This window comes from Pseudomonas cerasi (assembly GCF_900074915.1).
Lineage (GTDB): Bacteria > Pseudomonadota > Gammaproteobacteria > Pseudomonadales > Pseudomonadaceae > Aquipseudomonas > Aquipseudomonas cerasi.
In genome coordinates, this window is the sequence record NZ_LT222319.1 from 1,721,141 (window position 1) to 1,833,178 (window position 112,038).

General features: G+C 60.0%; 108 protein-coding genes, 4 tRNA genes, 2 pseudogenes and 1 riboswitch (2 of these 115 only partly in view). Of the genes and pseudogenes, 72 read left to right on the top strand and 42 right to left on the bottom strand.

Translation table 11 applies throughout. The annotated features are described in order from the left end of the window. A protein-coding gene (locus PCPL58_RS10320; RefSeq protein WP_003363255.1) for a dicarboxylate/amino acid:cation symporter crosses the window boundary here: on the top strand, nt 1-3 show its final stretch. 1,350 nt of this gene lie to the left of the window's left edge; 3 of the gene's 1,353 nt are visible here — the last part of the coding sequence; its start codon lies off the left edge, out of view; it ends in the stop codon at nt 1-3. Between the two features lie 66 nt (nt 4-69). Here PCPL58_RS10320 and PCPL58_RS10325 read toward each other — a convergent pair whose 3' ends face one another. Continuing rightward, entirely contained in the window at nt 70-564 is a 495-nt protein-coding gene (locus PCPL58_RS10325; protein WP_003434357.1) for a SprT family zinc-dependent metalloprotease, read from the bottom strand. A gap of 193 nt (nt 565-757) precedes the next feature. On the opposite strand from PCPL58_RS10325, the gene ttcA reads away from it, so the two are divergent. Further along, complete coding sequence (gene ttcA, locus PCPL58_RS10330) at nt 758-1,582, top strand: tRNA 2-thiocytidine(32) synthetase TtcA (protein WP_058417405.1); 825 nt, start codon at nt 758-760, stop codon at nt 1,580-1,582. A gap of 6 nt (nt 1,583-1,588) precedes the next feature. On the opposite strand, the gene PCPL58_RS10335 is transcribed toward ttcA, so the two are convergent. From PCPL58_RS10335 to arsC, 3 genes are all read right to left on the bottom strand, one after another. Next, nucleotides 1,589-2,260: a DNA-3-methyladenine glycosylase I gene (locus tag PCPL58_RS10335; RefSeq protein ID WP_065349355.1), complete on the bottom strand. Its 672-nt coding sequence runs from the start codon at nt 2,258-2,260 to the stop codon at nt 1,589-1,591. A 99-nt stretch (nt 2,261-2,359) separates the two neighbouring features. Further along, nucleotides 2,360-2,965, bottom strand: a complete 606-nt coding sequence (gene wrbA / locus PCPL58_RS10340; protein WP_003363251.1) for an NAD(P)H:quinone oxidoreductase — start codon at nt 2,963-2,965, stop codon at nt 2,360-2,362. Continuing rightward, entirely contained in the window at nt 2,962-3,315 is a 354-nt protein-coding gene (arsC, locus tag PCPL58_RS10345) for an arsenate reductase (glutaredoxin) (RefSeq protein ID WP_003314592.1), read from the bottom strand. Before arsC ends, wrbA begins: the two co-directional genes overlap by 4 nt. A 129-nt stretch (nt 3,316-3,444) precedes the next feature. Here arsC and PCPL58_RS10350 point away from each other — a divergent pair, with 129 nt between their 5' ends. Further along, nucleotides 3,445-3,912, top strand: coding sequence for a TlpA disulfide reductase family protein (locus tag PCPL58_RS10350; protein WP_003363250.1), 468 nt, complete (start codon nt 3,445-3,447; stop codon nt 3,910-3,912). A 168-nt stretch (nt 3,913-4,080) separates the two neighbouring features. On the opposite strand, the gene PCPL58_RS10355 is transcribed toward PCPL58_RS10350, so the two are convergent. From PCPL58_RS10355 to PCPL58_RS10365, 3 genes are all read right to left on the bottom strand, one after another. Further along, nucleotides 4,081-4,488 (bottom strand): META domain-containing protein, encoded by a 408-nt coding sequence (locus tag PCPL58_RS10355; RefSeq protein ID WP_003363249.1) that lies wholly within the window; start codon nt 4,486-4,488, stop codon nt 4,081-4,083. Beyond that, complete coding sequence (locus PCPL58_RS10360; RefSeq protein ID WP_065349356.1) at nt 4,485-4,922, bottom strand: hypothetical protein; 438 nt, start codon at nt 4,920-4,922, stop codon at nt 4,485-4,487. The genes PCPL58_RS10355 and PCPL58_RS10360 overlap by 4 nt, the downstream gene beginning before the upstream one ends. An 80-nt stretch (nt 4,923-5,002) precedes the next feature. Then, complete coding sequence (locus PCPL58_RS10365) at nt 5,003-7,756, bottom strand: response regulator (protein ID WP_003363246.1); 2,754 nt, start codon at nt 7,754-7,756, stop codon at nt 5,003-5,005. Between the two features lie 250 nt (nt 7,757-8,006). On the opposite strand from PCPL58_RS10365, the gene cysM reads away from it, so the two are divergent. From cysM to PCPL58_RS10390, 5 genes are all read left to right on the top strand, one after another. Beyond that, nucleotides 8,007-8,909, top strand: coding sequence for a cysteine synthase CysM (gene cysM / locus PCPL58_RS10370; RefSeq protein WP_003434369.1), 903 nt, complete (start codon nt 8,007-8,009; stop codon nt 8,907-8,909). Next, nucleotides 8,909-10,264 (top strand): 23S rRNA (uracil(1939)-C(5))-methyltransferase RlmD, encoded by a 1,356-nt coding sequence (gene rlmD, locus PCPL58_RS10375; RefSeq protein ID WP_065349357.1) that lies wholly within the window; start codon nt 8,909-8,911, stop codon nt 10,262-10,264. Before cysM ends, rlmD begins: the two co-directional genes overlap by 1 nt. A 156-nt stretch (nt 10,265-10,420) precedes the next feature. Further along, complete coding sequence (gene relA, locus PCPL58_RS10380; RefSeq protein ID WP_003434372.1) at nt 10,421-12,664, top strand: GTP diphosphokinase; 2,244 nt, start codon at nt 10,421-10,423, stop codon at nt 12,662-12,664. Between the two features lie 27 nt (nt 12,665-12,691). Then, nucleotides 12,692-13,525 (top strand): nucleoside triphosphate pyrophosphohydrolase, encoded by an 834-nt coding sequence (mazG, locus tag PCPL58_RS10385; RefSeq protein WP_003349676.1) that lies wholly within the window; start codon nt 12,692-12,694, stop codon nt 13,523-13,525. Nucleotides 13,526-13,555: 30 nt separating this feature from the next. Next, complete coding sequence (locus tag PCPL58_RS10390; RefSeq protein ID WP_065349358.1) at nt 13,556-14,095, top strand: DUF2058 domain-containing protein; 540 nt, start codon at nt 13,556-13,558, stop codon at nt 14,093-14,095. Between the two features lie 78 nt (nt 14,096-14,173). Here the strand turns inward: PCPL58_RS10390 and PCPL58_RS10395 are convergent, their stop codons facing one another. From PCPL58_RS10395 to purM, 4 genes are all read right to left on the bottom strand, one after another. After that, on the bottom strand, nt 14,174-14,353 hold the full coding sequence (locus tag PCPL58_RS10395) for a hypothetical protein (RefSeq protein WP_002554613.1): 180 nt from the start codon (nt 14,351-14,353) through the stop codon (nt 14,174-14,176). Between the two features lie 662 nt (nt 14,354-15,015). Then, nucleotides 15,016-15,729: a DUF3108 domain-containing protein gene (locus PCPL58_RS10400; protein ID WP_003369623.1), complete on the bottom strand. Its 714-nt coding sequence runs from the start codon at nt 15,727-15,729 to the stop codon at nt 15,016-15,018. Nucleotides 15,730-15,737: 8 nt separating this feature from the next. Beyond that, on the bottom strand, nt 15,738-16,388 hold the full coding sequence (gene purN, locus PCPL58_RS10405) for a phosphoribosylglycinamide formyltransferase (protein ID WP_003344861.1): 651 nt from the start codon (nt 16,386-16,388) through the stop codon (nt 15,738-15,740). Continuing rightward, on the bottom strand, nt 16,388-17,446 hold the full coding sequence (gene purM, locus PCPL58_RS10410; protein ID WP_003344863.1) for a phosphoribosylformylglycinamidine cyclo-ligase: 1,059 nt from the start codon (nt 17,444-17,446) through the stop codon (nt 16,388-16,390). Before purM ends, purN begins: the two co-directional genes overlap by 1 nt. A gap of 341 nt (nt 17,447-17,787) precedes the next feature. On the opposite strand from purM, the gene PCPL58_RS10415 reads away from it, so the two are divergent. The 6 genes from PCPL58_RS10415 to PCPL58_RS10440 all read left to right on the top strand — a co-directional run bounded on the left by PCPL58_RS10415 (nt 17,788) and on the right by PCPL58_RS10440 (nt 23,291). Continuing rightward, nucleotides 17,788-18,888 (top strand): DUF2066 domain-containing protein, encoded by a 1,101-nt coding sequence (locus PCPL58_RS10415; RefSeq protein ID WP_065349359.1) that lies wholly within the window; start codon nt 17,788-17,790, stop codon nt 18,886-18,888. 39 nt (nt 18,889-18,927) lie between these two features. Further along, on the top strand, nt 18,928-20,001 hold the full coding sequence (locus PCPL58_RS10420; protein ID WP_003434374.1) for an AI-2E family transporter: 1,074 nt from the start codon (nt 18,928-18,930) through the stop codon (nt 19,999-20,001). Between the two features lie 388 nt (nt 20,002-20,389). After that, nucleotides 20,390-21,094, top strand: a complete 705-nt coding sequence (hda, locus tag PCPL58_RS10425; RefSeq protein ID WP_003369632.1) for a DnaA regulatory inactivator Hda — start codon at nt 20,390-20,392, stop codon at nt 21,092-21,094. Beyond that, nucleotides 21,088-21,852, top strand: a complete 765-nt coding sequence (locus PCPL58_RS10430) for an NAD-dependent deacylase (protein WP_003369633.1) — start codon at nt 21,088-21,090, stop codon at nt 21,850-21,852. The genes hda and PCPL58_RS10430 overlap by 7 nt, the downstream gene beginning before the upstream one ends. Nucleotides 21,853-21,927: 75 nt before the next feature. Beyond that, nucleotides 21,928-22,656, top strand: a complete 729-nt coding sequence (locus PCPL58_RS10435; protein ID WP_003369635.1) for a C40 family peptidase — start codon at nt 21,928-21,930, stop codon at nt 22,654-22,656. Nucleotides 22,657-22,745: 89 nt separating this feature from the next. Beyond that, entirely contained in the window at nt 22,746-23,291 is a 546-nt protein-coding gene (locus PCPL58_RS10440) for a C40 family peptidase (RefSeq protein ID WP_065349360.1), read from the top strand. 164 nt (nt 23,292-23,455) lie between these two features. Here PCPL58_RS10440 and PCPL58_RS10445 read toward each other — a convergent pair whose 3' ends face one another. Continuing rightward, complete coding sequence (locus tag PCPL58_RS10445) at nt 23,456-24,784, bottom strand: PQQ-dependent sugar dehydrogenase (RefSeq protein WP_044309726.1); 1,329 nt, start codon at nt 24,782-24,784, stop codon at nt 23,456-23,458. A 119-nt stretch (nt 24,785-24,903) separates the two neighbouring features. Further along, a riboswitch (cobalamin riboswitch) is annotated at nt 24,904-25,117 on the top strand. Between the two features lie 91 nt (nt 25,118-25,208). Here PCPL58_RS10445 and cobO point away from each other — a divergent pair. The 13 genes and pseudogenes from cobO to PCPL58_RS10510 all read left to right on the top strand — a co-directional run bounded on the left by cobO (nt 25,209) and on the right by PCPL58_RS10510 (nt 36,063). Further along, on the top strand, nt 25,209-25,820 hold the full coding sequence (gene cobO / locus PCPL58_RS10450; RefSeq protein ID WP_003369640.1) for a cob(I)yrinic acid a,c-diamide adenosyltransferase: 612 nt from the start codon (nt 25,209-25,211) through the stop codon (nt 25,818-25,820). 25 nt (nt 25,821-25,845) lie between these two features. Further along, nucleotides 25,846-27,141, top strand: coding sequence for a cobyrinate a,c-diamide synthase (locus PCPL58_RS10455; RefSeq protein ID WP_044309727.1), 1,296 nt, complete (start codon nt 25,846-25,848; stop codon nt 27,139-27,141). Continuing rightward, the gene (bluB, locus tag PCPL58_RS10460; RefSeq protein ID WP_065349361.1) at nt 27,138-27,788 is read left to right on the top strand and encodes a 5,6-dimethylbenzimidazole synthase; all 651 of its coding nucleotides are present in this window, start codon (nt 27,138-27,140) and stop codon (nt 27,786-27,788) included. Before PCPL58_RS10455 ends, bluB begins: the two co-directional genes overlap by 4 nt. Next, complete coding sequence (cbiB, locus tag PCPL58_RS10465) at nt 27,785-28,693, top strand: adenosylcobinamide-phosphate synthase CbiB (protein ID WP_065349362.1); 909 nt, start codon at nt 27,785-27,787, stop codon at nt 28,691-28,693. Before bluB ends, cbiB begins: the two co-directional genes overlap by 4 nt. Next, nucleotides 28,686-29,690 carry a threonine-phosphate decarboxylase CobD gene (cobD, locus tag PCPL58_RS10470; protein ID WP_065349363.1) on the top strand — a complete coding sequence of 335 codons (1,005 nt, stop codon included), beginning with the start codon at nt 28,686-28,688 and terminating at the stop codon, nt 29,688-29,690. The genes cbiB and cobD overlap by 8 nt, the downstream gene beginning before the upstream one ends. Then, nucleotides 29,687-31,147 (top strand): cobyric acid synthase, encoded by a 1,461-nt coding sequence (locus tag PCPL58_RS10475; RefSeq protein WP_065349364.1) that lies wholly within the window; start codon nt 29,687-29,689, stop codon nt 31,145-31,147. The genes cobD and PCPL58_RS10475 overlap by 4 nt, the downstream gene beginning before the upstream one ends. Further along, a complete protein-coding gene (gene cobU, locus PCPL58_RS10480) occupies nt 31,148-31,669 on the top strand; it encodes a bifunctional adenosylcobinamide kinase/adenosylcobinamide-phosphate guanylyltransferase (protein WP_065349365.1) in 522 nt (173 codons plus the stop codon). Then, entirely contained in the window at nt 31,666-32,718 is a 1,053-nt protein-coding gene (gene cobT, locus PCPL58_RS10485; RefSeq protein WP_044309730.1) for a nicotinate-nucleotide--dimethylbenzimidazole phosphoribosyltransferase, read from the top strand. The genes cobU and cobT overlap by 4 nt, the downstream gene beginning before the upstream one ends. Then, nucleotides 32,715-33,287: an alpha-ribazole phosphatase family protein gene (gene cobC, locus PCPL58_RS10490; protein ID WP_003434382.1), complete on the top strand. Its 573-nt coding sequence runs from the start codon at nt 32,715-32,717 to the stop codon at nt 33,285-33,287. Before cobT ends, cobC begins: the two co-directional genes overlap by 4 nt. Before the next feature lies 1 nt (nt 33,288). After that, nucleotides 33,289-34,020: an adenosylcobinamide-GDP ribazoletransferase gene (locus PCPL58_RS10495; RefSeq protein WP_065349366.1), complete on the top strand. Its 732-nt coding sequence runs from the start codon at nt 33,289-33,291 to the stop codon at nt 34,018-34,020. 98 nt (nt 34,021-34,118) lie between these two features. Further along, nucleotides 34,119-35,331, top strand: a pseudogene (locus PCPL58_RS10500) (MFS transporter). Continuing rightward, nucleotides 35,328-35,450, top strand: a complete 123-nt coding sequence (locus tag PCPL58_RS32320) for a hypothetical protein (protein ID WP_065349367.1) — start codon at nt 35,328-35,330, stop codon at nt 35,448-35,450. Before PCPL58_RS10500 ends, PCPL58_RS32320 begins: the two are co-directional and overlap by 4 nt. Before the next feature lie 61 nt (nt 35,451-35,511). Further along, nucleotides 35,512-36,063, top strand: a complete 552-nt coding sequence (locus PCPL58_RS10510) for a glutathione peroxidase (protein WP_065351036.1) — start codon at nt 35,512-35,514, stop codon at nt 36,061-36,063. 225 nt (nt 36,064-36,288) lie between these two features. On the opposite strand, the gene PCPL58_RS10515 is transcribed toward PCPL58_RS10510, so the two are convergent. The 3 genes from PCPL58_RS10515 to PCPL58_RS10525 all read right to left on the bottom strand — a co-directional run bounded on the left by PCPL58_RS10515 (nt 36,289) and on the right by PCPL58_RS10525 (nt 38,824). Beyond that, a complete protein-coding gene (locus tag PCPL58_RS10515) occupies nt 36,289-37,572 on the bottom strand; it encodes an OmpP1/FadL family transporter (RefSeq protein WP_080336618.1) in 1,284 nt (427 codons plus the stop codon). Nucleotides 37,573-37,818: 246 nt separating this feature from the next. Beyond that, nucleotides 37,819-38,037, bottom strand: coding sequence for a hypothetical protein (locus PCPL58_RS10520; RefSeq protein WP_002554588.1), 219 nt, complete (start codon nt 38,035-38,037; stop codon nt 37,819-37,821). Between the two features lie 481 nt (nt 38,038-38,518). Then, a complete protein-coding gene (locus tag PCPL58_RS10525) occupies nt 38,519-38,824 on the bottom strand; it encodes a hypothetical protein (protein ID WP_003369674.1) in 306 nt (101 codons plus the stop codon). 752 nt (nt 38,825-39,576) lie between these two features. Between PCPL58_RS10525 and PCPL58_RS10530 the strand changes: the two genes are divergently transcribed. Together PCPL58_RS10530 and PCPL58_RS32325 are read left to right on the top strand one after the other, a co-directional pair. Continuing rightward, nucleotides 39,577-40,941 (top strand): DNA recombination protein RmuC, encoded by a 1,365-nt coding sequence (locus PCPL58_RS10530; protein ID WP_161429162.1) that lies wholly within the window; start codon nt 39,577-39,579, stop codon nt 40,939-40,941. A 199-nt stretch (nt 40,942-41,140) separates the two neighbouring features. Continuing rightward, nucleotides 41,141-41,263 carry a PA1414 family protein gene (locus PCPL58_RS32325; protein ID WP_003418154.1) on the top strand — a complete coding sequence of 41 codons (123 nt, stop codon included), beginning with the start codon at nt 41,141-41,143 and terminating at the stop codon, nt 41,261-41,263. Between the two features lie 85 nt (nt 41,264-41,348). Here PCPL58_RS32325 and PCPL58_RS10535 read toward each other — a convergent pair whose 3' ends face one another. Then, nucleotides 41,349-41,648: a hypothetical protein gene (locus PCPL58_RS10535; protein WP_065349368.1), complete on the bottom strand. Its 300-nt coding sequence runs from the start codon at nt 41,646-41,648 to the stop codon at nt 41,349-41,351. Nucleotides 41,649-41,873: 225 nt separating this feature from the next. On the opposite strand from PCPL58_RS10535, the gene PCPL58_RS10540 reads away from it, so the two are divergent. Next, nucleotides 41,874-42,473 (top strand): tRNA-uridine aminocarboxypropyltransferase, encoded by a 600-nt coding sequence (locus tag PCPL58_RS10540; protein WP_065349369.1) that lies wholly within the window; start codon nt 41,874-41,876, stop codon nt 42,471-42,473. A 100-nt stretch (nt 42,474-42,573) separates the two neighbouring features. Further along, on the top strand, nt 42,574-43,533 hold the full coding sequence (locus tag PCPL58_RS10545) for a DMT family transporter (RefSeq protein ID WP_065349370.1): 960 nt from the start codon (nt 42,574-42,576) through the stop codon (nt 43,531-43,533). A 20-nt stretch (nt 43,534-43,553) separates the two neighbouring features. Here PCPL58_RS10545 and PCPL58_RS10550 read toward each other — a convergent pair whose 3' ends face one another. Both PCPL58_RS10550 and PCPL58_RS10555 read right to left on the bottom strand, forming a co-directional pair. After that, entirely contained in the window at nt 43,554-44,168 is a 615-nt protein-coding gene (locus tag PCPL58_RS10550; protein WP_065349371.1) for an NAD(P)H-dependent oxidoreductase, read from the bottom strand. Continuing rightward, nucleotides 44,161-45,555, bottom strand: coding sequence for a class II fumarate hydratase (locus PCPL58_RS10555; protein ID WP_065349372.1), 1,395 nt, complete (start codon nt 45,553-45,555; stop codon nt 44,161-44,163). The genes PCPL58_RS10550 and PCPL58_RS10555 overlap by 8 nt, the downstream gene beginning before the upstream one ends. 169 nt (nt 45,556-45,724) lie before the next feature. Between PCPL58_RS10555 and PCPL58_RS10560 the strand changes: the two genes are divergently transcribed. From PCPL58_RS10560 to PCPL58_RS10590, 7 genes are all read left to right on the top strand, one after another. After that, entirely contained in the window at nt 45,725-46,252 is a 528-nt protein-coding gene (locus PCPL58_RS10560; protein WP_003314637.1) for a DUF2059 domain-containing protein, read from the top strand. 15 nt (nt 46,253-46,267) lie between these two features. After that, nucleotides 46,268-46,561, top strand: coding sequence for a BolA family protein (locus PCPL58_RS10565; RefSeq protein ID WP_003369688.1), 294 nt, complete (start codon nt 46,268-46,270; stop codon nt 46,559-46,561). 188 nt (nt 46,562-46,749) lie between these two features. Beyond that, entirely contained in the window at nt 46,750-47,688 is a 939-nt protein-coding gene (trhO, locus tag PCPL58_RS10570) for an oxygen-dependent tRNA uridine(34) hydroxylase TrhO (RefSeq protein ID WP_042930799.1), read from the top strand. A gap of 3 nt (nt 47,689-47,691) precedes the next feature. After that, entirely contained in the window at nt 47,692-48,324 is a 633-nt protein-coding gene (locus tag PCPL58_RS10575; RefSeq protein ID WP_003434392.1) for a DsbA family protein, read from the top strand. After that, nucleotides 48,317-50,143 carry an ABC transporter ATP-binding protein gene (locus PCPL58_RS10580; RefSeq protein WP_065349373.1) on the top strand — a complete coding sequence of 609 codons (1,827 nt, stop codon included), beginning with the start codon at nt 48,317-48,319 and terminating at the stop codon, nt 50,141-50,143. The genes PCPL58_RS10575 and PCPL58_RS10580 overlap by 8 nt, the downstream gene beginning before the upstream one ends. Before the next feature lie 123 nt (nt 50,144-50,266). Beyond that, nucleotides 50,267-52,729 (top strand): EAL domain-containing protein, encoded by a 2,463-nt coding sequence (locus PCPL58_RS10585; protein WP_065349374.1) that lies wholly within the window; start codon nt 50,267-50,269, stop codon nt 52,727-52,729. Nucleotides 52,730-52,759: 30 nt separating this feature from the next. After that, nucleotides 52,760-53,542, top strand: coding sequence for a TenA family transcriptional regulator (locus PCPL58_RS10590; RefSeq protein ID WP_065349375.1), 783 nt, complete (start codon nt 52,760-52,762; stop codon nt 53,540-53,542). Between the two features lie 26 nt (nt 53,543-53,568). Here PCPL58_RS10590 and PCPL58_RS10595 read toward each other — a convergent pair whose 3' ends face one another. The 5 genes from PCPL58_RS10595 to PCPL58_RS10615 all read right to left on the bottom strand — a co-directional run bounded on the left by PCPL58_RS10595 (nt 53,569) and on the right by PCPL58_RS10615 (nt 58,246). Next, the gene (locus tag PCPL58_RS10595) at nt 53,569-54,495 is read right to left on the bottom strand and encodes a GGDEF domain-containing protein (RefSeq protein ID WP_003369702.1); all 927 of its coding nucleotides are present in this window, start codon (nt 54,493-54,495) and stop codon (nt 53,569-53,571) included. 207 nt (nt 54,496-54,702) lie between these two features. Continuing rightward, nucleotides 54,703-55,443, bottom strand: a complete 741-nt coding sequence (locus PCPL58_RS10600; protein WP_003434395.1) for a YciK family oxidoreductase — start codon at nt 55,441-55,443, stop codon at nt 54,703-54,705. A gap of 12 nt (nt 55,444-55,455) precedes the next feature. Beyond that, entirely contained in the window at nt 55,456-56,127 is a 672-nt protein-coding gene (gene mupP, locus PCPL58_RS10605) for an N-acetylmuramic acid 6-phosphate phosphatase MupP (RefSeq protein WP_011268565.1), read from the bottom strand. A gap of 3 nt (nt 56,128-56,130) precedes the next feature. Then, nucleotides 56,131-56,829 (bottom strand): bifunctional 2-polyprenyl-6-hydroxyphenol methylase/3-demethylubiquinol 3-O-methyltransferase UbiG, encoded by a 699-nt coding sequence (gene ubiG / locus PCPL58_RS10610; RefSeq protein WP_065349376.1) that lies wholly within the window; start codon nt 56,827-56,829, stop codon nt 56,131-56,133. A gap of 85 nt (nt 56,830-56,914) precedes the next feature. Further along, nucleotides 56,915-58,246, bottom strand: a complete 1,332-nt coding sequence (locus PCPL58_RS10615) for a TRZ/ATZ family hydrolase (protein ID WP_065349377.1) — start codon at nt 58,244-58,246, stop codon at nt 56,915-56,917. 120 nt (nt 58,247-58,366) lie between these two features. On the opposite strand from PCPL58_RS10615, the gene mtnA reads away from it, so the two are divergent. From mtnA to PCPL58_RS10685, 14 genes are all read left to right on the top strand, one after another. Then, the gene (gene mtnA / locus PCPL58_RS10620; RefSeq protein ID WP_003434400.1) at nt 58,367-59,443 is read left to right on the top strand and encodes an S-methyl-5-thioribose-1-phosphate isomerase; all 1,077 of its coding nucleotides are present in this window, start codon (nt 58,367-58,369) and stop codon (nt 59,441-59,443) included. Between the two features lie 304 nt (nt 59,444-59,747). Then, nucleotides 59,748-62,534, top strand: coding sequence for a DNA gyrase subunit A (gene gyrA, locus PCPL58_RS10625; RefSeq protein ID WP_065349378.1), 2,787 nt, complete (start codon nt 59,748-59,750; stop codon nt 62,532-62,534). Nucleotides 62,535-62,738: 204 nt separating this feature from the next. Next, the gene (serC, locus tag PCPL58_RS10630) at nt 62,739-63,824 is read left to right on the top strand and encodes a 3-phosphoserine/phosphohydroxythreonine transaminase (protein ID WP_003369720.1); all 1,086 of its coding nucleotides are present in this window, start codon (nt 62,739-62,741) and stop codon (nt 63,822-63,824) included. Then, nucleotides 63,824-64,918, top strand: coding sequence for a prephenate dehydratase (pheA, locus tag PCPL58_RS10635; protein WP_065349379.1), 1,095 nt, complete (start codon nt 63,824-63,826; stop codon nt 64,916-64,918). Before serC ends, pheA begins: the two co-directional genes overlap by 1 nt. 57 nt (nt 64,919-64,975) lie before the next feature. After that, a complete protein-coding gene (locus tag PCPL58_RS10640; RefSeq protein WP_044309742.1) occupies nt 64,976-66,580 on the top strand; it encodes a prephenate dehydrogenase/arogenate dehydrogenase family protein in 1,605 nt (534 codons plus the stop codon). Beyond that, a complete protein-coding gene (gene cmk, locus PCPL58_RS10645) occupies nt 66,577-67,266 on the top strand; it encodes a (d)CMP kinase (protein ID WP_002554563.1) in 690 nt (229 codons plus the stop codon). The genes PCPL58_RS10640 and cmk overlap by 4 nt, the downstream gene beginning before the upstream one ends. Nucleotides 67,267-67,387: 121 nt before the next feature. Next, on the top strand, nt 67,388-69,079 hold the full coding sequence (gene rpsA, locus PCPL58_RS10650; protein WP_002554562.1) for a 30S ribosomal protein S1: 1,692 nt from the start codon (nt 67,388-67,390) through the stop codon (nt 69,077-69,079). Nucleotides 69,080-69,400: 321 nt separating this feature from the next. After that, nucleotides 69,401-69,697 (top strand): integration host factor subunit beta, encoded by a 297-nt coding sequence (gene ihfB / locus PCPL58_RS10655; RefSeq protein WP_003369729.1) that lies wholly within the window; start codon nt 69,401-69,403, stop codon nt 69,695-69,697. 24 nt (nt 69,698-69,721) lie between these two features. Then, on the top strand, nt 69,722-69,964 hold the full coding sequence (locus PCPL58_RS10660) for a lipopolysaccharide assembly protein LapA domain-containing protein (protein ID WP_003369732.1): 243 nt from the start codon (nt 69,722-69,724) through the stop codon (nt 69,962-69,964). 413 nt (nt 69,965-70,377) lie between these two features. Continuing rightward, on the top strand, nt 70,378-71,811 hold the full coding sequence (locus PCPL58_RS10665; protein WP_065349380.1) for an MBL fold metallo-hydrolase RNA specificity domain-containing protein: 1,434 nt from the start codon (nt 70,378-70,380) through the stop codon (nt 71,809-71,811). A gap of 198 nt (nt 71,812-72,009) precedes the next feature. Then, a complete protein-coding gene (locus tag PCPL58_RS10670) occupies nt 72,010-72,990 on the top strand; it encodes a UDP-glucose 4-epimerase family protein (protein ID WP_003434408.1) in 981 nt (326 codons plus the stop codon). Next, nucleotides 72,983-73,993, top strand: coding sequence for an MraY family glycosyltransferase (locus tag PCPL58_RS10675; RefSeq protein ID WP_065349381.1), 1,011 nt, complete (start codon nt 72,983-72,985; stop codon nt 73,991-73,993). Before PCPL58_RS10670 ends, PCPL58_RS10675 begins: the two co-directional genes overlap by 8 nt. 104 nt (nt 73,994-74,097) lie before the next feature. Further along, nucleotides 74,098-76,092, top strand: coding sequence for a polysaccharide biosynthesis protein (locus PCPL58_RS10680; RefSeq protein WP_065349382.1), 1,995 nt, complete (start codon nt 74,098-74,100; stop codon nt 76,090-76,092). Between the two features lie 158 nt (nt 76,093-76,250). Further along, nucleotides 76,251-76,613: a ComEA family DNA-binding protein gene (locus PCPL58_RS10685; RefSeq protein ID WP_065349383.1), complete on the top strand. Its 363-nt coding sequence runs from the start codon at nt 76,251-76,253 to the stop codon at nt 76,611-76,613. A 102-nt stretch (nt 76,614-76,715) separates the two neighbouring features. Here PCPL58_RS10685 and PCPL58_RS10690 read toward each other — a convergent pair whose 3' ends face one another. Continuing rightward, entirely contained in the window at nt 76,716-77,285 is a 570-nt protein-coding gene (locus PCPL58_RS10690) for a TetR/AcrR family transcriptional regulator (protein ID WP_003369744.1), read from the bottom strand. Between the two features lie 120 nt (nt 77,286-77,405). Continuing rightward, on the bottom strand, nt 77,406-78,197 hold the full coding sequence (locus PCPL58_RS10695) for a TlpA disulfide reductase family protein (RefSeq protein WP_065349384.1): 792 nt from the start codon (nt 78,195-78,197) through the stop codon (nt 77,406-77,408). 415 nt (nt 78,198-78,612) lie between these two features. On the opposite strand from PCPL58_RS10695, the gene PCPL58_RS10700 reads away from it, so the two are divergent. Beyond that, nucleotides 78,613-79,890 carry an aromatic amino acid transport family protein gene (locus PCPL58_RS10700; RefSeq protein ID WP_003369750.1) on the top strand — a complete coding sequence of 426 codons (1,278 nt, stop codon included), beginning with the start codon at nt 78,613-78,615 and terminating at the stop codon, nt 79,888-79,890. 72 nt (nt 79,891-79,962) lie between these two features. Here the strand turns inward: PCPL58_RS10700 and PCPL58_RS10705 are convergent, their stop codons facing one another. The 3 genes from PCPL58_RS10705 to PCPL58_RS10715 all read right to left on the bottom strand — a co-directional run bounded on the left by PCPL58_RS10705 (nt 79,963) and on the right by PCPL58_RS10715 (nt 81,177). Then, nucleotides 79,963-80,169, bottom strand: a complete 207-nt coding sequence (locus tag PCPL58_RS10705; RefSeq protein WP_002554553.1) for a hypothetical protein — start codon at nt 80,167-80,169, stop codon at nt 79,963-79,965. 123 nt (nt 80,170-80,292) lie between these two features. After that, a complete protein-coding gene (locus PCPL58_RS10710) occupies nt 80,293-80,775 on the bottom strand; it encodes a GreA/GreB family elongation factor (protein ID WP_065349385.1) in 483 nt (160 codons plus the stop codon). Nucleotides 80,776-80,778: 3 nt separating this feature from the next. After that, complete coding sequence (locus PCPL58_RS10715; protein ID WP_060708074.1) at nt 80,779-81,177, bottom strand: hypothetical protein; 399 nt, start codon at nt 81,175-81,177, stop codon at nt 80,779-80,781. 159 nt (nt 81,178-81,336) lie between these two features. Here PCPL58_RS10715 and earP point away from each other — a divergent pair, with 159 nt between their 5' ends. Both earP and PCPL58_RS10725 read left to right on the top strand, forming a co-directional pair. Continuing rightward, entirely contained in the window at nt 81,337-82,473 is a 1,137-nt protein-coding gene (earP, locus tag PCPL58_RS10720; protein ID WP_065349386.1) for an elongation factor P maturation arginine rhamnosyltransferase EarP, read from the top strand. Nucleotides 82,474-82,572: 99 nt separating this feature from the next. Beyond that, entirely contained in the window at nt 82,573-83,142 is a 570-nt protein-coding gene (locus PCPL58_RS10725) for an elongation factor P (protein ID WP_002554550.1), read from the top strand. A gap of 102 nt (nt 83,143-83,244) precedes the next feature. Here PCPL58_RS10725 and PCPL58_RS10730 read toward each other — a convergent pair whose 3' ends face one another. Continuing rightward, on the bottom strand, nt 83,245-83,664 hold the full coding sequence (locus tag PCPL58_RS10730; protein WP_003434440.1) for an organic hydroperoxide resistance protein: 420 nt from the start codon (nt 83,662-83,664) through the stop codon (nt 83,245-83,247). A gap of 212 nt (nt 83,665-83,876) precedes the next feature. Further along, nucleotides 83,877-84,350 (bottom strand): MarR family winged helix-turn-helix transcriptional regulator, encoded by a 474-nt coding sequence (locus PCPL58_RS10735; protein ID WP_065349387.1) that lies wholly within the window; start codon nt 84,348-84,350, stop codon nt 83,877-83,879. Between the two features lie 188 nt (nt 84,351-84,538). Here PCPL58_RS10735 and PCPL58_RS10740 point away from each other — a divergent pair, with 188 nt between their 5' ends. Next, nucleotides 84,539-85,285 (top strand): sulfite exporter TauE/SafE family protein, encoded by a 747-nt coding sequence (locus tag PCPL58_RS10740; protein ID WP_032703082.1) that lies wholly within the window; start codon nt 84,539-84,541, stop codon nt 85,283-85,285. Here PCPL58_RS10740 and PCPL58_RS10745 read toward each other — a convergent pair. Next, nucleotides 85,275-86,129, bottom strand: coding sequence for a LysR substrate-binding domain-containing protein (locus PCPL58_RS10745; RefSeq protein WP_003434445.1), 855 nt, complete (start codon nt 86,127-86,129; stop codon nt 85,275-85,277). The two genes, PCPL58_RS10740 and PCPL58_RS10745, sit on opposite strands and share 11 nt — an antisense overlap. A gap of 93 nt (nt 86,130-86,222) precedes the next feature. Here PCPL58_RS10745 and PCPL58_RS10750 point away from each other — a divergent pair, with 93 nt between their 5' ends. Continuing rightward, nucleotides 86,223-86,456, top strand: a complete 234-nt coding sequence (locus tag PCPL58_RS10750; RefSeq protein WP_065349388.1) for a DUF1127 domain-containing protein — start codon at nt 86,223-86,225, stop codon at nt 86,454-86,456. Between the two features lie 27 nt (nt 86,457-86,483). Here the strand turns inward: PCPL58_RS10750 and PCPL58_RS10755 are convergent, their stop codons facing one another. Further along, nucleotides 86,484-87,830: a class II 3-deoxy-7-phosphoheptulonate synthase gene (locus PCPL58_RS10755; protein WP_003418074.1), complete on the bottom strand. Its 1,347-nt coding sequence runs from the start codon at nt 87,828-87,830 to the stop codon at nt 86,484-86,486. Nucleotides 87,831-87,999: 169 nt separating this feature from the next. Here PCPL58_RS10755 and PCPL58_RS10760 point away from each other — a divergent pair, with 169 nt between their 5' ends. Further along, nucleotides 88,000-88,761, top strand: coding sequence for a spermidine synthase (locus PCPL58_RS10760; protein ID WP_003369776.1), 762 nt, complete (start codon nt 88,000-88,002; stop codon nt 88,759-88,761). A 420-nt stretch (nt 88,762-89,181) separates the two neighbouring features. Continuing rightward, complete coding sequence (locus PCPL58_RS10765) at nt 89,182-90,888, top strand: DEAD/DEAH box helicase (RefSeq protein WP_170846046.1); 1,707 nt, start codon at nt 89,182-89,184, stop codon at nt 90,886-90,888. A gap of 90 nt (nt 90,889-90,978) precedes the next feature. Here the strand turns inward: PCPL58_RS10765 and PCPL58_RS10770 are convergent, their stop codons facing one another. After that, on the bottom strand, nt 90,979-91,746 hold the full coding sequence (locus tag PCPL58_RS10770) for a DODA-type extradiol aromatic ring-opening family dioxygenase (protein ID WP_003434452.1): 768 nt from the start codon (nt 91,744-91,746) through the stop codon (nt 90,979-90,981). A gap of 101 nt (nt 91,747-91,847) precedes the next feature. On the opposite strand from PCPL58_RS10770, the gene PCPL58_RS10775 reads away from it, so the two are divergent. Further along, nucleotides 91,848-92,504: a thiopurine S-methyltransferase gene (locus PCPL58_RS10775; RefSeq protein WP_065349389.1), complete on the top strand. Its 657-nt coding sequence runs from the start codon at nt 91,848-91,850 to the stop codon at nt 92,502-92,504. Between the two features lie 396 nt (nt 92,505-92,900). Here the strand turns inward: PCPL58_RS10775 and htpX are convergent, their stop codons facing one another. Beyond that, nucleotides 92,901-93,788: a protease HtpX gene (htpX, locus tag PCPL58_RS10780; protein WP_003369784.1), complete on the bottom strand. Its 888-nt coding sequence runs from the start codon at nt 93,786-93,788 to the stop codon at nt 92,901-92,903. A gap of 265 nt (nt 93,789-94,053) precedes the next feature. Further along, nucleotides 94,054-95,265 carry a pyridoxal phosphate-dependent aminotransferase gene (locus PCPL58_RS10785; protein ID WP_003314686.1) on the bottom strand — a complete coding sequence of 404 codons (1,212 nt, stop codon included), beginning with the start codon at nt 95,263-95,265 and terminating at the stop codon, nt 94,054-94,056. 188 nt (nt 95,266-95,453) lie between these two features. On the opposite strand from PCPL58_RS10785, the gene msrB reads away from it, so the two are divergent. Beyond that, on the top strand, nt 95,454-95,849 hold the full coding sequence (msrB, locus tag PCPL58_RS10790) for a peptide-methionine (R)-S-oxide reductase MsrB (protein WP_003434456.1): 396 nt from the start codon (nt 95,454-95,456) through the stop codon (nt 95,847-95,849). Nucleotides 95,850-95,906: 57 nt separating this feature from the next. Beyond that, nucleotides 95,907-96,393, top strand: a pseudogene (locus tag PCPL58_RS10795) (glutathione peroxidase). Nucleotides 96,394-96,397: 4 nt separating this feature from the next. Here PCPL58_RS10795 and PCPL58_RS10800 read toward each other — a convergent pair. Next, nucleotides 96,398-98,749, bottom strand: a complete 2,352-nt coding sequence (locus tag PCPL58_RS10800; RefSeq protein WP_003369790.1) for a hybrid sensor histidine kinase/response regulator — start codon at nt 98,747-98,749, stop codon at nt 96,398-96,400. Nucleotides 98,750-98,834: 85 nt separating this feature from the next. Here PCPL58_RS10800 and PCPL58_RS10805 point away from each other — a divergent pair, with 85 nt between their 5' ends. Together PCPL58_RS10805 and PCPL58_RS10810 are read left to right on the top strand one after the other, a co-directional pair. Beyond that, a complete protein-coding gene (locus PCPL58_RS10805) occupies nt 98,835-99,725 on the top strand; it encodes an ATP-binding protein (protein WP_003418057.1) in 891 nt (296 codons plus the stop codon). Further along, on the top strand, nt 99,722-100,204 hold the full coding sequence (locus PCPL58_RS10810) for a GAF domain-containing protein (protein WP_003369796.1): 483 nt from the start codon (nt 99,722-99,724) through the stop codon (nt 100,202-100,204). Before PCPL58_RS10805 ends, PCPL58_RS10810 begins: the two co-directional genes overlap by 4 nt. A 53-nt stretch (nt 100,205-100,257) precedes the next feature. Here PCPL58_RS10810 and PCPL58_RS10815 read toward each other — a convergent pair whose 3' ends face one another. Beyond that, entirely contained in the window at nt 100,258-101,016 is a 759-nt protein-coding gene (locus tag PCPL58_RS10815; RefSeq protein WP_054081671.1) for a hypothetical protein, read from the bottom strand. Between the two features lie 304 nt (nt 101,017-101,320). Between PCPL58_RS10815 and PCPL58_RS10820 the strand changes: the two genes are divergently transcribed. From PCPL58_RS10820 to PCPL58_RS10835, 4 genes are all read left to right on the top strand, one after another. Then, a tRNA-Glu gene (locus PCPL58_RS10820) sits at nt 101,321-101,396 on the top strand. 2 nt (nt 101,397-101,398) lie between these two features. Further along, a tRNA-Gly gene (locus tag PCPL58_RS10825) sits at nt 101,399-101,474 on the top strand. A 100-nt stretch (nt 101,475-101,574) separates the two neighbouring features. Beyond that, a tRNA-Glu gene (locus PCPL58_RS10830) sits at nt 101,575-101,650 on the top strand. A 4-nt stretch (nt 101,651-101,654) separates the two neighbouring features. Continuing rightward, nucleotides 101,655-101,730, top strand: a tRNA-Gly gene (locus tag PCPL58_RS10835). A 110-nt stretch (nt 101,731-101,840) separates the two neighbouring features. Here the strand turns inward: PCPL58_RS10835 and PCPL58_RS10840 are convergent. Beyond that, entirely contained in the window at nt 101,841-102,569 is a 729-nt protein-coding gene (locus tag PCPL58_RS10840) for a pirin family protein (protein WP_065349390.1), read from the bottom strand. Between the two features lie 183 nt (nt 102,570-102,752). Here PCPL58_RS10840 and PCPL58_RS10845 point away from each other — a divergent pair, with 183 nt between their 5' ends. The 3 genes from PCPL58_RS10845 to PCPL58_RS10855 all read left to right on the top strand — a co-directional run bounded on the left by PCPL58_RS10845 (nt 102,753) and on the right by PCPL58_RS10855 (nt 107,081). Further along, a complete protein-coding gene (locus PCPL58_RS10845; protein ID WP_065349391.1) occupies nt 102,753-103,661 on the top strand; it encodes a LysR family transcriptional regulator in 909 nt (302 codons plus the stop codon). Between the two features lie 117 nt (nt 103,662-103,778). Beyond that, on the top strand, nt 103,779-104,771 hold the full coding sequence (locus PCPL58_RS10850; RefSeq protein ID WP_173926064.1) for an ABC transporter substrate-binding protein: 993 nt from the start codon (nt 103,779-103,781) through the stop codon (nt 104,769-104,771). Nucleotides 104,772-104,810: 39 nt separating this feature from the next. After that, nucleotides 104,811-107,081: a molybdopterin guanine dinucleotide-containing S/N-oxide reductase gene (locus PCPL58_RS10855; protein ID WP_065349393.1), complete on the top strand. Its 2,271-nt coding sequence runs from the start codon at nt 104,811-104,813 to the stop codon at nt 107,079-107,081. Nucleotides 107,082-107,087: 6 nt separating this feature from the next. Here the strand turns inward: PCPL58_RS10855 and PCPL58_RS10860 are convergent, their stop codons facing one another. From PCPL58_RS10860 to PCPL58_RS10875, 4 genes are all read right to left on the bottom strand, one after another. After that, nucleotides 107,088-108,281 carry an acyl-CoA dehydrogenase family protein gene (locus PCPL58_RS10860; RefSeq protein WP_065349394.1) on the bottom strand — a complete coding sequence of 398 codons (1,194 nt, stop codon included), beginning with the start codon at nt 108,279-108,281 and terminating at the stop codon, nt 107,088-107,090. A gap of 21 nt (nt 108,282-108,302) precedes the next feature. Beyond that, entirely contained in the window at nt 108,303-109,292 is a 990-nt protein-coding gene (locus PCPL58_RS10865; protein ID WP_044309950.1) for an ABC transporter substrate-binding protein, read from the bottom strand. Nucleotides 109,293-109,378: 86 nt separating this feature from the next. Beyond that, nucleotides 109,379-110,962 (bottom strand): rhodanese-related sulfurtransferase, encoded by a 1,584-nt coding sequence (locus PCPL58_RS10870; RefSeq protein WP_065349395.1) that lies wholly within the window; start codon nt 110,960-110,962, stop codon nt 109,379-109,381. Continuing rightward, nucleotides 110,959-111,567 (bottom strand): cysteine dioxygenase family protein, encoded by a 609-nt coding sequence (locus PCPL58_RS10875; RefSeq protein ID WP_003434491.1) that lies wholly within the window; start codon nt 111,565-111,567, stop codon nt 110,959-110,961. Before PCPL58_RS10875 ends, PCPL58_RS10870 begins: the two co-directional genes overlap by 4 nt. A 207-nt stretch (nt 111,568-111,774) precedes the next feature. On the opposite strand from PCPL58_RS10875, the gene PCPL58_RS10880 reads away from it, so the two are divergent. Further along, a protein-coding gene (locus PCPL58_RS10880; RefSeq protein WP_065349396.1) for a LysR family transcriptional regulator crosses the window boundary here: on the top strand, nt 111,775-112,038 show its start. The gene runs 642 nt beyond the window's last position; 264 of the gene's 906 nt are visible here — the first part of the coding sequence; the start codon lies at nt 111,775-111,777; its stop codon lies beyond the right edge, outside the window.

Sequence of the window (112,038 nt, forward strand, 5' to 3'; positions counted from 1 at the left end):
TGATAACCTTCAGGCCATAAAAAACCCATCTTCGGATGGGTTTTTTTATGCCTGCAGTTTGCCGGAGGATTATTCCGTGCGCGTCTCGCCGCTGAACACCAGAGGCTCGCGGCAGCGACGGCACAGGTAGCGCCGTCCCTTGCGGACCATGCCGTGACGCTGCGCGGTGAACGGAAAGTCGCTGTCGGGGCACGGGCAGCGGTAGATGTAACGGATCACACTGCGCCGTTTGATCGCATAGGTATGGCAGCGATTGGGCGGCAGCTCATAGACGCCGCGCATGATCAATTGCCATTCTTCGCCGTGCGGCTGAATGCTGCCACCGAACAACTGGTGGGCAATCAGGTGCGCAACCTCGTGGGGCACGGTCTGGCGCAGGAAGTCTTCGGCGTTTTCCTTGTAGAGCTGCGGGTTGAAGCGCAACAGGTTTTCATGCAGATGAGCGACACCGGCCTTCTGACCGCGCAACTGGAAACTGACCACCGGGCGTTTGAAGGTGCGCTTGAAGAAGGCTTCGGCTTGTTGGTAACAGGTCTCGACGCGTGAATTGAGTTGTTCGGGCATGCTGTGGGGTTCTCCAGTGCGCCAAGTATGCCGCAATGTGGCTAAGCTCTGAACACGCCAGCCGCCCGGTGGTCATTTTTGATCCAGTGTGGTCGCCTGTCTGAACAGTAAGAGCGCAGCATATTTAACCAATGGTCGGTTACGGGTAAAATGTCCGGCTTTTCTCAAGCTACCGTCAGCGGATATTCCATACATGGGCACCCTTTCAGTCAATCAGAACAAACTGCAGAAACGTCTGCGTCGGCTGGCCGGCGAAGCGGTTGCCGACTTCAACATGATCGAAGAGGGTGACAAGGTCATGGTCTGCCTGTCCGGCGGCAAGGACAGTTACACCATGCTCGATGTGCTGATGCACTTGCAGAAGGTCGCGCCGATCAAGTTCGACATCGTGGCGGTCAACATGGACCAGAAGCAGCCCGGCTTCCCTGAGCACGTGCTGCCTGCCTACCTGAAAGAACTGGGTATCGAGTACCACATCGTCGAGAAAGACACGTATTCAGTGGTCAAGGAATTGATCCCCGAAGGCAAGACCACCTGCTCGCTGTGTTCACGGCTGCGTCGCGGCACGCTTTACACGTTCGCGGACGAGATCGGTGCCACCAAGATGGCGCTCGGGCACCACCGCGACGACATCGTCGAGACATTCTTTCTCAACATGTTCTTCAATGGCTCATTGAAGGCCATGCCGCCCAAGCTGCGGGCCGATGACGGCCGCAACGTGGTGATTCGTCCGTTGGCGTACTGCCATGAAAAGGACATTCAGGCCTATTCGGATTTCAAACAGTTTCCGATCATCCCGTGCAACCTGTGCGGCTCGCAGGAGAACCTGCAGCGTCAGGTGGTCAAGGAGATGCTGCAGGACTGGGAGCGCAAGACGCCAGGCCGGACGGAGAGCATCTTCCGCGCCCTGCAGAACGTGCAGCCCTCGCAGTTGGCCGACCGCAACCTGTTCGATTTCGGCAACCTGCGCATCGACGAAACCGCTGCGTCGCGGTTCGTCAATGTGGTCAATCTCTGACGGCACTCAGTGGTTGACGGTGAACGCCAGCATGGCTGACAGCTGGCACATCGGCCGACCGCTTTCTGTGTGCCACTGGTTGAAGACGTCCTGCACGATCGCCTGATCGCGTTTGCTGCTTGGTACACGGTCGACGATATCCTGCGCGTTCAGGGCGGCAACCACATCCCAGGTCGGAATGAAGGTGTCCTTGCCGATCATGCGCAGAAAGCGCGGCGCTGACAGGCCGCCCATCTGGTTACCGTGTTTGGCGATGTACTGCCACAGGCCTGTGATGTTATCGACTGGCCACTCAGCGATGAACTTGCCGAAACTGCCATGCTCCTGCTCGATGTCCAGAATCAGTTGTGCATTGCGCGGCACGCTCTTGAGCTTGCCCAGATGACGAATGATGCGCGCGTCCTGCATCAGCCGTTCCAGGTGATCGGCGCCCATCAGCACGACTTTTTCCGGGTCGAAGCGAAAGAACACTTCTTCGAACGCTGGCCACTTGGCGTCCACCAGGCTGTGTTTCAGGCCTGCGCGGAAAACCCGCAGGGCCATGGTCGACAGATAGCGGTCGGCGCTGATGGCTTGCAGTTGCCTGGGTGTTTTGGGGGAGGGCAGATGAGCTTCCAGAGCTTTGGCGGAGCCGAATCGATTCAGGCAATACTCGTTCAGCCATTTGTAGTCGTGCATCGGTTCTCCAAAGAAATTCAACAGGCAGGACAAGGGTTCAGACCGACCCTTGCCCTGCAAGTTTACGATTTAACTGAAAGCATCCGGCGCTCTGCCGATTCAGCTGCGCGGCGCGTCCAGTTGCACTGCGGTCTTGGCCAGACGCTGGCCCAGCGCGCGGCACAGGTCGGTTTCATGACGGTCCAGCGCGCGCTTGCCATCGGCACCGGCGTGATGGCTGGGACCGTAGGGCGTGCCACCCCCGGTGGTTTCCAGCAGCGCCGATTCGCTGTAGGGCAGGCCCATGATCAGCATGCCGTGGTGCAGCAGCGGCAGCAGCATCGACATCAACGTGGTTTCCTGACCACCGTGCAGGCTGGCGGTGGAGGTAAAGACGCCAGCGGGTTTGCCGACCAGTGCGCCGGTCAGCCACAGGTTGCTGGTGCCGTCGAGGAAGTATTTCAGCGGCGCGGCCATGTTGCCGAAGCGTGTCGGGCTGCCCAGCGCCAGGCCGGAGCAGTTTTTCAGGTCGTCGAGGGTCGCGTACAGCGCACCGCTTTCCGGAATCTCGGGGGCGGTCGCTTCGCAGTCGGCGGAAACGGCAGGTACGGTGCGCAGCCGTGCTTCCATGCCGCCTAGTTCGATGCCGCGGGCAACCTGCCGGGCCATTTCGCTGGTGGAGCCGTTGCGGCTGTAATAAAGGACCAGAATGTAGGGTGTGCTCACGGCAGCAGCTCCAGAATGTTCTCGGGTGGGCGGCCAATGACAGCCTTGTCGCCAGCGACCAGAATCGGTCGTTCGATCAGTTTGGGGTGAGCGGCCATGGCGGCGATCAGTTGCTCATCGCTCAGGCTCGGGTCGGCCAGATTGAGCTGCTTGTAATCGTCCTCGCCGGTACGCAGCAGTTGCCGGGCACCGATGCCCAGCTTGCCGAGCAGGTCGCGCACACGGTCGGCGTCGGGCGGGGTTTCCAGGTACAGGACGATGTCCGGCGTCAGGCCGCGGGCCTGAAGCAGTTCCAGCGCGCCGCGGGACTTGCTGCAGCGCGGGTTGTGATACAGCGTCAGATCGGTCATTTGCACGTCGCATCTTGTGTGGGGTGGCGTATTCTAACCAGCGATGGCACTGTCCGACATATCAGATGGTCAATAGTCGTGGCTTGGGTATAAGTAATTGCAGGTTGAACGGGGCGAGGAAACAGGCAAATGGCAAGGCGATTAACAGCAGCGGTAATACTTTTCGGCAGTTTGCTGCTCAGCGGATGTGGCGTGGACCTGGGCACAGATCAGAATGGCCAGAAGGTCGCCAGCGAACGCATCAAAGGGCACTGGCTGGTGGTCAACTACTGGGCCGAATGGTGTGGCCCTTGCCGTACCGAGGTTCCGGAGTTCAATGCATTGTCCGAGCAGCTCAAGGACAAGAAGGTCACCGTGCTGGGGGTCAACTTCGACAACCTGCAGGGCGACGAGCTGAAAAGCGCTGCCAATGCACTGGGCATCAAATTCACCGTGCTCGCCCAGGACCCGGCCGAGCAATACAGCCTGCCGCCCTCCGAGGCATTGCCGGTGACCTACATCATCGACGACAAGGGCAAGATGCGCGAACAACTGCTCGGCGAGCAGTCAGCCGCCACCGTGATCCAGAAGCTCAAGACGTTGCGCGGTGAGGGGTGATCAGATCGGTTCTGGGCGCTCTGCGTCGAAAGAGGACGCGGAGCGTCCAGAACGGCATGCGACGCGGAGCGTCGCACGATAGTGATCGTTCCCTGCGCTCCAGCGAGGGAATGCAGTTCTGGACGCTACGCGTCGCAAGTTACGCTGAGCTTTGGCACGATAGTTACATCAGCTGTCTTCCAGCCAGAAACGCAATGGCTTGCCCTGCGTTGGCCACAGACGCAACTGCTCGATGGGCGAGATATCCCAGCGCTGCACACTGCTGATCGCCTTGATAAAGCGCTGTTCCTGCTCCATCAACGCCGGCGCACACATCTTGCGCGTCTTGCCCACCGGACCGAAACTGATGCTGTGATCGTTCAGCGTATAGGGCGCAAACCAGTGGTTGCAGCCCGCATTGCCATACGCACGGCCATCGGCACCCAGCGTCATGGTCAAGCGACTGTTATCGATCAGCGGACGTTCGCCTATCCACTCCGTTACATAACTGTGATCCTGCTGGATCGGCAGCGTGTCAGCGGTACAACCGGCCAGCAGCGCGCCGCCGATCAGGCTCAGGAGCGCAAACTGTTTCATGCCGCTTTCTCCTGGCACTTCTTGCAGAAATGCTTCTCGCCCTCGGTTTTCCAGCCCAGCTCCGCGATGCGCGCGGTAGCGGCCGGTTTCTGCGCCTTGACGCCCAGCTCGCTCTCTACCATGAACTCGAAGTTCAGTTCGGCGGTGCAGCTGTCGCAATTCACTTTCCACTGATGAATCGCCAACTCGTCGAATACCGGGCCTTTGGCCACCGCAATCCACTGGCCGGGCGGGTTGATCAGGTGCCGGACTTTTTCGACGGTAAGGCGCATGTGCAGGCTTTTGCTGCCTTTGATGGTCACCAATAACTGGTCGTTATCGTGAATCGAGCCGCCGTTGCCGGTGACCTGGTAGCGACCGGGTGCCAGCGTGCGGCATTCGGTCAGCGTGTGCTGGGGGTTGAGCATGCTGTAGCGAAAATCGTGTTCGACCATGGGTCCTCCAAAATTGCGCGCATCCTAACATGCTCTGTCCACGCTGGAGTGTCAGGCACGACAGGCGTCCCGTCGCGCGCTCACGCCATGACCCGCGCCTCGGCTTCCAGGCGAATGATGGCCTTGTCCAGATCGTCCAGAGCCGCTTCGGTGTGCGGCGCATTTTGCTTGAGCAGGGTTTCGGCGCGCTGGCAGGCACTGCGCAACTGCGGAACGCCGCAATAACGTGTTGCGCCGTGCAGACGGTGGATGCGCTCGATCAAGGCGTGTACATCCTGACTGGCGCGCGCCACACGAATGGCTTCGCGGTCGGCGTCCAGTGAAGCCAGCAGCATGGCCAGCATGTCGGCGGCGAGATCCGCCTTGCCCGCGGCCAGGCGCAACCCCTCCTCATGATCCAGCACCAGCGGCCCTACGTGGACCTCAGGCGCTTCATTCTGGCGTTCCGGCGCAGGGTTGCGCAGCGCCAGCCCTGTCCACTTGAGCACCACCTGCGCCAGTTGCCGTTCGCTGATCGGCTTGGTCAGGTAGTCGTCCATACCGCTTTGCAGCAGTGAGCGTTTTTCGTTGGCCATCGCATGGGCGGTAAGGGCCACGATTGGCAGTGAGCTCTGGTTGCGTTCGGCCTCCCAGGTGCGGATCGCCTCGGTGGCCTGACGACCGTCCATGCCGGGCATTTGCACGTCCATCAACACCAGGTCGAACGCTTCTTGCTGTACGGCGTTGACCGCTGCGTAACCACCCTCGACAGCGACCACTTCAGCGCCCATGTCTTCGAGCAGGGTCTGTACCAGCAGCAGGTTGGCCGGGTTGTCATCCACGCACAGCACTCGCGGCGCGCGGCTCGACAATGGCGGACCGATGTCGGCACGCACCGCTCGCGGCGCGATCAGCTCGGACAGGGCTTTTTGCAGTTTGCGGGTGCAGGCGGGCTTGGCCTGCAGTTGTGTGTAGACATCGTGGACTGCCAGCTGGAACAGCGCGTGCTCGGTGGTCGGGCACAGCACCATGACCTTGCAGTTGAGGTTCTCCAGGTCCCAGATGTGCTGGCGCAGCCGTTCCGGAGAGATTTCCAGCGCCGTCACGCCAAGTACCGCCAGATCGATGGCCGCTGGCGTCTCGTGCGCTGCGGTCACGCCGTTGAGCAGGTTTTCCAGATTATTGAACACGATGGTCTGCAGGCCGCAGTCTTCCAGCTGATGCTCCAGCGCCTGGCGCGCCAGGTCATGATGTTCAAGCACTGCGGCGCGCAGGCCTCCGAGCGGAATATTGAGTGATTCTTCCTTGTCTTCGCGGGCCTTGGGCAGTTTCAGGCTGATCCAGAATTCCGAACCTTCGCCCGGTGTGCTGTCGACACCGATTTCGCCGCCCATCTGTTCGATCAGGCGTTTGGAGATCACCAGACCCAGTCCGGTACCGCCCGGTTGGCGCGAGAGCGAGTTGTCGGCCTGGCTGAAGGCCTGGAACAGTGCCCGCACATCCTGACTGGACAGGCCGATCCCGGTGTCCTGCACGCTGATGCGCAGTTGCGCGTGCTCTTCGGTTTCATCCTCGAGCATGGCGCGCGCGACGATCGTGCCTTCGCGGGTGAACTTGATCGCGTTGCTGACCAGGTTGGTCAGAATCTGCCGCAGACGCAGCGGGTCGCCGGACAGCGCCAGTGGCGTATCGCGGTACACCAGACTGACCAGCTCCAGCTGTTTGGCGTGCGCCGCCGGGGCGAGGATGGTCAAGGTGTCCTGCAACAGGTCGCGCAGGTTGAACGGGATGTTATCGAGCACCAGCTTGCCGGCCTCGATTTTCGAGAAGTCGAGAATCTCGTTGATGATGCTCAGCAGGTTGTCGGCGGACTTCTCGATGGTGCCCAGGTAGTCAAACTGGCGCGGGGTCAGCTCGCTTTTCTGCAATAAATGGGTGAAGCCCAGAATGCCATTGAGCGGCGTGCGGATTTCATGGCTCATGTTGGCCAGGAATTCGGACTTGATCCGGCTTGCTTCAAGCGCTTCCTTGCGTGCCAGGTCGAGTTCGATGTTCTGGATTTCGATGGTCTCCAGATTCTGCCGGACATCCTCGGTTGCCTGATCGATGCTCAGTTGCAGTTCTTCCTGTGCGTTCTGCAGCGTTGCCGCCATGCGGTTGATACCCGACGCCAGCTCATCCAGCTCCCGGCTGCCCAGCGGTGGCAGGCGGGTTTCCAGATTGCCGTCCTTGAGTTGCGACACGGCCTGCTTGATCTGGCTCATCGGCCCGTTGATGGTGCGGCTCATGCGTACCGCGAGGGTCGCGGTAAACGCCAGCCCGGTGAGGATCAGCAGCAGGCTGGCAAACAGGCTTCGGTAACCGCGCAGCAGCGTGCCGTTATGGGAGATTTCAAGCTCGACCCAGCCCAGCAGGGTGTCGGCTTCGGCAGGAATGATCGGACTGGTCAGATGCCGTTGACTGCCGAAGACCGGCAGCAGGTAGCGCGTGGCGTCGGTGCCGGTCGAGCTGAGCAATTGCGAGCCGCTGCCAATCGGCGACGGGCTGATCATGGTCGGCCCGGCGTGGGCCAACTCCGTGCGATCGGTGTCGAGAAACGACACGGCGCGCACGTCGGTCTGCTCCAGCGTCTGGGTGGCAATGCGACTGAGCAGCACTTTGTCCTTGCGCCCCAGTGCATTGGCGGCAAGCGGCGCAAGGTCCTGGGCAATCATTTCGCCGCGTTGCAGCAACTGACTTTGCAGTTCGCTCAACTGCATCCAGGTGAAATAACCACCGAGCATCGCCGCCATCAGGCTGGCAGGCAGAATAGTCAGTAGCAGCACACGGCCTTTTATACCCAGCTTGGTCAGCACGCTCTTCCTCCGGCAACACGTATCAGTCCGTCGATATCAGGCATCGGCTGCCTTGCTGTATCGGCACAAGGGGATGAGTTTAGCCATTTACCGTCGGCATGGGCACCTAACTCTCTGTGCTGAGCAGGGCGGCAGTGGAAAAATCAGCGTTTATTCTTTTTGGGAATAAGTAGCGCACTTTGCGTGATATGGGCTTTGGCCGTTTGCCGTTATGATAGGCACCCCCCGCAGTCTGGATTGCGAAGACGCCATGACCCTGCAGTATCAAACCATTGCCGATTGCGTCGGCAACACCCCGCTGGTGCGTCTGCAACGCATGGCGGGCAACACCAGCAATACCCTCCTGTTGAAACTCGAAGGTAACAACCCCGCTGGCTCGGTAAAAGATCGCCCGGCCTTGTCGATGATCACCCGCGCCGAGTTGCGCGGCCAGATCCATCCAGGCGACACGCTGATCGAAGCCACCTCCGGCAATACCGGAATCGCGCTGGCCATGGCCGCGGCGATCAAGGGCTACCGGATGATTCTGATCATGCCGGACAACTCCAGTGCCGAACGCAAGGCCGCCATGACTGCCTACGGCGCCGAGCTGATTTCGGTCAGCAAGGACCAAGGCATGGAAGGCGCCCGTGATCTGGCCGAGCGCATGCAGGCCGAAGGCCGCGGCAAAGTGCTCGATCAGTTCGCCAATGGCGACAATCCCGAGGCGCATTACACGTCCACCGGTCCGGAAATCTGGCGGCAGACGGGCGGTACCGTGACCCATTTCGTCAGCTCGATGGGCACCACCGGCACCATCATGGGCACCTCGCGCTACCTCAAGGAGCAGAATCCGGACGTGCAGATCGTCGGTCTGCAACCGATGGAGGGCGCTTCGATCCCCGGTATTCGCCGCTGGCCGCATGAATACCTGCCGAAAATCTATCAGTCGGACCGTGTCGACCGCATCATCGACATGGGTCAGACCGAAGCCGAAGACACCATGCGCCGACTGGCGCGCGAAGAAGGCATCTTCTGTGGCGTGTCGTCCGGTGGCTCGGTCGCCGGGGCGTTGCGTATTTCCCAGGAAGTCGAAAACGCCGTGATTGTGGCGATCATCTGTGACCGAGGCGACCGTTACCTGTCGACCGGCGTCTATGATTCGCCCAACTGATGGCCAAGCACGAAAGAGGTTTGCGCTTTCAGCCTGCGGGCGGCGTTAAAACCGTACAGATTCCTGCTGGTAAAAAGCAGCGGTTGACCATCGAGCGGCTGTCCGACGACGGTCGCGGTATCGCTTTTCTCGAGGGTAAAACCTGGTTTGTCGCGGGCAGTCTGGCCGGCGAAGAAGTCGAGGCGCGCGTGCTCAATGCGCGCGGCAAGGTCGTCGAGGCACGCACCGAGCGGGTCTTCACCGCCAGCACCATGCGTCGCGCTCCGGCCTGTGAGTATTTCGGTCGCTGTGGCGGCTGCAGTGTTCAGCATGTGCCCCACGAAGAACAGCTTGCCCTGAAACAGCGCATGCTCGCCGAGCAATTGTTGCGCGTGGCGAATGCTGTGCCGGATGAATGGGCGGCACCTTTGAGCGGTGCCGAGCTGGCCTATCGCCGACGCGCGCGGGTCGCGGTTCGCTGGGATGCCAAGGCCAAAAGGCTGGACGTGGGGTTCCGCGCAGCCGCCAGTCAGGACATCGTCAGCATCGAACACTGTCCGGTGCTGGTACAGGCCTTGCAACCCATCATGAATGAGTTGCCTGGCATGCTGAAAAACTTCAGCAAACCGCAGGCGCTGGGTCACGTCGAGTTGTTCAGTGGGGTTGCGACTGCCGTGTTGTTGCGCCACACCGCGCCGCTTACCGAGGTCGACCTAGCGCTGTTGCAGGCGTTTTGCTCCAAGCACGGCGCGCAGCTGTGGCTGCACGGTGAGGGCGAGCCCCAACCGGCCAGCCCCGGCGATACGCTGGGCTACCGGCTGGAGCCGTGGAACCTGCAACTGGCCTGGCGACCGGGAGATTTCATTCAGGTCAATGCGGCGGTCAACACCGCGATGATCGAGCAGGCCCTGCAATGGCTGGCGCCTGCAAAAGACGAACGTGTCATGGACCTGTTCTGTGGTCTGGGCAATTTCGCCTTGCCGCTGGCGGGTCTGGCCAGGGAAGTGGTGGCGGTCGAAGGCGTTGCGACCATGGTCGAGCGTGCAGCCGTCAACGCAATGAGTAATGATCTGCACAATGTGCAGTTTTTTCAGGCGGATCTTTCCCAGCCGCTGACACATGCCGACTGGGCGGCCGAAGGGTTTTCTGCGGTACTCTTGGACCCACCGCGTGACGGGGCCTTTGAAGTGGTCCGCCAGATCAGAAAGACGGGGGCCCGGCGACTGCTTTATGTTTCATGTAATCCGGCAACTTTGGCTCGTGACACGGTCGAACTGATCAGTCAGGGCTACCGATTAAAACGTGCCGGAATCCTCGATATGTTTCCTCAGACGGCGCATGTCGAGGCGATGGCTTTATTTGAAATGAGTAAGTGAGCGGCGTTCACTGGAACGAGTTCGTTGCTGACAGGGAATCTCATTTAATCCGACTGGCCCGCGAATGCCGGTCCTTGCTTGCCCGGCAAGTGGCATTCGCTCAGAAGGCTGGCGACTGATGGCGCTTTTCATCGCGCCTTAGGGAAGGTAAGCAGCATGGTACAGGTGAGAGCGAACCAGCCGATAAACACAGACGGCAGTATCAATCTCGACGCGTGGCTCGATCATATTGTCAGCGTCGACCTGGTCCTGGACCGGGAAGTCATGAAAAAGGCCTGTGAGTTTGCCCGGGAAGCCGAGCAGACCGACAAGGCCCACAAGAATCATTGGGCAGAGGGCACCTCCAGTTTCCAGACCGGTCTGGAGATCGCGGAGATTCTGGCTGACCTCAAGCTGGATCAGGACTCACTGGTCGCTGCGGTCATTTACCGTGGTGTGCGTGAAGGTCTCGTTGCGCTGCCGGACGTCGAGCAGCGCTTTGGCGCAACGGTCGCCAAACTCATCGACGGCGTGCTGCGCATGGCCGCGATCAGCGCCAGCCTCAGCCCTCGTCAGTCTCTGGTACTCGGCAGTCAGGCGCAGGTCGAAAACCTGCGCAAGATGCTGGTGGCGATGGTCGACGACGTTCGTGTTGCGCTGATCAAACTGGCCGAACGTACCTGCGCGATTCGTGCGGTGAAGAACGCCGACGACGAAAAACGCAATCGTGTGGCTCGCGAAGTCTTCGACATCTATGCACCGCTGGCCCACCGCCTGGGTATCGGGCACATCAAGTGGGAGCTGGAAGACCTGTCCTTCCGCTACCTGGAGCCCGATCAGTACAAGCAGATCGCCAAGCTGTTGCATGAGCGCAGGCTGGACCGCGAGCGCTTCATCAGCGACGTCATGTCCCAGCTCGACAACGAGCTGCAGGCTACTGGCGTGACCGCTGACATCAGTGGCCGTGCCAAGCATATCTATTCCATCTGGCGCAAAATGCAGCGCAAGGGCCTGGCGTTCAGCCAGATCTATGACGTGCGTGCGCTGCGTGTGCTGGTCCCGGAAATGCGCGATTGCTACACCGCGCTGGGTATCGTGCACACGTTGTGGCGGCATATTCCCAAAGAGTTCGACGATTACATCGCCAACCCCAAGGAAAACGGCTATCGCTCGCTGCACACCGCCGTGATCGGGCCGGAAGGCAAGGTGCTGGAAGTGCAGATCCGCACCCACGCCATGCATGAAGAGGCCGAGTTGGGCGTTTGTGCGCACTGGCGCTATAAAGGCACCGACGTCAAATCCGGTTCCAATCATTACGAAGAGAAGATTTCCTGGCTGCGTCAGGTGCTCGAATGGCATGAAGAGCTGGGCGACATCGGCGGTCTGGCAGACCAACTGCGAGTCGATATCGAGCCTGACCGCGTCTACGTCTTCACCCCTGACGGCCACGCCATCGACCTGCCCAAGGGCGCGACACCACTGGACTTCGCCTATCGGGTGCACACCGAAATCGGCCATAACTGCCGGGGTGCGAAGATCAATGGCCGCATCGTCCCGCTCAACTACAGCCTGCAGACCGGCGAGCAGGTCGAGATCATCACCAGCAAGCACGGTACGCCGAGCCGCGACTGGCTGAACTCGAACCTGGGGTACATCACCACCTCGCGCGCGCGGGCCAAGATCGTTCACTGGTTCAAGTTGCAGGCCCGCGATCAGAACGTCGCCGCCGGCAGAACCCTGATCGAACGCGAACTGGCGCGCCTGGCGTTGCCGCAGGTCGATTTCGACAAGCTGGCGGAAAAGGCCAATCACAAGACCGCCGACGACATGTTCGCGGCTTTGGGCGCAGGCGACCTGCGTCTGGCGCAACTGGTCAATCTGGCCCAGCAGCAGGTCGAGCCTGATCGCGTCAATGAACAGCTGGAACTGATCCCGCGCAAGGCCACCGGCTACAAGCCCGGCAAGCGGGGGGATATTCAGATTCAGGGCGTTGGCAACCTGATGACGCAGATGGCCGGCTGCTGCCAGCCGCTGCCGGGCGATGCCATCGTCGGTTATATCACCCAAGGTCGTGGCGTCAGCATCCACCGTCAGGATTGCGCTTCGGTGCTGCAACTGGGCGGTCGCGAGCCTGAACGGATCATTCAGGTCAGCTGGGGACCGGTGCCGGTGCTCACCTATCCGGTGGACATCATCATTCGCGCCTACGACCGTTCCGGCTTGCTGCGGGATGTCACCCAGGTGCTGCTCAACGAGCGGATCAACGTGCTGGCGGTCAACACCCGTTCGAACAAGGAAGACAACACTGCGCTTATGTCCCTGACCATCGAGATTCCAGGCCTGGACGCGCTGGGGCGGTTGCTGGGGCGTATTTCCCAGTTGCCGAACATCATTGAAACGCGCAGGAACAGGACGCCATAAGCGTTGCCTGCGCTCACAGGGAGCCCCATGCATACAGTTCAAGACCTGCTGAACCTCATGGCCCGGCTGCGTGATCCGCAGTTCGGCTGCCCGTGGGACCTGAAGCAGACCTACGCCAGCATCGTGCCGCACACGCTGGAAGAAGCCTATGAAGTGGCCGACGCCATCGAACAGGGCGACCTCGACCATCTGAAGGGTGAGTTGGGTGACCTGCTGTTTCAGGTGGTTTTCTATGCGCAGTTGGCCAAAGAGGAAGGCCGGTTTGAATTCGACGACGTCATCGACGGCATTACCCGCAAGTTGCTGCGTCGCCATCCGCACGTGTTTCCGACTGGCGAGCTGTACGCGCCGGCAGAAACGCCACGCCTGACCGACGAGCAGGTCAATCTTCGTTGGGACGAAATCAAGGCCGAGGAGCGTGCCGAGAAGGCCGGTGTGCCCGAGCAGTTGTCGCTGCTCGACGACGTGCCCCGGGCCTTGCCCGCGTTGAGTCGGGCAGCCAAACTGCAGAAGCGTGCGGCGCAGGTGGGTTTCGACTGGCCTGCGGCATTGCCGGTGGTCGACAAGGTGCGTGAAGAACTCGATGAAATTCTCGAGGCCATGGTCGACAATGACGCCGAGGGCATTGCCGAGGAAGTTGGCGACCTGCTGTTCAGCGTCGTCAACCTGGCCCGACACCTCAAGGTCGACCCGGAAACTGCGCTACGCTCGGCCAATAGCAAGTTCGACAGACGCTTCCGATTCATTGAACAGGCTTTGCGCCACCTGCAGCGTCCTATCGAAGCGTGCTCGCTCGAAGAAATGGATGCGTTGTGGGGCGAAGCCAAACGTCAGGAAAAGAGCACACCCGGCTGCGGCTGAGTGTGCGGTAACGGTATAAGTGAGTAGACAATGAGCCTTTCCCTTCGCGATCAGTTGCTCAAGGCAGGTCTGGTCAACCAAAAGCAGGCCAAGCAGGTCGGCAAAGAAAAGCAGAAAGAGCAGCGTCTGGTGCACAAGGGTCAGGCGCAGGCCGATGACTCGCAAAAGCGTGCGGCCCAGGAGGCCATGGCCGAGAAGGCCAAACGTGATCAGGAGCTGAACCGTCAGCAGCAGGAGAAGGTCGAGCAGAAGGCCCGCGCCGCTCAGGTCAAGCAACTGATCGAAGTGTCGCGCCTGCCCAAGCTGATCACCGAGGATTACTACAACTTCGTTGACGACAAGAAGGTCAAACGCATCCCGGTCAACGCCATGGTGCGCAACAAGCTCAGCAGCGGTTCACTGGCCATCGTTCACCACGGCGGCGGTTACGAGATCATTCCGCGGGAGGCTGCGCTGAAGATCCAGGAGCGTGACCCGCGTCGTATCGTGCTGCTCAACATCCCGACCGAAGCGCCGGATGCAGACGACCCGTATGCGGCGTATCAGGTGCCTGACGATCTGATGTGGTAAGCCCACGGCGCTGTCATTGAGGTGTCAAAACAAAACCCGCATTCAGCGGGTTTTGTCTTTTCCTGTTCTTGGATTTGTTCAGTGGTTGCCCTGGCTTTCCAGCGCTTCCAGCTCTTCCTTATAGCGAAGGGCATCGGACTCAACGTGGAACATGCCTACCAGTTGGTCCTGTTGGTGCACGTCCCAGATCTGGATGCCGTCGGCAACGGCTTCGTGAGAGAGGTGGGCGTCGTCGCGTTCAGTAACTCTGACAGTCATAGTAGTAAGCTCCTGACTTTGATGGCCTGAATGGTTAGGCCTCTGGATACTGCGGCGATGTGTCGCAGGACTCTTTTATAGGATTTGTTAGCTGCCTAAGTAAATAGCCTGTTCAGGTTCCCCGGTGGTCACAAACTGATCGATCCTCTGCAGCCCTTGCATGACGAGGCTTGCAGCGCAGTGGTGGCAAAATGAAGGATGTTTCATGTGCTTCTAGCCTGTCCGAATGCGCGTGTAAACGCCGTTCCAGACGCTCCGCGTCCTCTTGACGACGCAGAGCGTCGAGAACTGCATTCCCACGCTGGAGCGTGAGGAACGATCATCGCAACATCGTGCCGATGCTCCGCGCTTCTGTCTGTAGGGCGTGGGAGTGAGCTTGCTCACGAAGGGCAGGTGCTGGCGCGACTATCGTGCGGCGCTCCGTGTTCTCTTGACGACGCAGAGCGTCGAGAACTGCATTCCCATGCTGGAGCGTGAGGAACGATCATCTCAACTATCGTGCCCGGATGCTCTGCGCTTCTGCCCGAAGGGCGTGGGAGTGAGCTTGCTCACGAAGGGCAGGTGCAGGCCCGACTATCGTGCGGCGCTCTGCGTCGCATGCCTTCAGCCAATAAAAAGCCCCGCTAAAAAGCGGGGCTCTGTGGTGCGTGCTGTCAGGGCAATCAGCTGCCTTTGACGGCCTTGCCGTTGACGGTGCCGTCCAGCAAGACGATGTTGTATTCCTTGCCGTCGGTTTCGACCTGTTGCAGGCGGACCAGCAGGTAATCCCAGTCCTTGGCGAACCACAGCACAGTGGTGCGCTTGCTTTGCGTCGGGTCACGCACGCGCTCGACCTTGATCGCATCGACCTGGCCGGTCTTGGTGGTGACTTTTTCCGAACCCAGCACGCGGAAGTCGTAGGTGTCTACTTCATCACCGTCGACAACCTGATAGCTCATGCTCTTCTTGCCCTCAGCGATGTCATGTTGCAACGCCAGCTGATAGGTGGACTTGTCGAGGATGCCACGGTTGAGCGGCAGCTTGATCGCATCGCCACGGTCGGTGCCGGTGACGAACTTGGTGTTCCAGTCGAACGCCAGATCGACCTTCTTGGATTTACCCAGGCCACTGCGCTCGAAGTTGTAGGTCTGCGGCAGCAGGGTGTCCTTGTCGACCTTCAGGGTGCTGACTTCAGTCAGGCTGGCGATCATCATCGAGGCCTTGAAGCTCAGGGTCCAGGTGCCATTGGCGCCGGCTTCCAGGCTGCGTTCGGCCGTGCCGCTCATGGGCAGCTGTTTCCAGTCGGCGGTGTAGCTGGCGGAGAAGGGTTGAAGGTCTGCGGCCTGTACGGCAGGCAAGGCGAGCAGAGCGAAAGCGAAGAGCAGAGCGCGACGCATAGTATCTCCTAATGTCGAATCAGATGGCCGCTGGCCGGGAGTAACTGGCTATCGAGTAACGCACCTTGTTCACCAAGGCTCAGTCGGCCTTCGGCAAACCAGCGAATGGCCAGTGGGTAAATACGGTGCTCTTGAACATGGACCCGTTGCGCGAGCGTTGCGGGCGTGTCGTGCAACTGTACCGAAATAACAGCCTGTACGACCAGTGGGCCGCCATCGAGTTCCTCGGTAACGAAATGCACGCTGCAGCCATGCTCGGTGTCGCCGGCCTCCAGCGCACGCTTGTGCGTGTGCAAGCCTTTGTAACGCGGCAGCAGGGAAGGGTGAATATTCAGCAGGCGGCCATGGTAGTGGCGAACGAATCCTGCGCTGAGAATGCGCATGAACCCGGCCAATACGACCAACTGTGGCTGGAAGGCGTCGATCCGTTCGATCAGCGCTGCATCGAAGGCTTCACGGCCCTCGTATGCGGTGTGATCCAGTACGCAGGTTTCGATGCCTGCGTCCCGTGCACGTTGCAGGCCGAATGCATCTGCGCGGTTGGAAATCACCGCGCGGATGCGGACGGGACTGGCCCCGTCCTTGAAGCTGTCGATCATCGCTTGCAGGTTGCCGCCGGTGCCGGACAACAGCACCACGACTTCGCAGATGGCTGGCATCAATGCGCCTTGAGGTTTTTCAGCTCGACCTGTGCTGCGCCTTCGGCAGCGGTGGCGATCTGGCCGATCACCCAAGGCTGCTCGCCAGCTTCACGCAGCACCTTCAGTGCTGCTTCGACGTGCTCCTGAGCGACACAGATCACCATGCCCACGCCGCAGTTCAGCACGCGGTGCATCTCGTTTTCCGCAACGTTGCCTTGCTGCTGCAGCCAGTCGAACACGGCCGGACGCTGCCAGCTGGCGACGTCGACCACGGCCTGAGCGCCTTCCGGCAGTACGCGTGGAATGTTGTCGAGCAGGCCGCCACCGGTGATGTGGGCCATGGCCTTGACTGCGCCGGTTTCCTTGATCAGCTTGAGCAGCGGCTTCACGTAGATGCGGGTCGGCGCCATCAGCAGTTCGGTCAGTGGCTTGCCGTCCAGCTGGATGTTTTCGATATCGGCGCCTGCCACTTCGATGATCTTGCGGATCAGCGAGTAGCCGTTGGAGTGCGGGCCGGACGATGGCAGGGCGAGCAGGGCGTCACCGGCAGCGACTTTCGAGCCGTCGATGATCTCGGCCTTTTCCACTACGCCGACGCAGAAGCCTGCCAGGTCGTAGTCTTCGCCTTCGTACATGCCCGGCATTTCAGCGGTTTCGCCGCCGACCAGCGAGCAGCCGGCCAGTTCGCAGCCGGCGCCGATGCCGGTGACGACCTGAGCGGCGGTGTCGACGTTCAGCTTGCCGGTGGCGTAGTAATCGAGGAAGAACAGTGGCTCTGCGCCGCAGACCACCAGGTCATTGACGCACATGGCGACCAGGTCGATGCCGATGGTGTCGTGCTTGTTCAGGTTCAGCGCCAGACGCAGCTTGGTGCCCACGCCGTCGGTGCCGGAAACCAGAACCGGTTGCTTGTAGCCGGCCGGGATTTCGCAGAGGGCGCCGAAGCCTCCCAGGCCGCCCATGACTTCCGGACGCTTGGTGCGCTTGGCGACGCTCTTGATGCGTTCGACCAATGCTTCACCGGCGTCGATGTCTACACCGGCGTCTTTATAGCTCAGGGAGGGTTGCTTGCTCATAGAAAATCCAGGCCTTTAGGGGGGATTCGGAGGTATCGACCGCTGCGTTAGGGCCCGTTCAGCACCGCGCTGTCATGCGGTGGTAATGTTGGGGCCATGGCGATTGCCGGTCTGCGAAGGCGCGCGATTTTATCAGGCTTGCTCATCAGGGGCCATCCTTGCGCCGACAACAGGGCGGTGTTGCACCAAATTAACCTCGAGCAGGTGGCCTGTCAGTGCGAGCCTGGACGTTTAGGGTGTACTTTATGCGCGAACTGAATGATAGGTGGTTCACGTCTGTCCCAGACTGGTACACCTGCTGAAACCGCTTCTTTTTACTTTTTTCCGTTCGGGAACTGTCCATGCGTTTTTCCAGAATTCTTCTAGTCGGCTGTCTGTCCCTGATCAGCCTTCCCAGCCTTGCCGAAACGGTCAGCAACCTTTATCAGGTTCGCGAGCCGGTCAATGGCCAGTCGCCCGATGAGCGCACGCGGGCCACGCAGGCCGCCGTCGAAACCCTGGTGCTGCGCCTGACCGGCGACGCCAAGGCCGTGCAGGGCTCGGCCATCGCCGCACTGCGCAAGGACCCGCAGCAGATCATCAGCCAGTACGGCTACGAGGCCGGTCCGCCGGAAACCCTGCTGGTCGACTTCGATCCGGCCACCATCGACCGTGCCTTGCACGATGCGGGGCTGCCGATCTGGGGCAGCAATCGCCCGTCGATTCTCGGCTGGTGGCTGAATGACTCGGTGGAAGGCTCGAATCTGGTCGGCGACGGTCAGGCCGCTGCCGAACCCTTGCGCCAGGCCGCTCAGCACCGCGGACTGCCGCTGCGTCTGCCGCTGGCTGATTTGAGCGAGCAGGGTATCGGTAATGCGAAAACCCTGGAGGGCACTGACCCTGCGCCGCTCAAGGAAGCCTCGGAGCGCTATGGCGCTGACGCGATACTGGCCGTGCACGCCCGGGAAGATGGCGGTCAGTGGCAGGGCAAATGGCGCTTGTGGCTGGGTGATCAGCGCGAACAGGGCACCGCAACCGGTGCCACGTCCGAGGCCTTGGCCGATGCGGTGCTGCTGTCGGTCAGCGAGCGTCTGGCTCCGCGCTTCGTCGCCAAGCCCGGTGCGTCGACCGGCATGCTGATCCAGGTCCAAGGCATGACACTTGAGCGCTATGCGCAGCTGCTTCAGTTACTCGAACCGTTCGGCGTGCGTCTGAGTTCTGTCGAGGGCGATAAAGTGGTGTTTGAGGTCAGTGGCAGCACCGATCAGCTACGCTCGCAGTTGTCGCTGGCCAAATTGCAGGAAGTGCCCGCAGCCGAAGCAGCCGCTACCGCAACGTCGCCTGCTGCGCCTGTCGATGCGACTGCGCCGGTTGCGCCAGCCAATGGAGCTGCTGCTCCGGCACCTGCGCCCGCACCGATGATTGTTCCGGCGTCTGCGCCACAGCTCTATTTCCGCTGGTAACCCGGCAAGAACGCTTTTCCACTGGCTTGAGGGATGTTGATGACTGATACGCGGCGTTGGTTCTGGATCGGCGGCCTGGCCTTGCTGGTTGCATTCGTGGTGCTGTTGCACACGATCCTCACTCCTTTTCTGGTGGCGTTACTGCTGGCCTACATGGGTGATCCGCTGGTGGACCGTCTGGAGCGCGCCGGACTGTCCAGAACCCTGAGCGTTGTGGTCGTGTTCGGGTTGTTCACGCTGGTGCTGATGGCGTTGCTGCTGGTTCTGGTGCCGATGCTCGCCAAGCAGTTGTTCCGTCTTTACGAGCTGGCGCCGCAGATTCTTGACTGGCTGCAACACTCGGCGTTGCCGTGGGTCCAGGCCAAGTTCGGGCTGGCAGACGGGTTCTGGAAGTTCGACAAGATCAAAGCAGCCATCTCCGAGCATATGGGCCAGGCCGGGGACATCGTCTCTATCGTGCTGTCCCAGGCTACGGCGTCCAGCCTGGCGCTGATCGGCTGGCTGACCAATCTGGTGCTGATCCCCGTGGTGTGTTTCTACCTGCTGCGTGACTGGGACATCATGACCGGCAAGATCCGTGGCCTGCTGCCGCGTCAGCGTGAAGGGCAAATCGTCAAGCTGGCGGGCGAGTGCCACGAAGTGCTGGGCGCGTTCATACGCGGTCAGTTGCTGGTGATGGTCGGCCTTGGCGTGATCTATGCGGCCGGTCTGATGCTGGTCGGGCTGGAGCTGGGCCTGCTGATCGGCGTGATTGCCGGTCTGGCGGCCATCGTGCCTTATATGGGGTTCGTGATCGGTATCGGTTCGGCGCTGGTGGCCGGGCTGTTCCAGTTTGGCGGTGACCTGTACCCGATGATGGGGATTGTGGCGGTGTTCATGATCGGTCAGGCCCTCGAGGGGATGGTGCTGACGCCGTTGCTGGTCGGTGATCGCATCGGCCTGCACCCGGTCGCCGTCATCTTCGCGATTCTGGCGGGTGGCGAGCTGTTCGGCTTCACCGGCATTCTGCTGGCCCTGCCGGTGGCGGCGGTGATCATGGTGCTGGTGCGCCACATGCATGATCTGTACAAGGACTCGGAAATCTACGCAGGCGCGGAAGATCCGGAGCTGTAAGATCGATGCAAGCCTCTTCGCCGCCCGGTGAAGAGGCTCATGCCTTGAGTGCATGCCCCCTGCAAACGCCCTGTCCTGGGCTCTGTACGAAAAGTGGCTGCGCTCGGTGATGCTTCGTTAAAAACAGGCTCGGATGCGAGTCCAATCGGAATGCTCATTTACAACACGTAGAGTCGAGCGCGACCCCGGCCGTTCCTCGCCTGTTTTTGCCTTGCCTGACCTTCGCTCGCCGACTTTTCGTACAGCGCCTGGACGGCGCTTTACTCACCCTGACGCAAACCTTTGATTTTGCTTGAGGTCTGTCGCATTGTGCGACCAGCGTCACGGGTATAAACTTTGCGCTCTTTACACAGAGGCCCTTGACGGTTTGCATGAGCCGTTAGTCAGCATGAAACCGATTCAGCTGCCCCTGAGTGTGCGTCTGCGTGATGACGCCACTTTCGTCAATTACTATCCAGGCGCCAACGCCGCTGCACTCGGCTATGTCGAGCGGCTGTGCGAAGCCGACGCTGGCTGGACCGAAAGCCTCATCTATCTGTGGGGCAAGGACGGAGTAGGGCGCACGCACCTGCTGCAGGCTGCCTGCCTGCGTTTCGAGCAGTTGGGCGAGCCTGCAGTGTATCTGCCGCTGGCCGAAGTCATAGATGAAGGCATCGAGCTGTTCGATCATCTGGAGCAGTACGAGCTGGTGTGTCTGGACGATCTGCAGGCGATCGTCGGCAAGCCCGACTGGGAAGAAGCGCTGTTTCATCTGTTCAATCGTCTGCGTGACAGCGGGCGTCGTCTGCTGATTGCCGCGTCCAAATCGCCCCGCGAACTGCCGGTAAAGCTTCCCGACCTGAAATCGCGCCTGACCATGGCATTGGTGTTCCAGATGCGCGGTCTGTCCGACGAGGACAAGCTGCGCGCCTTGCAACTGCGTGCTTCACGGCGCGGCCTGCACCTGACCGACGATGTCGGGCATTTCATCCTAACGCGTGGTACACGCAGCATGAGCGCGTTGTTCGAATTGCTCGAGCGCCTCGATCAGGCGTCACTCCAGGAAAAGCGCAAGCTGACCATTCCCTTCCTTAAAGAGACCCTCGGGTGGTAGATCAGGCGCTGTTGATGCAGACGGCGGCTGCCTTGCGCCATGCACAACGGATTCTGGTGATCACCGGGGCGGGTCTGTCTGCCGATTCGGGGCTGCCGACCTATCGCGGCGTGGGCGGGCTCTACAATGGCAAGACCGACGATGGCCTGCCTATCGAAATGGCCCTGTCCGGGCCCATGTTGCGCCGTGACCCCGAGCTGTGCTGGAAGTATATCGCTGAACTGGGCAGGGCGTGCCTGGGTGGCGAACCGAATATCGCGCATTACGCCATCGCCCAGTTGCAGCGCATCAAACCCGAGTGCTGGGTGCTGACCCAGAACGTCGACGGTTATCACCGTGCGGCGGGCAGTCCGCCGGAGCGCCTGATCGAAATTCACGGGCAACTCTCGCCACTGTTTTGCCAATCCTGCGGTGCTGAGGATTCGCAATTGAGTGAGCACTTGCAGCGCCCTTTGCCCCCCTTATGCCCGGCATGTAGTGGCATTTTGCGACCGTCCGTCGTTCTTTTTCAGGAAATGCTTCCCGAAAAAGCCCTGGAAACACTGTATGAACAGCTGGCTAAAGGCTATGACGCGGTGCTGAGTATCGGCACCACCGCAAGCTTCCCCTACATTCACGAACCGGTCATTCGCACCAGGGTTTCCGGGGGTTTTACCGCAGAAATCAATCCGCAGCCTACGGATCACAGCGCGCAGATGGACGTCTTTTTGCCCTACCGCGCGGCACATGTCATGGCCGAACTCATAAGTCACATCTAGTTCGATTGAATTTGCAAATCACCTTCATAAAAGGCATAGTCTCGCCATCTTAACTAGTCAGCCACGGTTGTGCCCATGCAAGTTGTTCGCTTCGCACCCCTCGTGCCTCTCGCACTCGTTACATTTCTCTTCGGTTGCTCGGCCAATATGCCGGTCGCACAGCAGGAACAGGCCCAGCCAGTTCCACGCTATCAGAGCGCGATCAATGCCAATGCCCAGTCCGCAGCCCGTCGCGCCGACGCGGCAGTCCTGCAGGACGAGCTCGCTACCGAAGACGAACTGGCCCAGTTCGCTGATAACAAGTCTTACCAACTGCCGGCCCTGGCCGACAGCATCCTGGAGCGTGGCAAGTCGCTGATCGGCACACGCTACAAGTTCGGCGGCACGTCGACTTCTTCGGGTTTCGATTGCAGCGGCTTCATCGGTTATCTGTTTCGCGAAGAGGCCGGCATGAGCCTGCCACGTTCCACGCGTGAAATGATCAACGTCAACGCACCTCTGGTGGCGCGCAACAAGCTTCAGCCGGGCGATGTGCTGTTCTTCAGTACTCGCGGTCGCGGTCAGGTCAGCCACGCAGCGATCTACGCCGGTAATCGGCAGTTCATCCACTCCAGCAGTCGCCGCAGCGGCGGTGTGCGCATCGACAGCCTCGATGACGCCTACTGGAGCAAGACCTTCATCGAGGCCAAGCGGCCGCTGGCGATGGCCCCGGGTACTGTTGCAGTAAAATCGACACCTGAAGTAACGCAGACAACGGCGATGACTTCGACTACAGTCAAGACCGCGCCCAAGCGGCGTAAATAAATAGAACGCGCAGTACAAGACCTTCGGGTCTTTCTGCGTTTTTGAGCTTCTCGGCAGCGTAAGCCGCATCCGGATAGGTTGTTGTGGTTATGTCGATTGCGTTGCGCCTGTTAGTCATTTCTATTGCTGCGTTGCTCGGTGCCTGCGCCAGCGCGCCGCCCCCGCCCAAAGCGCCCCGGATCGTTCAGCGTCCGGTGGTCACTGCTCCTCCCCAGATTCTTTCTCCAGCTGCCGAAGACGTGCTGTTTCGTGCGTTGGGGCTGGTTGGCACGCCTTATCGCTGGGGCGGCAACACGCCTGACTCCGGTTTCGATTGCAGCGGTCTTATAGGTTATGTCTATCGTGATGCGGCCGGCATTTCCCTGCCACGTTCCACACGCGAGATGATCGTGATGGGCGCACCGAATATTCGCCGCGAGCAACTGCAGTCAGGTGATCTGGTGTTCTTTGCCACGTCAGGTGGTTCGCAGGTGTCGCATGCGGGGATTTACGTGGGCGAAGGCCGCTTCGTGCATGCGCCGGCCACCGGCGGCACGGTGAAGCTCGACAGTCTCGACAAGCCTTACTGGCAGAGAGCCTACCTCAACGCCAAGCGCGTGATTCAGCCGTCCAGTCTGGCGCAGAATCGGCCCTAGGCAGGAACCGCTGATCAGCGGCTCCCCCCAGCTCCAGCCTCAGGATCGGACGCAGAGCGTTCAGAAAGGCGTGTCCACGCTGGAGAGTGGCACGCTGGGGATCGCCGCAGCTGTGCCGGCCTCTTCGCGAGCAAGCTCGCTCCCACAGGGATCACCGCTCGGCGTTACTGAGCAGCCTTGGCTGATGTCACGCGCCAGATCTTGTTGCCGACATCATCCGCCACCAGCAATCCGCCGCGCTGGTCATTGACCACGCCAACCGGACGGCCCATGGCTTTTTCATCCTTGTTGAGGAAGCCGGTCAACACATCGACCGGTGTGCCGTTGGGTTTGCCGCCACTGAATGGAATGAACACCACCTTATAGCCGCTGTGCGGTTTGCGGTTCCATGAGCCGTGCTGACCAATGAACAGGCCTTCGTTGAACGGTGCAGCCAGTGTCTTGCCGTCGGCGAACACCAGGCCCAGCGAAGCGGTGTGCGGACCGACTGCGTAATCCGGGGCAATCGCCTTGGCGACCAGTGCCGGGTTCTGCGGCTTGACGCGCTCGTCGACATGCTGGCCGTAGTAGCTGTAAGGCCAGCCGTAGAATGCGCCGTCCTGCACCGAGGTGACGTAGTCAGGCACCAGATCGCTGCCGATCTCGTCGCGCTCGTTGACCGCCGTCCACAGTTTGCCGGTCTTCGGCTCCCAATCCATGCCGTTGGGGTTGCGCAGGCCGGACGCGAAGATCCGATGGTTGCCGGTGGCCGCGTCCACTTCCCAGATCGCCGCACGACCCTCTTCCTTGTCCATGCCGTTTTCGGCCACGTTGCTGTTGGAGCCCACGGTCACGTACAGCTTGCTGCCATCCTTGCTGGCGATGACATTCTTGGTCCAGTGGTGATTGAGCGTGCCGCCCGGCAGGTCGACCACCTTGGTCGCCTGCGCGCTGATCGAGGTCTGCCCGGATTCATACGGGAAGCTGATCAGGCGATCGGTATCGGCGACATACAGCTTGTTGCCCACCAGGGTCATGCCGAACGGCGAATTGAGGTTTTGCAGGAAAACCGTGCGCGTCTCTGCCACACCGTCCTTGTCCACGTCGCGTAGCAAGGTAATACGGTTGGCGCTGGGCACGCCGGCACCGGCGCGGCCCATGACTTTTTCCATCACCCAGCCGCGAATGCCTTTGGAGTCATCCGGTTTGGCGGGCGAATTGGTTTCTGCGACCAGCACGTCACCGTTGGGCAACACATACAGCCAGCGCGGGTGGTCGAGGTTTTCGGCGAACGCAGCCACTTGTGTGCCCGGCGCGGCGACCGGCTTGGCGCCTTTTTCCCAGCCTACGGCAGGGGCGATGTTGACGGTCGGGATCAGCGTCTTGTTGGGCTCCGGCAGCTTGGGCGAGGGGCCTGTTCCATCCGAGACTTGCAGTCTCGAAGACTCGCCGCAGGCAGCGAGGCCGCCGGCGACCAGAAGCAACACTGCGTAGTGGGGTCTGAGTTTGAACATTGTCGATCTCCATTAACAAGGGCATGGTCCAGTAACTGATAGAGGCACCGCCAACCCGCTAGGTTCAATCACGTTCCGCGGCGACGGTGTCGATTGACGCTCCCGGTCCAACCCTCTACCCTTCGCGGTTTGTTTCAGGTGCTCTGCAATCCCCGATTGGCAGAGTGAAACAGGGAAGCCGGTGTGGGTCGACAGATCCGATCCCGGCGCTGCCCCCGCAACGGTAAATGAGTCAAGGCTGTGCCTGACGCCACTGTGTTTCGACATGGGAAGGCGCGCAGCCGGGGTGACCCGCTCATGAGCCCGGAGACCGGCCTGAATCACTCAATGACATCACGGAGGGTGATGTTCTGTGCAGGGCGTTGCCGTGCTGTCCAGTGCTGTCCTTCCGTCTGTTGTCGCCTGCCCCGAGCGGAGAACCCAGATGAACGAATCCCCCGAACGCGACGAACGCCATCTGGCGCGCATGCAGCGCAAGAAAGCCGTCATGGACGAGCGTATCGCCAGCTCGCCCAACGAGTGCGGCCTGCTGCTGGTATTGACCGGCAATGGCAAGGGCAAGAGCAGCTCGGCATTCGGCATGCTCGCCCGCGCCATGGGCCACGATATGCAGTGTGGTGTGGTGCAGTTCATCAAGGGCCGCAACAGCACGGGCGAAGAAATGTTTTTCCGCCGTTTCCCCGAGCAGGTGCGCTATCACGTAATGGGTGAGGGCTTCACCTGGGAAACCCAGGATCGCCAGCGCGACATCGCCGCCGCCGAAGCCGCCTGGGCCGTGTCTCAGGAAATGCTTCGCGATCCGGCCATTGGTCTGGTGGTGCTCGACGAACTGAACATCGCCCTCAAACATGGCTACCTCGACCTTGAACAAGTGCTCAGCGACCTGCAGGCACGTCCGCCGATGCAGCATGTGCTGGTGACTGGCCGCGGTGCCAAAGCCGAATTGATCGACCTGGCCGATACCGTTTCCGAGATCGGCGTGGTCAAGCACGCGTTTCAGGCCGGTATTCGTGCGCAGAAAGGTATCGAGCTGTGAACCCTTCATCATTGAGCGCATTGCAATGAGAGCCCCGCGTGATTGTCCGGCGGTATTGATCGCTGCGCCTGCCTCCGGGCAAGGCAAAACCACGGTGACCGCCGCACTGGCACGCTTGCACCGCAACCAAGGGCGTAAGGTCCGGGTGTTCAAGTGCGGCCCTGACTTTCTTGACCCGATGATTCTTGAGCGGGCCAGTGGTGCGCCGGTCTATCAACTGGACATGTGGATGGTCGGTGCCGATGAAAGCCGTCGCCTGTTGTGGGAGGCGGCTGACGAGGCGGACCTGATTCTGATCGAAGGGGTCATGGGGCTGTTCGACGGCACGCCGTCGAGCGCCGACCTGTCCCGGCATTTTGGCGTGCCGGTACTCGGTGTGATCGACGGCACGGCCATGGCGCAGACGTTTGGCGCACTGGCGCTGGGCCTGGCGCGCTATCAGCCTGATCTGCCGTTCGCCGGCGTGCTGGCCAATCGCGTCGGCACGGTACGCCATGCGCAGTTGCTGGAGAACAGCCTGACCGAAGGCCTGCGCTGGTACGGCGCACTGTCCCGGGAAGTCGGCTTCGAATTGCCCAGCCGTCATCTGGGGTTGGTCCAGGCCAGTGAGCTCAATGATCTGGACGTGCGTCTGGACATGGCTGCTGCGGCGCTGGCCAGCACCTGTGAAGTGGCTTTGCCGCCGGCCGTGACCTTTACGGCGCCCGACCCGGTTCATGTTGAACCGCTGCTGCGCGGCGTACGCATTGCCATCGCACGCGATGAAGCCTTTGCCTTTCTGTATGGCGCGAGCCTGGAACTGCTGAGGAACATGGGCGCCGAGCTGAGTTTCTTCTCGCCGATCCATGATCGCGAGCTTCCCGAGGCCGACAGCCTGTACCTGCCCGGTGGCTACCCGGAGCTGCACCACGTGGCGTTGGCCGCCAATGGCACAATGCAGGCTTCGATCAGGGCTCACCATATTGCCGGCAAGCCGATTCTTGCCGAGTGCGGCGGCATGCTCTATTTGCTCGAAGCCCTGACCGATGTCGAGGGCGTGCGCGCCGAACTGGTCGGCTTGCTGTCCGGTGAAGCGGTCATGCAGAAGCGTCTGGCGGCGCTGGCCTTGCAGGCCGTCGAGCTGCCCGAGGGCACGCTGCACGGTCATACCTATCACCACTCGCTGACCAGCACCGAGCTGCAGCCGATTGCGCGTGGCGTCAGCCCCAATGGCGGGCGCGGCGCAGAAGCGGTCTATCGTTTGGGTCGTCTGACCGCGTCCTACGTGCATTTCTATTTTCCTTCCTGCCCCCGGGCGATTGCGGCGCTGTTCAAACCATGACCGAGCAAGCGTTCAGCCCCGAAGAGCGGGCTGCGGTGTACCGCGCTATCGCCGAACGTCGCGACATGCGCCACTTCATCGGTGGTACGGTCGCGCCCGAGCTATTGGCGCGCGTGCTCGAAGCCGCGCATCAGGCTCCCAGCGTCGGGCTGATGCAACCGTGGCGCTTCATCCGCATCAGCGACCCGCTATTGCGCGCCAGGATGCAGGCGCAGGTAGAGGAGGAGCGTATTCGTACCGCCGAGGCGCTGGGGGAGCGAACCGACGAGTTCATGAAGCTCAAGGTCGAAGGCATCAACGACTGCGCAGAAGTGCTGGTCGCCGCGCTGATGGAAGGGCGTGAGCAACACATTTTCGGGCGTCGCACCTTGCCCGAAATGGACATGGCATCGCTGTCCTGCGCGATCCAGAACCTGTGGCTGGCATCGCGTGCAGAAGGCCTGGGCATGGGCTGGGTGTCGCTGTTCGACCCCGAGGCATTGGCCGAACTGCTGGGCATGCCTGACGGCGCGAAGCCGCTGGCGATCATTTGCCTGGGGCCGGTCAAGGAATTCTATCCTGCGCCAATGCTGGTGATGGAAGGCTGGGCGCAGGCGCGTCCGCTGCACGAGCTGCTGTACGAGAATCAATGGGGAGTGAATCAATGAGTGTGGCGCTGTTGAGCGTCGCCGGGGTCGCGCTGGATGCGCTGCTCGGTGAGCCAAAACGATGGCATCCGCTGGTGGCGTTCGGCAACTTCGCCAATCGGGTCGAGCAGCGTTTCAACAGTGGCGGCCGTGGCTGGCGCAGTCACGGCGTTACCGCCTGGGTCATCACCGTTGTGCCGCTGACGCTGCTGGCAACGCTGCTGAGCTGGTTGCCTGGCGTGGGCTGGCTGTTCGAGATTCTGGCGCTGTATGGCGCGCTGGGCATGCGCAGTCTGGGCGAGCACGTTCAGCCGGTGGCGCAAGCGCTGCGCAGTGATGATCTGGTTGAAGCACGTCTGCGGGTCGGTTATCTGGTCAGTCGCCAGACCACTGAGCTGGACGCTACCGAAGTCGCCCGCGCAGCCACCGAGTCGGTGCTGGAGAACGGCAGCGATGCGGTGTTCGCGGCGTTGTTCTGGTTTGTCGTGGCCGGTGCGCCCGGCGTGGTGCTGTACCGGCTGAGCAATACGCTGGACGCCATGTGGGGCTATCGCAACGAGCGCTTTGAGCGTTTTGGCTGGGCTGCGGCGAAGATCGACGATCTGCTCAACTATATTCCCGCACGTCTTGTGGCATTGACTTACGCCTTGTTGGGCAAGACCCGACTGGCGCTGCGTTGCTGGCGTACGCAGGCTCCGGCCTGGGACAGTCCGAATGCCGGTCCGGTGATGGCCGCTGGCGCAGGCGCGCTGGGTGTCGAACTGGGTGGCGCGGCGATCTACCACGGCGAGTTGCATCAGCGTCCGCAACTGGGTGAGGGTGCGCCTGCCGACGCGGACTCGATCGATCGCGGCTGGCAACTGGTGCAGCGCGGCGTCTGGTTATGGCTGCTGGTCATCTGCGTGGCGGCTGAATTTTATGCTTGAGCACGGCGGGCGGTTGCGCGCGGCGGCGCAGCATTACGGTATTCAGCTAGCCGACTGGCTGGACCTGTCCACCGGGATCGCGCCCTGGTCGTGGCCCATCCCGGAGATTCCGACGCGTGCCTGGGCGCGGTTGCCCGAGACCGACGATGGTCTGGAAGCGGCGGCCTGCAGGTATTACGGTGTGTCCCGGTTATTGCCGGTGTCTGGTTCGCAGGCCGCGATTCAGGCACTGCCGCGGGTGCGCAGCGGGGGGCGAGTTGGCGTTCTGTCGCCCTGCTACGCAGAGCACGCGCATGCCTGGCGCAAGAACGGTTTCGTGGTCCGTGAGGTGGGTGAGCAGGAGGTCGACTACTTCCTCGACAGCCTGGACATACTGGTAGTGGTCAACCCCAACAACCCGACCGGTCTGCACCTGAGCGCCGAGCGCTTGCTGGAGTGGCATGCACGACTGGCCGAGCGCGGTGGCTGTCTGGTCGTCGATGAGGCGTTCATGGATAACACGCCGGGCATGAGCCTGGCGGCCGAAACGGGGCGCAGCGGGCTGATCGTCCTGCGTTCGTTTGGCAAGTTTTTCGGCCTGGCTGGCGTGAGGCTCGGTTTTGTCATGGCCGAGCCGGTGCTGTTGAGGATGCTGGCGCAGGAAATCGGCCCCTGGTCGGTCAGTGGGCCAACCCGGATCATCGGTCAGGTGTGCCTCAGTGATCAGCAGGGGCAGGCGCGTCAACGTGAGCGCTGTGACCAGGCCCGCGACCGGCTGGTGGCGTTGCTCGACCGCTACGCCTTGGCCCCGCAAGGCGGCTGTGCGCTGTTCCAATGGCTGGTGACCCCTGAGGCGCAGACGCTCTATGAGTTTTGTGCGCGGCGCGGCGTGCTGCTGCGTCTGTTCAAGGGTGACACCTCCGAGTCGTCCAGTCTGCGTTTCGGTCTGCCCCGCGACGAGGCCGACTGGCTGCGGCTGCACGATGTTCTGCTTGAATACCGCAAGGAATACCCATGAGCACGCTGATGGTACAAGGCACCACCTCCGATGCCGGCAAAAGCACTCTGGTGACGGCCCTGTGCCGCTGGCTGACTCGTCAGGGCGTCAAGGTCGTGCCGTTCAAGCCGCAGAACATGGCGCTCAACAGCGCGGTGACTGCAGACGGCGGCGAGATCGGCCGCGCGCAGGCCGTGCAGGCGCAGGCGTGCTACCTCGAACCGCACACCGACATGAACCCGGTGCTGCTCAAGCCCAACAGTGACACGGGCGCGCAGGTGATCATTCACGGCCGTGCGGTCACCACCATGAACGCGGTGGCGTATCACGGCTACAAAGAGATCGCCATGCAGGCGGTGCTGGAATCGCATAGGCGCCTGGGTGAAAGCTACCCGGTGATCGTGGTCGAGGGCGCGGGTTCTCCGGCCGAGATCAACCTGCGCGCCAACGATATCGCCAACATGGGCTTTGCCGAGGCGGTCGACTGCCCGGTGCTGCTGATTGCCGATATCAATCGTGGCGGGGTGTTTGCCCATCTGGTCGGCACCCTTGAGCTGCTGTCGCCCAGTGAGCAGGCGCGGGTCAAGGGTTTCATCATCAACCGTTTTCGCGGTGACATCGCCTTGTTGCAGCCGGGGCTGGACTGGCTGGAAGCACGCACCGGCAAGCCGGTGGTTGGCGTGCTGCCCTACGTGATGGACCTGCACCTGGAAGCCGAAGACGGCCTGGACCAGCGCCAGACCGACAAGGTCGAGCATGTGCTGAACGTGGTGGTCCCGGTGCTGCCTCGCATCAGTAATCACACTGATTTCGACCCGCTGCGCCTGCACCCTCAGGTCAATCTGCAGTTCATCGGTCCCGGCCAGGCGATTCCTCCTGCTGACCTGATCATTCTGCCCGGCTCGAAAAGCGTGCGCAGCGATCTGAACTACCTGCGCAACAATGGCTGGGACACCGCCATCGAGCGGCATTTGCGTTATGGCGGCAAGCTGATGGGGATCTGCGGCGGCCTGCAAATGCTCGGTGAGCAGGTGCACGATCCTCTCGGGCTGGAAGGCGCAGCCGGGTCCAGCGCCGGGTTTGGCCTACTGGCAATGAGCACGGTGCTGGAAGCGGAAAAGCAACTGCGCAATGTGCGCGGTCGTCTGACCCTGGAAAACGCCGAGGTCAGCGGCTACGAAATTCATGCCGGGGTAACGACAGGGCCGGCGCTGGAGCAGGCTGCCGTGCAACTAGACGACGGGCGTTGCGATGGCGCGCAGAGTGTCGACGGGCAGGTGCTCGGGACTTACCTGCACGGCCTGTTCGAATCACCTGCGGCCTGTAGCGCGTTACTGCGCTGGGCGGGGTTGGCGAACGTGCAGTCCGTCGACTATCACGCCCTGCGCGAGCGCGACATCGAACGTCTGGCGGACCTGGTGGAAAAACACTTGGACGGCCCATTGCTTCGCGAACTGTGTGACCTGGAGGCGAACTGAATGCTGCAATTGATCCTCGGCGGCGCGCGTTCCGGCAAGAGTCGCCTGGCGGAAAAACTGGCCGCCGACAGCACGCTGAAGGTGACCTACATCGCCACCAGTCAGCCTCTGGACGGCGAAATGAATCAGCGTGTTGCCAGTCATCGCGCACGCCGTCCCGAGCACTGGGGGTTGGTCGAAGAGCCGATCGAGCTGGCGCGGATGCTGCGCGAAAATGCGGCGCCCGATTGCTGCCTGCTAGTCGATTGCCTGACCCTCTGGCTGACCAATCTGCTGATGCTCGACAACCCCGAGCGCCTGCTTCAAGAACGTGAATCCCTGCTCGACAGCCTTGCCGGGCTGCCGGGTGAAATCATTTTTGTCAGCAACGAAACCGGGCTTGGCGTCGTGCCGCTCGGCGAACTGACCCGTCGCTATGTCGATGAAGCCGGCCTGTTTCATCAGGCGCTGGCCGAGCGTTGCCAGCGTGTCGTGTTGACCGTTGCCGGCTTGCCCCTGATGTTGAAAGGAACCGCGCTATGAGTAATTCCTGGTGGCTCAAGCCTGCACAGGCCATTGATGTACCGATGCGCGAGGCGGCACTGGCCCGTCAGCAGCAACTGACCAAACCCGCCGGTTCGCTGGCGCAACTGGAGCGCCTGGCGGTACAGCTGGCCGGTTTGCAAGGGCGTGAGCGTCCGGCCGCCGATCAACTGTGGATCGCGATTTTTGCCGCTGATCATGGTGTCGTCGCTGAAGGTGTGTCGGCGTATCCACAGGAAGTCACCGGGCAGATGCTGCACAACTTCGTCAACGGCGGCGCCGCGATCAGCGTGCTGGCGCGTCAGCTCTCCGCGCAACTGGACGTGGTCGATCTGGGCACTGTGTCGCCAATGGATTTGCCCGGGGTGCGCCATCTGCGCATTGGCGCGGGCACCGCCAATTTTGCCTACGGGCCGGCCATGAGTGTCGAGCAGGGGCTCGCTGCCCTGCAGGCCGGGCGTGACAGCGTATTGCGCGCCAAGGCTGTCGGCACTGAACTGTTCATCGGCGGCGAGATGGGCATCGGCAACACCACAGCCGCCAGCGCAGTCGCCTGCTCGTTGCTGGAGTGCGCTGCGCCGTTGCTGGTCGGACCCGGTACCGGGCTGAACGCCGAGGGCATTCAGCACAAGACTCATGTAATCGAGCGCGCACTGGCATTGCACGCCGATCAGGCGGGAGACCCGTTGAACAGCCTGTTCTGCCTGGGCGGCTTCGAAATCGCCGCGCTGACCGGTGCGTACCTGGCCTGCGCGCAGGAAGGTATTGCGGTACTGGTCGACGGTTTCATTTGCAGCGTGGCCGCGCTGGTAGCGGTGCGCCTGAATCCTTCCTGCCGCAACTGGCTGTTGTTCGGTCATCGGGGCGCCGAGCCGGGCCACCGGCATCTGCTGGAAACGCTGCAGGCCGAACCGCTGCTGGACCTCGGTTTGCGTCTGGGCGAGGGCAGCGGTGCCGCACTGGCTGTGCCGCTGGTACGCCTGGCGTGCGAGCTGCACAGCGGCATGGCGACGTTTGCCGAAGCTGCTGTGGCGGATCGCCCCGCATGACCTTGCACCTGGACCTGTTGCGGCACGGCGAAACCGAACTGGGCGGCGGCCTGCGCGGCAGTCTCGACGACGCGCTGACCGAGTCTGGCTGGCAGCAGATGCGTGCGGCGGTGGTCGATGGCGGCCCCTGGACGCGGATTGTCAGCTCGCCGCTGCAACGTTGCGCACGTTTCTCCGAAGAGCTGGCGCAGCGCTTGTCGTTGCCTCTGCACCTGGAGCCAGGTTTGCAGGAGCTGCATTTCGGCGACTGGGAAGGGCACAGCCCTGCGCAACTCATGGAAACCGATGCGCAGGGCCTGGGTCTGTTCTGGGCGGACCCCTACGCGTTCACACCCCCCAACGGCGAGCCGGTGCTGGATTTCTCGAGCCGGGTATTGAGTGCCATTGAGCGTCTGCATCAGGCTTACGCCGGTGAGCGCGTGTTGCTGGTCAGTCATGGCGGTGTCATGCGCTTGCTGGTGGCGCAGGCGCGTGGTTTGCCGCGTGAGCAACTGTTGCAGGTGGTGGTCGGGCATGGCGCGCTGTTGTCGATTCAGGTCGCTGCTGATCGCGTACTCACGGAGATCTGAGATGCTGCCGTTCTGGATCGCCCTGCAATTTCTCGGCAGCCTGCCGATCAGACTGCCCGGCATGCCGCGCCCTGAAGAGCTAGGACGCTCCTTGCTGTACTACCCGTTGGTGGGGGCGGTGTTCGGCACGCTGCTGCTGGGCTTCAACACCTTGCTCAGTGGTACGCCGCTCATGCTGCACGCCGCGCTGGTACTCAGTGCCTGGGTATTGCTCAGCGGCGGCCTGCATCTGGACGGTCTGGCCGACAGTGCTGACGCCTGGCTGGGCGGCTTCGGTGACCGTGAACGCACCTTGAAGATCATGAAGGACCCACGCAGCGGGCCTATCGCCGTGGTCACGCTGGTCCTGGTGATGATGCTCAAGTTTGCTGCGATTCTGGCGCTGATCGAGAGTCATGACAGTGTCTGGCTGCTGTTGGCGCCGGTGATCGGGCGCGCGGCCATGCTTGGGCTGTTTCTGGGAACGCCGTATGTGCGTTCCGGGGGATTGGGGCAGGCGCTCGCCGATCACCTGCCGCGTGGCCCTGGACGCAAGGTTTTGGCCGCCACTGCCATTGCGTGCGTGCTGCTCGCCGGCTGGTCAGGGGTAGCTGTATTGCTGGTCTGCGCCGTTTGTTTCTTCTGGCTGCGGCAGTTGATGATGCGCCGTTTGGGCGGCTGCACCGGCGATACGGCCGGGGCATTGCTCGAGCTGCTGGAATTGGCGGTGCTGCTGACGCTGGCGCTGCTTTGAGACCCTGCACAACGCTTTGTTGACAGCTTTTACCGGCAGCGCGTAGCTTCGCGAATCGCGGGTCAAACCATGTAACACAAAGCGCAGGGAGCTTAACCATGACATCGATCTGGCGTACCAGTGGCTGGGTTCTGCTGGGCAGTGCGTTGATTCTTGCGCTTTCGCTGGGTACGCGGCACGGCTTCGGTCTGTTTCTGGCACCCATGAGTGCCGAGTTTGGCTGGGGGCGTGAAGTCTTTGCCTTTGCCATCGCCCTGCAGAATCTGATGTGGGGCCTGGCGCAGCCCTTCGCCGGTGCGCTGGCAGATCGATTCGGGGCGGCGAAAGTTGTCTTCGTCGGCGGTGTGCTGTATGCAGCAGGTCTGCTGTGTATGAGTACCGCCGATTCTTCCCTCAGCCTTTCATTGAGCGCCGGTCTGCTGATCGGTATCGGTCTGTCCGGCACGTCGTTTTCGGTCATCCTGGGTGTCGTGGGGCGTGCGCTGCCTGCGGAAAAACGCAGTATGGGCATGGGGATCGCCAGCGCCGCCGGCTCATTCGGTCAGTTCGCCATGCTGCCCGGTACATTGGGTTTGATCAGCTGGCTGGGCTGGTCCGGCGCCTTGCTGGTGCTGGGTGTGATGGTGGCGTTGATCCTGCCTCTGGTGGGCATGCTCAAGGATACGCCGAGTGTATCCACCGGCGTCGAACTGACCGTCGGCGAGGCGCTGCGCGAGGCGTGCTCGCATTCGGGGTTCTGGCTGTTGGCGCTGGGGTTCTTTGTCTGCGGTTTTCAAGTGGTCTTCATTGGCGTGCACTTACCGGCCTATATGGTGGATCAGCACTTGCCCGCCAAGGTTGGCACTACAGTGCTGGCCCTGATTGGCCTGTTCAATATCTTCGGCACCTATACCGCAGGCTGGCTGGGCGGGCGCATGTCCAAACCCCGGTTGCTGACTGTGCTTTACCTGTTGCGCGCGGTGGTGATCGTGCTGTTTCTCTGGATACCCTTGAGCCAGACCACGGCGTATCTGTTCGGCGTGGCGATGGGCTTGCTGTGGCTGTCGACCGTGCCGCTGACCAACGGTACGGTTGCGACACTGTTCGGTGTGCGTAACCTGTCGATGCTGGGCGGCATCGTCTTTCTGTTTCACCAGTTGGGCGCCTTCCTCGGTGGCTGGCTGGCTGGGCGGGCTGGTGTATGACCGCACCGGCAGCTACGACCTGATCTGGCAAGTCTCGATCCTGCTGAGTCTGCTCGCGGCGGCGCTCAATTGGCCGGTGCGCGAGCGCCCGGTGGCGCGCTTGCAGGCGCAGGGCAGTCTGGCATGAGTCGGCGATGGCCTTTGCTGATGGCACTGCTGGTGGGCGCGGTGGTGCTGGGATTGCTCTGGTGGGCCTGGCAGCATGTCGGGCTCGCCGCTCTGCAATTGGGAATAGGCGCTTGCTAGGCAGACGCTCCGGCATGGGGTAGCGTGTCGGCAGACGACAACAATATTCAGGGCCGCCATGATGAACATTCGCTTTCTTTCGATCCCTCTTTTGCTGCTGGCCGTGAGCGGTGCAGCGATGGCTGCCGACTGCCCGCCATTGCTGCAAGGCGAATTGCCCAAGCTGCGCGCCAAGGAAAACATCGACCTGTGCAAACGCTTCGCCGGCAAGCCGCTGGTGGTGGTCAATACTGCCAGCTTCTGCGGCTTCGCCCCGCAGTTCAAAGGTCTTGAAGAGCTGAGTCAGCGCTACAAGGGGCAGGGGCTCGAGGTGTTGGGCGTGCCGTCCAATGATTTCAAACAGGAAGCCAAGGATGGTGAGGAGACCGCCAAGGTCTGCTACGTCAACTATGGCGTGACCTTCACCATGACCGAGCCGCAGGCGGTACGCGGTGACGATGCGACCCACTTGTACAAGGTGCTGGCCGAGCAGAGCAGTGCGCCGCGCTGGAACTTTTACAAATACGTGGTTGATCGCCAGGGCAAGGTCATCGCCAACTTCTCCAGCATGACCAAGCCGGATGATCCGGAGCTGATCGCAGCCATTGAGAAGGCGATTGCGTCGAAGCCTTAGGGGGCAAAAAAAGGGCGGTTTGAGTCTTGTTTGAATCGACCTGGCATCGCAAACCCTTGTGTGACGCGGAGTGCCACAAAGAGGACGCAGAGCGTCCAGAACTGCATGCCGACGCGGAGTGTCGGCACGCTAGTCAATCAGTGCAGGTCTGAGCGCTCCAGGCACACAATAAAAAAGCCCGCAACCATCACTGGTTGCGGGCTTTTTTCAGCCTGGCAGTTGCTATCAGAAGCGATAGGTAACCGAAGTGCCCAGGCCGTGAGCAGTGTTACGGTAGTCGGCGCTGTACGAACCTTTGGTCGCGCTGGAGTCGCGGATCTTGGTTTCGTCTTCACGCAGGTACGAGTACGCCACGTCGATGGTCAGGTCGTCTGTCGGGCTCCAGCCTGCACCGAAGCTGATGATCTTGCGATCGCCGGTCGGGATGCGTGGGGAGCGGTTGACGTTGTTGGTCGGCGACTGATCAACGGAGAAGCCGGTGCGCAGCGTCCACTCTTTATTGACCTTGTACGAAGCACCGATGGCGTGCGCCCAGGTGTCGTGCCAGTTCTGTTCTTCGGTGATGGTGCCGATTGGACCTGCGGAACCGCCCAGCAGGGCAGGGACGCCATCGTTGTTGACGGTGATGTCTTGCAGGCGGCTCCAGCGAGTCCAGGTACTGCCGGCGTAGACCGTCCAGTTCTCGTCGATCTGCTGGGTGATGGAGAAGTCCACGGACTCAGGTGTGGAGATGTCCAGCGAAGCGTCATACTTCTGACCGCCGAACGGACCAAAGCCCGAACCTTCGATCTTGGTCTTGCCCTTGAGCTTGTAATCGACCTTGGAGTGGTAAGTCAGGCCCAGGCGGGTGGTGTCGGTAGCCTGGACCAGAATGCCGGCATTGAAGCCGACTGCGGTGTCATCGCCCTCGATCTTCACCTTGCCGTCATTACGGCCCGGTGTTGCGGCGTTCAATGTTGCCGACGTCAGCTCGCCGTCGATACGGTTGATCGTCGGGCCGAAACCGATGGAGACCTTGTCATTGAATGCATAGCTGACAGTCGGCTGGAAAGTCACGACCTGGACGTGACTCTTGTCACCCCAGTAGCGGCCAGCGAAGCCTTTTTCGTAATCGGTGACCAGGCCGAACGGTACGTACACGCCCAGACCAAATGCCCAGTGATCATCGATTGGTTTGACGTAGTAGCCCATGGGTACGCCGACCACCGGAACCATATCGCCGTCGTTGCTGCCGCCAAATGTGCCACGACCGTTGTCGATGTCGGTCTTGGCGATCACGGCAGCTGCGCCTACGCTGATTTGTTCGCGTTTGATGCGGGACATACCGGCAGGGTTGCCGAATACGGTGCTTGCGTCATCGGCTGACGAGGAGCGACCTGCAAAGCCGGTGCCCATGCCGCTGATGCTTTGTTCGTTGAGGGCAAAGCCGGCAGCGAGCAGTTGAGAAGAGGCCAGACCCAGTGCGAGTCCAAGCGTTGTCCGGTTCAGTGCTTTTGTCATTATTTTCATTATTAGAACTCCTTGTTGTTCACCGGTCGAAAATTACCAACATTTTCGACGGCGCGCTATAGGCTGAGGAGCCCGATTTAGAGCTATTCTTGTAGGACAATCCCATCAAGGGAGTAGGAATTGCAATTTAGAGCAAGTTCCAGTGCAGCAGGCATTGTGTGATGCAGACGATACAAAGCGCGCATAAAAAAAAAAAAGCCCCGCCTTTGCAGTGCGGGGCTTTCGGCTTGCGGTGCAGCGTTTTCGTCAGGCGATGAGGGCCTGACGGGTACGCTCGATCACGGCCTGCAGCGGCTCGGCGCTGGCGTACTGATCGGGGTACAGGCGTTCGCTGTGGCGGGCGATGCCGTGTTCATTGACAATGGTGAAGCTGAAGCAGCCTTTGCGAGCGGCCATGATCAGGCAGTTCATCGGGGCAAAAGCGTTGGTCAATGTGTGAATTGCATGTTGAGTCTGAGTATTCATATTCAAGGTGTTTCCTGAAGCAACACGGAACAATACCGTGCAAAAATAAAGATTCCAGTAAACGCGGGCCGACATTTGATACAAAAGCCTGGCTGGGCGGAGAACCTGACTGGAACAAAGACAGGCAGTTGAAGCGCGCTTTATCGTATGGCGCTCTGGCTGACCGGTAGGTACTTAGGAGGGCAGGCAACACAACAGAAGCAAAGGTTCTACGCTCCGGGTGAAGATCCTGATCAATTGCAGGCTGGTTGAAGCAGACCATGAGAGCCATAACTGCACTGTCACCCCAAATGGTGCATCAGCGCGAGAGGTTCATGTCTGGAAACCATCGAGGTGGTCGATCCCTTGTTGCCAACATTCTCGTCGCATGGAGGAGTGTCTGTCGGGGGACTTGTCGACCGGAATTGATTTTCAGCTTGGTACTAACGGCGGCGATATTACCCGCCTCATCGAAACATTGCAAGTGGCAGTGAATGAATGTTCACCAGTGCCCGACCAGTCGATAGATCAGTACGGTAACCGATGCAACCATCGAGCAGCCCAGCAGGTAGGCGGCTACGGTCAGCCGTAGTGACCTGCGGCTTTCGATGGCGCGCATGATATCGCCTGTCGCGTTGATACGCCCGTTGCTCAGATCGCTGCAGATGATCAGCATCAGGGCAATCGCCGACAGCAGCACGCTGTAGGCGAACACGCCGCCGTCCGGGGGTGGCAGTACGATACTGACTGCCAGGGCAACGAGGCAGACGGCCAACAACAGCAGGAAGAACCTGGCGATCTCCTTCATGGATTCCTTCACTGAATCGTTGGTGAATTAGGGTGAGGTGCATTTTTGCCAGTGCTTGGACCGCGGCTTGTGCAATTTGTCGCCTGCGTCGCTTTCATTGTCCCGAATAATGCTCGAAATGCGTCGTCAGCCCTGTCGATCCAGCACCTGAAAACCTGCCGAAAGCCTTGTATTCATTGAGAATACGTTGCAATTGAGCAAACATTACATGACGCGTGAAATGATGAAAAAGGGGCATGCTCATGAGTTGTGCACATTAGCGGCACAAGCTGCCACATCACTGTCACAAGCGAAGCTAAGGGTTTGATTTATGATGGTGAATTATTAAGTCAATGAAAAACATCGTTTTTTTTAGCTGGTGAAAAAATCGTCAGTTTGAGCGCAGGCCCCATGCTGCTTGCGTTTGCGGAAGTTAAAGGGGGGTTGTCCACTGAGTTATCCACAGCTTCTGTGGATTGTCCCGCGCAAAATGTCCCCCTAATAGGGGCTGTATGCCGCGCTGAAAACGCGTACAATCCGTTCCCCCGATTTACCCCCGCCTGTTGATCCCGTCTCACCCGAGACGATGTTTCTGCTGCACTATCACGCTCTACCCAAACTGTCGCTGGCCCTTATTATTCAGCCCGCATGGAGTCTTTATGGCACTGGACCTGAACAGCCTGTTACTGGGGCTCGGCGCAGCAGCATTGCCCTTGCTGGGCCTGCTCTGGCATTTGCAGCGCCGTCTGGCCGCTCGCCAGGCCGAGAGCGCCCTGCTCGACGAGCGTCTGAGCATGGCGCAAATGGCGCAGGAGGGTCTCAATGCCCAGCTGGATGCGTGCCGTGACGAGGTCAGCGACCTCAGTCAGGCCAATGCGGCCAAGCAGGCTGACCTTGCGGCATTGCGCCGCGAGGTCGAGTTGCTGCGCCAGGAAAGCGATAACGCGCGCGAAACGGCGCAGGACTGGAATCATGAACGTGCCGCCAGAGAGGCGGAGTTGCGCCGTCTTGATGCGCAGTGTGCCGCGCTTAACGCTGAGTTGCGCGAACAGCAGGATGGCCATCAGCAGCGCCTGAACGATTTGCAGGGTTCCCGGGATGAACTGCGCGCGCAGTTCGCCGAACTGGCGGGCAAGATTTTCGATGAGCGCGAGCAGCGCTTCGCCGAGACCAGCCAGCAGCAGTTGGGCCAATTGCTCACGCCGCTCAAGGAACGTATCCAGTCGTTCGAAAAGCGTGTCGAGGAAAGTTACCAGAACGAAGCGCGCGAACGCTTCTCCCTGGCCAAGGAGCTGGAACGTCTGCAGCAGTTGAATCAGCGTTTGAGTGATGAGGCGACCAACCTGACACGCGCCTTGAAGGGGCAGAAGACCCAGGGCAACTGGGGCGAGTTGATCCTGGAGCGCGTGCTGGAGCATGCCGGGCTTGAAAAGGGCCGTGAGTACCAGACGCAAATCAGCCTCAAGGGGCCGGACGGTGAGCGCTTTCAGCCTGACGTGCTGATCATGTTGCCGGGCGACAAGCAGGTGGTGGTCGACGCCAAGGTCAGCCTGACGGCCTACCAGCAATATGTGTCTGCCGATGACGAGGTGATTGGACAGGCTGCGCTGAAGCAGCACGTACTGTCGTTGCGTAACCATGTCAAAGGCTTGTCGGGCAAGGATTACAAGCGCCTAGAAGGGCTTCACAGTCTGGATTTCGTTCTGCTTTTCGTGCCGATCGAAGCGGCTTTTTCTGCCGCCTTGCAGGCCGAGCCGAATCTGTTTCAGGAAGCCTTCGACCGCAACATCGTGATTGTCAGCCCCACGACCCTGCTGGCCACGTTGCGGGTGATTGACAGCTTGTGGAAGCAGGAGCGTCAGAGCCAGAACGCCCGTGAGATCGCCGAGCGGGCAGGCTGGCTATACGACAAGTTCGTGTTGTTCATCCAGGATCTGGATGAGGTGGGCAACCGTCTGCAACAGCTGGATAAGGCCTATTCGGCAGCGCGCAACAAGCTCACCGAAGGGCGCGGTAACCTGATCAGCCGCAGCGAACAACTCAAACTGCTCGGTGCGCGGGCCAGCAAGAGTCTGCCCGCCGATTTACTGGAGCGGGCGATGACCGATAATGATGGCCTGATCAGCCCGCCGGACTGAGCTGCTCGAATCGTCGGCGTAATGTTCAGTAACAGGCCGTCCGTCGCAAAGACTAGAAGCGATGCTGCACAACTGTCACATTGACTCCATCGGGAAAATTGTTTCCCGTAGCACTCGGCTAACAGTTCATTTGCTTCTATGATCTCTAGTGAGTGATGAGTACGGATTGACTGCCGGGTATTTCCCTCAAGGGGGCTCTATGAATAGCAAACTGCAAGAATGGCTCCACGATGTAGGCGTTGCACTGGGTCTGATAGAACGCCCAAAACTGCAACCCATTCCGGTTCGTGCCGACGACGATCGTCGCCGTCAACGCCGGTAAGCTTCTCGCCTGATCCTGGCCACAGGGTAGTGCGCATGTTGAGTTTCGTCGGGGCGCACAGGGCGTCCCGATACAAGAGCCGGCGTTAATGCTGATGCCCGGGCTCGTTCTTCGGCTCTATCGAGCCCTTTTCCGTCTCCTGCAATAAAATCAGTCCTATGATCCTGTGCAACGCAAACTGTCCGGGGCTGGCGATCACCGCTGTCCTGATGGTTTCCGTGAGTGTGAAGCCGAGGGCTTCCTTCAGTGCGAGGAAAAACAGCTCGATATCATCGTCATCAAGGGCCAGATCGGCGAGCGTGGCGTCATCCTGAATCGCACTCTTGTCCACTAGAATGATGCCTAGGGCGTTGAATACCTTTTGCCTGATCTCTTCGCGATTCATGAAAGCCCCTGATGTGGATCTTGTCAGATACAACAGGCGTACTTCATTTCTCCAGCCCAGACCCATGAGGCTAGCTCAAATCGCCGCTGCGGCTGTGGATTGCCCCGCCGTTATGGTGCCGATTTGTTTAAAATGCAGGGCTGTTCGACAGGCGGTTGGTGGCAACGCTGATTCGTTGTGCTGTGCAGCACCTTTAACCTTGTGAGATTGACCGAGTACTGATCCATGTCCCGCGCCCGTTGTGAGCGTTGTCTGCGTCCTGCCACGCATTGTCTGTGCGCCCTGATTCCGCAGCTGGACAGCCGCACGCGAGTGTTGATCCTGCAGCATCCCGATGAAGTCGGCCATGCCTTGAACACCGCCCGACTGGCCGCGCTCGGTCTGGTCAACGCGCAGTTGTTGGTGGGCGAAGTGTTCGACGATCTGCAGCAGATTCTGAATCCGCCCGGCTATCAGCCTCGATTGCTGTTTCCGGGTGAGGCTGCGCAGACGCTGACGCCTTATGCACAGGATTCACTGCCCATGCTGCTGGTCGTGCCGGATGGCACGTGGCGCAAGGCGCGCAAATTGCTGCACCTCAACCCCTTGCTCGCCGAGCTGCCAAGGGTGACGCCGGGCGCTGCGCCTGTTTCGCGTTATCGCTTGCGCAAGGCGCCGGGCCCGGAAGCCTTGTCGACGCTCGAGGCCATCGTGCATACCTTGCAGACGCTGGAAGCACCTGACTCGTTCGAGGCCTTGCTGAGGCCGTTCGATGCGTTGATCGAAGGTCAGATCCAGGCGATGGGCAGTGAGACCTACCAGCGCAATCACGGCCGCCAGGGATAAGGAACACAATTCGCGCCGTTAACTGCACCCAGCTGTAACTGTTGCTTTGCCGATCAGCGCCTAGAATGGATGTTCTGTTCTATCTCTTGCGGAAGTTGCAATGCACATCTCGTCTGGTCGCTGGGTCTATGGCCTCTGTCTGTCACTGTTGACCGCGCTGCTGTGGGGCATTTTGCCGATCAAGCTCAAGCAGGTGCTGCAGGTGATGGATCCGGTGACCGTGACCTGGTTCCGTCTGGCTGTGTCCGGGGCGCTGTTGATCATCTGGCTGGCGTCGGTCAAACGCCTGCCCAGTTTCAAGGTGCTGGGACGCAAGGGCAGGGTGCTGGTCGGGCTGGCCGTGTTCGGTCTGGTCGGCAACTATGTGCTCTATCTCATTGGCTTGCGGCTGCTGAGCCCGGGTACCACGCAATTGCTGGTTCAGGTCGGTCCAATTTTTCTGTTGATCAGCAGCATCTTTCTGTTCAAGGAGCGTTTCAGTCTGGGGCAGGGCATCGGTCTGGCGGTGCTGCTGGTGGGCTTCGGGTTCTTTTTCAATCAGCGGCTGGTGGAGCTTTTCACCTCGTTGGGCGATTACACCCTGGGCGTACTGGTGGTGCTCCTGGCCTCGACCATCTGGACGTTCTACGGGTTGAGTCAGAAGCAGCTTCTGACGGTATGGAATTCGCTGCAGGTGATGATGGTGATCTACCTGTTTTGCGCCCTGTTGCTCACGCCGTGGGCGCACCCTGCCGAGGCGTTGCTGTTGAGCCCGTTACAGGGCTGGCTGCTGCTGGCCTGCTGTCTGAATACGCTGGTGGCTTACGGTGCGTTCGCTGAAGCGCTGGCGCACTGGGAGGCCTCGCGGGTCAGTGCGACGCTCGCGCTGACGCCCTTGGTCACGCTGACCGCCGTGGCGGTTGCCGCCTGGCTGTGGCCGGATTACGTGCAGGCTGAAGAGTTGAACATGCTGGGTTATGGCGGTGCGCTGCTGGTGGTGGCCGGATCGGCGCTGACGGCGCTTGGCCCGTCGCTGGTCGCCGGTCTAAGGGCCCGCAAGGCGCGGCTGGCGCAGGCCTGACTTGCGGGTGGTGGGGCAGATCAGCGTCTGCCCAGCCCCTGCGCCTGAATAATCCACTCCTGACGCTGCTGTTCGCTGGCGTTGTGTACCGGGGCAAACTCGGTCAGACGTTTGGTCTTTATCCCGCAAAAGCCGAGTATGGTCCGCACCATCTGCCGGTGAGCCGGCGCGCCGTATATCCAGTGAAAGTAGCGTGGCGGCGTGTCCATGGCGACCATCAGCTCCGCCGTCCGGCCTCGGAGCAGCTCATTGGATGAATGCTTGCGACCATGCACCTTGAACGCAAAACCGGGTGTCAGCACGCGGTCGAAAAAGCCCGTCAGTAATGCCGGCAAACCGCCCCACCAGACCGGATAGACGAAGACCAGATGCTCGGCCCAGTGGATCTGGCGCTGGGCTTCGAGCAGGTCGGGCTCAAGTGTCTGAGTCTGATCGTAGCCGTTGTGCAGAATCGGATCGAAGTCCAGTTCGCCGAGCTTGATAACCCGCACTACATGCCCTTCGCCCCGTGCCGTCTGCGCATACGCGTCACCCAGCGCGTGGCAGAAACTGATGGTCTTCGGCGTACCGTAGACCATCAGGATTCGTTTGCCATTGCCCTCCAGAGGCGTTGCGCCGCTTCTGGCATCAGCCATTACTGCCTGCCTCGAGCATTTTGTCCGGCCGCACCCAAGCGTCGAACTCTTCATCGGTCAGGTAGCCGAGGGCCAATGCCGCTTCGCGCAGGGTCAGCCCCTCGGTGTAGGCTTTCTTGGCAATCTGCGCCGACTTGTCATAGCCGATATGCGGATTGAGTGCGGTGACCAGCATCAGGCCGCGCTCCAGGTGTTCAGCCATTTTTTCGCCATCCGGCTCCATGCCCGCGATGCAGTGCTCGTTGAAATTGCTGCAGCCATCGGCCAGCAGTCGAATCGACTGCAGAATGTTATGAATGATCACCGGTTTGTACACGTTGAGTTGCAGGTGACCCTGACTGGCGGCGAAACCGATGGTCACGTCGTTGCCCATGACCTGGCAGGCCAGCATCGACAAAGCCTCGCACTGGGTCGGGTTGACCTTGCCGGGCATGATCGAACTGCCGGGCTCGTTGGCGGGCAGTCTGACTTCTGCCAGCCCTGCACGCGGGCCTGAGCCCAGCAGACGCAGGTCGTTGGCAATCTTCATCAACGTACCGGCCAGCGTCTTCAGTGCGCCGGACATCGCTGCGAGCGGCTCATGACCGGCCAGCGCGGCGAACTTATTGGGCGCCGTGACGAACGGCAGACCGGAGAGGGCGGCGAGTTCTGCTGCAATGGCCTCGGCAAAGCCCTTGGGCGCATTGAGTCCGGTGCCGACTGCTGTCCCGCCCTGAGCCAGCTCGTAAACGGCGGGCAGGGCGGCGCGAATGGCTTTTTCCGCGTAATCGAGTTGCGCGACAAACCCGGACAGCTCCTGACCGAAGGTGATCGGCGTTGCGTCCATCATGTGCGTGCGCCCGGTCTTGACCAGCTTCATGTGCCGCGCGGCCTGTTCGGCCAGCCCGCTGGACAATTCGGCGATGGCGGGCAGCAGCTGCGCCTTGACCGCCTGAGCTGTGGCGATGTGCATGGCCGTCGGGAAGCAGTCATTGGAGCTTTGCGAGCGATTGACATGATCGTTGGGGTGGACCGGCGACTTGCCGCCACGACCCTGGCCAGCCAGTTCGTTGGCGCGGCCTGCGATCACCTCGTTGACGTTCATGTTGCTTTGCGTGCCACTGCCGGTCTGCCAGACCACCAGCGGAAATTGCGCGTCATGCTGACCATCGAGCACTTCATCGGCGGCCTGTTCGATCAGGCGGGCGATGTCGGCAGGCAAGTCGCCATTTCGATCATTGACACGTGCAGCAGCTTTCTTGATCAGGGTCAGCGCGTGCAGGACGGGCAACGGCATTCGCTGGTCGCCAATCGCAAAATTGATCAGTGAGCGTTGGGTCTGCGCGCCCCAGTAGGCATCTTCGGGGACTTCGATCGGGCCAATGCTATCGGTTTCGGTGCGGCTCACTGGTCTTACTCCTTTAAGTGCGTTGCAGGGTTAGGTGTCCATATGCCCACAGGGTTCCCGCGCAGTGCTTTTTAACCGCTGGGTGAACCGGGGGTTGAGCCAAAAGCCCAGATAAGCGCAGAATGGTCGGCCCTGGGGTAATGCCTCGTTTGCTAGATAAGGAAACTCGATGACCCGTCTTCGTGCCATTTGTACCGCGGTAGCCCTGGTCTGTGCCAGCGGCCAGGTCTTCGCCGACACCGCCAGTCACAACGCGAGCGCCGAAACGTTCCTGAAGCTTGCCAACGCCGATCGCCTGGGCGCTCCGGTCTACGCTCAGGTTCAGCAGATGTTCGCTCAGCGTTTTGCTGAAACCAAGGCACCTGCATCGAAAAAAGCCCTGCTTGAAACCTATCAGGCCAAGGCCAACACCGCTCTGGACCAAGCCATTGGCTGGAACAAGCTCAAGCCCGAGATGGTCAAGCTGTACACCGCCAACTTCACCGAAAGCGAGCTGAAGGATCTGGTTGCGTTCTACCAGTCGCCACTGGGCAAGAAAGTGATGACCAAGATGCCTGAGCTGGCTCAGCAGTCGGCCCAGCTGACTCAGAGCAAGCTGGAAAGCGCTGTTCCGGTCGTCAACAAGCTGCTGGCTGACATGACTGCCGAACTGGAACCTGCCAAGGCAGCTGCTCCGGCTCCGGCCAAAAAGCCCTGACAGGCGATTTCCATCATGACCATGCAACAACGAATCGAGTCGGCGCTTGCGCTGCTGCAACCGCATCATCTGCAAGTGCTCGACGAGAGTCATATGCACAGTCGTGGCCAGCAGACCCATTACAAGGCTGTTCTGGTCAGTGATCAGTTTCAGGGCTTGAACTCGGTCAAGCGGCATCAGAAGGTCTACGCCACGCTGGGCCCGCTCATGGGCGAGTTTCATGCGCTGGCGTTGCACACTTACACGCCTGAAGAATGGTCGAAGGTCGGTGCAGCGCCTGCTTCGCCGACCTGCGCCGGCGGGCACTGATCAGGGCTTTTTACTGATCCGGCCCCCTTGCCGGGGGCGATTGCCCCGCCGAGCTGTCTGCTGTACTCCGGTTTTTGCTAGAATCCGCACCGCGCCGCCTGGCCGGTGCGTTTTTTTGGTCCGCAATTTTTTACCCGGTAGGCCCTTTGCGAGGGTCGCCACTGGAGAGATACATGACTCAAGAGCCGATGACTCAGCCGATCGTCGTGGCCGCGCTGTACAAGTTCGTCACCCTCAGCGATTACGTGCAGCTGCGCGAGCCGCTGTTGCAGGCGATGGTCGACAATGGCATCAAGGGCACGCTGTTGATCGCCGACGAGGGCATCAACGGCACCGTGTCCGGCAGCCGCGAAGGCATCGATGGTCTGATGGCGTGGTTGAAGAACGACCCGCGTCTGATCGACATCGATCACAAGGAATCCTACTGCGACGAGCAGCCGTTCTATCGCACCAAGGTCAAACTCAAGAAAGAGATCGTGACCCTTGGTGTCGAAGGCGTCGACCCGAACAAGAGCGTCGGTACTTACGTCGAGCCCAAGGACTGGAACGACCTGATCAGCGATCCCGAAGTGCTGCTGATCGATACTCGCAACGATTACGAAGTCTCGATCGGCACCTTCGAGGGCGCCATCGATCCGAAGACCACGTCGTTTCGAGAGTTTCCGGAATACATCAAGGCGCATTTCGACCCGGCAGTACACAAGAAGGTCGCCATGTTCTGTACCGGCGGCATCCGTTGCGAAAAAGCCTCGAGTTACATGCTTGGCGAGGGCTTCGAAGAGGTCTATCACCTCAAGGGCGGCATTCTCAAGTACCTGGAAGAGGTCCCCGAGCAGGAAAGTCACTGGCGCGGCGAGTGTTTCGTGTTCGACAATCGGGTCACGGTGCGTCATGACCTGACCGAAGGCGATTATGATCAGTGCCACGCGTGTCGCACGCCCATCAGTGCCGAGGACCGCGCCAGCGAGCATTACTCGCCTGGCGTCAGTTGCCCGCATTGCTGGGATTCGCTGAGCGAGAAGACGCGACGTAGCGCCATCGACCGGCAAAAGCAGATCGAACTGGCCAAGGCACGTAACCAGCCTCATCCGATCGGTCGTAACTATCGTTTACCCTCCGAGGCCTGAGCCATGTCTGCCCGCCTGATCTATGTCATGGACCCGATGTGCTCCTGGTGCTGGGGCTTCGCCCCGGTTGCCGACGCGTTGGTGCAACAGGCTCGGGCGGCGGGTGTGCCGCTGCATCTGGTCATGGGCGGTCTGCGCTCCGAAGGTGCTGCGCTGGAGCCGGCCAAGCGTCGTTACATTCTTGAGCACTGGCAGGCGGTCGAAGAGGCCACCGGCCAGCCGTTTCTTCGTGAAGGTGCGCTGCCGGAAGGGTTTGTCTATGACACCACACCCGCTTGTCTGGCCGTCACTGCAGCAAGGCAGCTGGACCCTGACCGCGCCTGGGCACTGGTCGGGCTCATTCAGCGTGCGTTCTACAGCGAGGCCCGGGACGTGACGCGTCCGTCAGTGCTGGCCGAACTCGCCGAGCAGACAGGGCTGTCGCGTCAGGCATTTGCCGATGAGTTCGAAAGTCCGCAGCGGCAGGCGGCCACCGCCGCCGATTTCGCCTGGGCACAGGATCTGGGCATCGCCGGCTTCCCCACCCTGCTGGCCGAGCGCAACGGTCAGTTGGCGCTGCTGACCAACGGTTATCAGCCACTGAGCAGCCTTTCGCCCTTGCTGGGTCGATGGCTGGAGCGTGCAGCCAGTGCATGATGAAGTGCCTGAGGCTGCCCGACAGTCGCACACCACGCGCAGCGATGCGCTGAGCTGGGCCGAGATCCGTCGTCTCGCCCTGCGGCATAAAAAAGCCCTGTGGCTGGCCAACGGTGTCGCAGTGCTGGCCACGCTGTGCAGCGTGCCTATCCCGTTGCTGCTGCCGTTGCTGGTCGACGAGGTGTTGCTGGGCCGTGGCGATGCTGCGCTCAAGGTCATGGATCACTTGCTGCCTGGCAACTGGCAAAAGGCGGCGGGCTACATTGGTCTGATGCTGTCGTTGACACTGGTGCTGCGGGTCGGGGCGCTGGTGTTCAACGTGCTGCAGGCGCGGCTGTTCGCCGGGCTGGCCAAGGACATCGTCTATCGTATCCGGCTGCGGCTGATCGAACGGCTCAAGCGTATTTCCCTGCGTGAATACGAAAGCCTGGGCAGTGGCACGGTGACCACACACCTGGTCACCGATCTGGATACGCTGGACAAGTTCGTCGGTGAAACCCTCAGTCGTCTGCTGGTGGCCACGCTGACGCTGGCAGGCACTGCGGGCATTCTGATGTGGATGCACTGGAAGCTGGCGCTGCTGATCATGCTGTTCAACCCGCTGGTCATCCTGCTCACGGTGAAACTGGGCAAGCGTGTCAAGCACCTCAAGAAGCTGGAGAACGACAGCACGTCGCGGTTCACCCAGGCACTGAGCGAGACGCTGGATGCGATTCAGGAGGTTCGGGCGGGTAACAGACAAGGCTTCTTTCTGGGACGCCTGGGCGTACGTGCGCAGGAAGTGCGTGATTACGCGATCAATTCACAATGGAAAAGCGACGCCTCGGGCCGTGCCAGCGGGCTGCTGTTCCAGTTCGGTATCGATATCTTTCGCGCCGCAGCAATGCTTACCGTGCTGTTCTCGGACCTGTCCATCGGGCAGATGCTCGCGGTGTTCAGCTACCTGTGGTTCATGATGACGCCAGTCGAGCAATTGCTGAACCTGCAATACGCCTACTATGCGGCAGGCGGTGCCCTGACACGCATCAATGAGTTACTGGCGCGCGCCGACGAGCCGCAATATGCCGGCGGTACTGATCCGTTCGAGGGTAAGGAAACCGTCGGGGTCGAAGTGCGTGGCCTGACTTTCGGTTATGGCGAAGACCTGGTCCTGGACCAGTTGAACCTGAACATCGCGCCGGGAGAAAAGGTCGCCATTGTCGGTGCCAGTGGTGGCGGCAAGAGCACGTTGGTGCAGTTGCTGCTGGGGCTCTATACAGCGCGCACCGGGGTGATCCGTTTTGGCGGTGTCAGCCAGCAGGATATCGGCCTGGAAACCGTGCGCGAGAACGTCGCCGTGGTACTGCAGCATCCGGCGCTGTTCAACGACACCGTGCGCGCCAACCTGACCATGGGCCGCGACTGTAGCGATGAAGCCTGCTGGCGTGCGCTGGAAGTTGCGCAACTCGATTCTGCGATCCGCGATCTGCCACAAGGTCTGGACAGCGTGGTCGGACGCTCCGGGGTCAGAATGTCGGGTGGCCAGCGCCAGCGCATGGCTATCGCACGCATGGTGCTGTCCGACCCCAAAGTAGTGATCCTCGATGAGGCCACCTCGGCGCTGGACGCTGCCACCGAATACAACCTGCATCAGGCGCTCGCACGTTTTCTGCGCAATCGCACGACGCTGATCATTGCCCACCGCCTCTCGGCCGTGAAGCAGGCCGACCGGGTACTGGTGTTCGATGGCGGGCGTATTGTGGAAGATGGTGACCATCAGCAGTTGATTGCCGATGGAGGTCTGTACGCCAAGCTGTACGGACATTTGCAACAAATCTGATGCGCGAAGCCTCTATCAGCGCACAGGTTGGCTCGATTACGGGAGAATCACCTGCCATCATGGGCGAATTTAGCCTAGTCTCTGCGCTAGACGTTTATTCAGGCATGTGGTGACGTGAAACCCATGAAGCAACCATGGATCTTCTCCAAGCCCCGTCTGTTGGGCATCGTATGGCCTTTCATTGCCGTCGCGCTGTTTCAGGCGTTGCTGGGATGCGTCAGTCTCTACACCATGTCTGCCGTGCGCAGCTATGTGGCGGGGGAGAGTCTCTGGTCCAAGGGGCAGAAGGACGCCATCCACTACTTGAGCCTGTACGCCAACCGGCATGATGAGCGTGACTACCTCAAGTATCAAAAAGCCTTCTCCGTCCCCCAGGGCGGCCATGCGCTGCGCAAGGCTCTCGATCAGCCCAATCCGTCCCTGGCCGAGGCCAGAAGTGGAATCATTCAGGGCGGCAATCACCCGGATGACGTAAACGGCATCATCTGGATGTACCTGAATTTCCACAACTTCAGTTTCATGAAGCAGGTCATTCATTTCTGGGAAGTGGGTGACGGCTACCTCATGCAGCTCGACGAACTGGCCCGGCGCATCCATGAGCGGGTCGGGCAGGGCGCTGTGAGCGCCGCCGAAGTCGATCAATGGCGCGAGCAGATCAATGTCATCAATGAAGGCGTAACGCCTGCTGCACGAGCGTTCAGTGATGCGCTGGGCGAAGGCTCCAGGCTGATCCTCAACCTGTTGATAGCGGTCAACCTGGTCACCGCTGTGGTATTGATTCTTCTGGCGCTGCTGCGTGTGCGTCGTCTGATCGTCCAGCGACGTGTGTTTGCCGATGCCCTGCAACTCGAAAAGGAGCGCGCGCAGATCACGCTGGAGTCCATCGGCGACGGCGTGATCACTATCGATGTGGCCGGCGCCATCGTCTACATGAACCCTGCCGCCGAGGGCCTCACCCACTGGAAAAGCACTCAGGCCAGCGGGCTTCCGCTGGCTGCGCTGTTCAATCTGCTGGATGAAAACGGTCAGAAGGACCAGTCAACGCTGGTCGAGCAGATCATCACCGGCAAGCTCAAGGGCGGCAGCGCCAACAGCAAGCTGATCCAGCGGCTTGACGGCAGCACGGTGCCGGTCGCGCTGGTCGGCACGCCGATCTACACCGAAGGCGTGATCAGTGGCGCGGTGCTGGTGTTGCATGACATGACCCAGGAGCAGCAGTACATCGCCGATCTGTCGTGGCAGGCCGCCCATGATCCGCTGACAGGCCTGGTCAACCGCAGTGAATTCGAACGCCGCTTGCAGCGAGTGCTCGACGAAGACTGCGGTCAGGGCCGCAGCCACTGCCTGATGTTTCTCGATCTGGATCAGTTCAAGCTGGTCAATGATACCGGTGGCCATGCGGCGGGTGATGAACTGCTGCGTCAGCTGTGCCGGGCCTTGCCTCAGGGCTTGCGTGACGGGGATACGCTGGCCCGGCTGGGAGGTGACGAGTTCGGTGTTTTGCTGGTCGATTGTCCCGCCGAAACAGCGCTGGATATGGCCGAGGCGTTGCGCGAGGTGGTGCAGCATCTGCATTTCATGTGGAAAGGTCGGCCATTCATGACTACCGTCAGTATTGGCCTGGTGCACCTCGGCGACACGCCTGCGTCTTTGGAGGGGTCATTGTCTGCCGCTGACATGGCCTGTTATATGGCCAAGGAAAGGGGGCGCAATCGGGTTCAGGCCTACAGTGTGGATGATCTCACGCTGTCGATGCGTTTCGGCGAAATGGCCTGGATACAGCGGCTGCACATGGCAATGGACGAGAATCGCTTTTGTCTTTATGCGCAGGAAATCGCGTCGATAAAGGGCGAAGTGGGCGAGGTGAGGCACATTGAAATCCTCCTACGTCTTCGCGATGAGTCTGGGCGAATGGTCGTACCGGACAATTTCATCCCGGCCGCCGAGCGCTACGGACTCATGACTACGCTGGATCGCTGGGTCGTACACAATGTGTTCAAAGTCATAGCCCAGTGCCAGAGTGATGATCGGCATCAGGTACCGCAGGCACTATGTGCTATAAATTTGTCTGGATCGAGTATCGGTGATGATACGTTCCTCGAATATTTGAAACAGCAATTCAGCACGTTTGCCGTGTCGCCCGGGATGATCTGCTTCGAGATCACCGAGACCAGTGCCATTGCCGACCTGCAAAGTGCGATCAGATTCATCAACGAGTTGAAGGGATTGGGGTGTCAGTTTTCCCTTGATGATTTCTGCTCGGGTATGTCGTCTTTTGCCTATCTCAAGCACCTGCCGGTGGATTTCCTGAAGATTGATGGCAGTTTTGTAAAGGACATGCTCGACAACCCGATCAACAAGGCGATGGTCGAGGTGATCAATAACATCGGCCATGTCATGGGCAAACGCACCATTGCAGAGTACGTTGAAACGCCGCAGATCGAATCTGCATTGCAGGAAATGGGCGTGGATTTTGCACAGGGCTATCTGATTTCCCGCCCTGAATTGTTCACTTGCGAGAGTCTTTATATTCAGCCCGTACGGCCTGACCCCCTGATGTTCGGCGCGCCAGGAACGCTACGTTAATCAGTTGAAACCCTCATAAGGAGATACCCAGTGATCGACGCTTTCGATAGAACCGGTCCGCTCATGGAAGCCAGCAGTTATCCGGCCTGGGCGCAGCAGTTGATCAAGGATTGCAGCGCTGCAAAGGCACGCGTGGTCGAGCACGAGTTGTACCAGCAGATGCGTGACGCGAAGTTGAGTCCGCAGATCATGCGCCACTACCTGATCGGCGGCTGGCCAGTGGTCGAGCAATTCGCGGTGTACATGGCCAAGAACCTCACCAAGACCCGCTTCGGTCGTCACCCTGGTGAAGACATGGCGCGCCGCTGGCTGATGCGCAATATCCGCGTCGAACTCAATCACGCCGACTACTGGGTCAACTGGTGTGCGGCCCATGGCGTGACGCTTGAGGACTTGCATGATCAGCGGGTAGCGCCCGAGTTGCATGCGCTGAGCCATTGGTGCTGGCAGACCAGCTCGTCGGATTCGCTGGCCGTGGCGATGGCGGCTACCAACTATGCCATTGAAGGGGCGACCGGCGAATGGTCGGCCGTGGTCTGCTCCAGCGGTGTATACCCCGAAGCGTTTCCTGAAGAGACCCGCAAGAAAGCCATGAAGTGGCTCAAGATGCATGCACAGTATGACGACGCGCACCCTTGGGAGGCGCTCGAGATCATTTGTACGTTGGTGGGTAACAAGCCGAGTGTGCAATTGCAGGCCGAGCTGCGTCAGGCCGTTACCAAAAGCTACGACTACATGTACCTGTTTCTTGAGCGTTGCATGCAGCTGGACAGGGTCAAGCCGCGAGGACGTGTTGCCGCGCTGGAGGCGTAGGGGCGGGCGAGAAGGCAGGAAGAGTGCTAGCTGGCCATGGCGATACGATTGCGGCCTTCGCGTTTGGCGACGTACAGGGCATTATCGGCACGGCGCAGCAGGCTGTCGGCTGTTTCAGTCGGCAGCAGTGTCGAGCAACCCAGGCTGACGGTCATGGTCAAGGCCGGGCTGAGTTCGCGAAACTCGAGGTTTCGCACGGCCTGGCACAGCCGCTGACCAATCAGTTCAGCGGACTCTGCGCCAGTGTTGGACAGAATCACCACGAACTCTTCACCGCCATAGCGGAATACCCGATCAATATTGCGCAGTTGCGCCTTCAGGCTCTGCGCGACGGTCTTTAGCACATCGTCGCCGGTGTGATGACCGTACTCATCATTCACTTTCTTGAAGTGGTCGATATCCAGCATCAGCAAGGACAGGGGCTGCTTGTGGCGACGTGAAATCTCGATTTCACGGGCCAGGCCCTGATCCATGGCGATGCGGTTGCCGGTGCTGGTCAGTGGGTCACGCAGGGCAGTCTGTGTGGCAATGCGGTACAGCAGCGCATTCAGCAGCGGGTACACCAGGCAGACCAGCAGCGACTCAAGGTCGCTCAGTTGTCGGGTGTCGAATGGCCTGGCGCCCTGAAACTCCAGTTCGCCGATGCACTTGCCTTCATGACGCAGATGAAAACTGGCGCTGTCGGATGACATCTCGCCCAGACGCAGATGCAAGTCGCTCTCGATATGCCGATACATCAAGCCGCTCAATGGCAGGAAGCGTTGTACGCCCTGAAAAAACAGGGTCAGTATCCGCTCGGCTTCCAGACTGGTCTGCAGTTGTCGCCCAAGCTGATAGACCAGCTCGGGCAGTGACGGGGGTGGAAGTACTGCGTCAGGTCGATTTCTAAAACCGAGGCGTTGCAGTTCAGCCGTATCGAAGTCGATTGCATGGGTCTGGGTAGGAAAATTCATCTCTTCGCTCCTCAGCACATATTGCTGGCTTGGCTGGGTTAGAGGGGACGTGGTGCCATTCGGTTCATTTTTGGCCAGACTTATTAAAATCAGTGGTTTAGCTGACGCCATCTCTCTGACAGTGGCGCCGGATCGGCAATTCCTTGACTTGGAAAGCCGCTCGAAACAGCCTTTTTGACGGTTTTCCGTCACAACGGCCTTCTCCCTTCACTGGGCATTCAACGCCTGTCCGTTGATGCCTTTGCTGTCCGGCCCCATCAGGTACAGATACACCGGCATGATAGCTTCTGGCGTCGGATTATTCTGCGGATTTTCATCCGGGTAGGCCTGTGCGCGCATGCCGGTGCGGGTTGCGCCGGGGTTGATGCTGTTGGCCCGGACCGTACTGACGCCTTCCAGCTCGTCAGCGAGGGTTTGCATCAAGCCTTCGGTGGCAAACTTCGACACCCCGTAAGCTCCCCACTGTGCGCGTCCCTTGCGGCCCACGCTGCTGGAGGTGAAGGCTATCGATGCATCCGTCGAACGCTGCAGCAGGGGCAGCAGTGCCTGGGTGAGCATGAAGGTAGCATTGACGTTGACGTGCATGACCTGCATGAAGTCTTCGCCTGGCAGGTGTTCCACTGAAGTGCGCGGTCCGATGATCGAGGCGTTGTGCAGCAGTCCGTCCAGATGGCCGACTGTGCGCTCGATCATGGTCGCCAAGTCGTGATACTGCGCTGGGTCGGCGCTTTCCAGATCGAAGGGTATGACCAGTGGCTGCAGGTGACCTGCTGCCTTTATCTCGTCATGGACCTGAGCCAGGCTGGCCTCGGTCCTGCCCAGTAGCAGGACAGTGGCGCCATGCGCTGCGTAGGTTTTGGCGGCTGCTGCACCGATGCCGCGAGCGGCGCCAGTGACCAGAATGACCCGGCCTTCGAGGAGTTCCGGGTGCGCGGAGTAATCAAACATGTAAAGCCTCGTTCAGCAGCTGCACAGTGCGTTATCCAGCACTTTGCGCAATTCCAGCGGATGATCGACCACCACGTCGGCACCCCAATGATCGGGGTTGTCGTCGGGGTGAATATAGCCGTAGCGCACGGCGGCGGTTTTTGTGCCGGCGTCGCGCCCGGACTCGATGTCGCGCAGGTCGTCGCCTACGAACAGAACGCTGGCCGGGTCGAGGTCAAGCATCCGGCAGGCCAGAATCATCGGTTCCGGGTGTGGCTTGCTGTGCGTGACATGGTCAGGGCAGATCAGCAGCGCCGAGCGTTCCGCCAGGCCGAGCCGCTCCATGATGGGCTGGGCGAATCGCACCGGCTTGTTGGTGACCACGCCCCAGATCAGACCCGCCTTCTCGATGTCGGTCAGCAGTTCGTCCATGCCGTCGAACAGTTTGCTGTGAACGGCGCAGTCACGCTGATAGCGCTCCAGAAACTCCAGGCGCAATGCCTCGAATTGTGGATCTTCAGGGGACATTGCAAAGGTGGCCGCCACCATGGCTCTGGCACCGCCGGAAACTTCGTCACGGATCAGTTTGTCCGGTACCGCAGGCAGGTTGCGGTCGGCAAGCATTGCCTGGGCAATGGCGATGAAGTCCGGTGCGGTGTCGAGCAGGGTGCCGTCCATGTCGAATAAAACCGCTCTCAGGCGCATCTTTCATGCCTCCCGTAGGGTCTGGATCATGTAGTTGACGCCGACGTCGGAGGTCAGCTTGTAATGCTTGGTCAGCGGATTGTAGGTCAGGCCGATAACGTCCTTGACTTGCAGACCGGCGTCACGGCTCCAGGCGCCCAACTCGGAAGGACGAATGAATTTCTTGAAGTCGTGGGTGCCGCGCGGCAGCAGATTGAGGATGTATTCGGCGCCGACCACGGCGAACAGGTACGCTTTCGGGTTGCGGTTGATGGTCGAGAAGAACACCTGGCCGCCTGGCTTGACCATGCGGTAGCAGGCGCGGATCACCGAGGAGGGGTCCGGCACGTGCTCGAGCATTTCCAGGCAGGTCACCACATCGTACTGCTCGTGCATTTCTTCGGCCATGTCCTCGGCGGTGATCTGCCGATACTCGACGCTGACACCCGATTCGAGCTGATGCAGTTGTGCGACGGCCAGCGGCGCTTCGCCCATGTCGATGCCGGTCACCGTTGCGCCGCGCAGGGCCATCGCCTCGCTGAGAATGCCGCCGCCGCAGCCGACGTCGAGCACCTTCTTGCCTGCCAGGCCGACACGCTCGTCGATCCAGTTGACGCGCAGCGGGTTGATGTCATGCAGCGGCTTGAATTCGCTTTCGCGGTCCCACCAGCGATGGGCCAGGGCCTCGAATTTAGCGATTTCTGCGCGGTCGACGTTGCTCATGGGTGTCCCTCTTGAACTCAAAATTCTTTTTCATCAGTCAGGCTTATAGATAAGCCTGACTGGCATGTGTTCGGTCCGAATCGAATTATTCGGCTTTACCGGAAATACGCTGGCCCCACGCAATCGCGGTGTCGCGCAGTGCGGGTTCATCCATGCGAGTCAGCCGGCGAGCGTCGAGCAATTGCTTGCCGGCCACCCAGACATGGCTCACGCAATCGCGGCCAGTGGCATATATAAGCTGCGATACCGGGTCGTAGATCGGTTGCTGGGCCAGGCCCGACAGGTCGAACGCGACCATGTCCGCCGCCTTGCCGATCTCCAGCGAGCCGGTCTCGGCCTGAATACCCAGGGCGCGAGCGCCGTTCAGCGTCGCCATGCGCAGCGCGCGGTGTGCGTCCAGCGCCGTGGCCGAGCCGGCAACAGCCTTGGCCAGCAAGGCGGCGGTGCGGGTTTCGCCGAGCAGGTCCAGGTCATTGTTGCTGGCGGCACCGTCGGTGCCTACCGCAACGTTCACACCGGCCTGCCACAATCGTTCGACCGGGCAGAAACCGCTGGCCAGCTTGAGATTGGATTCGGGGCAATGAATGACGTTGGTATTGCTTTCCACCAGCAGGGCCAGATCGTCGTCGTTGATCTGCGTCATGTGCACGGCCTGGAAGCGCGGCCCGAGCATACCCAGCCGGTTGAGGCGGGCGAGGGGGCGTTCCTGGCGCTGTTCGACAGCCTGCTCGACTTCAAATGCGGTCTCGTGGACGTGCATCTGGATCATGGCGTCCAGTTCGTCGGCGATCACCCGGACCTTCTCCAGGTTTTCGTCGCCCACGGTGTAGGGCGCATGCGGGCCAAAGGCGATCTTGATGCGTGGATGATGAGCGAGGTCGTTGAACAGTTCGATGCCGTTGTGCAGGGCTTCAGCCGTGGTGTGGGCACCTGGAATCGGAAAATCCAGTACCGGGACGGTGATCTGCGCGCGCATGCCGCTGGCGTGGACACGTTCGGCGGCCACCTTGGGGTAGAAATACATGTCGGAGAAACAGGTGATACCGCCCTTGAGCTGCTCGGCGATGGCCAGGTCTGTACCGTCACGCACGAAGTCTTCATCGACCCACTTGCCTTCGGCGGGCCAGATGTGGTCCTGCAGCCAGGTCATCAGTGGCAGGTCGTCGGCCAGCCCGCGAAACAGCGTCATCGCCGCATGGCCGTGGGCGTTGATCAGGCCGGGGCTGAGCAGCATGCCGGGCAGTTCCTGCATCTGCACGGCGTTTTGCCGCAGCGCTTCGGCGCGTGGACCGATATAGACGATACAGCCATCGCGGATGCCGATGCCGTGGTCCTTGAGCACGACGCCTGCGGGCTCGACCGGCACCAGCCAGGCGGGCAGGAGCAAAAGGTCGAGCGGTGCTGTAGCGTTCGGCATGAGAAGGTTTCCATCGTTTATTACGTTGATGACGAAGTATACCCGAGCGTCTTCGCAGGCGGCTCGCTATAATCAGCGGCTTTTGATGCTGGGTTTCGGATGTTCAAGATGGAGTTGGCGATGCGCGATCGACTGTTGGCTGCGGAGAAGGTTAAGGCCATCGATTGGCGGGACGACGCTCTGTACCTGCTGGACCAGCGGGTACTGCCGTTCGAGGAAGTCTGGCACCGCTATACCACCGCCGAGGGAGTCGCCGAAGCGATTCGCACGATGGTCGTGCGCGGGGCGCCAGCTATCGGCATCAGTGCCGCCTATGGTGCGGTGCTGGGCGCACGTGCGCGTATTGCGCAAGGTGGAGACTGGTATCCGGCGCTGGAAGAGGACATGCAGTTGCTGGCCGATTCGCGCCCGACTGCAGTGAACCTGTTCTGGGCGCTGAACCGGATGCGTGATCGTCTGATGCGCGTGAAGGACGGCGATGACCCGCTGGCGGCCCTCGAGGCCGAAGCCGTGGCGATTCACCTGAGCGACCGCGAGGCCAATCTGACCATGGCGCAGCTGGGCGCCGACCTGATCCGCAAGCACCAGGGCAATCTGCAGACGGTGCTCACCCACTGCAATACCGGGGCGCTGGCCACGGGCGGCTTCGGCACGGCGCTGGGCGTGATTCGTGCGGCGCATCTGGAAGGCATGATCGAACGGGTCTACGCCGACGAAACCCGGCCCTGGCTGCAGGGCTCGCGGCTTACCGCATGGGAGCTGGCCAACGAGGGCATCCCGGTGACGCTGAACGCAGACTCCGCCGCCGCGCACCTGATGCGCACCAAGGGCATCACCTGGGTCATCGTCGGCGCCGACCGCATCACGGCCAACGGCGACGTGGCGAACAAGATCGGTACCTATCAGCTCGCCGTTGCCGCCATGCATCACGGGGTGCGCTTCATGGTGGTCGCGCCGAGTTCGACCATCGACATGGAAATGGCCAGTGGCGACGACATCATCATTGAAGAGCGCGACGGCCGCGAATTGCTCGAAGTGGGCGGCCAGCGGGTCGGCGCCGAGGTCGAGGCTTTCAACCCGGTATTCGATGTGACGCCGGCAGACCTGATCGACGCCATCGTGACCGAAAAGGGCATTGTCGAACGTCCCGATACCGCGCGCATGGCTCAATTGATGAGCCGTAAACACCTTCACTGAGGCCGACAGGCCCGACCCGTCGCCGCTGTGCAATGCGGCTGGACGGGCCTGTAAGCGTTTCTCAGGCGTGTTATGCGTGTGCGGCTCGCTTTCAGCGCCTGCAAAGGATGTGAGCGCCTCGGCGATTGTGGTAATATCCGGCGGTTATCGGGGACACTGATTGTGGTCGCCCATGCTGCGTAGATTCATGGCATAACTCGTTGATTTGTCGTAAGTCGCTGCCCTGCACATGCTGGCAGCGGCGAGCTTCGTATACCCCGAATGGGTTTGCGAGGTTTCACCAGAAAAAGGAATCAGGCTTCTCATGGGCGAACTGGCCAAAGAAATCCTCCCGGTCAATATCGAAGACGAGCTGAAGCAGTCCTACCTCGACTACGCAATGAGCGTAATCGTCGGTCGCGCACTGCCCGATGCACGCGATGGCTTGAAGCCCGTGCACCGGCGCGTGTTGTTCGCAATGAGCGAGCTGGGTAACGACTGGAACAAGCCGTACAAGAAATCCGCCCGTGTGGTTGGTGACGTGATCGGTAAGTATCACCCGCACGGCGACACGGCGGTGTACGACACCATCGTTCGTATGGCTCAGCCATTCTCGCTGCGCTACCTGCTGGTAGACGGTCAGGGCAACTTCGGTTCGGTCGACGGCGACAACGCCGCCGCCATGCGATACACCGAAGTGCGTATGACCAAGCTGGCGCACGAGCTGCTGGCCGACCTGCACAAGGAAACCGTGGACTGGGTGCCGAACTACGACGGCACCGAGATGATCCCGGCGGTCATGCCGACCCGTATTCCCAACCTGCTGGTCAACGGTTCCAGCGGTATCGCCGTGGGCATGGCGACCAACATTCCGCCGCACAACCTCGGTGAAGTCATCGACGGCTGCCTGGCGCTGATCGACAACCCCGAGTTGACGGTCGACGAGTTGATGCAATACATCCCCGGCCCGGATTTCCCGACGGCGGCGATCATCAACGGTCGCGCCGGCATCATCGAGGCCTATCGCACAGGCCGCGGACGCATTTACATGCGTGCCCGCTCCATCGTCGAAGACATCGACAAGGTTGGCGGTCGCCAGCAGATCGTCATCACCGAGCTGCCTTACCAGCTGAACAAGGCGCGTCTGATCGAGAAGATCGCCGAGCTGGTCAAGGAAAAGAAACTCGAAGGCATCACCGAACTGCGCGACGAGTCCGACAAGGACGGTATGCGCGTGGTCATCGAGCTGCGTCGTGGCGAAGTGCCTGAGGTTATCCTCAACAACCTGTATGCCCAGACCCAGCTGCAAAGCGTTTTCGGCATCAACATCGTTGCCCTGATCGACGGTCGCCCACGCATCCTTAACCTCAAGGACCTGCTGGAAGCCTTTGTTCGTCACCGCCGCGAAGTGGTGACCCGTCGTACCGTGTTCGAACTGCGCAAGGCGCGCGAACGTGGCCACATCCTTGAAGGTCAGGCGGTTGCGCTGTCCAACATCGACCCGGTCATCGCCCTCATCAAGGCATCACCGACACCTGCCGAAGCCAAGGAAGCGCTGATCAAGACGCCTTGGGAGTCGAGCGCAGTGGTCGAGATGGTCGAGCGTGCCGGTGCCGATTCGTGCCGCCCCGAGAACCTCGATCCGCAATACGGCCTGCGCGAGGGCAAGTATTTCCTGTCGCCGGAACAGGCTCAGGCCATTCTGGAGCTGCGTCTGCACCGCCTGACCGGTCTGGAACACGAGAAGCTGCTGGGCGAGTACCAGGAAATCCTCAATCAGATCGGCGAGCTGATCCGCATCCTCAACAGCGCGACGCGCCTGATGGAAGTGATCCGCGAAGAGCTGGAACTGATCCGCTCCGAATACGGCGATGCCCGTCGCACCGAAATTCTCGATGCGCGTCTGGACCTGACGCTGGGTGACCTGATCACCGAAGAAGAGCGCGTGGTCACCATTTCCCACGGCGGTTATGCCAAGACTCAGCCACTGGCGGTCTATCAGGCTCAGCGTCGTGGCGGCAAGGGCAAGTCGGCCACCGGCATCAAGGATGAGGACTACATCGCTCACCTGCTGGTCGCCAACAGCCACACCACGCTGCTGATGTTCTCCAGCAAGGGCAAGGTCTACTGGCTCAAGACCTACGAGATTCCGGAAGCGTCGCGCGCTGCCCGTGGTCGTCCGCTGGTCAACCTGTTGCCGTTGAGCGACGGCGAATACATCACCACCATGCTGCCGGTCGATCTCGAAGCCATGCGCAAGCGTGCCGATGAAGAAGGCGAGGCCCTGGAAGGCGAGCTGGACGACGCGGAAAACAGCAGCGAGACCGAAGAGGAGCGCAAGGCCCGTATCAAGGCTGCCGACAAGAAGAAGGCTCCGTTCATCTTCATGTCCACCGCCAACGGTACTGTCAAGAAGACCCCACTGGTTGCATTCAGCCGTCAGCGCAGCTCGGGCCTCATCGCCCTTGAGCTGGACGAGGGCGACATCCTGATCTCTGCGGCCATTACCGATGGCGAGCAGGAAATCATGCTGTTCTCCGACGGTGGCAAGGTGACCCGCTTCAAGGAATCCGACGTGCGCGCCATGGGCCGTACCGCTCGCGGTGTTCGTGGCATGCGTCTGCCAGAAGGGCAAAAGCTGATTTCGATGCTGATCCCGGAAGAGGGCAGCCAGATTCTGACCGCTTCCGAGCGCGGCTACGGCAAGCGTACGGCCATCTCCGAGTTCCCCGAGTACAAGCGCGGTGGTCAGGGTGTCATCGCCATGGTCAGCAACGAGCGTAACGGCCGTCTGGTCGGTGCGGTTCAGGTGCTCGACGGTGAAGAAATCATGCTGATTTCCGACCAGGGCACGCTGGTTCGTACCCGCGTCGGCGAAGTCTCCAGTCTGGGTCGTAACACCCAGGGCGTTACCCTGATCAAGCTGGCCAGCGACGAGAAGCTGGTCGGTCTGGAGCGTGTTCAGGAGCCGTCGGAAGTCGAAGGCGAAGAGCTTGAAGGCGAAGAAGTTATCGATGGCGTGATCGTCGATGCCGCTGAAGCTGAAGTGGACGATGCTGGTGAAGACCTGCAGTCAGATGCTGCGTCAGACGAAGACGAACCACAGAACTAAGCGGTAACGTAAATCAGGTAAGGGCTGGCTCGTCTGTGCATGCATCTGCATTCCAGGCAAGTCCAGCCCTTGCGGTATTCGGCCAGCCCTGCGGCCGGAGCAAGATTCCCGCAAGGAGCTGCCAGTCGCTGCGGCGTCTGTCTGCTCGTGGCAAGCAACCAGAAACAAGCGCGTACAGACCCAACGTATTTGACGAGAGTGGATATGAGCAAGCGAGCCTTTAACTTCTGCGCAGGTCCTGCTGCGCTTCCTGAAGCTGTTCTGCTGCGTGCCCAGGCGGAACTCCTCGACTGGCACGGCAAAGGCCTTTCCGTCATGGAAATGAGCCACCGCAGTGATGAGTTCGTCTCCATTGCCACCAAGGCCGAGCAGGATCTGCGTGACCTGCTGTCCATTCCTTCGAATTACAAGGTGTTGTTCCTGCAAGGCGGTGCCAGCCAGCAGTTCGCCCAGATTGCGCTGAACCTGCTGCCTGAAAACGGCAAGGCCGATTACATCGACACCGGCATCTGGTCGCAGAAGGCTATCGACGAGGCGTCACGCTACGGCGCAATCAACGTCGCGGCCAGCGCCAAGGCCTACGATTACTTTGCCATTCCCGGCCAGAACGAGTGGAAGCTGTCCAAGGACGCGGCTTACGTCCACTACGCGCCGAACGAAACCATTGGCGGTCTGGAATTCAACTGGATTCCGGACACCGGCGACGTTCCGCTGGTTGCCGACATGTCTTCGGACATCCTCTCGCGTCCAGTGGATATCTCGCGTTTCGGCATGATCTACGCTGGCGCCCAGAAGAACATCGGCCCCAGCGGCATCGTGGTGGTGATCATTCGCGAAGACCTGCTGGGCCGCGCGCGCTCGCTGTGCCCGACCATGCTCGACTACAAGGTCGCTGCCGACAATGGCTCGATGTACAACACGCCGCCGACCCTGGCCTGGTACCTGTCCGGGCTGGTCTTCGAATGGCTGAAAGAGCAGGGCGGTGTCGAAGCGATCGGCAAGCGCAACGAAATCAAACAGCGCGCTCTCTATGACTTCATCGACGCCAGCGAGCTGTACAGCAACCCGATCAACAAGCCTGATCGTTCGTGGATGAACGTACCGTTCCGTCTGGCTGACGATCGTCTCGACAAGCCGTTCCTGGCCGGTGCCGATGCAAACGGCCTGCTCAACCTCAAGGGCCATCGCTCGGTAGGCGGCATGCGTGCATCCATCTACAACGCGATCGATATCAACGCCATCAACGCGCTGGTGGCCTACATGAAAGACTTCGAGAAGGAGCACGGCTGATGTCCGAGCAAGAACTCAAGGCGCTTCGCGTCCGTATCGACAGCCTCGATGAAAAGGTTCTGGAACTGATCAGCGAGCGTGCCCGCTGTGCCCAGGAAGTGGCCAGGGTCAAGATGTCCTCGCTGGCGGAAGGCGAAGTGCCTGTGTTCTACCGTCCGGAGCGCGAAGCTGCGGTGCTCAGGCGAGTCATGGACCGCAATCGTGGTCCGTTGAGCAACGAAGAGATGGCGCGTCTGTTCCGCGAAATCATGTCTTCCTGCCTCGCATTGGAGCAGCCGCTCAAGGTCTCCTATCTCGGGCCTGAGGGGACGTTCACCCAGGCCGCGGCGATGAAGCATTTCGGTCACGCCGTCATCAGTCTGCCGATGGCTGCAATTGACGAAGTGTTCCGCGAAGTGGTCGCTGGTGCCGTGAATTTCGGTGTGGTTCCGGTGGAAAACTCCACCGAAGGCGCGGTCAATCACACCCTCGACAGCTTTCTCGAACACGACATGGTGATCTGCGGCGAAGTCGAACTGCGCATTCACCACCATCTGCTGGTGGGCGAAAGCACCAAGACGGAAAGCATCACGCGCATTTATTCCCATGCCCAGTCACTGGCCCAGTGCCGTAAATGGCTGGATGCCCATTACCCGAATGTCGAGCGCGTCGCCGTTGCCAGCAACGCCGAAGCCGCCAAGCGGGTCAAGGGCGAGTGGAACTCGGCGGCCATCGCTGGCGATATGGCGGCAGGTCTGTATGGCCTGACCCGTCTGGCGGAAAAGATCGAAGATCGTCCGGACAACTCCACACGCTTTCTCATTATCGGCAATCAGGAAGTCCCGCCGACCGGCGATGACAAGACCTCGATCATTGTGTCGATGAGCAACAAGCCGGGCGCGCTGCACGAGTTGCTGGTGCCGTTCCACGAGAATGGCCTGGACCTGACGCGTATCGAGACCCGTCCTTCGCGCAGTGGCAAGTGGACCTACGTGTTCTTCATCGACTTCGTCGGCCATCACAAGGATCCGCTGGTCAAGGCCGTGCTGGAGCAAATCAGCAGCGAAGCCGTGGCCTTGAAGGTGTTGGGTTCCTACCCGAAGGCGGTTCTCTGAAGGTGCGGTCCATGATTCGTTTGTTTTTTACCTTGGCAGGCTGTCAGGTGTATTCGCGTGGTTGATGTGATTGCAGAACAGTCGGTACGGCCGGTGATCGGTCGTCTGGTGGTTGTCGGGCTCGGGCTGATCGGCGGTTCCTTTGCCAAGGGTGTGCGCGAAAGCGGCCTGTGCCGCGAGGTAGTCGGCGTCGACCTTGACCCGCAGTCGCGACACCTGGCGGTCGAGCTGGGGGTTGTGGACCGTTGCGAGGCAGACCTTGCCACCGCTTGCCGTGGCGCTGATGTGATTCAGCTGGCGGTGCCGATACTGGCAATGGAAAAGCTGCTTGCCCTGCTGGCACCGATCGATCTGGGTCATGCCATTCTGACCGATGTCGGCAGCGCCAAAGGCAATGTGGTGAGGGCTGCGCGTCAGGCGTTCGGGCACATGCCGTCGCGCTTCGTGCCCGGCCATCCGATTGCCGGTTCCGAGCAGAGCGGCGTCGAGGCCTCCAATGCGGCGCTGTTTCGTCGCCATAAGGTCATTCTCACGCCGCTGGCTGAAACCGATCCTCACGCGGTGGCGATTGTCGACCAGTTGTGGTCAGCCCTGGGGGCCGATGTCGAGCACATGCAGGTAGAGCGTCACGACGAGGTGCTGGCTGCCACCAGCCATCTGCCGCACCTGCTGGCATTCGGTCTGGTCGATTCGCTGGCCAAGCGCAATGAAAACCTGGACATATTCAGGTATGCAGCAGGCGGGTTTCGTGACTTCACGCGCATCGCAGGCAGCGATCCGACCATGTGGCATGACATTTTCATGGCCAATCGTGATGCCGTACTGCGCACTCTGGACAGCTTTCGCACCGATCTCGACGCCTTGCGCGACGCTGTGGATGCTGGCGACGGCGCGCAGTTGATGGACGTATTTACCCGCGCGCGCGCAGCGAGGGAGCACTTCGGCAGAATCCTCGCCAGCCGTGCCCGTGTCGACACCGCACCCGGCGAGCCTCGTGCCATTCACGGCGGGTCTGCGGAGGGTGTCAGTCATCGCATCAAGGGGCCGGTGGATGTGACGTCTGCGGTGCTGTTCATGGTCGCGACGTCGATCAGTGAAGGCTGCGACCTGTTGCTGGAGGACGTTCCCGTCAGTTCATCGTGCGAGGGTGCGATCGATATTTTGCGCCTGATGGGCGGCGATATCGTGCTGCAGAACGTCCGCAAGCTGGCGGGTGAAACGGTCGCCGACCTGCACGTTCGCTCGACCCGGCTCAAAGGCGCTGACATCCCCGAAGCGCTGGTGCCGCTGGCACTGAATGCATTTCCGGTGCTTCTGGTTGCCGCAGCCTGTGCAGAAGGGCGTACCATTCTGCGCGGCGCGCAGGCCCTGCAAGCCGATGAGTCGGAGTGCGTCAGGCTGATGGCTGACGGTTTGCTGGCTCTCGGCATCGAGGCCGAGCCCGTACTGGATGGCATCATTATCGAAGGCGGTGTGCCGGGTGGCGGCGAGGTTGATGCTCGCGGTGATCAGCGTATCGTCATGGCGTTTCGCGTTGCATCGTTGAGGGCTTCGGCGCCCATCCGTATTCAGGCGTGCGCGGATGCCGCCGCATTGTTTCCCCATTTTCTGGCGCTGTGCGCTCAAGTTGGCATGCGTGTAGCGCAAGAGGACAAAAAGTGAAAATCAAAGCTCCTGTTATTACCATCGACGGACCCAGCGGTTCCGGAAAGGGCACGGTCGCCGGATTGCTGGCCAGGAAACTCGGTTGGTGCCTGCTCGACTCCGGTGCGCTGTATCGCCTGCTGGCTTTCGCGGCGCGCAATCACGGTGTCGACCTGACCAATGAAGAAGCGCTCAAGCTCCTGGCCGCTCATCTGGATGTTCAGTTCGAGGCGACTGCGGCAGGGCAGGGGCAGCGCATCATTCTTGAAGGCGAGGACGTCACTCACGCCATTCGCAACGAGCAGGTCGGCAGCGGCGCATCGCAGGTGGCCTCGCTGCCGGCGGTGCGCGATGCGTTGCTGTTGCGCCAGCGCGCGTTTCAGGAAGAGCCGGGTCTGGTCGCGGACGGTCGCGACATGGGCACCGTGGTCTTCCCGGATGCACCGCTGAAGATATTCCTTACCGCCAGTGCCGAGGAGCGTGCGCGTCGACGTTACTTGCAGTTGAAGGCCAAGGGCGATGATGTTAGTCTGTCGAGTCTGCTAGATGAGATATGTGCACGCGACGAGCGTGACACCCAGCGAGCGGTAGCCCCGCTGAAGCCGGCGCATGACGCCATACAGCTGGATTCCACTGAATTGTCCATCGAACAGGTGCTGGAACGCATTCTGAGTGAAATCGCGCTTCGCGGTATTGCCGGATGACGAAGAAGCGTATGGGAGACCAGTCATAGTCCCGCAGGCTTTCTTTTACTTGAACGAAACCCACGTTGTCTGGAGCGTGGCAGATGGGCGTATCCTTCGCCCTTGATCAACAGGAATTAAAATGAGCGAAAGCTTTGCAGAACTTTTTGAAGAAAGCCTAAAGACCCTCAACCTTCAGGCCGGTTCGATCATCACCGCGATCATCGTTGATATCGATTACCAGGCAGGTTGGGTTACGGTTCACGCCGGTCTGAAATCTGAAGGCCTCATCCCGCTGGAACAGTTCCACAACGACGCTGGCGAGCTGACCATCAAGATCGGTGATGAAGTTCACGTTGCGCTGGACGCGGTCGAAGATGGCTTTGGCGAAACCAAGCTGTCCCGCGAAAAAGCCAAGCGTGCCGAGTGCTGGATCGTTCTGGAAGCGGCTTTCGCAGCTGAAGAAGTGGTCAAGGGCGTTATCAACGGTAAGGTTAAAGGCGGCTTCACTGTCGACGTTAACGGCATCCGTGCGTTCCTGCCTGGTTCTCTGGTTGACGTCCGCCCTGTGCGTGACACGACTCACCTGGAAGGCAAAGAGCTCGAGTTCAAGGTCATCAAGCTGGACCAGAAGCGCAACAACGTTGTCGTTTCCCGTCGCAGTGTCCTGGAAGCCGAGAACAGTGCCGAGCGCGAAGCTCTGCTCGAGTCCCTGCAGGAAGGTCAGCAAGTCAAGGGTATCGTCAAGAACCTCACCGATTACGGCGCATTCGTCGATCTGGGTGGCGTCGATGGCCTGCTGCACATCACCGACATGGCCTGGAAGCGTATCAAGCATCCATCGGAAATCGTCAACGTTGGCGACGAGATCGATGTCAAGGTCCTGAAGTACGATCGTGAGCGCAATCGTGTTTCCCTGGGTCTGAAGCAACTGGGTGAAGACCCATGGGTTGCTATCAAGGCTCGCTACCCTGAAAGCACCCGCGTTACCGCGCGTGTTACCAACCTGACCGACTACGGCTGCTTCGCAGAGCTGGAAGAAGGCGTGGAAGGCCTGGTACACGTTTCCGAAATGGACTGGACCAACAAGAACATCCACCCTTCGAAAGTCGTTCAGGTTGGCGACGAAGTGGAAGTCATGGTTCTGGACATCGACGAAGAGCGTCGTCGTATCTCCCTCGGCATCAAGCAGTGCAAATCCAACCCATGGGAAGATTTCTCTGGCCAGTTCAACAAGGGCGATAAAATCTCCGGCACCATCAAGTCGATCACCGATTTCGGTATCTTCATTGGTCTGGACGGCGGCATCGACGGTCTGGTTCACCTGTCCGACATCTCCTGGAACGAAGTGGGCGAAGAAGCCGTACGTCGCTTCAAGAAGGGCGACGAGCTCGACACTGTGATCCTGTCGGTTGATCCTGAGCGTGAGCGTATCTCGCTGGGTATCAAGCAGCTGGAAAGCGATCCGTTCTCCGAGTACGTCACTGTCAATGACAAGGGCGCGATCGTTCGCGGTATCGTTAAGGAAGTTGACGCCAAAGGCGCCATCATCACTCTGGCCGACGACATCGAAGCGACCCTCAAGGCTTCCGAAATCAGCCGTGACCGCGTTGAAGACGCGCGTAACGTTCTGAAGGAAGGCGAAGAGATCGAAGCCAAGATCATCAGCGTTGACCGCAAGAGCCGCGTAATCAGCTTGTCCATCAAGTCGAAAGACGTTGAAGACGAGAAAGAAGCGATCCAGAGCCTGCGTAGCAAGCCTGAAGTCGCTGAAAGCACTGGTCCTACCACTATTGGTGACCTGCTGCGCGCGCAAATGGAAAAACAGAACTAAGTTCTGCTTGACCAAAAAAAGGACGACTTCGGTCGTCCTTTTTCGTTTCTGCCGTTCAGGCCCTACAGGTTCGGATGCGCCTGGCTTGCTCTCACGCACAGTGTGAGTCGCTAAACGTCTCCAGTAGCCTCTCAGGCCGTCTCGTTTCGCCTATTGCTCAAGCTCCCTTCCCATATCTGTCTCCTGTCATGTCGCTGTAATCTGTTCATGCCTGGTTAGACGGTATTGAACATAAGTCAATAGATGGGCTGTTCAAATTCATCCGGTCATGCTAAAACCTTCCAAGCGCTGATCTAGCTGCTTGAAAAAGAAGGGAAAAATATGACGAAGTCGGAGTTGATCGAACGAATTGTCACCCATCAAGGGCTGCTCTCATCCAAGGATGTCGAGCTGGCCATCAAGACCATGCTTGAACAAATGTCCCAGTGCCTGGCAACCGGTGACCGAATCGAGATTCGGGGCTTTGGCAGCTTTTCGCTGCATTACCGTGCACCACGGGTAGGGCGCAACCCGAAGACCGGACAGTCGGTCAGTCTCGATGGCAAGTTTGTCCCGCATTTCAAGCCGGGCAAGGAGCTGCGGGATCGGGTCAACGAGGATGAAGAAGAGGGCCTTTAAAGCCATCCACCACAGGATTACCAGATGCGTATCTTCAAACGAGTCATTCTGATCGTCGCCGTGTTGCTCGCTGTTTTGGCAACAACCGTGTTTGTGCTTGAGAACCGGCAGTCTGTTGCCGTGACGTTTTTCGGTTGGTCGGCGCCTCAGCTTCCTCTGGCATTGCCTGTTGTCCTTGCGTTGCTCTTGGGCATGGTCATCGGCCCGATACTGGCATGGATAGCCAGTCTTCGTAAAAAGCGCACACCTTCCCCTCGCTCTGTCTGAGCAGCGTCGATCATGCGTCGTCGGAGATTGATCTGGCGACACGATAGCGCGCGTTTTTTACCCCTTTTTGTTCAATAAAGCCGCATGCGATGCTTCGGGGCTGGTGTGCTTCGTTGTGCCTTCGCGCGTTTTTATCGAAAAAAGAGCCTTATAGTTTTGTCAGTTTATTCTTCACTTATATAGAGAATAGTTGCTCAGGCGTGTAGGAATATTCGCTTTTTTAATTCGTGTACCCATTTTAAAGGGGGTGCGGGTTATATTCATTTTCAGTGTTGATTACTGCTGCCCTGACTGCCTTGTGTCAAGGCTTGAAAATGAATCGTTCAAGTGCAGAATGCGCCGAAACTTAATGTTCAGACCTGCTGCCGGATGTACCGCGTATTCAGAGCAGGCTGGCAAGAAAAGGTGACTGCATGTCTTATCCGCAAATCATTCATCACGGCGCTGTCGATACAGTCACGGGTTCGTGTCATCAATTGCACATGGATGCATCGAGCAGCCTGCTGATTGACTGCGGGTCGGTGCAGGAGCGCGGCAGGCAATCCGGGACCGCTTCATTCGGATTCGACCCGGAGGCTGTCAGAGCGTTATTGATCAGCCATGTGCACAATGACCATGTCGGGCGTATTCCAGAGTTGCTGGCATCCGGTTACAAGGGGCCGATACTGTGCAGTGAGCCCAGTGCCCACCTGTTGCCACTGGTCGTGGAAGATCTTCTGAAAATCGAATTTGCACACGACCCCGGGCAAGTCGGACGCTATCTGGATGTCATCAACAAGAGAATCATCGCTCTGCCATTCGATGAATGGTTCAGCCTGGTCGACAACGAATCCCTGCATTGCCGGGTCCGTTTGCAGCGTGCCGGGCACATACTGGGATCTGCCTATATAGAATGCGATCTTCAATACCCTGCACAAACGCGTTCTGTGCGCGTGGTGTTTTCCGGTGACCTGGGGGCGAGTCATACGCCGTTTCTGCCTGCGCCGAAGCCGCCCGAGCGCGCGGATGTGCTGGTGCTGGAAAGCACCTATGGCAATCGTGTTCACGAAGATCGCAGCACTCGTCAGCAAGGGCTTGAGCGCATCATAGACAAGGCGCTGGAGGATAACGGCACCGTCCTGATACCGGCATTCAGCATCGGCCGAACCCAGGAATTGCTCTACGAGCTGGAAGACATACTGCGACGCAAGATGCCATCGAATCATGCCGTCGAAAACGGTAGGCAGCCGGGTGACGGTGATCCGGACTGGTCGAGGTTGCCGATCATCCTTGATTCGCCTCTGGCGAGTCGCTTTACCAAGGTCTATCAGTCGTTTGAAGACTACTGGGATGAGGGCGCGCGGTTAAGGCTCGACGTCGGCAGAAAGCCGTTGGGCTTCGAACAACTGGTTACCGTCGACACCCATGAGGAACATCTGCGCACTGTCAATTACCTGGCCAGTACGGCGCGTCCGGCCATCGTGATTGCCGGTAACGGTATGTGTGCCGGAGGCAGGATCGTCAATTACCTGAAAGCCATGCTCGGTGACACACGGCATAACGTGGTATTTGTCGGCTATCAGGGCAAGGGAACGCCGGGCGAGGCCATTCAGTTGCACGGCCCGTCGGGCGGCTATGTAGAGCTGGACCGTGAGCGCTTCGATATAAATGCCGGGGTCCACACCGCAAAAGGCTATTCTGCCCACGCTGATCAGGTCGAACTGGTCGAGTTCGTGACGGGGATGAAAGAGTGGCCGACGCAGATCAGGCTGGTGCATGGCGAGGCGGCCGCGAAAAAGGTTCTGGGCAATATTCTGAGTCGCAAGTACTCGCTCAAGAAACGCCCGTTGGAACTGTTTATCCCTTGAAGGCGTGATGAGCACGTTAGTTGTCGGCTGATGCGGTAATCGAATTCTTGCAAGTGAGTGCCAATGCATGATTATCGTGCATTGTCCCTGGGGTACGTTGAACGTCATCGTGAAAGTTATAAAATGGCTTGAACATATTTCAGTTGTCAAAACGCGTTACTTAAGCAATATTTGGCCGATTTGGAAGGGCGTGTTTGCATGAGCGGTGATGTTGCATTGGTTGCAATAACAGGTGCGACAGGTTTCGTGGGCAGTGCTGTGGTTCGCCGACTGATCGAACGCACAGGCTGCTCTGTGCGGGTTGCGGTCCGGGGCGCCTATGCTGCTTCCGACTCGCGCATCGATGTTGTCAGTGCGCAATCATTGGCGCCGGACAATCAATGGGCAAGTTTTGTAACCGGCGCGGACGTGGTGATTCATTGTGCTGCCCGGGTGCATGTACTCAACGAGACCGCTGACGCTCCGGATCAGGAATACTTCCGCGCCAATGTCACCGCAACGCTGAATCTGGCCGAGCAGGCCGCAGCGGCAGGCGTCAGACGCTTTATCTTTATCAGTTCCATCAAGGCCAATGGCGAGTCTACGCTTCCGGGCGCGCCATTCAGTGCGAGCGACCCGTGCAATCCGCTGGATGCCTATGGCGTTTCAAAGCACAGGGCCGAAGAGGGCTTGCGCGAGTTGTCTGCCCGCACCGGTATGCAGGTGGTGATCATTCGACCGGTATTGGTCTATGGTCCGGGGGTCAAGGCGAACTTCAGAAGCATGATGCGCTGGCTGGACAAAGGGCTGCCGTTGCCGCTCGGGGCCATCGATAATCGTAGAAGCCTGGTGGCGGTGGATAACCTGGCAGACCTGGTGACCGTCTGTGTCGATCATCCTGCTGCGGCTGACCAGACGTTTCTGGTCAGTGACGGTGATGATCTGTCCACGGCCAGGCTGCTGCGCGAAATGGGCAAGGCCCTGGGCAAACCTGCCCGGCTGCTGCCGGTGCCGACCGTGCTGTTGAACGCGGCTGCAGCACTGTTGGGCAAGAAGGCTTTTTCACAACGGCTGTGCAACTCGCTGCAGGTCGATATCAGTAAAACCTGTACGATGCTGGATTGGCTTCCACCTGTGAGTATTGAACACGCCATGCAGGACACCGCTCGATATTATCTGGAACACGACAAGCATGATTGAGTGGCTGTCGGTCATCGCTATTGCCTTTCTGTCTCTGATTCTAACGGCGTTGTTGCGCAAGTATGCGCTCGCCAAAAGTCTGACCGACATTCCAAACGCTCGAAGTTCGCATTCCATACCCACGCCCAGAGGTGGCGGCGTTGCCATCGTCATCACTTTCGTCATGGCGATGGCTTTGCTGGGGTGGGCCGGCTATCTGCCTTGCTCTGCGCTTGTTGCCATCGTCGGTTCGGGCGGCTTGGTGGCGGTGATCGGTTTCATGGACGATCACGGGCATATCGCCGCACGATGGCGCCTGCTGGGGCATTTTGCTGCGGCTGCATGGGCCTTGTTTTGGCTGGACGGTCTTGCCCCGCTCGACGTCATGGGCTGGACGGTCGACCTGGGGCCATTCTGGCAAGTACTCGCGGCGTTCTATCTGGTGTGGATGCTGAACCTTTACAACTTCATGGACGGAATAGACGGTATCGCCGGTATCGAGGCGGTCACTGTATGCCTGGGCATGAGCATCATCTATGCCTTGGATGGCCACGCCGGGCTGTCCTGGGAAGTGCTCATGCTGGGCGCTGCCGCAGCAGGTTTCCTCTACTGGAACTTCCCGCCGGCGAAGATATTCATGGGCGACGCGGGCAGCGGCTTCCTCGGGATAGTGCTCGGTGTGCTATCTATTCAGGGTTCCTGGGCCTCACCTCAGTTATTCTGGTCCTGGTTGATTCTACTGGGAGTGTTTATCGTCGACGCGACCGTGACCCTCGTGCGACGCCTGTTACGCAAGGAAAAGCTCTACGAGGCACATCGCAGCCACGCGTATCAGTTTGCGTCGCGTCATTACGGCCGGCATGTGCCGGTTACGCTTGCAGTGGGGCTGATCAATCTTGTCTGGTTGCTGCCGATTGCACTATGGGTTGCGCTGGGCGATGGAGAAGGGCTTATATGGGCGGTAGTTGCTTACTGCCCGCTGATTCTACTGGCGCTGAGGTTCCGCGCCGGCAAGGCAGAATAAGGTAACGAAGTGTTTTTCTGGTTGTCTCAGACACGTAGCTGTTTCACAGGTACCGATTTCAGATCATGTTGCAACCGGTAGCATAACGGAGCATTAAAAAATTGATGAGCAGGTTGCGGACCAGATTACTGGCTCTACCACGCCGCAAAAAACGAATAATTCAGGTGGCTGCCGACGTCCTGTTGGTCTGGTTGGCTCTATGGATGGCGTTTGTCGTACGACTGGGTATCGATGAGCTGATCAATCCGCTCGAGAAGCACACGTGGCTGTTCATCAGTGCGCCCGTTGCGGCTATCCCGCTGTTCATCCGGTTCGGCATGTATCGCGCAGTGATGCGCTATTTCGGCAATGATGCGCTGATTGCCATCATCAAGGCCGTGACGATGTCGTCGCTGATCCTTGGGTGCATGGTCTACGTTTACAGTAACCACCAGCAATTGGTCCCGCGTTCGGTGATCTTCAATTACTGGTGGCTGAGCATGGTCATGATCGGCGGTCTGCGACTGGCCATGCGGCAGTATTTTCTCGGCGACTGGTTCGCTGCGGCGCAGCACGTACCTTTCGCCAAGAGCGACAACGGTTTGCAGAAGGTTGCCATCTACGGCGCTGGCGCTGCGGGAAACCAGTTGGTCGCCGCATTGCGCATGGGCCGTCTGATGCATCCGGTGGCGTTCATCGATGATGATGAATCGATTTCCAACCGGGTTATTTCCGGTCTTCAGGTCTACAAACCGCGAAACATCCAGCGAATGATCGATTCCACGGGGGCTCAGGAAATCCTCCTGGCAATCCCTTCATCGTCGCGTGGACGTCGTCGGGAAATCCTCGGTTTTCTGGAAGGCTTTCCGCTGCACGTACGAAGCGTTCCGGGCTTCATGGATCTGGCCGCTGGCAGGGTCAAGGTCGATGACCTTCAGGAAGTCGACATTGCAGACCTTCTGGGGCGCGATGCAGTCCCGGCCCGCGATAACCTGCTTGAGCACTGCATCAAGGGCAAAACGGTGCTGGTGACCGGCGCTGGCGGCTCGATCGGCTCCGAGCTGTGCCGACAGATATTGCTGCTGCAGCCTACCCAGTTACTGTTGCTGGACCACAGCGAGTTCAATCTCTACAGCATTCTTTCCGAGCTTGAACAGCGCTCGGCCCGTGAGTCACTTTCGGTGAAATTGCTGCCCATACTCGGTTCGGTGCGCAACCACCCCAAATTGCTGTCGATCATGAAAACCTGGAAGGTCGACACGGTCTATCACGCTGCGGCCTACAAGCATGTGCCCATGGTCGAGCACAATATTGCCGAAGGCGTCATCAACAACGTTGTGGGCACGCTCAATACCGCCCAGGCGGCGTTGCAGGCAGGCGTGTCCAACTTTGTCCTGATCTCTACCGACAAGGCGGTCCGCCCGACCAATGTAATGGGCAGTACCAAGCGTCTCGCCGAATTGATATTGCAGGCACTGAGCCGCGAAACCGCACCAGTGATCTTCGGGGACAAGGCCAATGTCTATCAGGTCAACAAGACCCGCTTTACCATGGTTCGCTTTGGCAACGTGCTTGGCTCGTCCGGTTCGGTGATCCCGCTGTTCCACAAGCAGATCCAGTCAGGCGGGCCGCTGACGGTGACGCATCCCAAAATCACCCGCTACTTCATGACCATCCCCGAAGCCGCTCAGTTGGTCATTCAGGCGGGCTCCATGGGGCATGGCGGCGACGTGTTCGTTCTCGATATGGGTGAGCCGGTCAAGATTGTAGAACTGGCCGAGAAGATGATCCACCTGTCCGGTCTGGCCATTCGCTCGGAGAAAAATCCGCACGGTGATATCTCCATTGAGTTCACCGGGCTGCGTCCTGGCGAAAAACTCTATGAAGAGCTGTTGATCGGCGACAACGTGGTTGCCACCGAGCACCCCATGATCATGAGTGCAAACGAAGATTGCCTGCCGTGGGATGTATTGAAAGGCCGCCTGACAAAACTGCTGGACGCGGTCGACCGCGACGATTACACCAGTGTGCGTCAGTTGCTGCGCAAAACGGTAAACGGTTATACGCCAGAGGGCGAAATCGTTGACTGGATGTATCAGGAACGCAGCGGCGAAACGTGATTTCATCAGCACCGCCGGTGCTCTGGGCAGAGGCGGAAATACGTTGAACGATCCGGCAACAGGCAGCAACGCTCGAGTGCTTTTCCAGGAGGGGACGCTGGTCTAAGTTTCAGGCACAGCATGTGGATGCTGCCTTGAACTGCTATGGAGCTTTATCTATGCGAACCCCTATTTTCAGTGCCCTGATCTTTGCCTTGCTCACCAGTGCCTCGGTTGCGGTCAATGCCGCCCCTGTGTCTCAGCCCGCCACATCGGCGCCCCCGGTATCCCAGTCGCCGATGATGGAGGACACCGCGTCCACTGCGGCGCATGAGCAACGCAAGGACAGGGTCAATCTCAATACTGCCGATGCGCAAACACTGCAGAAAGGACTGGCAGGTATCGGGAAGAACAAGGCCGATGCCATTGTGGCTTACCGGGAAGCCAACGGTGAGTTCACGTCGATTGATGAGTTGATAGAGGTCAAGGGGATCGGCAAGGCCATTCTGGAGAGGAATCGCGAAAAACTTGCGATCGACTGAACAGCGTTTCAGCCAGTAAAAACACAGGCCGATCAATGATTGGCCTGTGTTTTTATAAACTCTCGCTGAGACGCTCCCCGCGAAAGTGTCTGTACCAGAGGGTCAGTTGGTGCTCTTTTTTATCTCCTGTTTGAGATAGTCGCGGGTCGTATCCAGAATGCGCTGTGACAGCTCCTCGTCAAAAGCGCTGCGGGCGAGTGCCAGACCACCCACCAGTGCGGACAGCACCGGCAGGCTTTTGGACTCCATTCCATTCTCCGCGAGGGGCTTGTCGAACTGCTCCAGCAGGTGAAGGATGATTTTATCCGTCGTCATGCTGGGCTGATCGCGCTGGCCCAGTTCCAGGCACATGGTCGGTAACGGGCAACCCCCGTCCTCCGCATCGCGGCTGGCTATCGATAGGTAGAGATCAATGAATTCACTGAGCGAGTCCTGTCTGGCGAAAACGTCGCTGGTGATTCCTTTTACATTGTCGAGGGCGTGACTCAATGCCTGTTCAACAAGATCATCCTTGGATTTGAAATGCGCGTAGAACCCGCCATGGGTCAAGCCAAGTGCCTTCATCAAAGGTTGCAAGCCCGTAGCACCAATGCCGTCACGACGGAAGCGCATGGACGCTTCCTTGACAATGCGTTGGTGCGTTTGGGCCTTATGATCGAGCGCGTAACGCATGCGCTGAGTCTCCAGAGAGGGCCAATGTGTCAGCGCATTTATACATGGATAGATGAAACGTTGCAGCAGGCTTTCGCTCGCAATGAGAACTTCAGCTCAATCAGTCAGGTGAATACCTTACTATTTATCAAGGTAATGAGTGAGGCTGGCTCTGGACAATTCGCCCAGATGGCTACTGATCAGGCGTCCGTCCGCCGAATAGAAGAGAGTGGTGGGCAGCGCCGCCGAACCGACCTGGCGGGCGAACTCGCCGTCCGGATCCAGAAAAATGTTGCTCAGCACCAGTTGCTGTTTGGACAGATAGTCGCTGACTGTCCCGGCGCTTTCGGCCTGATTGACGAACAGAAATGTAATGTCCTTGCGTTCCCGTTGCATGTCGCGCAGCACCGGCATTTCGCGGCGACACGGAGGGCACCAGGTGGCCCACAGGTTGATGACCACCGATTTGCCCCGGTAGTCGGACGCCCTGACCGGCTCGCCAGTCAGCGTCCGAAGTGTTGTATCAGGCAGTGAAATACGCTTTTGATAATGATCCAGAATCAAGCCGCCCGATACCCAGATCGCCAGTCCGACGCCCATCCCGAACGTCAGGGCGCGACGCTGTTCGGGACGGCGCCAGCCGATGATCAAGGCGCCCAGCAGGGCGCAGATAACCCCGGGCCAGACCAGAAAGCCGCCATCACGGATGTCCAGTGCCTTCCAGGGAGTGTCGCTGTACTGTGCGAAATAGGTCAGGACGAACGCGATACGTGCGCTGGCTACACCCAGAATGAAGAGTCCGAACACGGCGGTCTTTCTGGACAGGGTATGCCGGACAAGCCGCGCCTCTATCCAGGTGGCCGTCATCAAGGCGCCCAACAACAACAGGTGGGGTATCGCGAGGGCGAACGGCCCGGCGTTGATGCTCAACATCGTTTTGGGTCCTTGAAGGGGTTTTTGCCGGGATCACATTCAGCTGCCGGTGCGCTTATCTGCCTGACGACCATCCATTGCGCACTGCACAGGCGCAGCATGGTATCGCTGCCGGCCCCTCCAGGAAAACGCAGAACTGTTCCCGGATGTCAGGCCGCGTGGGCGGCTTGATTGAGCCTGTAAGCTGTTGAAACACTAATTCCTCGACAAGAGGTCGACCGTCCTCCAGCCCTTTGTACAAAAGGCGTGCGCTCGAATGCCGACTTGTTGTGGAAGAAACTATTGTCCTACAAGCCTTTGACTTCTGGCGTCAATCCCGGAGAATCTCGTCCGCTGTTTTCGAGGGGGGCGCTGAACTGCCGGTTTTTTCGACGCGTTTCCCTTTTTGATAAACCGGCCACGGAGAGTCGACCGGATGAATGATCAGGCTAATGGCGTCGTAGAACGTCTGGATGTAGCTCCCGAGAGCATCGCGTCGTGGAATCGTAATGACACGACCTGGATGCTCGGATTGTTCGGTACCGCCATCGGTGCGGGTACCCTGTTTTTGCCAATCAACGCAGGTATCGGCGGTTTCTGGCCATTGATGGCGCTGGCGCTGCTGGCGTTTCCCATGACCTTCTACGCCCACCGCGGGTTGACGCGCTTTGTGCTGTCAGGGCGTGAAGGTGCCGACATCACCGATGTGGTCGAACAGCATTTCGGCAAGAGTGCCGGTGCGATGATCACCTTGTTGTACTTCTTCGCAATCTTCCCGATCCTGCTGATCTACAGCGTGGCCCTCACCAACACCGTTGGCAGTTTTCTTGAGCATCAGTTGCACATCACGCCACCGCCACGCGCCGCACTGGCGTTCGTGCTGATCATGGGCCTGCTGGCCGTGGTGCGTTGCGGCGAGCGGTTCATCGTCAAGGCCATGAGCCTGATGGTTTACCCGTTCATCGTCGCTCTGTTGTTTCTCGCGGTATTCCTCATCCCGCACTGGACCGGCGGCATTCTGAGTACCGCTACGACGTTCCCCGAGCTATCGGCGTTCATACCTACGCTGTGGCTGGCCATCCCGGTGATGGTGTTCTCTTTCAACCACACACCGATCATCTCGGCCTTTGCCGTTGATCAGAAGCGCCAGTATGGTGAAAACGCAGAGGTACGCAGCTCGCAGATTCTGGCCCGCGCCCACGGTCTGATGGTGGTGATGGTGCTGTTCTTCGTGTTCAGTTGCGTGTTGACACTGTCACCTGCTCAACTGGCCGAGGCCAAGGCGCAGAACATTTCGATCCTGTCCTACCTGGCCAACCACTTCAATAACCCGACCATCGCCTTTGTCGCACCGCTGATTGCGTTCGTGGCTATTTCCAAGTCGTTTCTGGGTCATTACATCGGTGCAAGCGAGGGCTTGAAAGGCCTGGTTCTGAAAGCGGGTCGTCGTCCTGCACCCAAGGCGCTGGACCGTATGACCGCGGCGTTCATGCTGGTGGTGTGCTGGCTGGTGGCAACGCTTAACCCAAGCATTCTGGGCATGATCGAAACCCTGGGCGGGCCGGTGATTTCGGCTCTGCTGTTCCTGATGCCGATGTACGCTATCCACAAAGTCCCGGCCATGCGCAAATACGCTGGCGCATGGTCCAACTACTTTGTGGTTGCCGCCGGTGTGGTGGCGATTTCAGCACTGATCTTCTCGCTGGCCCGCTGAATCCGGCAAGCGAAACCTCCAGGTCTGCGCCGATTCAACGGCGCAGACTTTGATCAGGTTATGCGATCGTGATCAATCCACTGGCTCGGGATACAGCGGCCTGGACAAGTGCATGATGCTCGCATAGTCGTAAACGTACTGCCGTCCCGCATGGCTGGTCGAACGCAGTTGGTCGATCAGTTGTCGTTCTTTCTTGTTCAAGTATCTCAACGCCGGATCTTGGCTGGACTTCAGGCGATCACGTTCATGGGCGTCAGGGAATGCGATGACGTTCGTCATGAAAAATCTCCTTGGGTTTTAGTCCTTGTTTGCTTTGATGTTGCCCCGGTTGCGGTGGTGATGGCGACGGTTCACCTTACCCACAAAAACTTGATGCGATCAACCCTGTAGATGCCGGGTGTGTCACAACGTTTGTGTGATCTCGTAGGATTGTCGGCTGCCGTTGATGACAATCTGTACAGCATCGTCTTCGAATTTGCCCAGCAGGTTCTGCCCGAGGGGGGCTCTGGCAGTAATGACGGTGACCAGTTGATCGCCTGCGCTGACCTTCAGCCCGGCAGCATCGGGGCCGAGGAACAGATAGTGTGTCTGCCCGCCCGCATCCTCGACAACTATCAGATCACCGTTCTGAATACCGCGCGATTCATCGAATGGCTTGAGCGACCATTTTCGATAAAGCGCCAGCGACTGACGAATTTCCTCGACGCGGCGTGCCTGTCCGGCTGCCAGATAAGAGGCCTCCAGCCCTAGCGTGTCGTACTTGTTCTCGGCGATGTTCTCTTCGTGGGTTGCCGTTTCGTAGGCGGTCTGCGCCGCTCGTTCGGCGATGTCCAGATCGATGTTCAGTTTATCGATGATCAGTTGCAGTACATCCCGTTTATTCATGGTTCATCCGCAGTACTGATCGATGCTGGCACGGCTTTTCTCGCTCGGTGCGGTGCGATCCTGCTGTATCCAGAAATCACACTTCGAACGGTTGAAGGTACGCTGTTGTTGCTCCTGAGCCTGTTCACGCGCCTGGCGGGCCTCGCTTTCACGCAGGCTTTGCTCATATTTGCGAAACATCTCGGTCTCCGGCGCAGACGGGGAGGCGGCCTTTTGTGCGGGCGGTGCAGTCAACTGCGCGGCGGCATTGTCCAGCGCCTGGGCCTGGGTCGGTGGCAGGCTTTTGTAGTAGAGCAGGGCGGTCAGAAACACCGCCAGGGCGCCCAGCCAGATGCCCAGCGCAATGCACACGATCAATTTCAACGACACGTACAGGTCGCGACGGCGGGTGGGAAATGACATGGCTGAACTCCTTGCAGGCCAACAGATGTGATTGTGCCATGCCTGATGCCCAGGCATGAAAACTGTGCAGCATGTTTGCCTGGCAGCACCAGGCTGGTGACAACGTGCCGTTCTGAACGACAATCAGCATTTTTTGCCATCCAGCCTCAGGGAGTCAGGATGAAAGCCTCGTGGGATATTTTTTGCAGCGTAGTCGACAACTACGGTGATGCGGGCGTGACTTGGCGGCTGGCGCGCCAGCTGGCTGCCGAGCACGGCCTGCAGGTGCGTTTATGGATCGATGATCTGTCGGCTTTCGTTCGCTTGTGCCCCGGTGCAGATCCACAGGCCCGGCAACAGTGGCAAGAGGGCGTGAGCGTCTGCCAGTGGCCGACCGACTGGGTGAGCACCGATATTCCTGACGTGGTCATCGAAGCCTTCGCCTGCCGCTTGCCGACGCGCTACACCGAATCGATGCTGCAGCGTTCGCCAAGGCCGCTGTGGCTGAATCTCGATTACCTCAGCGCCGAAGACTGGGTGTCCGGCTGCCACGGCCTGCCTTCGCCACAGTCGAACGGTTTGAAGAAGTTCTTTTTCTTCCCGGGCTTTTCCGAGGCCACGGGTGGGTTGCTGCGCGAAGCAAACCTGATCGAGCAGCGTCAGGCGTTTCAGCGAGACATGGCTGCGAAACAAGGCTTTCTGAAGGGGTTGGGTATCGAAGCGTTGGCCGAGGCGCGGTTGATTTCGGTATTTGCCTATGAAAACCCCGAGCTCGGCAGTTGGCTCGACGTCCTGGCCAGCGACAGCCGGCCGACGCATCTTCTGGTGCCGGAGGGACGCATTCTCGGCGACCTGCAGCGCTGGCTGGGTATCGACGATCCGCTGTACGCCGGGTTGACTCAGGTCCGCGGGGGGCTGACGGTTCAGGTCCTGCCGTTCATCCGTCAGGAGCTTTACGACCAACTGCTCTGGAGCTGTGATTTCAACATTGTGCGCGGCGAGGACTCGTTCGTGCGTGGGCAGTGGGCGGGGCGGCCGATGCTCTGGCACATCTATCAGCAGGAAGAAGACGCGCATCTGCCCAAGCTCGATGCGTTTTTAACGCTCTACCTCGAGGGTCTTTCCCCGGCGGCCGCTCAAGCGGTGAACCAGTTCTGGCAGCGCTGGAATGTCGGCGGCGACCTTGGCGAGTGTTGGACGGCGCTGGCAGAACACTGGCCGCAGATCGAGCGACATGCCGAACGCTGGTGCCAGCAACAAGCCGCACAGACTGATCTTGCCACGGCGCTGGTGCAGTTTTATGTAAATTCGCTATGATACGCGGCCTTGATACAAGGCTCTGTACGAAAAAGGCCTGCGCAGGTTGTTTCTCGTACAGAGCCTTTGGTTAATTCCATCCAAATTCGGATATATGCAATGAAAACTGGTAAAGAGCTGAAACCCGGTACCGTGATCCGTCTCGAAAACGATCCTTGGCTGGTTCAGAAAGCTGAATTCACCAAATCCGGTCGTAACAGCGCGATCATGAAGACCAAGCTGAAAAACCTGCTGACCGGTTACAAGACCGAGATCGTTTACAGCGCCGACGACAAGCTGGACGACGTGATCCTGGATCGCAAGGAAGCCACCCTGTCGTTCATCAGCGGTGACACCTACACGTTCATGGACACCACTGACTACACCATGTACGAGCTGAACGCCGAAGACATCGAAAGCGTTCTGCCTTTCGTCGAAGAAGGCATGACCGACGTCTGCGAAGCCGTGTTCTTCGAAGACCGTCTGGTTTCCGTAGAACTGCCGACCACTATCGTGCGTCAGGTCGACTACACCGAAGGCTCCGCTCGTGGCGACACGTCGGGCAAGGTCATGAAGCCTGCCAAACTGAAAAACGGCACCGAGCTGAGCGTTGCTGACTTCATCGAAATCGGCGACATGATCGAGATCGATACCCGTGAAGGCGGTTCCTACAAAGGCCGTGCGAAGTAAGCATGGTTTTGTAACCCCGTTACGCAAAAAACCCGCATCGCTGCGGGTTTTTTTGTGCCTGGGATTCTTGCCGGACAGCGGTCACTCAGGCGTCCGACAGGATCAGACCGTTACATGCAGGCGCACATCGACGTTACCGCGAGTGGCGTTGGAGTAAGGGCAGACCACGTGAGCGGCATCGACCAGTTGCTGAGCGTCGGCTTGTTCCAGACCTGGCAGGCTGACATGCAGATCGATGTCCAGACCGAAACCGCCCGGGATCTGGCCGATGCCTACATGGGCGGTGATCGAGGTGTCTGCCGGAATGCTGCGTTTGCTCTGGCCGGCCACGAACTTCAATGCACCGATGAAACAGGCCGAATAACCGGCAGCAAACAGCTGCTCAGGGTTGGTGGCTGCGCCGCCAGCACCGCCGAGCTCTTTCGGGGTCGCCAGCTTGACGTCGAGAATCTTGTCGTTGGAGACAGCACGACCATCACGGCCGCCGGTGGCGGTTGCAACTGCGGTGTAAAGAGTGTCCATGATCTTTCCTCGTTCGATGAAGGTTTAATTGCGCTAAATACTTGCGCGCTAACTAATCGCAGGACAAAGGTAGTCTAGGGATAGTTTGCGCGCAAGCTAATTTTGCAAAAAAGTTCGAGGCTGGTCGTTGGCGGGCGAGGCAACAGGCTTGAAGGGCCTGCCAGACCTCACGCGTGGTGGCCGGGCATGACGAGAGCCGGGTAACGCTTTTTCTAGAGACTATGGTGCAGGTGCTCGCGCAGCTCCAGCAACTGGGCCTGCAGATCGAGAAGCTTTTCCATGGTCAGCCCGCTCGACGAGAGAATGCAACCAGGTACGCTCAAGGCCTTTTGTTGCAATTCGCGTCCCTGTGCGGTGAGGTGAAGCAACACCACCCGCTCGTCTTCCTTGCTGCGCGTACGGCTGATGAAGCCTTCGCCTTCGAGGCGTTTGAGCAGCGGCGTCAATGAGCCCGGATCGGTAAGCAGACGCGTGCTGACGTCCCCTACAGTAAGCCCGTCCTTTTCCCACAGCACCATCATCGCCAGATACTGCGGATAGGTCAGCCCGAGCGCCTGCAGCAGCGGCTTGTAAACCTTGGTCATCATCAACGAGGTGGAATACAGGGCAAAACACAATTGGTTATCCAGCAGCAGCGAATCGCAATCGGCAGGTGCGGAGCGGGTCGGGCTTTCGTCGGCACTCATATCAGGTCCTCAAACTCAGTCGAATGAGTTTAACTTAGTGTTGCACTCTTTAATGCGCCAGATAATTTCGCTCGTGCATGCTCGAAGCGCCGGCATTGTGCGTGACGCGTGAAAAAAACGGCGTCATCGGGTGTCGGTCCAGAGCAGGACTGCGTAGCATTTGGTCATTGACCGGGTGGGGACGCAGTGTGATTGAAATTGTGATGTTTGTATTGCTGGGTGCAGCGATGGGCACCCTGGGAGGGTTGTTCGGCATCGGTGGTGGTCTTGTGGCAATTCCCGCGCTCGGTGTGCTGTTCGGTCTGGATCAGCAACTCGCTCAAGGGACCGCTTTGTTGATGGTCCTGCCCAATGTGTTGCTGGCCTTGTGGCGTTACAACCAGCGCAACCGGATTCTGCTGCGTAATGCGCTGATGTTGATCATCCCCAGTTTCATTTTTGCCTGGCTGACCTCACTGCTGGCGGTCCGCGTCGACCCGCAGGGCATGCGCCTGGGCTTCGTCGGTTTTCTGGTGGTGCTGACCGTGTTCAACGTTGCGCAGATGTATTGGCGCAGCAAGCAGGCCGCTGGCGGGTTGCGTCATGAGAAGTGGTTATGGCTGCTGGGCGTCGGGTCCGGCGTGACCGGTGGCCTGTTTGGCGTTGGCGGCGGGGTGGTGGCGACGCCGATCCTTACCAGTGTCTTCGGCACGACCCAGGTCGTGGCCCAGGGGCTGGCGCTGTCCCTGGCGGCGCCGAGCACCGGCATCACGCTGGTCACCTACGCGCTGCACGATCACGTCAACTGGTCGATGGGCATTCCGCTGGCCATCGGCGGCCTGGCCAGCATCAGTTGGGGCGTGAAACTGGCGCATTCGTTACCCGAGCGAACCCTGCGCCTGATGTTCTGCGTGTTTCTGGTGCTCTGTGCGGTCATTCTCGCGCTCAAGGTTTGAAACCGGCGATGATGTAATCGGCCATGCATTCGGTGATGGGCGAGGGATTTTCAGGGTTGCGCAGCAGGACGATGCTGGCGGTCGGCAACTGTGGCAATTGTTCCGCCTCGCCGAGGATACGCAAATCCGCTGTGGCCAGGCTCTGGAACTGTGCGGTGACTGCCAGGCCCGCGCTGACCACTGCGGTGATCGCTGCCATGCTCGAGCTGCTGTAGGCGATGCGGTAATCGCGCCCCGCGCCGTCCAGCGCATTGCAGGCCCAGTCACGACAGAAGCAGTGGGTGTTGAACATCGCCAGCGGAATGGGCGTTTGCTCATGTGGGGCAAAGCCGATGGCTTCCATCCACATCAGGCGCTCCTGACGCAGCAGTGTGCCGATCTCAGTGCCGGGCTTGCGCGTGACGATGGTCAGATCAAGGTCGCGGCGTTGCAGCAGAAGGTCCGATGGCTCGCAATGCACTTCCACCTGAACCAGCGGATAGGCCTGGGCGAACTGCGCCAGAATGCCGGGCAGGAAGCGCATCACGTAATCGTCCGGCGAGCCGATTTTTACCACGCCGATCATGTGCGGCTCGCGCAAGGTGTTGAACACCTCGCTGTGCAGCTTGAGGATCCGTCGTGCGTAACCGAGCAGTACCTGGCCCTCGGCAGTCAGGTTCAGAACCCGACCTTCACGCTGAAACAGCGGGCGCTGCACGACGTCTTCCTCAAGACGCTTCATCTGCATGCTGACCGCCGACTGCGTGCGATTGACGGCTTCGCCTGCACGGGTAAAACCGCCGTGATCGGCAATCGCCACGAAGGTGCGCAACAGTTCGGTATCAATGCTCGGGTAGGTGGCCAATACATCAATCTCCCGGATGGAAGGCATAAGAAACATTCGTTGGATTGATCCTACGCCCGGCGAGAGACTTTCGTCATCACAATGGAGGGCAGGATGATGAAAGGTCAGAAACAATGCGTGTTGGTGGATGGGGTCAATGGAAGGGCGCGGTCAGGCGCAGTGTTCTCAGTGCTTAAGCGTCATCTGCAACGCTGGCTTGAACTGCACCGCCAGCGTCACTTGCTGGCGCAGATGAGTGACGGAACACTGAAGGATCTGGGTCTGAGTCGGGCCGACATTCAACAGGAAGCCGAGCGTCCTTTCTGGGACGACCCGCTCAAGCATTGAGCGGGCCGTTGCACCGGGGTTTTTTGTTTAGCGCCTGACCTGCTTGAGGGTCTCGGCAATCAGGAAGGCCAGTTCCAGTGACTGATCGGCGTTCATGCGTGGGTCACAATGCGTGTGATAGCGATCCGAAAGGCCGTCTTCAGTGATCGGACGGGCGCCACCGATGCATTCGGTGACGTTCTGTCCGGTCATTTCGATGTGGATGCCGCCGGCGTAAGTGCCCTCGGCCTGATGCACCTGGAAGAACTGCTTCACTTCGCCAAGGATCTGCGCAAAGTCACGGGTCTTGTAGCCACTGCTGGCCTTGATCGTGTTGCCGTGCATCGGGTCCGAGCTCCACAGCACCTTGCGGCCTTCGCGCTCGACGGCGCGGATCAGCTGCGGCAAGTGATCACCCACCTTGTTGGCACCCATGCGCGCGATCAGGTTCAGGCGGCCCGGGTCGTTGTCCGGGTTGAGGATGTCGATCAGGCGAATCAGGTCGTCGGTGTTCATGCTCGGGCCGACCTTGACGCCGATCGGGTTGTTGACCCCACGCAGGAACTCGACATGCGCGCCGTCCAGTTGGCGGGTACGGTCGCCTATCCACAGCATGTGCGCCGAGCAATCGTAGTAATCGTTAGTCAGGCTGTCGCGTCGCACGAAGGCTTCTTCGTAATTGAGCAGCAGCGCCTCGTGAGCGGTGAAGAAGCTGGTTTCGCGCAGTTGCGGCGAGCTGTCCATGCCGCAGGCGCGCATGAACGCCAGGGTTTCATCGATACGCCCCGCCAGTTGGCTGTATTTCTCGGCCAGCGCCGAGTTGGCGATGAAGTCCAGGTTCCATTTATGGACCTGATGCAAGTCGGCGAAACCGCCCTGAGCGAAGGCGCGCAGCAGGTTCAGGGTGGCGGTGGACTGGTTATAGGCCTGCAACAGGCGCTCCGGGTCCGGTACACGGCTCTTTTCGTCGAACCCGATACCGTTGACGATATCGCCGCGGTAAGCCGGGAGCGTCACGCCGTCGATGATTTCGTCGTTGGCCGAGCGTGGCTTGGCAAATTGCCCGGCCATGCGTCCGACTTTCACCACCGGGCAGCCGGCGGCAAACGTCATCACGATTGCCATCTGCAGCAGAACCTTGAACGTATCGCGAATCTTGGCGGCGGAAAACTCCATGAAGCTTTCCGCGCAGTCGCCGCCCTGCAGCAAGAACGCACGCCCCTGGGTTACTTCGGCAAACTGACGGCGCAACTCCCGGGCCTCGCCGGCGAATACCAGCGGCGGATAACTGGCCAGCGTCTGTTCGACCCTGTGCAGGTGCTCGGCATCAGGGTAGTGAGGTTGCTGCTGAATCGGCAGTGCCCGCCAGCTGTCGGGGCTCCAGGGTTGGCTCATTATTGGCTCTAGGGTTGTGCAATCGGATCGGCATGTTAGCAGTTCGTCGTTGCTCTGCCAGTCTGGGGCGGACCATTGGAGCGGCGCCGCACGCCACAACGTGTGACAAAGCCGCGCGCTTGCCCGACAATTCGTATTTTGCGCTCAGCGCAGACAACCAGGAACGGTGATGACGGAAGAGCGTGAGCGCGTAGAGCGGATCCTGGCCGAGGTCCACGACGACTTCGGCATGATTCGCGTGCTGGAAGTGGAGGACTACCGCTTTCTGGAGTTTGGCGATGCCATCGAGCAAAGCTGCACCTTTACAGCCGATCCGAGCTGGCTGGAGTACGACTACACCCGGGCGATGTTGATCGGCGCGCTGTGCCATGACGCGCCGGAAAGCGCGCTGTTTCTGGGGTTGGGTGCCGGCACGCTGACCCAGGCCTGCATGAAGTTCCTGCCGCTTGAAGACGTGGAGGTCATCGAGCTGCGCCCGGATGTGCCACGTCTGGCCATGGAGTTCATGGGGCTCGACGACGATCCGCGTCTGTATATTCGCATCGGCGATGCGCTGGACCTGCTGGACAGTACAGAGCCTGCCGACCTGATCTTTGTCGACCTGTACACCGATGTCGGGCCGGGGGTCGGGCACCTGGCCTGGAATTTCCTGCAGAGCTGTCAGCAGCGCCTGAATCCGGGCGGCTGGCTGATCATCAATCAGTGGGCCACCGACGACGGCAAGCCGCTGGGAGCGGCCCTGCTGCGCGGCTTGTACCACCGTCATTACTGGGAGCTGCCGGTGAAGGAGGGCAACGTCATTCTGCTCGTGCCTGCCGATCTGGATCAGACGCTGGATATCGACGCGTTGAGCGGGCGAGCCGAGGCACTTGCGGCGCATCTGGGTTACTCGCTGGCGTCGTTGATCGGGGCGATTCGTTCCGCGACCTGAGCAGGCGAAAAGTGAGGCGATTGTGCCGAAAACGGGGTGGGACAATTCGCCACACCTCGAAGGCCAGGATGCTGGCGATGCGCAGGAATAGGTTAAACGTTTAAGCAGTAATGCCCGCAATCTCGGGCCCGCGCCCCGATCAGGCGGCCTTCTGCCTGGACTCAGGGCCTGCCGCCGCTCAAGAATGGCGCAACGTTTCGTAAAAAAAGACTCACTAAGGTGCGTATTTCCGGTATAGTGCGCGCCGGCCTTAACACGGCCCTCGTCAAGGTATTGCAGTTCCCCGAAGCCAGCTTCGGTTGCTTGTTCGCACAACGGACTAGCCTGGACGATCCATTCATCAAACGTTTTCGCAAATCCCCGCCGACAAAGCAGCCAGGGTGACCTCAAGGTCGTACACGGCACGCGCAGCTTTGAAGCATGGGTCTTTGCGGATGCACTAGAGGCAGACCCATGACCCAGGAAATCGGCGGCTTCGCCGCTCTCGAACTTCATCCCAATATCGTTGCAGCAGTCGTCGCCACTGGCTACGAAGAGCCTTCGGCCATTCAGCAGCAATCGATCCCGATTATTCTCGCCGGTCACGACATGATTGGTCAGGCGCAAACCGGTACGGGTAAAACCGCCGCGTTCGCACTGCCTATCCTGCATCGTATCGACCCGAGCAAGCGCGAGCCGCAAGCACTGATCCTGGCCCCGACCCGCGAACTGGCACTTCAGGTTGCCACCGCGTTCGAGACCTACGCAAAACAAATGCCGGGCGTGACCGTTGTAGCGGTCTACGGCGGCGCGCCGATGGGCCCTCAGCTCAAGGCTATCCGCAACGGCGCACAAATCGTCGTCGCTACCCCGGGCCGTCTCTGCGACCACCTGCGTCGTGACGAGAAAGTCCTGGCGACCGTGAACCATCTGGTTCTCGACGAAGCGGACGAAATGCTCAAACTGGGCTTCATGGACGACCTCGAAGTCATCTTCAAGGCCATGCCTGAGTCCCGTCAGACCGTACTGTTCTCGGCCACGCTGCCACAGTCGATCCGTGCCATCGCCGAACGCCATCTGCGCGATCCGAAGCACGTCAAGATCCAGACCAAGACCCAGACCGTTACCGCGATCGAGCAGGCTCACCTGCTGGTTCACGCTGACCAGAAGACCTCGGCCGTACTGAGCCTGCTGGAAGTCGAAGACTTCGACGCCCTGATCATGTTCGTCCGCACCAAGCAGGCGACCCTGGATCTGGCCAGCGCCCTTGAAGCCAAAGGCTACAAGGCTGCCGCACTGAACGGCGACATCGCCCAGAACCAGCGCGAGCGCGTTATCGAATCCCTCAAGGATGGCCGTCTGGACATCGTTGTGGCGACCGACGTTGCTGCCCGTGGCCTTGACGTTCCGCGTATTACCCACGTGTTCAACGTGGACATGCCGTACGATCCAGAGTCCTACGTTCACCGTATCGGCCGTACCGGTCGTGCCGGTCGCGAAGGTCGCGCACTGCTGCTGGTGACGCCTCGTGAGCGCCGCATGCTGCAAGTGATCGAGCGTGTTACCGGTCAGAAGGTTGCGGAAGTCCGCCTGCCGGATGCCCAGGCCGTTCTGGATGCACGCATCAAGAAACTGACCAACAGCCTGTCGCCACTGGTCGCTGATGCCGAATCGACTCACGGTGATCTGCTCGATCGTCTGACTGCCGACATCGGCTGCAGCCCTCGTGCCCTTGCCGCTGCACTGCTGCGCAAGGCTACCAACGGTCAGGCACTGACCCTGGCAGCCATCGAGCGCGAGCGTCCACTGGTTCCGAACAACGCCCCGCGCGGTGATCGTCCAGAGCGCAGCAGCGACCGTGGTGATCGTCCTGAGCGTGAGCGTCGTGCGCCGGTTCCATTGGCCGAAGGCCGTGCTCGTTGCCGTACCGCGCTGGGTGCGCGTGATGGTATCGCTGCCAAGAACCTGCTGGGTGCCATTCTCAACGAAGGCGGCCTGGCCCGCGAAGCGATCGGCCGTATCCAGGTTCGTGACAGCTTCAGCCTGGTCGAACTGCCGGAAGATGGTCTTGAGCGTCTGCTGACCAAACTCAAGGACACCCGCGTTGCTGGCAAGCAGCTCAAGCTGCGTCGCTATCGCGAAGACTGATCGGCTCCTGAGCTGATCGGCCAATAAAAAATCCCCGACTGGTTCGGGGATTTTTTTGCTTCGAATTCGGGCGGTCGGATGCTTTCGGGATCAATCGAAGCGGTAGATATCCATCCCTAGCGCGCCCATGGTGAAGCCCTGATAGGCAATGCCGAAGGCACCGCCAGCGCCGCGTGCGAAATACAGCGGTAGCAGGTGTTCGTCACTGGGGTGCGCTCTGGCCGCATGAGGAGCCAGGCTGCGGTAGTCGTGCAGTGCGGCTTCATCGTCGTCTTGTAGCTTGTCGATCATCCAGTCACGAAAGGCTGCAGCCCAGGGCTCGATACTTTCGGGGCCGGCGTTCCAGTCAAGGTCGCGCAGGTTATGCGTGATGCTGCCTGAACCGATGATCAGCACACCCTGTTCACGCAGGCTGGCCAGTGCCCGGCCCACGCGGGTCTGCAATTGCGGCCCCTGGCGGCTGGGCAGCGAAACCTGCACCACCGGAATATCGGCGTCCGGGTACATAAGCGACAACGGCACCCAGACGCCGTGGTCGAAGGGACGTCTGCTGTCGATGCGTGCAGGCAGGTCACTGGCGGCAAGCAGTTCAACCACCTCGCGCGTCAGCTCCGGCAGCCCTTGCGCCGGGTACTGAACTGCAAACAATTCGGGCGGAAAGCCACCGAAGTCATGCCATGTCTCGGGTTGTGGATTGCCGTTGACGATCAGTTCATGACTTTCCCAGTGGGCAGACACCATCACGATGGCGCGAGGCCGCGGCAGGCTGGCAGCCAGTCGCTTCAGGGCCGGGCCGCTTTCGCCGGGTTCCAGCGCCAGCATGGGGGAGCCATGGGAAATAAACAGGCTGGGGAACATTTAAAGCTCCAGAATAGAGGGATGACTCATAGTCGGTCATTTTTATGATCTAAATCTAATATAAGTTCTGGCGCTTTTTTATCGAATTTTCAGGAGGTTTCATGCAGGCGGATTTTTGGCTGCAGCGCTGGGGTGCCGGGCAGATCGGCTTTCACCAGTCAGAGGTGAATAAAGACCTGCAACAATATTGGTCCTCGTTGAATGTTGCGCCAGGAGCGCGGGTTCTGGTGCCGTTATGTGGCAAGAGCCAGGACATGAGCTGGCTGAGGGGGCAGGGGTATCACGTGGTGGGCGCCGAGCTGTCCGAGGCGGCGGTAGAGAGCTATTTCACTGAGCGTAGTGAGCGGCCGCACATTACGTCACATGGCGACTTCAAGGTCTACGCTGCGCCGGGTATCGAAATCTGGTGCGGTGATTTTTTCGCGCTGACTGTGCGCGATATCGGTCATTGCGCGGCGTTTTACGACCGCGCCGCGCTGATCGCCTTGCCAGCGGACATGCGTGAACGCTATGTGCGGCAGCTTGAAGCGCTGATGTCGCAGACGTGCAGTGGTTTGCTGATCACCCTGGAGTACGATCAGACCCTGCTCGAAGGCCCGCCCTTCTCCGTGCCGCACACATGGCTGCACAGGGTCATGTCAGGGAACTGGGAGGTCACCAAGGTTGGTGGGCAGGATACGCTGCACAGCAGTGCCAAGGGGGTGAGGGCCGGATTGGAGCGTATGGATGAGCATGTTTATGTGTTGGAGCGTCTGTAACTCTGAGAGCGCAGGCCTCCCGACTCTCACTTCCGTTGCTGTGCGTTGAGTCAATTCTTGGAGGCAGCACAACGTCATGCCTTGTCCATAGTCACTGCACACAAAAGCGCTTTTTTATCGCGATCGCACTGACGACGCAAATTGCGACGTTAGTGACGGCTGAGTCCTGGCGCTGATCCGGGGGTAACTCGGCAGGATGCCGAGTTACCCCCGGATCAGTGACAGGGCGAAGGAACCCGACGAAGTCGGGCCGGAAACAGGAGCGAGGGGATTTGCCTACTTTGGCCCCATCAAAGTAGGTCGCCGAGGGGCGAAAAGGTGACCTGAGTCGAACCTCATTTCCCCTGACAAAGAAAAACCAGCGTCTCACGCGGAGCGTGGGTGCGACCATCTGATTCAACCGCGGCGGCGCAGGGCCTCGATGCGTTGCTCCAGCGGCGGGTGGCTCATGAACAGGCCGGCGAGGCCTTTCTTGAGGCCGGCGTTGATACCGAAGGCAGTCAGGCTGTCGGGCATGTTCACCGGTACGCCCTGTTCGGAGCGCAGGCGTTGCAGCGCACCGATCATGGCACCCGTACCCGCCAGTCGCGCACCGGCATCGTCAGCGCGGAATTCGCGTTTGCGCGAGAACCACATGACGATGGCGCTGGCCAGAAAGCCCAGTACCAGCTCGGCGAAGATCGTCGTGATGTAGTAAGCGATGCCCTGACCGTTTTCAGTCTTGAAGATCACCTTGTCGACGAAATTACCGATGATGCGGGCGAAGAACATCACGAAGGTGTTCACCACACCCTGCACCAGCGCCAGCGTCACCATGTCGCCGTTGGCAACATGGCCGATTTCGTGTGCCAGTACGGCTTTCACCTCATCCGGCGAAAAGCGCTCGAGCAGGCCCTGGCTGACCGCGACCAGTGCATCGTTCTTGTTCCAGCCCGTGGCGAACGCATTGGCTTCGTACGCCGGGAAAATACCGACTTCCGGCATCTTGATGCCCGCGTCGCGGGACAGTTGTTCCACGGTCTGCAGCAACCATTGCTCATGGCGGGTGCGAGGCTGGCTGATGATCTGAGTACCGGTGCTCATCTTCGCCATCCACTTGGAGATGAACAGCGAGAACAGCGAGCCCGCGAAACCGAACACAGCGCAGAAAACCAGCAGCTGATTGAGGTTCAGATCAACCCCGTTGGCCGCCATGAACCCATTGAAGCCAAAAAGGCTCAGGGTGATGCTGGCAATCAGCACGACCGCAAGGTTAGTGGCCAAAAACAGCAAAATGCGCATCATGGTCGAAACGTTCTCCTCAGGTAAATATGTAACTCGATGCCGGGTATATAAGGTGATGCTTGCTGCTATTCAACAGAGGGACTATTTCAAACTGTGTCCTCTGGTCGCAATCAATGCTAATCCCGCAAGGCTGAACGGCGCCTGAGCCAGAGTGGTCGATGCCTGAAGCGTTTACGGCAGGAGGTTCATACTGTTTCGGGCAGACAGAAATAAACTGCCCCGAGCGGGTCGGGGCAGAGAGGTCAGGCGAGAGGGTTCTGGCTGTTTACTGCCGATAACCCTTCAGGAAATTGCCGATGCGACCAATGGCCTGCTCCAGCTCATCGACGCGGGGCAGGGTCACGACGCGGAAGTGGTCAGGGTACGGCCAATTGAACGCAGTACCCTGAACCACCAGCAGCTTCTCGGAAAGCAGCAGGTCGAGGACGAACTTCTCGTCGTTGAGGATCGGGCAGACCTTCGGGTCAATGCGCGGGAACGCATACAGCGCGCCCATCGGCTTCACGCAGCTGACACCGGGAATGTCGTTGAGCAGTTCCCAGGTGCGGTTGCGCTGTTCCAGCAGGCGGCCAGGAGGAAGAATCAGGTCGTTGATACTCTGATAGCCGCCCAGTGCAGTCTGAATGGCGTGCTGGCTCGGTACGTTGGCACACAGGCGCATGTTGGCCAGAATGTCGATGCCTTCGATGTAGCTCTGCGCGTTGTGTTTCGGCCCGGAAATGGCGATCCAGCCGGAACGGAAGCCCGCAACCCGATACGACTTGGACAGACCGTTGAAGGTCAGGCACAGCAGGTCCGGTGCCAGCGAGGCGGTGCAGATGTGCACTGCGTCGTCATAGAGGATCTTGTCGTAGATTTCGTCGGAGAACACCACCAGATTATGCTGACGAGCCAGCTCCAGCATGCCCAGCAGTACTTCGCGCGAGTACACCGCACCTGTCGGGTTGTTCGGGTTGATGATGACCATCGCCTTGGTGTTCGGGGTGATCTTGGCCTTGATGTCTTCAAGATCCGGCCACCAGTTGGCCTGCTCGTCGCACAGATAATGCACCGGGCTGCCACCGGACAAGGCGACAGCAGCGGTCCACAGCGGATAGTCGGGGGCCGGAACCAGCACTTCGTCGCCATTGTTGAGCAGCGCCTGCATCGACATCACGATCAGCTCGGACACGCCGTTGCCCAGGTAGATGTCTTCGATGCCGACGCCTTCGACCTGCTTCTGCTGGTAATACTGCATTACCGCCTTGCGGGCGCTGAACAGGCCCTTGGAGTCGCTGTAGCCCTGCGCAGTCGGCAAGTTGCGGATCACGTCCTGCAGGATTTCGTCCGGCGCCTCGAAACCAAACGGTGCCGGGTTGCCGATGTTCAGCTTGAGGATGCGATGGCCTTCCTCTTCCAGGCGTTTGGCGTGCTTGAGCACCGGCCCGCGAATGTCATAGCAGACGTTTGCGAGCTTGTTCGATTTGTTGAACTGCATGGTGATGATCCCGAAAATGGACGAGCTGTCGCCGGCTTGCAATGAAGGTCGCTACATTCGCCATGAAAATGGGTTTGTGTACGACAAACGCGGGTGCCAGACTGACGTCTGACCTGGCGCAATGATACGTGCCACCTGATCTGCGGAAAAGGTACAGATCAGGGTTTTTCGAATTCGGAGGTGTACCCGTGGAAAAGTTGCAGAAAACGCTGGAAGAGTGGAAACAGATGCTCGACCCGGAGCAGTACAACGTCTGCCGTCTGAAAGGCACCGAGCGGCCGTTCTCCGGCAAGTACAACGAGACAAAGACCGACGGCATTTATCACTGCATTTGCTGCAATGAGCCGTTGTTTGATTCCACCACCAAGTTCGATTCAGGCTGCGGCTGGCCCAGCTTCTATGCACCGCTCGAGGGCAGTGCGGTGGTCGAGGTTCGCGATATGAGCCACGGCATGATTCGTACCGAAGTGGTCTGCGCCAAATGTGATGCGCACCTGGGCCACGTGTTTCCGGATGGACCGCCACCCACCGGCCTGCGTTATTGCATCAATTCGGTATGCCTGGATCTGGTGCCACGCACCTAGACGCCTTGCAGATTCAGTCACCGCCCTGTTCCAATTTCAGTATCGAGGCCTCCTTTGATGAGTGAAAACCTGCTGAGCATCCCGGTCACGACGATCAAGGGCGAACAGAAAACCCTCGCTGATTTTTCCGGCAAGGCGTTGCTGGTGGTCAATACCGCCAGCAAATGTGGCTTTACCCCTCAATACAAGGGGCTGGAGAAGCTCTGGCAGGACTATCGGGATCAGGGGCTGGTGGTGCTGGGCTTTCCCTGCAACCAGTTCGGCAAGCAGGAGCCAGGCGACGAGGGAGCGATTTCCGGCTTTTGCGAGCTGAACTACGGCGTCAGCTTCCCGCTGTTCAAGAAGATTGATGTGAACGGCGAGCAGGCCCATCCATTGTTCGTGCAACTCATAGCAGCAGGCTCCCGGTTTGCTGGGTACGGAGCGCATCAAGTGGAATTTCACCAAGTTCCTGATTGGCCAGGATGGCCGGCTGGTCAAACGTTTTGCGCCACTGACCAAGCCCGAGGAACTGACGGGAGACATCGAGGCGCTGTTGCGTTGAGCCTTCAGTCTATGCCGGTAATGGGTATCCACTGATCCAGAATGCTGACCAGTTCGGCACGCCGGAACGGCTTGGCCAGATAGTCATTCATGCCCGCCGCCTTGCAGCGCTCGCGTTCATCGGGCATGGCATTGGCGGTAAGGGCGACGATCGGCAGGTTTGGCCAGCGGCCACTGCTGCGGATCTGGCGGCTGGCTTCATAGCCGTCCATGACCGGCATGTTGCAGTCCATCAATACCAGGTCGAAATGGCCCTGCTCCAGCTGTTCCAGGGCTTCGCCGCCGTGGCTGCTGATGATCACTTCGCAACCCAGCTTGCCGAGGATGCCCTTGGCGACCAGTTGATTGACCGGGTTGTCCTCCACCAGTAACACCCGCGCCAGACGTGGCGCAGTGTGTTCGAGCGCCTGTGTGTCCTTGAGGCCCGTTTCTTCCTGGCCCAGTATGCGCCGCAGCGTGTGGTAAAGCGCATTGCGCGCCAATGGCCGGGCCTGCTGTTGCAGCGGGGCCAGGGCGGCGACCTGTTCGCCAGGCATGAAGTTGCCATAGGCGGTCACCAGCAGGATCGGCACGGGCGTGGTGGGGCGAATCGCGAACAGGCACTCGGGGCAATCGGTAATCACCAGGTCCGGGCTGCTGTCGAGATCCACGGCTTCCGGGCGATCGTCGATGCTGCGTCGCTTGAGGTCGACGCCCCAGAACGGCAGCAGACTGCCAAGCAGCTCCACCAGGCCGCTGCCTGCCGAACTGACCACGGTCACCCGGCCTTTGAGCGGGGTCTGAGTGACCGCGGCCACGTGCACCGGCAGCGGCAGTTCGGCGCAGAACTGGCTGCCGAAGCCGGACTGTGACTGGATGCTCAGCGTGCCATTCATGGCCTCGCAGAGGTTATTGGTCAGCGCCAGGCCGAGTCCGGTGCCGCCGTACTGGCGGGTGATGGCGGTTTCAGCCTGGGTGAACGGCTGGAAGATTCGGGTCTGCGCGTCTTGCGCAATGCCAATGCCGGTGTCGCGGACTTCGATGCGCACCCGGTTTTCACCGGAGCTGGCGTCCCGATGGTGAGTCAGACGCACATCCACACGCCCGAAACGGGTGAATTTGAGGGCATTGGACAGCAGGTTGCTGACGATTTGTCGCACCCTGGTCGGATCGCCGGTGACCATGGCCGGGAAGTCCGGCGCGATCAGGCAGGTCAGTTCCACGCTGGGCGCTGCGTTCTGCGACAGCAGGTTGGCGGTGTCCTCGATCAACATCCCCAGGTCAAAAGGAATGCGTTCGATCTCCAGGTGACCGGCATCGAACTTTGACATGTCGAGAATATCGTTGAGCAGCTCGACCAGCACCTTGCCGGAGTCGTGGGCGATCATCAGTTGCTGGCGCTGTTCGGCACTCAGCGGACTGTCCAGCGACAGTGCCAGCATGCCCAGCAGGCCGTTGAGCGGGGTGCGAATCTCATGGCTCATGTGCGCCAGAAACGCAGAGCGCGCGTGAGCCATGTCCAGTGCGGTACTGCGCGCTATCTGCAGTTCTTCATTGGACTCGCGCAGGCGCAGGTTGCTGGCCTTGAGCTCGTTGGTGCGCGCCGAGACGATGTTTTCCAGTTCGTTGAGGTGGTCGGTCAGCCGGTCCTCGGCCGCGCGTCGCCTGGAAAACTCGCTGCTCATGGTTTCAAACTGACGGTTGAACGTCTCGACCAGCACGCCGATTTCATCCTGGGCATGGTAGGGCGGGCAGGTTATTTTCCCCTGGTCAGGGTTGCGCGGATCGCGACTGCTCAATTCGCGGATCACCCTCACCAGTGGCTTGGTCAGGGTCGCGTAAAACAGAATGGTCAGAATCCCGGCCAGCGCCAGGCTGCGGACAAAGCCGTTGAGCAGGGTGATTTCAGCGCGTTGCAGAAAATGGCTGCCGAACGCGAAGGTGTCCACGGTCAGGTACAGTGTGCCGATGGTTTCATTGGGCAGGTGATTGAGGTGCAGCTTTTCCTGAAACTGCCGGCTTTCGCCGAACAGCCAGTCGCTGAACACCCGATAACGCCCGGTGGCCATCGGACGCTCGACGCTGGAGAGCACGGCGTCGTTGTTATCGGTAAGCCTGGCGCTGACCACGGCAGGGGAGCGCAGCAGGCCGAGTGTGAGTTCCTGGGCCAGCTCGGAGTCGATGTTGTAGGCGATGCGCGACGCCGGGTTCTGAATGATTTCCAGCAGTGACTTGATTTCACGATTGATGGAAGCGTCTTCGCTGGCATAATCGATCGCAATCTGAAACAGGCTCAGCAAGGTCCCCAGCACGAAGCCGATCGATACAGCCAGGCGCGCCTGCTTGAACGACAGCCTGTTTTTGAGCGATATATCCATGAGTACTGCCACTTCTGGTGCCCGGTGCCGGCCAAGCATAGCTGATCGGCACCGCTGACTAATCAGTTAAATATAAGGAGATCCCGTGGATTCTCGGTTGGATGCTTTTCTGCAGCGCGCCGACGCCGTGCTGGCCCGACTGGAACCCTTGCTGCCAGCGCTGCGCGAGCCGGTCGACTGGTCGCAGGCACTGGCCGCGCGCTGGGTGCGAGAAGGCCGCAGCGGTTACCTGATGCCTTTGCAGGTGAGCCTGGATACACGCCTGACCGATCTGATCGGCGTCGACCTGCAACGTGATCAGTTGGGGCGCAATACCCGTCAGTTTATCGATGGGCTGCCTGCCAACCATGCCTTGCTGTGGGGGTCGCGCGGTACCGGCAAGTCGTCCTTGATCCGCGCGCTGCTGGCCGAGTACGCCCCGGCCGGCCTGCGTCTGATCGAGATCGAGCGTGATCATCTGGGCGACTTGCCGCGTGTGGTCGAACAACTGCACAAGCTGCCGCAGCGCTTTGTACTGTTCTGCGATGACCTGTCGTTCGAGTCGGGCGAGGGCGATTATCGCGTACTGAAAAGTGTGCTCGACGGCTCGCTGGAGCAGGCACCGGACAACGTGCTGCTGTACGCGACCTCCAACCGTCGTCACCTGGTGCCCGAGAAGGAAAGTGACAACGTTGACTGGAAGCACGTTGACGGCGAACTGCACCCCAGTGAGGCCGTCGAAGACAAGATCGCCTTGTCTGACCGGTTCGGGCTGTGGCTGTCGTTTTATCCGTTCACTCAGGAACATTATCTGAACGTGGTCGAACACTGGATCACGCAATTGGCGCAAAAAGCCGGATTGCAGTGGCAGCGTGACGAAAACCTGGAAAAAGCCGCGATTCGCTGGGCAACCGCGCGCGGCAATCGCAACGGCCGCTGCGCCTATCAATTTGCACGTTACTGGGTAGGACTTGAATTGTTGGAGCAACACACATGATTGATTTGCAAAACACCGGTGCGGGCCTGGACGGCTACGGTCTGTTGGCCGCCCAGCTCGAAGCCCTGCTGGCCGACGAGCGCGATTTCATCGCCAATGCGGCGCAGTTCTCGGCGTTTCTCTATACCCAGCTCGACGATCTGAACTGGGCGGGCTTTTACCTCAATCGCAATGAAGAGCTGGTACTGGGGCCGTTTCAGGGGCAGATCGCCTGCGTGCGCATTCCTTTCGGTCGCGGCGTTTGCGGGGCGGCCGCGCAGAGTCGGCAAACCCAGCGCGTTGAGGACGTTCACGAGTTTCCCGGACACATTGCCTGCGACAGCGCATCGAACAGCGAGTTGGTGGTGCCATTGATCAAGGACGGGCGTCTGATCGGCGTTCTGGACCTGGACAGTCCAAGCGTGGGGCGTTTCAAAGAGGGGGATCAGGCAGGGATCGAGCGTCTCGCGGCTATCTTTCTGGCATCGACCGACTGCTGAGCCAGTCGGCCTGCCGCTGCCGGAGAACAGTTCCGGCAGCGGCGGGGCAGTCATCAATCGTAGATGACTTTCTTCTTCCATTCCGACTCTGTGTCGTCCTGCTTCAGGCCTTCGGTCAGTGCGTTGTCGTCGTCTTCGGTCGGTGCGGTGTTGGTCAGCACTACCGAGTTGGCACGGGCCAGTTGTTTTTCCATCGCCAGCAGCTGCTGTTGATAAGTAACCGGGTCCGGCTGGTTGCGTAAATACTGTACGCCGCGCTCGAACGCCAGACGTGCCTGGCCTGGCTGATCCTGAGAAAGTGCGGTCTGGCCAAGGTTGTTGAAGAACTCGATGTGCAGATTGACCAGAATCGTGCGGATTTCACGGATCCAGTGTTTCGCTTCGCTGGTCTGCAGGAAACCGTCATGTGCAGCGCGCGTCACCTGACCGTGCAGGGCTTCCAGCAGAAAACGCACGTCCTTGGCCTTGGCTTCGGTCTGGATCGGTGTGACCGGGTTGGGTATGTCGATGCCTTCGCCCTTGGCAATCTGCTGTTCCAGTTCGCCGATGCGGTGCTTTAGCTGAGCGTTGCCTTTCTCCATGTTCAGCATGCGCTGTACAACGTTCAGCTCCAGCCGCGTCAGCAACAGCTTCAAGGCGGGTGACATCAGCTGACCCGGGAACACTTCGGTGATCTCGCTGCAGCGACGCAGGCGATCCCCGAGTTCGACCTTGGTGCGAGCCTTCTCCAGTTTGCCGTTTTCAGCGACGTGATTCAGGTAGCCGATCGCGATGAGCAGTGCGATACCTGCTACTACCATCAGCGTGATCATGAGTGGAGTCACTGTGCAAACCTCATTCGTTCAATTAGTTTTAGTGCGAGTGTAGTGGCTAAGCACTACTGCGCATAGATGTCCCTCTCGGAGTTTGTCGGCATCTCTTCTATATAGATTAGGGGAGATTGATCAGCCGGGCGCCTGGCGACAGCCGGTCAGCGTCAGAACGGCATCGAAGTTATTGATTTCAATAAATTTTCACATGGGGGTTGACGACCCCTCAATCCATCCATAGAATGCGCGCCACTTACAGCGTAAAGCACACAGCGTAGCGCAAATAAGTAGTGAATGTTGTACGTGTGTCCCCTTCGTCTAGTGGCCTAGGACACCGCCCTTTCACGGCGGTAACAGGGGTTCGAGTCCCCTAGGGGACGCCATTGCGGGAATAGCTCAGTTGGTAGAGCACGACCTTGCCAAGGTCGGGGTCGCGAGTTCGAGTCTCGTTTCCCGCTCCAATTTTAAGCAGCTTTGCCTTAGGGCAGGGTTGAGTGAAACCAGAACACGTCTTCGGATGATGTCTGGAACTGAAACACACACCATTGTGTTTCAGGCAGTGTCCCCTTCGTCTAGTGGCCTAGGACACCGCCCTTTCACGGCGGTAACAGGGGTTCGAGTCCCCTAGGGGACGCCATATTGCGGGAATAGCTCAGTTGGTAGAGCACGACCTTGCCAAGGTCGGGGTCGCGAGTTCGAGTCTCGTTTCCCGCTCCAAATTCACAAAAACGCCGCTCAACAGAGCGGCGTTTTTGTTTGTGCGTTTTAAGCCAGATGTTTTAACGTTATATAAAGGAACGCCACTCTAAGAGCGGCGTTTTTTCATTTCAGGCTCGAGGCATCTGCGGCAATTCGTTTGCTCTCATGTCGAACACCAACACCTCTGCGTCAACCCCTGCGCTCAGGCTCAGGATCTGTTCGTCGCGTACACGCACGCCATCCCCTTCACCCAGTTGCTCGCCGTTGAGCACCACACTGCCACGGGCAACGTGTACGTAGGCATAGCGGTTGGCTGCCAGCTTCAGGGTCGCGCTTTCATCGCCATCGAACAGACCGGCATACACTCGAGCGTCCTGGCGCACCTTGACCGCACCGTTCTCGCCTTCGGGCGAAATGATCAGTTGCAAGCGGCCGCGTTTCTGCTCCGGGCTGAAATGCCTCTCCTGATAGTCGGGCGCCGCGCCTGCAACATTCGGCACGATCCAGATCTGCAGAAAATGCACGCCCTCGGTCTGCGAATGGTTGAACTCGCTGTGTGCCACACCCGTGCCGGCGCTCATCAACTGCACGTCGCCAGGGCGAATCACCGAGCCAGTGCCCAGTGTATCCTTGTGTTCCAGCGCGCCTTCCAGCACATAGGAAAAGATCTCCATGTCCCGGTGAGGATGCTGACCGAAGCCTTTGCCTGCGCTGACACGGTCGTCGTTGATCACCAGCAGGTCGGAAAAACCCTGTTCCTGCGGATTGCGATAGCCGGCAAAGGAAAAGGTGTGAAAGGATTTCAACCAGCCGTGGTCGGCTGCACCACGATCAGAGGCTTTGCGAAGAGTCAGCATGATTCTTTCTCCATCTATCGACGCTGCACATTCAGCAATCGATCACGTAGGAGCAAGAGTACGGCTTATCGACTGTCGCAATAAGTAGCTGAAATATGAATAACTGTCTCGCTGAGGTTGACAGTACCCAGTGCTGCGTTACGCTCTGCCGAACGCCATTAGCGCTTGATCAGGTCGTAACATATGAACCCTTTCGAAGACATGCGGATGTTCTGCCAGGTGATGGAGTCAGGCAGCCTGACCGCCGCGTCCGACAAGCTGGGCCTCTCAAAGCAGTTTGTCAGTCGGCGCCTGATGCAACTGGAGGAGCGGCTAGGCGTACGCCTGCTCAACCGTTCGACGCGACGTCTGGATGTCACGCCGTTGGGGCAGAGTTACTACGAATCCGCCCTGCGCCTGCTGGCCGAGCTGGAACAGGTGGAGCAGGGCATCGCCGGGCAGAACAACGAACCGCGTGGCACCTTGCGCGTGAGTGCGCCGCTGTCGTTTGCCGTTACGCACCTGGCGTGCCTGCTACCGCTGTTTTTGCAGCGCTATCGCGACGTGGCGGTGGAAGTGGATCTGAGTGATCGTCCGGTGGATGTGATCAGCGAAGGCTACGACGTGGTGCTGCGTATCGGGGTGCTGGAAGATTCCAGTCTGATCGCCCGGCGCATTGCCTCGATCGACCGGGTGTATTGCGCCAGTCCGGCGTACCTGGCCGTGCGCGGCACACCACAAAGGCCCGAAGACCTGCACACCCATGATTGCCTGCCCTATGGCCACAGCCGTCAGGCGCAATGGCGTTTTCAGGGGCACGACAAGCCTTTGACCCTCAATGTCAGCGGGCGCATGCGTGCCAATAATGGCGAGTTGCTGAGGGAATCGGCGATTGCCGGGCTGGGCATCACCTATTTGCCGACCTTCATTGTTGGCGCGGCGTTGCGCGACGGCAGCCTGGTGCGGGTGCTGGACGAGCTGCGCCCCGAGCCCTTGACGCTGTCAGCGGTTTACCCGCAACACCGTCAGGCGTCGCGACCGGTGCAGGCATTCATCGAGTTCCTGCGCGAGCGTCTGGAGTCAGGCATTGAGCTGAATGATCGGCCAGCTTGAAGCAGGCTGGCGGCCGATCTGTTGATGATTAATTTGCATCTTAGGCTAGAACAAAAATGAATTTAGCTAATTTTTGTTCGGGTGTTAGGGTCGTTGCCGATCATTTCGATTTGCCCAATGCCTGTGGAGAACATACCTGTGCCAACGACCCTCGTCCTTTGGAGCCAACGCTTGCTGAAGGGGCTGGCGCTGGGCCTTGTGGCCTCGCTCAATACCCAGGCGGCCAATCTGATCGTCGGCGATCAGAGCTACAGCGCGCGTACCGTGATGGAAGCCGCCGGGGTGCTTGAGAATTTGCCTTACGAACTGGAGTGGAAGCAGTTCACCGCAGGCTCGCCGGTCGCCGAGGCCTTGAACGTCGGCAGCCTGGACATCGGCTTGCTGGGTGATTCGCCTGCGCTCTTCATGGGCGCGCTGGGCGCTCCGATCAAGGTGATCGGAGTGTCACGGCAGAACCTCGACGGCGTTGCCATCGTTGTGCGCAAGGACTCGCCGATCAAGACCGTGGCGGATCTGGCGGGCAAGAAAGTCGCCATCTGGAAAGGTTCGTTCAGCCAGCAACTGATGCTCACTGCACTGGACAAGGCAGGTGTCGCCCGCGATGCCGTTGAATATCGCTACCTCAGCGCACTGGATTCCTCCCACGCGCTGGATGGCGGCTCGGTGGATGCGATTGCCACCTGGGAACCCTATGTGACTCAACAGGAGCGGCAGGGCGCGCGGATTATCGCCACTGCCGAGGGCTTGATTCCTGCGCAAAGCTTCATCGTCGCCAACGATCAGGCGATCAAGGACAAGCGTACTCAGATCAGCGATTTCCTGCAGCGCCTGCAGGCCGCCCGCGCCTGGTCGGTCAGCGATCCGCAGCACAATGAACGCTATGCCAACGCCTGGGCCGCGCTGACCAAGGCCGATGCCGAGGTGGCTCGGCGCTGGTTCTCCCGTGCTCAGGTGGTGGTCGTGCCGATCACTGCACAAGTAGTTGCCGGTGCGCAGCAGACCATCGATTTTTTCAACAACGCGGGGCTCACCAAGCGTTATCCTGCTGCCAGCGTGTTTGACGAGTCGTTCAGTGCAGCGCTGGCCGATCAGACGCAGGCCGCGCGCTGACCGAGCGCCTGCCACTGCGCTTATCCGGGGGCCTTCACCATGAGTTTCACATCACTGCATTGGGGCGCTTATCGTCCACAAGTCGAGGACGGCAAGTTGGCCGGGCTGCTGCCCGCAGAATGGGACAAGGACCCTTCTCCGATAGGCGATTCGGTTGCCGACGCCATTACCTCACCGACCCGCATCAGGCGCCCGGCGATACGCCGCAGTTTTCTTCAGCAGGCCGGTGGACGACCCGATCTGCGTGGTCAGGAGCCGTTTGTCGAGGTCTCCTGGGACGTCGCGCTGGATCTGGTCGCCAGCGAGTTGCAGCGAGTCAGGCACGAACACGGCAATCAGGCTATTTTTGGCGGCAGCTACGGCTGGGGCAGCGCGGGGCGCTTTCATCACGCACAAAGCCAGTTGCATCGCTTCCTCAACTGCATCGGCGGTTATGTGTTCAGCACCGACAGCTACAGCCTGGGTGCCGGGCGGGTGCTGATGCCGCACATCGTCGGCAACATGGACTGGCTGCTGGCGGCGCATACCTCCTGGAAGAACCTGGCCGAGCATTGTGAGCTGTTCGTCGCGTTCGGTGGCTTGCCCGCCAAGAATGCGCAGACCAGCCCCGGCGGTGCCAGCGACCATCTGTTGGGCGACGCGCTGCGACGCATGTCCGACGCGGGCGTGCAGTTTGTCAATGTCAGCCCGCTGCGTGACGATCTGGTTGGCCCGACGCATAACCAGTGGCTGGCGGTACGTCCCGGCGGCGACACGGCGTTGATGATGGCGCTGTCCTGGGTGTTGATCAGCGAAGGGCTGCACAACGAGGATTTCGTCCAGCGCTATACCGTGGGCTATGAGCGTTTTCGCGATTATCTGCTGGGCCACACCGATGGCCAGCCGAAAGACCCGCGCTGGGCCGAGGCGCTGACCGATATTCCTGCGCAGCAGATTGTCGAGCTGGCACGACGCATGGCCAGCAAGCGCACCATGATCAACGTCGCCTATTCATTGCAGCGCTCGATACACGGCGAGCAACCCTTCTGGATGACGGTAACCCTGGCCGCGCTGTTGGGGCAGATCGGTTTGCCCGGTGCCGGTTTCGGCCTGGGGTATGGTTGCATGAACAACACCGGCAGTGGCCGCAAGGCGTTCTCGGGGCCGCGCTTTTCCCAAGGCAGCAACCCGGTCACGGACTTCATTCCGGTCGCGCGGGTGACGGATATGCTGCTCAATCCCGGCACACCCTTCGATTACAACGGACAGCAGCGCGCGTACCCGGACATTCGCCTGGTGTACTGGGCGGGTGGCAATATCTTTCACCACCATCAGGACCTCAATCGGCTGCTGGAGGCGTGGCAGCGGCCGCAAACCATCATCGTTCACGAACAGTTCTGGACCGCTCAGGCGCGCTATGCCGACATCGTACTGCCGGCCACCACTGCTCTGGAGCGCAATGACATCGGCAGTTCGGCCTCCGACCGCTTCATGATCGCCATGCAGCAGGCGATCGAGCCAGTGGGCGAATCGCGTGACGACTACTCGATCCTGGCCGCGCTGTCCGAGCGACTGGGGGTGGCACAGGCGTTTACCGAAGGCCGGGATGCCCAGGAATGGCTGCACTTTATCTACGACGAGTCTCGGCAACGGGCCGAAACGTTCGGCATCACCCTGCCGGAGTTTGAGCAGTTCTGGCGTGAAGGTGTACTGGAAATAGACTACCCGCACACCGACAACATACTGCTCGAATCCTTTCGCCAAGACCCAGACGCGCATCCGTTGCCGACACCGTCCGGGCGCATCGAAATTTTCTCCGAGCGCATCGCAGGCTTTGGCTATGCCGATTGCCCCGGTCACCCGGTGTGGCTGGAGAAGCCTCGGCCAACCCACGCGCTGCACTTGCTGTCCAACCAACCGAAAACCCGTCTGCATAGCCAGTACGACCACGGCAGTTACAGTCGCTCCTCGAAAATTCAGGCGCGCGAGCCGCTGACCCTTAATCCGCTGGATGCTCGCGCACGCGGACTGGTCGATGGCGATGTGGTCAAGGTGTTCAACGAGCGGGGCGCGTTTCTGGCCGGGGTGATCGTCTCGGACGGCATTCGCCCCGGCGTAGTGCAGATTGCCACCGGGGCCTGGTTCGACCCGCTGGTGCACGGCGAACGGGGCAGCCTGGAAAAACACGGCAACCCGAATGTGATCACCGAAGATGTAGGCGCCTCCAGCCTGTCACAGGGCTGTGCAGCGCAGACGGCATCGGTGGACATCGTCAGATGGGACCAGGATCTGCCGCCGGTGACGGCGTTCGAACCGCCGTCACTGCTCTGACAGGTTTTAATGGTCTTTGCTGCGCGCCGCAAAGGCCGCCTTGCCCACGCCCGTCAGTACTGCGTCGTTCTGTGGGGTGTGCACCCGACCGCACAGGACGTTGCGGTAGTGGCGCTGCAACGGGTTGCTGCGTGACAGTCCCGGATTCCCCGAAGCCTCGATGGCCAGCTCTACCGCGCGGATGGCGTTGCCGGTCACCAGGTATTTGATCTGCCCGGCGTGCTGGGCAGGTGTGTGCCCGTGGGCAGCCGATTGCAACAGGCTGCGATTGGCGAACAGCAGGGTATCGATCTGCCCGACGGTTTCCTGAAAGCGCGGCAAGGTCGACAGCGACGCGCCGAGGTTGGAGGGCGTGCGCTGTTCCAGCCAGTGCACCAGCCAGTCGCGGGCGGATTGAGCGATGCCGTCGTAGACCGACGACAGCAGCACCGACATCCACAGCAGGCCCGATCCATCCAGTTCGGATTGTGGGGCGCTCCACGGGCTGACGCTGACGGCGTGATCAAGTGGCACCAGCACGTTGTCGAATCTGACTTCGTGGCTGCTGGAGGCGCGCATGCCCAGATGGTCCCAGTCCTCAATGACGGTGATGCCCGGCGTGTCCTTGTGGACCAGCCAGCTGCCCACCAGCGGGTCATCGTCATCGCTGCGCGCCCACACGGCAAACCAGGTCAGACCGTGGCTGCCGGTGGAGTAGATCTTGCTGCCGCTGATGCGCCAGCCTTGAGCGGTGCGGCGCGCGATGGTGCCTGGCAGGCCACCCCGCGCGGGCGTTCCCAGATCGGGCTCGACGCGCAGAGCGTTGATCAACGCGCCCTCGCGCACGGCTTGTTTGGCCACTTGCACGCGCAGATGGCTTGGCCAGTTGCGGTTCTCCTGCAGCCTTGAATGCTGCAGGTATTGCATGACCAGAATCAGCGCCGTCGACGGCTCTCCCCTGGCCACCGCACTGATCACCTGTTGAGCACGGGGCAAGTCGGCACCGCCGCCGCCCAGTTCGGTCGGAACGGTCAGGCCAAGCAGGCCGTGAGCGTGCAGCAACTGGAAGTTGGCATGGGGAAATTGCGCGCTGATGTCGTATTGCTCGGCGGTTTCGGCCAGTGCTGCGGTCAGTTCCGCCAGCCGTTTGCTGAAGTCCTCGTCGGACTCGGGCGCGTTATGCAACTGGCGCGGGATAGGGCGCAGGGGCGAGAGTGTCATGCGGTGTCCTTGTCGCAGCGTTTATGGGGCGGTGGCCTGCGCGATCTGCGCGCGCGATGCGTTGAAGCTTTTGTCGAAGCCTGTCGAAACGTCGATCCGTTTGCTCAGGATGCCTTCAGCCAGGTAAGTGTCGGCCGTGTTTTGCAGGCCCTGGACAATCTGATCGTCAATCGGCGTACGTTGCATTTTCGTCGCCTTGGCTACCGCCAGATGCACCGCCAGGGGCAGGCCGGTGACTTTCGCCTGGGCCGCCGCGTACTCCTCGGGATGGGCGTTGGACCAATTGAAGGCGCGTTCCACACGCGCAACGAAATCGTCCAGTTGCGCGCGTTTGCCTTCGATGGCCTTGCTGGTTGCGGCAAGGTAGAGGTGGTTGCTCAGCAGCTCGCTGCCGCTGACCAGCACCCGCGCGTCGCTTTGCGTGATGGAGATCGTGGTGTACGGGTCCCAGGTCGCCCAGGCGTCCGCATCGCCACTGTCCAGCAGCAGACGCGATTCACTGGGTAGCAGATTGATGAAAGTGACGTCACTGGTTTTCAGCCCGGCCTCATGCAGGGCGCGGATCGCCAGATAATGGCCGATGGAACCGCGTCCGGTAACGATACGCTTGCCCTTGAGGTCGGCAACGGTCTTGATCGGCGAGTCCTTGGGCACCAGCACAGCGGTGGTGAAGCGGCCCTGGGCATGGGTGATGCTGACCACTTTCAGGGGGGCACCCGCGCCCAGAGCGAATACATAAGGCGCATCACCCAGCGCACCGATATCCACCGCGCCCGCATTCAGTGCCTCTCCCAGCGGGGCTGCCGAGGGGAATTCGGAAAACTGGATCTCGTAAGGCACGTCTTTGAGCTCTCCGGAGACCTGCAGCAGGATTTTCAGCAGCGACTTCTGATTGGCGACCAGCAACGGCGCCTGCTCGGCAGCCAGCACCTGCTGACCTGCCAGCAGGCTGAGCAGTGCGCCCAGCAGCAGGCTTTTAAAGGGGCGGGCGGATTTGAAAAAAGGCAGCATCGAGGTGTTTCTCCATTGAGTTGATTGGTCGTCCAGACACCCATCATTCCTCACGCAGAGCATTGGCACGATGGTCGTTTATCCGCTCAAATCACATAAAACCCGTGTGTGCCGTCACGTCCCAGCTGCTCCACCAGGCCGAATTCCCAGTCCAGATACGCCTGCATGGCTTCGCGCGGTGCGTCGGTGCCTTCGTACGGGCGGCGGTAGCGATCGATGCGTGGCGAGGCCAGTCGGCTTTCGCCGTGTTCCAGCGGCAGACCGGCCTTGATCCAGCTGGCGGTGCCGCCTTCGAGCAGAAACACCGGCTTGTCGGTCAACGCTTCGAGGTCGGCTACGGCAAAGCGCGCCAGACGGCTGCTGCCGCAGGTCAGAACATAACGGTCAGCGGGTGGCAGCTTGCCCAGCGCCTGTTTGAGGTCGGCGCGCAAGGTCCACCAGGCACCGGGAATGTGCTGTTTGACATAGTTGGCGCTGGCGGTGAAATCCAGCACCGCCACGTTGACCTGTGTCTGCCAGTGGGCGAGAGTCTCGACGCTGATCGCCTCCACCTGCGGTGGCGTCGGGAAGGGCGCGTCCCAGTCGCCCTGTTCGCTGAAGTCTGCTGCATCCAGGTCATCGAGCACCGACACGTCCCAACCCAATTGCGCCAGCCAGGACGCCGACATGTTGGCGCGTACGCCGTCGTCGTCCAGCAGAGCGATTCGCGCACCGCGGACGCTGGCGAAATGATCGGTTTCCTGCACCAGTTGCCCGCCCGGTGTAGAGCGCGCGCCGGGCAGGTGGCCTTTGGCAAACTCTTCCGGGGTACGTACATCGAACAGGTAAGTGGTGCGTGAAGCCTCGGCTTGCCAGCGTTGCAAATCAGCACGGCTGGCACGTTTGACGCTGGCGCGATCGGCCACTTTGCGTGCATCGGCACTGGCGGTTTCGCGGGTCTCTTCACTGACGGCCGCAAAGCGCCGGTTCTGGCCATGGTCCAGCGTCTGGCCGGCCAACAGCCAGCCAATCGTGCCATTGCGCAGCGCGTTGATCGGGTTGGGCAGGCCCGCGTTGACCAGCGACTGGGTGCCGATGATGCTGCGCGTGCGACCGGCACAATTGACGATGATTCGAGTAGAGGGATCCGGTGCCAGCTCACGTGCCCGCAGCACCAGTTCGGCGCCTGGTACGCTGATGCCGCCAGGAATGCTCATGGTCTGGTATTCGTCATAGCGCCGGGCATCGAGCACCACCACGTCGGCATTGCTGTCGAGCAGGCGCTTGACCTCTTCTGCGGCCAGCGACGGGGTGGCGCGGTGATGCTCCACCAGCTCGCCAAACGCCTTGCTCGGCACATTCACGTCGATGAACAGTTCGCCGCCAGCCGTGCGCCAGCCCTGCAGGCCGCCGTCGAGCAGCTTCACGTCGCTGTAGCCCAGTGTCTGCAGGCGTTGCAGGGCGACCTGCGCCAAGCCTTCGCCATCGTCGTACAGGGTCACGGCAGTGTCGCGTCGCGGAATGCGGGAGAAAACCTCCAGCTCCAGCTTCGACAGCGGGATGTTCACGGCAAACAGTGGATGAGCCTGGGCAAAGTGGGCCTCTTCGCGGACATCTACCAAGGCCAGCTCCTGGCGGTCCAGCAAGGCCTGGCGAATATCGGCGAATGATCGGGTGGCAGATGTAGTCATGGGGTCGGGCTCCCTGTTGGCTGATCCTGATGGGCAGTGGCTGCGGCGTTCGAATAGCCGGAAATGAACAGTTTTTCGGTGCCGTCGAGGTCATAGACCGCACGCTTCACGGTGCCGATATCGGCGCCGTAAACGTGGATGCTGATCGACACCTGATCGCTGAAGGCGTTGCTGACTTGATGAACATCGTTGCTGTGCGGTGACAGCGCCTCGACCTGGCCGGGTTGCAGGCGAATCGCCGGGCCGCTGGTTTCCAGGCGTCCTTGCGCGTTGCGAAGGTAACCCTGGGAATCTTCCGCGCCGCGCAACATGCCGATCAGCCCCCACACGCGATGGTCGTGAATCGGCGTGCGTTGCCCTGGCCCCCAGACGAAACTGACTACCGAAAAGCGCTGCTGTGGATCGACATGCAGCAAAAATTGCTGGTAGCGATTGGCATCGGGTACGGCGAACTCTTCTGCCAGCCAGTCATCGTGGCTGACCAGTTGCGCCAGCAGCTTGCCGCCGCGGCGCAACAGATCGCCTTCGTGCGGTTCGCTGCCAAGCAGTTCGGTGAGTGCATCGATAAAGGCCCCGAGTCGTTCCGGGTGTCGGTTCTGAGTCATGTCCATTTCCAGATCAAGGTCGGGCAATGGTTTGATATAAGCATAATATGGATATTTAATATGCTATTTTTTAATGATTAGGTTATAACGAAAACGTCTTTTACTTCTTGGTGGTAATCCGCGAAATCTACGCTCGGGCTATCCATGAGCGCCTGCTGGTACTATGCTTTTTGCCTATGTTTAATCTCTTTTTTATGTGCGGTCCGAATGAAAATTGATGATATCGATGCGTTCGTTGCAGTCATCCGCTGCCAGTCGATCAGCCACGCCGCTGAATCGCTGGACCTGACCCAGCCCGCCATCACGCGCCGGGTGCAGAATTTCGAGCAAGCCCTCGGGGTCGAGCTGTTCGACCGCAATACCAAGCCGCTCAAGCCGACTCCGATGGGTATTCAGGTGTACCAGAAGTGCCTGGCGATCCTGCGCGAGATGGATTCGTTGCGCGAGCTGGTGGCCAGTGACACGCCGCCC

Excerpts from the sequence above, each read along its gene's own strand:
- PCPL58_RS10325 (WP_003434357.1), bottom strand. The coding sequence starts at position 564 with ATGCCCGAACAACTCAATTCACGCGTCGAGACCTGTTACCAACAAGCC.
- ttcA (WP_058417405.1), top strand. The coding sequence starts at position 758 with ATGGGCACCCTTTCAGTCAATCAGAACAAACTGCAGAAACGTCTGCGT.
- PCPL58_RS10335 (WP_065349355.1), bottom strand. The coding sequence starts at position 2,260 with ATGCACGACTACAAATGGCTGAACGAGTATTGCCTGAATCGATTCGGC.
- arsC (WP_003314592.1), bottom strand. The coding sequence starts at position 3,315 with ATGACCGATCTGACGCTGTATCACAACCCGCGCTGCAGCAAGTCCCGC.
- PCPL58_RS10350 (WP_003363250.1), top strand. The coding sequence starts at position 3,445 with ATGGCAAGGCGATTAACAGCAGCGGTAATACTTTTCGGCAGTTTGCTG.
- PCPL58_RS10355 (WP_003363249.1), bottom strand. The coding sequence starts at position 4,488 with ATGAAACAGTTTGCGCTCCTGAGCCTGATCGGCGGCGCGCTGCTGGCC.
- PCPL58_RS10360 (WP_065349356.1), bottom strand. The coding sequence starts at position 4,922 with ATGGTCGAACACGATTTTCGCTACAGCATGCTCAACCCCCAGCACACG.
- cysM (WP_003434369.1), top strand. The coding sequence starts at position 8,007 with ATGACCCTGCAGTATCAAACCATTGCCGATTGCGTCGGCAACACCCCG.
- rlmD (WP_065349357.1), top strand. The coding sequence starts at position 8,909 with ATGGCCAAGCACGAAAGAGGTTTGCGCTTTCAGCCTGCGGGCGGCGTT.
- relA (WP_003434372.1), top strand. The coding sequence starts at position 10,421 with ATGGTACAGGTGAGAGCGAACCAGCCGATAAACACAGACGGCAGTATC.
- mazG (WP_003349676.1), top strand. The coding sequence starts at position 12,692 with ATGCATACAGTTCAAGACCTGCTGAACCTCATGGCCCGGCTGCGTGAT.
- PCPL58_RS10390 (WP_065349358.1), top strand. The coding sequence starts at position 13,556 with ATGAGCCTTTCCCTTCGCGATCAGTTGCTCAAGGCAGGTCTGGTCAAC.
- PCPL58_RS10395 (WP_002554613.1), bottom strand. The coding sequence starts at position 14,353 with ATGACTGTCAGAGTTACTGAACGCGACGACGCCCACCTCTCTCACGAA.
- PCPL58_RS10400 (WP_003369623.1), bottom strand. The coding sequence starts at position 15,729 with ATGCGTCGCGCTCTGCTCTTCGCTTTCGCTCTGCTCGCCTTGCCTGCC.
- purN (WP_003344861.1), bottom strand. The coding sequence starts at position 16,388 with ATGCCAGCCATCTGCGAAGTCGTGGTGCTGTTGTCCGGCACCGGCGGC.
- purM (WP_003344863.1), bottom strand. The coding sequence starts at position 17,446 with ATGAGCAAGCAACCCTCCCTGAGCTATAAAGACGCCGGTGTAGACATC.
- PCPL58_RS10415 (WP_065349359.1), top strand. The coding sequence starts at position 17,788 with ATGCGTTTTTCCAGAATTCTTCTAGTCGGCTGTCTGTCCCTGATCAGC.
- PCPL58_RS10420 (WP_003434374.1), top strand. The coding sequence starts at position 18,928 with ATGACTGATACGCGGCGTTGGTTCTGGATCGGCGGCCTGGCCTTGCTG.
- hda (WP_003369632.1), top strand. The coding sequence starts at position 20,390 with ATGAAACCGATTCAGCTGCCCCTGAGTGTGCGTCTGCGTGATGACGCC.
- PCPL58_RS10435 (WP_003369635.1), top strand. The coding sequence starts at position 21,928 with ATGCAAGTTGTTCGCTTCGCACCCCTCGTGCCTCTCGCACTCGTTACA.
- PCPL58_RS10440 (WP_065349360.1), top strand. The coding sequence starts at position 22,746 with ATGTCGATTGCGTTGCGCCTGTTAGTCATTTCTATTGCTGCGTTGCTC.
- PCPL58_RS10445 (WP_044309726.1), bottom strand. The coding sequence starts at position 24,784 with ATGTTCAAACTCAGACCCCACTACGCAGTGTTGCTTCTGGTCGCCGGC.
- cobO (WP_003369640.1), top strand. The coding sequence starts at position 25,209 with ATGAACGAATCCCCCGAACGCGACGAACGCCATCTGGCGCGCATGCAG.
- PCPL58_RS10455 (WP_044309727.1), top strand. The coding sequence starts at position 25,846 with ATGAGAGCCCCGCGTGATTGTCCGGCGGTATTGATCGCTGCGCCTGCC.
- bluB (WP_065349361.1), top strand. The coding sequence starts at position 27,138 with ATGACCGAGCAAGCGTTCAGCCCCGAAGAGCGGGCTGCGGTGTACCGC.
- cbiB (WP_065349362.1), top strand. The coding sequence starts at position 27,785 with ATGAGTGTGGCGCTGTTGAGCGTCGCCGGGGTCGCGCTGGATGCGCTG.
- cobD (WP_065349363.1), top strand. The coding sequence starts at position 28,686 with ATGCTTGAGCACGGCGGGCGGTTGCGCGCGGCGGCGCAGCATTACGGT.
- PCPL58_RS10475 (WP_065349364.1), top strand. The coding sequence starts at position 29,687 with ATGAGCACGCTGATGGTACAAGGCACCACCTCCGATGCCGGCAAAAGC.
- cobU (WP_065349365.1), top strand. The coding sequence starts at position 31,148 with ATGCTGCAATTGATCCTCGGCGGCGCGCGTTCCGGCAAGAGTCGCCTG.
- cobT (WP_044309730.1), top strand. The coding sequence starts at position 31,666 with ATGAGTAATTCCTGGTGGCTCAAGCCTGCACAGGCCATTGATGTACCG.
- cobC (WP_003434382.1), top strand. The coding sequence starts at position 32,715 with ATGACCTTGCACCTGGACCTGTTGCGGCACGGCGAAACCGAACTGGGC.
- PCPL58_RS10495 (WP_065349366.1), top strand. The coding sequence starts at position 33,289 with ATGCTGCCGTTCTGGATCGCCCTGCAATTTCTCGGCAGCCTGCCGATC.
- PCPL58_RS32320 (WP_065349367.1), top strand. The coding sequence starts at position 35,328 with ATGAGTCGGCGATGGCCTTTGCTGATGGCACTGCTGGTGGGCGCGGTG.
- PCPL58_RS10510 (WP_065351036.1), top strand. The coding sequence starts at position 35,512 with ATGAACATTCGCTTTCTTTCGATCCCTCTTTTGCTGCTGGCCGTGAGC.
- PCPL58_RS10515 (WP_080336618.1), bottom strand. The coding sequence starts at position 37,572 with ATGAAAATAATGACAAAAGCACTGAACCGGACAACGCTTGGACTCGCA.
- PCPL58_RS10520 (WP_002554588.1), bottom strand. The coding sequence starts at position 38,037 with ATGAATACTCAGACTCAACATGCAATTCACACATTGACCAACGCTTTT.
- PCPL58_RS10525 (WP_003369674.1), bottom strand. The coding sequence starts at position 38,824 with ATGAAGGAGATCGCCAGGTTCTTCCTGCTGTTGTTGGCCGTCTGCCTC.
- PCPL58_RS32325 (WP_003418154.1), top strand. The coding sequence starts at position 41,141 with ATGAATAGCAAACTGCAAGAATGGCTCCACGATGTAGGCGTTGCACTG.
- PCPL58_RS10535 (WP_065349368.1), bottom strand. The coding sequence starts at position 41,648 with ATGAATCGCGAAGAGATCAGGCAAAAGGTATTCAACGCCCTAGGCATC.
- PCPL58_RS10540 (WP_065349369.1), top strand. The coding sequence starts at position 41,874 with ATGTCCCGCGCCCGTTGTGAGCGTTGTCTGCGTCCTGCCACGCATTGT.
- PCPL58_RS10545 (WP_065349370.1), top strand. The coding sequence starts at position 42,574 with ATGCACATCTCGTCTGGTCGCTGGGTCTATGGCCTCTGTCTGTCACTG.
- PCPL58_RS10550 (WP_065349371.1), bottom strand. The coding sequence starts at position 44,168 with ATGGCTGATGCCAGAAGCGGCGCAACGCCTCTGGAGGGCAATGGCAAA.
- PCPL58_RS10560 (WP_003314637.1), top strand. The coding sequence starts at position 45,725 with ATGACCCGTCTTCGTGCCATTTGTACCGCGGTAGCCCTGGTCTGTGCC.
- PCPL58_RS10565 (WP_003369688.1), top strand. The coding sequence starts at position 46,268 with ATGACCATGCAACAACGAATCGAGTCGGCGCTTGCGCTGCTGCAACCG.
- trhO (WP_042930799.1), top strand. The coding sequence starts at position 46,750 with ATGACTCAGCCGATCGTCGTGGCCGCGCTGTACAAGTTCGTCACCCTC.
- PCPL58_RS10575 (WP_003434392.1), top strand. The coding sequence starts at position 47,692 with ATGTCTGCCCGCCTGATCTATGTCATGGACCCGATGTGCTCCTGGTGC.
- PCPL58_RS10585 (WP_065349374.1), top strand. The coding sequence starts at position 50,267 with ATGAAGCAACCATGGATCTTCTCCAAGCCCCGTCTGTTGGGCATCGTA.
- PCPL58_RS10595 (WP_003369702.1), bottom strand. The coding sequence starts at position 54,495 with ATGAATTTTCCTACCCAGACCCATGCAATCGACTTCGATACGGCTGAA.
- PCPL58_RS10600 (WP_003434395.1), bottom strand. The coding sequence starts at position 55,443 with ATGTTTGATTACTCCGCGCACCCGGAACTCCTCGAAGGCCGGGTCATT.
- mupP (WP_011268565.1), bottom strand. The coding sequence starts at position 56,127 with ATGCGCCTGAGAGCGGTTTTATTCGACATGGACGGCACCCTGCTCGAC.
- ubiG (WP_065349376.1), bottom strand. The coding sequence starts at position 56,829 with ATGAGCAACGTCGACCGCGCAGAAATCGCTAAATTCGAGGCCCTGGCC.
- PCPL58_RS10615 (WP_065349377.1), bottom strand. The coding sequence starts at position 58,246 with ATGCCGAACGCTACAGCACCGCTCGACCTTTTGCTCCTGCCCGCCTGG.
- mtnA (WP_003434400.1), top strand. The coding sequence starts at position 58,367 with ATGCGCGATCGACTGTTGGCTGCGGAGAAGGTTAAGGCCATCGATTGG.
- gyrA (WP_065349378.1), top strand. The coding sequence starts at position 59,748 with ATGGGCGAACTGGCCAAAGAAATCCTCCCGGTCAATATCGAAGACGAG.
- serC (WP_003369720.1), top strand. The coding sequence starts at position 62,739 with ATGAGCAAGCGAGCCTTTAACTTCTGCGCAGGTCCTGCTGCGCTTCCT.
- pheA (WP_065349379.1), top strand. The coding sequence starts at position 63,824 with ATGTCCGAGCAAGAACTCAAGGCGCTTCGCGTCCGTATCGACAGCCTC.
- rpsA (WP_002554562.1), top strand. The coding sequence starts at position 67,388 with ATGAGCGAAAGCTTTGCAGAACTTTTTGAAGAAAGCCTAAAGACCCTC.
- ihfB (WP_003369729.1), top strand. The coding sequence starts at position 69,401 with ATGACGAAGTCGGAGTTGATCGAACGAATTGTCACCCATCAAGGGCTG.
- PCPL58_RS10660 (WP_003369732.1), top strand. The coding sequence starts at position 69,722 with ATGCGTATCTTCAAACGAGTCATTCTGATCGTCGCCGTGTTGCTCGCT.
- PCPL58_RS10665 (WP_065349380.1), top strand. The coding sequence starts at position 70,378 with ATGTCTTATCCGCAAATCATTCATCACGGCGCTGTCGATACAGTCACG.
- PCPL58_RS10670 (WP_003434408.1), top strand. The coding sequence starts at position 72,010 with ATGAGCGGTGATGTTGCATTGGTTGCAATAACAGGTGCGACAGGTTTC.
- PCPL58_RS10675 (WP_065349381.1), top strand. The coding sequence starts at position 72,983 with ATGATTGAGTGGCTGTCGGTCATCGCTATTGCCTTTCTGTCTCTGATT.
- PCPL58_RS10680 (WP_065349382.1), top strand. The coding sequence starts at position 74,098 with ATGAGCAGGTTGCGGACCAGATTACTGGCTCTACCACGCCGCAAAAAA.
- PCPL58_RS10685 (WP_065349383.1), top strand. The coding sequence starts at position 76,251 with ATGCGAACCCCTATTTTCAGTGCCCTGATCTTTGCCTTGCTCACCAGT.
- PCPL58_RS10690 (WP_003369744.1), bottom strand. The coding sequence starts at position 77,285 with ATGCGTTACGCGCTCGATCATAAGGCCCAAACGCACCAACGCATTGTC.
- PCPL58_RS10695 (WP_065349384.1), bottom strand. The coding sequence starts at position 78,197 with ATGTTGAGCATCAACGCCGGGCCGTTCGCCCTCGCGATACCCCACCTG.
- PCPL58_RS10700 (WP_003369750.1), top strand. The coding sequence starts at position 78,613 with ATGAATGATCAGGCTAATGGCGTCGTAGAACGTCTGGATGTAGCTCCC.
- PCPL58_RS10705 (WP_002554553.1), bottom strand. The coding sequence starts at position 80,169 with ATGACGAACGTCATCGCATTCCCTGACGCCCATGAACGTGATCGCCTG.
- PCPL58_RS10710 (WP_065349385.1), bottom strand. The coding sequence starts at position 80,775 with ATGAATAAACGGGATGTACTGCAACTGATCATCGATAAACTGAACATC.
- PCPL58_RS10715 (WP_060708074.1), bottom strand. The coding sequence starts at position 81,177 with ATGTCATTTCCCACCCGCCGTCGCGACCTGTACGTGTCGTTGAAATTG.
- earP (WP_065349386.1), top strand. The coding sequence starts at position 81,337 with ATGAAAGCCTCGTGGGATATTTTTTGCAGCGTAGTCGACAACTACGGT.
- PCPL58_RS10725 (WP_002554550.1), top strand. The coding sequence starts at position 82,573 with ATGAAAACTGGTAAAGAGCTGAAACCCGGTACCGTGATCCGTCTCGAA.
- PCPL58_RS10730 (WP_003434440.1), bottom strand. The coding sequence starts at position 83,664 with ATGGACACTCTTTACACCGCAGTTGCAACCGCCACCGGCGGCCGTGAT.
- PCPL58_RS10735 (WP_065349387.1), bottom strand. The coding sequence starts at position 84,350 with ATGAGTGCCGACGAAAGCCCGACCCGCTCCGCACCTGCCGATTGCGAT.
- PCPL58_RS10750 (WP_065349388.1), top strand. The coding sequence starts at position 86,223 with ATGATGAAAGGTCAGAAACAATGCGTGTTGGTGGATGGGGTCAATGGA.
- PCPL58_RS10755 (WP_003418074.1), bottom strand. The coding sequence starts at position 87,830 with ATGAGCCAACCCTGGAGCCCCGACAGCTGGCGGGCACTGCCGATTCAG.
- PCPL58_RS10760 (WP_003369776.1), top strand. The coding sequence starts at position 88,000 with ATGACGGAAGAGCGTGAGCGCGTAGAGCGGATCCTGGCCGAGGTCCAC.
- PCPL58_RS10765 (WP_170846046.1), top strand. The coding sequence starts at position 89,182 with ATGGGTCTTTGCGGATGCACTAGAGGCAGACCCATGACCCAGGAAATC.
- PCPL58_RS10770 (WP_003434452.1), bottom strand. The coding sequence starts at position 91,746 with ATGTTCCCCAGCCTGTTTATTTCCCATGGCTCCCCCATGCTGGCGCTG.
- PCPL58_RS10775 (WP_065349389.1), top strand. The coding sequence starts at position 91,848 with ATGCAGGCGGATTTTTGGCTGCAGCGCTGGGGTGCCGGGCAGATCGGC.
- htpX (WP_003369784.1), bottom strand. The coding sequence starts at position 93,788 with ATGATGCGCATTTTGCTGTTTTTGGCCACTAACCTTGCGGTCGTGCTG.
- PCPL58_RS10785 (WP_003314686.1), bottom strand. The coding sequence starts at position 95,265 with ATGCAGTTCAACAAATCGAACAAGCTCGCAAACGTCTGCTATGACATT.
- PCPL58_RS10800 (WP_003369790.1), bottom strand. The coding sequence starts at position 98,749 with ATGGATATATCGCTCAAAAACAGGCTGTCGTTCAAGCAGGCGCGCCTG.
- PCPL58_RS10810 (WP_003369796.1), top strand. The coding sequence starts at position 99,722 with ATGATTGATTTGCAAAACACCGGTGCGGGCCTGGACGGCTACGGTCTG.
- PCPL58_RS10815 (WP_054081671.1), bottom strand. The coding sequence starts at position 101,016 with ATGATCACGCTGATGGTAGTAGCAGGTATCGCACTGCTCATCGCGATC.
- PCPL58_RS10840 (WP_065349390.1), bottom strand. The coding sequence starts at position 102,569 with ATGCTGACTCTTCGCAAAGCCTCTGATCGTGGTGCAGCCGACCACGGC.
- PCPL58_RS10845 (WP_065349391.1), top strand. The coding sequence starts at position 102,753 with ATGAACCCTTTCGAAGACATGCGGATGTTCTGCCAGGTGATGGAGTCA.
- PCPL58_RS10850 (WP_173926064.1), top strand. The coding sequence starts at position 103,779 with ATGCCTGTGGAGAACATACCTGTGCCAACGACCCTCGTCCTTTGGAGC.
- PCPL58_RS10855 (WP_065349393.1), top strand. The coding sequence starts at position 104,811 with ATGAGTTTCACATCACTGCATTGGGGCGCTTATCGTCCACAAGTCGAG.
- PCPL58_RS10860 (WP_065349394.1), bottom strand. The coding sequence starts at position 108,281 with ATGACACTCTCGCCCCTGCGCCCTATCCCGCGCCAGTTGCATAACGCG.
- PCPL58_RS10865 (WP_044309950.1), bottom strand. The coding sequence starts at position 109,292 with ATGCTGCCTTTTTTCAAATCCGCCCGCCCCTTTAAAAGCCTGCTGCTG.
- PCPL58_RS10870 (WP_065349395.1), bottom strand. The coding sequence starts at position 110,962 with ATGACTACATCTGCCACCCGATCATTCGCCGATATTCGCCAGGCCTTG.
- PCPL58_RS10875 (WP_003434491.1), bottom strand. The coding sequence starts at position 111,567 with ATGACTCAGAACCGACACCCGGAACGACTCGGGGCCTTTATCGATGCA.